A 115,343-nucleotide genomic window follows, 5' to 3' on the forward strand; every position below is an offset into this window, starting at 1 on the left:
CTAATTGTAGGTTTTGCTCTGTAGCCTGGCTGTTGCCAGCAAAAAATTTATAGAGCAAAAACACCAACACGACAACAGCAATAATCACAATAACTTTAAACACGGCTCTTCCCATCAATTAATAAAGGCGATCAATAATTTAGCGCGAACTGTAACGGCTTATGCGCTGTAATGCCACAGCCCATAGGCCAATACCGCCACTGCCACTATTGCCACCCCCCCCCACAGCCAAGTTTTGCTTGCGCTGGTTTGGCTTTGCGCCTCTATCTGCTGCTGACGCTGATCAATTTCGCTGAGGTCTAACGATTGGCTGGGGGTTTTGCGCTCGCGCTGCACGCGCTCTATGTCGGCTTGGGTAATAGCTGAGCGCACCATGGTCACATCCATAGCCACGTCTGTTTTAGCCGCCACGGGTGAATGCACCACAAAATCCAAAAAGGCGAAGCTCACAGTTTCGCCGCCGGTTAAAGTATATTCACTAACCCGTTCGCCATTAACAAAGCAGCCATTGGATGAGCCCAAATCTTTTAAATGCAGGGTGTCACCCAACACCGTTAACTCAGCATGCTTACGGGATAGGTGTTTAAAAGGAATAAATAAATTCACTGCTTTAGAGCGACCCAAAATGCTTTTATCGGTAATCAAAAAAGGCCGATCTTTTAATTTTGGATGTTCAGCAACCAACGTCCATACCGTGGGTTTTTTTACCGCGGCTTTGGGGCTGCTAGAAGCTGCGGCGCTAGCGCTGTGTTTTTTCGGGTCTATAACGAGCAAACGCTCGCCGCCTATGCGTATTTCATCCCCTTCCTGTAAGGTTTGGGCCTCGCTCAACTGCTGATTGTTCACATAGCAAACACAACCGGGTTGCGGCGTTAAGGTAATACTGTCATTACTCATGCTGATGTGCGCATGCAGCGCTTGAATGCCCAAGCCCGGTAAGGGCACATTGCAGCGGCTGTCGCTGCCTACGCTAAGCTGCTCACCAACTAACCAATAGCTACGCGAGGGTTTATCTTTAAGTTGTAGCTTTAACATAGTGGGCGTTGATCTCTTATCGTTGTTATAGAATGCCGGCTCCAGCATTTAAAATATAGCTTAAAAACCGTATAAGCTATTCATTTAAAAGATCTTTTCTTAAAAGTGAGACCTATGCACCTTTGAAATATAGTGCCAAACGCCACCAAGGTCTACAATGATGTATCAACCCGTACCGCTTTTAGCAGCCACCGACGACCTATAAAAAGAACAGCACATGCCGGTAACTATGCCCTACAGATCAGACTACTGCTCAGACCATTGTCATCCCTGTTCATTCAACAGCTCATTGCAAAGGAGCAGTTGAATGGCAATACCTGGTTACAGGATATTACGTAAAATACGCCAGGGAGGCATGTCTACCGTTTATTTAGCGGTACAAAAAAGTGTTGATAGAGAAGTGGCCATCAAGGTGATGTCGCCCAGCTTAAACAACGACCCCAGTTTTGGCAGCCGCTTTTATCGCGAAGCCAAAATAGTGGGCAAGCTCTCACACCCCAATATTATTTCTATTTACGATGTGGGTAGCTACAAACACTATAACTACATCGCCATGGATTACCTGCCCGGCCTGCCCTTGCAGGATACCCTGAAAAGCAAAGGGGTAAGCCCACAGCAGGCTGTCACCATAGTACGTGAAATGGCCGCTGCCCTACATTACGCCCACCAGCAGGGCTTTATACACCGCGATATTAAACCCGATAATATTTTATTTCGTGACGATGGCTCATCGGTGTTGTGCGATTTCGGCATAGCCAAATCCACTAAAACCGATATGAATATGACCAACATAGGCTCGGTGTTAGGCACCCCGCACTATATGAGCCCCGAACAAGCCCAGGGCAAAACCATAGACGGCCGCGCCGATTTATACAGCTTAGGGGTCGTGTTTTTTGAAATGCTTACCGGCCAGCCGCCTTTTAGCAGTGACGACCCCATAGCGGTTGCGGTTAAACATATGACCAGCCCGGTACCGAAACTGCCGGGGGCCTTAAAAATATTCCAACCTATTATTAATCGTATGTTGGCTAAAAAACCGGCGGCGCGTTACCAAACCGGTAAAGAGATTATTGACGCACTGGATGCCCTACAACCCAAGCTCAACCGTACCCACTATACCCAGCATACCCAGCACTCAACCCTGCAAGTATACAATTTAGTACAGGCGCTATTTTCTGCGCTCACCACGGCGGTTAGCCTCAGCCTGCAACGCCTGCTCATGAGCCGCAAACAATTTAGCCCCTCAACAGTGCAACTCGATCAACAAGAGCTGGAACAAATTGATGATTTTATTTTAAAAAATAAAGAGTCAGAAATTCGCAGCCGTATTATTACCAAACCTATTAGCAACAAAAACCGCGCCTGGTTTTACATACCCGCCTTTTTAGCCATAACCATTATGGGGGGTTTTATTTATTTAAACGATTATCAGCCCGAAACCTTACATGACTATGCCCAACGCTTGGACAACTTACAGCAAACCCTACAAGAGCAACCCCTCACCCTGCCTCAACCGCCCACAGCAGAACCAGCACCACTAGCGGCAGCAGAAGCCATAGTGCGCGACAAAGCACCCAGCCAATATATCACCGCCAAAAAATATCCACTGACTATAAAAACCGAGCCGCAACATGCGCGGGTAAAAATAACCAATATCAAACCGACCTATCAAAACGGCATAAAACTAGAGCAAGGCAAATATCATATAGAGGTCAGCGCCCCTGATTATCACAGCCAAGACTTCTGGATTAGTCTTAGCAATCAAGGCCTCACCGAAAGCGTACGTCTTAAACCCACCCGCCGACTCTTAGCCGCAGGCAGCATTATTAAAGACACTTTATCGGATGGCAGCGCGGCCCCTACCATGGTGGTGATACCCAAAGGGCAACTCACAATAGATGGACAGCAACCCTATACACTGACATTAGACCAGGCTATCGCCATAGCCAGCACTGAAGTGACCTTTAGTGATTACGATAAATTCGCCACCGCCACTGGGCAAAAACTGCCCGATGATTACCAGTGGGGCCGCGGCAGACGCCCGGTGGTAGGGGTAAATCGGCAAGATGCCAAAGACTATGGCCACTGGTTAAGCGAAGAAACCGGCCAACACTACCGCCTGCCCACACAACAGGAATGGGAATACGGCCACCGCGCCAATAGCAGCAGCGCCTACTGGTGGGGTGAAAAAGCCAAAGCCGGCAGCGCCAACTGCCGGCGCGGCTGCGACAGCGAGTGGAGCAAGCTGTTTAGCTCATCCACCGCCCCGGTAGCCAGCTACCCCGCCACCCCCTACGGCCTATACGACACCGCAGGCAATGTCGCCGAATGGTTAGCCGATTGCGCCGAAATGGATAACAACCAAGAGCGCTGCCTACAAGGCCTAACCGCCGGCGGCTCACACGAGAGCAGTTTGAAATATTTACAAAGTCACATGCGTAAAAAAACCGATGCCACTACGCGCAGTGAAGCTATCGGTTTTAGGTTGCTATTAGAACTCTAGAGTCGCTAGTTCGTAGTCTCTAGTCTCTAGTCTCTAGCGACTGTGAACTAGCAACTAGAGACTGCTACAAATTTTCTTTTAAATAGGCCAACGCATCTTCGTGATGAGTTTTAGTTTTAAACTTATCTAACACCGTCAGTAAGCGACCGTCTTTGCCTATCACAAAGCTGGTGCGTATTAAGCCCATAAACTCGCGGCCCATAAATTTCTTCATCCCCCAGCAGCCGTATTTTTCGGCGATGGCGTGATCTTCGTCAGACAGCAAGGTGAAGTTTAGCGCCTTCTTTTCAATAAAGTTTTGCAGCTTGCCGACAGGATCTGGGCTCACGCCTAAAACCACGGTATCTAAATCCTCAAACTCTTTTTTATAGTCCCGTATAGCACAGGCTTGGGTAATACAGCCTGGAGTCATGGCCCTGGGGTAAAAATACAACAAGACATTTTTTTTGCCTTTAAAGTCTTTCAAGCTGACCTTGTCGCCATCTTGATTCAGTAGGCTAAATGCGGGAGCCATATTGCCGATTTTAGGGTGTGTCATTTTATCTCCTTTGAGCACTGCAAAAATTAATGAAGGCAGCGGATTAAACATTATTAATAACCATAATTATTGATCATAACTACTGACCATCATCGTCTAGCAGCTCTAGTGCGTCTAGCTCTTCATCGGCCTGATTTAGCATGACTTCGTCTGGCATTTTCTTTTTCACTTTCGCCCCCAGCTTTTCCAGCTTAGCGGTGCTACCCACTAAATTACCCCGGCCGGTACTGAGTTTATTGAGTGCACTGCGCTGTGACTCACTGGCTTTGTCTAAGTGGTAGGCAATTTTATTAATATCCTCAACAAAATTAACAAACTTATCGTGCATGGCTCCGGCTTGGCGGGCTATCTCCTCGGCGTATTTATTTTGTCGCTCATAGCGCCAAATACTTTGCACCGTGCGCAAGGTCGCCAATAAAGTGGTGGGGCCAACGACGATAATGTTTTTTTCGTAAGCTTCACTATACATCGCCTGATCATACTCAAAGGCCGCCATAAAGGCCGCTTCTATGGGTATAAAAATAAACACGAAATCTAGGCTGCGTATGCTTTTTAAATCTTGGTAATTCTTTTGGCTTAAGCCCTGTATATGGTTACGCACCGATTGCACATGGGCTTTTAAGGCCAGCTGGCGCTCGCCCTCATCCTCTAACTTGCAATAGCGTTCGTAGTCTACCAATGACACTTTCGAATCTATAATAATGTCTTTATTCTCAGGCAGACGCACGATAACGTCGGGGGCTCTACGGCTGCCGCTATCATCACTTAAGTTAACCTGCGTGTCATATTCGTGGCCCTTGCGTAAACCCGAATCCTCCAATACCCGCTCTAAAATAACTTCACCCCAATTGCCCTGGGTTTTGTTATCACCTTTTAAAGCCTTGGTAAGATTGAGCGCATCTAAGCTCATCTTTTGGTTCAGCTCTTTCAGTTGCCCCAACTCAGCAGATAAAGAAACACGGTCGCGACTCTCTTTGTCATACACATCTTCGACTTTCTTTTTAAAATCCACCAGCTGTTCGCGCAGAGGTTTGATGGTGGCATCGAGGTTTTTTTGATTAGCTACATCAAAGCGCTGTGACTTTTCTTCAAAAATACGGTTGGCTAAGCTTTCAAACTCGATACTGAGTTGCTGTTTGGCATCCAATAACAGCTGCAGCTCTTTGTTGTGGCTGAGGGCTTTCTGCTCTAACTCTGTTTTTAAGGATGAAAGCTCAGCTTGCTTAGTGGATAGTTGCTGTTGTGCCTGTTGCCGCTCTTGTTGCTGTTGTTGCAGCTGGCTATAAAGGGCGCCGTGATCTTTTTCTATGGCTTCATGTTGCGCCTGTAGCCGTGTCAGCTGGTCTTTTAACAGGGCGCTTTCGGCATTAAGGCGGCTCTCTATAGCCACCTGCTGTTCAAACTGGCTATAACGCAGCCGCGCCTTGGTGATTAAATAGCTGGCCACCGCACCTATCAATAAGCCCAAGCCCAGTGCGGCCAGCAACTGAAAGTCCATCCAACGCTCCCTATCTATTGTTATTGCTAAATAGCTATTGTATGTCGGCTATAGCTGCTAACCAACCGTTAAATTAACGGATTTAAGCTTGCGATTCCGCGTCAGGGTTGATAATTTTACTAGCCTGTTTAGCAAGATCCCTATTGATCAATAAGTACTCTCATGTTTGAAACCGACAACTCTACATTAGATAAAACACTGGCTGAGCAATTGCGCAGCTTCTGCCTGCAGGGCTACGAGCTATACGATCAAGCGGATTATAAATTGGCGGTACGGCATTTTTATAAGGCTTGGGCTTTATTACCCAAACCCCAGACCCAATGGCTTGAGGCCGGCTGGGTATTAACCGCCTTAGGTGACAGCTACTTTAAGCTGGGCAACTACCACAGCGGCATAGAAGCGCTTAAATCGGCCTTGCACTGCCCTGACACCGACAACAACCCCTTTATCCATATGCGCCTAGGCCAGTGCTACTATAAAAACCACCAACGGGGCATGGCCGCGATTTCTTTACAAACCGCCTTTAAGATAGGTGGTGAAAAGCTCTTTTATAAAGAAGATGCTTGCTATAGCGACTTACTAAAACCCGTCACCTCGACTAAACTAAGCCCATAACGACTTATCCATCACAACGCTCGGAGCCAACATGTTTCTAGAAGTAAAAAAGAACCCTCAGGTATACCTACAAAACAAAGATATGGACCAAGTCAACCTGGCCCCTGTCACCAGCAACTTTCGCATTAACCTAGCACTTATTGCTGAGGTATCTAACTACTCGCTAAAAGAGCCCAAGCAAAAACGCACCTTAACCGGCTACGATTTTGAGCTGCCTATTAATACACGGGTTATCCACTTAGAAATGAGCTACACCCACTCCACCCACAAAATCATGGTAGATGCCGACCATCAGCACACAGTGAACGAGCGCTACTCCTATAAGCTGGTATTTTTGCCCGAAGCCGAAGATGAGTATTTGCGTATACGCAGCATTATCGATAGCCAAACCCTCGCCTAGCCCCTGCTGCTACTTTAACCATGATAAAGCCCTTACCTCGGTAAGGGCTTTTTTATTGCCGGTAAAATCGCCTCCTGTACTTGAGAGTACTAACCCGAGAGCTGAGCCGGATGCAACTGCGATAGGCAGGTAATGGCACAAGGTTATTGCGCAATATAAAAGATGAGCGCTGAGGGAGCGAATGAGACCGGCTGCCTTCCCCGCAGGGGTGCAGGGCTCAAGCGGGAACGAAGGCAGCCCGGAGGGCCGCCATCATGGAGCAATAGCCTTGGGCCATTACCGAGTTAAAAAACCTAAGCCAGATCAACAGATAAGCATTCTTTTTACGTTTTTTACTACCAGGAACAATTTGGGCCAACACAATAGTTTACTGGAACCGAGGGCTGAGCCGGATGCCGCCGCTACATGGACTGGCCCCTCCCCCTTTTCCCTAAAAAGACACCCGCGTCCGCTACTGAGCCTTAAAGCGCTGCGCTGTCTCATCCGCTACCACGGCCAGCCCCTTTATATTCCGCGACAACACCCGGCTCAACCCTCTAGCATCGCGCGTTTTTTAATATCACCGATAAAGAATATGCACCATGATGCCACTGCGATAGACAGGTAATGGCACAAGGTTATTGCGCAATATCAAAGATGAGCGCTGAGGGAGCGAATGAGACCGGCTGCTTTCCCCGTAGGGGAGCCGGGCTCAGGCGGGAGTGAAGGCAGCCCGGAGGGCCGCCATCATGGAGCAATGACCTTGGGCCATTACCGTGGTTAAGAAACCTCTAACCAGATAAGAAAGGAAGATAAACGCAGGATTTTTTATAGCCGCCGTATGACTAAGGCTTAGGGATTAACCGCTCTATACTAGATGAGCGCACGGGGAAAACGCCGCTCTGCCGATCGATAAAATATTCTTTTAATAACTCGGTAATCACCGGAAAGGCCAGTTCAGTCCAAGGAATATCAGCCTCACTAAACAGGTCTACATCGGTACTCTCGGCCCCGGCCTGATAACGCCCCTGCGCCACATCGCCACGATAAAAAACATACACCTGATTAATATGGGGTAAATCGAACAAGCGATAAAACACCGGGTTAATAACTGTGGCACCCGCTTCTTCCTCGCTTTCGCGCAAGGCACCTTCTAGGCTGGTTTCGTGATTCTCCATAAAGCCCGCAGGCAAGGTCCAAAAGCCTTTGCGCGGCTCTATAGCACGGCGGCACAGTAACACGTTGCCTTCATAGAGCGGCAAGGTACCCACTATCACTTTCGGGTTTTGATAATGTATGTGCTCGCAGGACGAACACACATAGCGGCGGCGATTGTCACCCGCGGGAATCAGTTGCTCTACCGACTCACCACAGAGGCTACAAAATTTCATAAAGCATCCAACAGATTACACACTAATAGCGGTGATTAACAAAATGAGACTATAACGACGAAGCACTTAACAGCCCATAAACTAACGAATGATTTAACGAATAGTGCCGTATTTGCCGGCATGAAAAACTAGCGGCTCTTCGTTGCGACGGTAATCCATCTCCAACACTTCACCGACCAAAATAATATGATCACCACCGGGGTATCGGGCCCAGATTTTACATTCCAGACTACTAACAGCGCCGCGCAATATGGGCGAACCCGTTTTACCTATACGATAGTGCTCGTCTAACAGGGTGTGTTGGTCGCGCTTAGCGTAATAGTTGGATAAATCGCGCTGCGAGTCCGACAAAACATTAATCGTGTAATGATCGGCTTTTTCAAAAGCGGCGTAGCAGTCCGAGCTGTTTTGCAAACTCCACAACACTAACGAAGGCTCCAGAGATAGTGCAGCAAATGAATTAACCGTCATGCCAAAAGGCTCAAAACCTTCGGGATGGGCCGTTACTACACATACGCCAGTCGCAAAACTACCCAATGCATCGCGAAACTCACGTAGATCTAAACTCATAAACATTCCTTTTGTGCCACGCAATAGCGTGGCGATAACTGACTTTAATAGTCGGTTATTATAGCGGTAAACCCCAGCTGAATGCGAAAAGAAAATAAGCCATAGCGGTTAAGCGTTATCGGTATTTAACAGCATTTCACCGTGATAACAGCTAGATAAGTAGCTAAACGGCGATGTTACTGCCAGCGTTTAGCGGCCTCGCCGTCGCTTTCACGGGCGTCTAGCCATTGTGCGCCCTGTTCGGTTTGTTCTTTTTTCCAAAACGGCGCCTGGGTTTTGAGGTAATCCATAATAAATTCGCAGGCCTGAAAGGCTTCACCACGGTGCTGACTGCTTACCGCCACTAGCACGATCTGCTCACCGGGCTGTAATAAGCCCACTCGGTGTATAACGGTAGCTGCCAATAGCTGCCAGCGCTGAGCGGCTTGCAGGGTAATGTCTTGGATAGATTTTTCAGTCATGCCGGGATAGTGCTCCAGCTCCATGTTGGCAATGCTCTGGCCATTATGAATATCGCGCACCGTGCCGACAAAATTGACTACCGCACCGGTTTGCAGGCTTTGCTGGCGCAATAAATTAAGTTCAGTGCTTACATCAAAGTCAGCGGTTTGCACTCGCACTTCACACTGCATGCTAACCCCCTGTTACCGGTGGAAAAAACGCTACTTCATCACCATCAGTGACTACGCAATCATCATCCGCTACGGTCTGGTTTACCGCCTGCACGCTATTGGGCGCGGTGAGCACCGCCTGCCAGCTGTCACCATTTTCCGTGATTAGCCACTGCTTAAACGCAGCCAGGCTCATGTTATGAGGTAGGGTAACCGCAACGTCTGATACCCCCAACGCTTCTCTATAAGAGGCAAAAAATAATACTTTAACCATGTTCACGCTCTACTACTGAATCGGCCTGCCAGTGGCCCGATTTACCGCCCCGTTTTTCTAATACCCGTATATCGCCTATGACCATGTCTTTATCCACGGCCTTACACATATCATAAATAGTGAGCGCCGCTACCGACGCCGCGGTTAAGGCTTCCATCTCTACCCCGGTTTGGCCCGCTAATTTACAGCGGCTTTGAATAATCACCCGGCTATTCGCTTCATCAGCCTGTAAGTCGACCTTGATAGAGGTAAGCATTAGGGGATGGCATAGGGGGATTAAATTGGCGCATTGCTTGGCCGCCTGTACCCCGGCAATTTTTGCCACAGTGAAGACATCACCCTTTTTATGGCCGCCCTCCATAATCAGCTTCAAGGTAGCTGGCTGCATGGTAACGGTTGCTTCCGCAACCGCTACGCGCTCGGTCATGGATTTTGCTGTCACATCCACCATTTCCGCTTGGCCGGCATCATTGAGATGGGTAAGTTTAGTCATAGTTAGCCACTACTGTTGTATGTTCATTATGTCTGCAGTTTACCAGCAATACGCTAAGGGTTAAGCCTTACTTTTAAGCCAACCACAAAAGCGATGATGCAAATAACAGCTGCCGCAACAAAAGTCGATTGCGGGCTAATATCCCAAGCCCAACCACTGAGCACCGCGCCCAAGGCGCCGCCAGCACCAAAACTGATGCCGCTATATAGGGCCATGCCCTGGCTTTGGTGGCCACCGATAAAGGAACGCCGCACCATCTCTACGGCAAAGGCATGGAAAGTACCAAAGGAGGCAGCATGTAAGCACTGCGCGACGATCAGCCAGCCACTGCTATCCGCTAAAAAGGCAATTAACAACCAGCGTATGGCCGATAATAAAATACTGCCCAACATAATATGCCTAAGGCTAAAGCGACCTAGTAGCTTGTGCATAACAATAAAAACGAGCACTTCGGCCAACACGCCTAGCGACCACATCATGCCTATAAAGCTGTTGCTGTAATCTTTATTTTGTAAAAACACACTAAAAAACGTGTAGTAAGGGCCGTGCGATAACTGCTGCAAAAAGCAGCAGATTAAAAACGCCAGCACCGCAGGTTGCTTGATAATGCTGAGTAAGGATTGCTTGGGCTCTGCGCTTACGGCTAAGGGCGGCGGCTCAGTTACCAGCAAGCTGCTCAGCCATATAGCAACTAGCAAAGCCAGTAAGATAAACGGTAAGTTGGTTATGCTGAATACATCGAAGTACCAACCCAGGCCCGCTACCGCAGCAATAAACCCCACCGAACCCCACAGCCGTATGCGGCTGTAATGCTCAGGTTTACCCCCTAGGTGATCCAAGGTGACCACCTCATACTGGGCCAGTATTGCATTCCAAAAAAAACTAAAGCCCGCGACCACCAAGGCTAAGCTTAAAAAACTCTGATCGAAAAAAATAAAGGCAAAACACAGGCAGGATAACAAAGCCCCCAGCCTAACACCGTTGATGTGCTTATGATTATGGCGACACAACCAACTCCACAAACTGGGCGCAAAGATTTTAGTGCCCATAATAATACCCGCCAAATAACCGATATCGGTGGCGTTAAAATTATGAGCTTGTAGATATAAGGGCCAGAACGGCAGCAAGGCACCCAGCAGGGCAAAATAGAAACAGTAAAATAACGATAGCCGCCAGTAAGGTACTGGCGGCAATGCGGAGGCCATCAATTACTCCGCGCTGGCGGGTATCACCGGGGTGCTGCTATTCACGTCGGCATTTTGACCGCGGTGGCGCAGCAGGTGATCCATTAACACGATGGCCAACATGGCCTCGGCTATAGGTGTGGCGCGTATGCCCACACAGGGGTCATGGCGGCCGGTGGTAATGACCTCGGTGGCCTTGCCCTCTACATCAACGGTTTTACCGGGGATTAACACACTGGAGGTAGGCTTAAGCGCAATATGCGCGACTATATCTTGGCCGCTGGAAATACCGCCCAAGATGCCGCCGGCATTGTTAGAGGTAAAACCCTCAGGGGTAAGCTCATCGCGGTGCTCACTGCCCCTAGCATCGACACAGTCAAAGCCGGCACCTATCTCTACCCCTTTAACTGCGTTTATGCCCATCATGGCGTGGGCGATGTCGGCGTCTAGCCTATCGAATACCGGCTCGCCTAAACCGGGCATCACATTGCTGGCCACGACGGTTAGCTTGGCACCTATAGAGTCGCCGCTTTTACGCAGCTTGTTCATATAGTCTTCCATCTCAGCCACTTTGCTTTGATCGGGGCAGAAGAAGGGGTTGGTTTCTACCACATCCCAATCTAGGGTTTCGGCTTTAATGGGGCCCAGCTGTGATAAATAACCGCGCACTACTATGCCGTGGCGCTGCTGTAAATATTTTTTAGCGATAGCACCGGCCGCCACACGCATGGCGGTTTCACGGGCGGAAGAACGGCCACCGCCACGGTAATCGCGCAGGCCATACTTTTGCTGATAGCTATAGTCAGCATGCATGGGGCGGAACCTATCCATGATTTTGGAATAGTCTTTCGAGCGCTGGTCGGTATTTTCTATTAATAAACCGATGGAGGTACCGGTGGTTTTGCCTTCAAACACGCCCGATAAAATTTGCACCTCGTCGGCCTCACGGCGCTGGGTGGTAAAGCGTGAGGTGCCGGGTTTGCGCCTATCTAAATCGGCCTGTAAATCGGCCTCGCTAATCTCTAATCCCGGTGGGCAGCCATCTATAATACAACCCAAGGCTTTACCGTGGCTTTCGCCGAAGCTGGTGACGGTAAATAGTTTTCCAATGGTGTTACCCGACATGCTGTTACTCTTCTATTTGATAACGTCTGGTTAATAAGGTCTGATTAATAACGTCTAATAAATATGTGTATGGCTAAAATATGCGGTGATTATACGCGATTCTGTTTCAAGCGTCAGACCCGGCAGCAAACTCACTGGCATAATGTTGCAACTCTGCTTTGCTAAACACCAACACACCGTGGCCACCGTGCTCAAACTCCACCCAAGTAAAGGCTACGTAGGGATAAGCCTGCTCTAAAGCCACACAACTATTACCGACTTCCACCACTAACAGGCCATCGTCAGTTAAATACCCTGCCGCCTCCCGTAAAATGCGGCGGGTAATATCTAAGCCGTCATCCCCCGAACCAAGAGCCATGGCAGGCTCATGCTGATATTCGGCCGGCATGGAGCTGACATCCTCTATATCGACATAGGGCGGGTTACTGACGATAAGATCGTACTGGCCGCTTAAGCCTGCAAATAGGTCGGACTGTCTCGCGCTAACGCGGTGGTTTAGCTCATAGCTGTCTATATTACTTTGCGCCACTACCAAGGCATCGGCCGATAAATCGGCCAGTTCAACCGTGGCCTCTTCAAAATAATGGGCGCAGGCTATGCCTATGCAGCCGCCGCCAGTGCACAAATCCAACAGGCGATTAACCGGCCTGCCCGCCAGCCAGGGCTCAAAGCCCTGCGCTATCAACTCGGCTATGGGCGAGCGCGGTATGAGTACCCGCTCATCCACTTTAAAAGATAGGCCTGCAAACCACGCTTGGCCGGTTAGATACGGTACCGGTATGCGCTCGCGGCAGCGGGTTTCTATCACCGTTAATAACAGCTTGCGCTCTTGGCTGGTGAGGGTGGCGTCTAATAAATGCTCTTCACTACCCAGCGGTACACCTACGGTGTGCAATACTAATTGCAGCGCTTCATCTAAGGCATTATCGGTGCCGTGGCCAAAATACACCCCGGATTGGGTGAATTTTGATACCGCCCAGCGCAGATAATCCCGCAGGGTGCTTAGTTGTTTGGCGACTTCACTCAGTGTTTCCATTGATCAACAATACTCATAGTTATCGTGGATGACCTCGCAGGCCGTTCAGGCCGCTAGTTTACCCACTTTTAAGGGCATTTTCTTTGCTAAGCTTAATAAGTATTTAAGGGCTAGAGTTTTTGTCATCATTTAGGGCATCTGGTAGTATCTCGCCTCTGACCCCATCAACGGCTTATCAGCCCTACAATTTAGACAGGTTAACCGTGGAAAAAGCGTTCACTACCATCATAGAAGCCGTAGGCGAAGACAAAAACCGCGAAGGTTTATTAGATACCCCCAAGCGCGCAGCCAAGGCCATGAAGTTTTTAACCAAGGGCTATAGAGAGACCGTTGAAGAAGTGGTTAACGGCGCCATGTTTGCATCCGATTGCAATGAAATGGTGCTGGTGGCCGATATAGAGCTGTACTCTATGTGCGAGCATCACCTGCTGCCCTTTATAGGCAAATGCCATGTTGCCTATATTCCCAAGGGCAAAGTGGTAGGCTTATCGAAAATTGCCCGCATCGTTGATATGTTTGCCCGCCGCTTTCAAATTCAAGAAAACCTCACCAGCCAAATTGCCTCTACCATGATGGAAATCACCGGTGCCGAAGGCGTGGGCGTGATTATAGAAGCCAAGCATATGTGCATGATGATGCGCGGGGTAGAAAAACAAAACTCGGTAATGCGCACCTCTTCTATGCAGGGTACCTTTAGAAGTGACGAAAAAACCCGCATGGAATTTTTAAGCCTGGTTAACGGCCGTTAAGCCGCTAGCGATAAGCTGAAATATAAAGCTCAAGTACAAACTCCGATATAGCGCCATCGCGTTATATCGCCCTACCTCCCTGCCTCTCTCGCCGAGGCTCTCATCCACTACCCTCACTCACACCGCAACGACATTCTTCCCCTAGCTTACTATTGCTGTATTATTAGCCATTTTTGTGGCACCCGCAGACTTATAACCTAAGCCTAGTGCCCTATCAAACGATACCCGCAAGCTATGACTTTATCCGTTTTTGCACAACGTAACGCCTTATTAATCAGCCTGATAACCTTGGCCTTTAGCCTTTACGGTGCCCTTAGCCATCACATCAGCGCAGCCAGCCTACCCTTTTTTATGGCGGCCTATATTGTGCAAGCAGCGCTGTATTGCCTGCCCCTATTGCTCATCGCGAAGCTTGGCCGGCGCCTGCCTACCCTGCTGAGCTTTGGGCTCACAACGGTATACAGCATCGCCATCGTGTCGCTGATTTTGGCCAACTATAAGCTATACAGCCTCTATGGTTTTTATATTAATAGCTTTGTGCTCAACATCATTACCACACCCGGCGGCATAGAAGCCCTAGGCGCTAACGCCAGCACCTATAAAACATTGGCCTTATATAATGTTATAGGCTTGGCACTGTATGCCGCGTTTATACGCTACGCCGCCGCCGAAAAACTATTTAGCTATCTTCCCTCTAAGCGTTGCAGCCTCAGCCTGTTATTACTCTGCTTTGTTTTTCAAGCCATGAGCTATGCAGCTGCCAACCATAAGGCTGATCGTGACATACTCAACGCCTCTAATGCCATCGCCTGGTATATGCCCATTACTGCAAAATCGTTTTTGCGTAAGCTAGGCATAGCGGGCCGTTCAGAAGACGGCCTAGAGGGCCGCACAAAAGGCGGACGAGTTGACTACCCACAGGTAGACCCCACTAGCCTCAACATTAAGCAAGCCTATAACATAGTGTGGCTGGTAGCCGAATCCTGGCGCTTTGACATGCTAGATAAACGCATTATGCCTGCCACTAACGCCTTCGCGGCTAACAACATCCGTTATACGCACCATTACAGCGGTGGCAACGGCACCCGCATGGGTATGTTTACCCAGTTTTATGGCCTCTATGGCAGTTACTGGTTTGATATTTTACGGGAAGGTAAATCGCCACTATTAATAGACACCCTGATTGCCAACAACTATCAGATGAAAGCCTTTACCAGCGCTAAGTTTACCTACCCAGAGTTTAATAAAACCATCTTCTCGCGCTTTACTGACCAGCAATTACACTCCGATGCCAAGGGCCACGGCTGGCAGCGCGACCAGCGCAACACCACTAAGCTCATAGACTATATAGAAAATACCGAGCACCCCTTTTTTACCTTTATGTTTTTTGAGTCGGCCCACGCCAATTACTACTTCCCTGATAAAAACATCATAGAACCCGATTATTTAAAAAACTTTGATTACCTAGACACCAACATTAGCAAACATATCAAAGGCATAAAAAACCGCTATATCAATTCCAACAATCATTTAGACAGTCAAATTGCCCGCGTTATTAATAGCCTCAAACAATCGGAAAAAATGGATAACACTATTATTGTTATTACCGGTGACCACGGAGAAGAGTTTATGGAAAAAGGCCGCTGGGGCCACAACTCTACCTTTAGCGAAGAACAGGTACGGGTACCCATGATATTGCATATACCGGGCCAGCCTGCCGCGCAACATGATTTTTTAAGCAGCCATTTAGACTTACCCGCCACCGTATTACAGGCCTTAGGTATAAATATAGACCCCAAATTACACAGCTATGGCAGCAATTTATTAAGCCCGCAATATCAGCGCGACTATACCGTGGTTAGCGACTGGCATGGCAACTCCCTAGTCACTAAAAACATTAAATACGTAATGTCGTCTAAGGCACGCCAGCTGGGCAACAATATCACCACCATAGACGACACGCCCATTACCGCTGATGACATACAAGCCAATGACAAAAAAACCTTAACAAAGTTTATTAAAGACGTCAGTCGCTTCTATAAATAAGATCCACAAGCCAAAACAAAACCTTAGCCATTTCCATAGAAAGCGCTAGTGCTTTCTATGGAAATACACTACTCTGATCAGGCGAGCTAAGGTTTTTTTATTACAAAAAAATGACAGCTCTAGCGCTTATCTCAATAAATATTTTTAATAAATAATTTATAGAAGGCGTTATCCTATGAAACATCTCCCTACCGCTGCCTTAGCCAGCTTATTGATTAGCACCATCCCTTATGCATTAGCTGACGACAGTGTTTTTCAAGACTGCATACTAGAAGGCCGAGTCGTTTCTGACAAAGCCGAAGACGGCAACAACATCGTACGTATAGATTTTTATAAGGCTCAGCCTTATAAGCCAGAATCACGCTGCATTATTGATGGCAGCTTAGAGTTTAAGCAACCCAAAGGCTCGCTAATAGAAAACCTGTCAGAAGGTTCGGTAGTACAGTACCACTATATTAAAACCAACAAAGGGAAAACTAGCTGGCAATTAATAGGTGCTTTTATTTAAGCCTAAGGCGCAGCGGTAACATTATAAAAAGGGTGTTGTTAAAATGCCTTTTTTTATGTCTTTAAAAAGTAAAAAAAGGCCGCAATAGTAACTATTGCGGCCAAGGAGAGGGCCGAATGAAAGCCCTAAAACCATTATTAGTGTTTTAATAGAGGCTTATAAAGAACCTTCAACTATCCAGCCTTGGTACCAGTTGTCTGCACCCGCAGCCGTAGGATCTACCGCACCGGCATAATCGGTGGCATCGAAGAAGCTAGGGTCAGCCACACTGGCAGCGTAAGTCGCGTTGATATTAGCTATATCCAAAGTACCTACACTGGCAGTTTGTGCCTCTGTTGCTTGCGCAGCGTAATCAGCATCTAGCATGACATCCGCTATAGGCGCAGGCACTAGATTGACATCACCTGAGATTGCACAATCGGCAACAACATTAGTAAATACCAAATCGGTACCCGGCATAGAGGCATCGGCAGTATCAACACAAGTGGTGATTGCTGAGCCCGTCGCTGAGGTTAATACCGAGTGATGTAGAAAACCCGCAGAAGTCTTTTTGAAGACCATCAGGGTATCTTTAGCGCCATCACCAATAAAGGTTGCGTTAGCAATAGTAGGCTTGGATAAGAAATCCAAAGTGCCTTCGGTATCCGCCTCTATCGCATTACCGTTAACATCGGCGCTTTGCTTAACCAGAACATATTGAATATTACCCTGATAACCCTCATCCCAATCGACTGAGTCATCAAGGTTGTTGGTTAACACTAAGTGCTTGGCATTAACACTGCCACCGTAGAACTCTACCGCGTCATCTGAATTGTTATTCACTTGTAAATAATCAACAGTAGTGCCTGAACCTACTGCTACAAAAGACACCCCGTTAATTTCATTACCAGGTGCAAATTCGTAACCGCCTTCAGTCACCACTACATACTTTAATGTACCGCTATTATCATTGGCGCTAGTGCCGGCAGCAAAACCTGACTCACCTTCGGCATCGACGTTCTCACAATTACCACCACCGCAGGCGTAATCAGCATCATTGTGCAAACCATAACCGTGCAGGATCAAACCACCCCACTCACCAGAGCCCTCATAACCTTCGTCATCAGAGCTGAAAATAATAGGCGCATTAGCCGTACCTACGGCCTCTATGCGTGAGCCACGGGTAATCAGCAAGTTAGCGAAAGTGCCGCTGGCTGCTTTAATTTCAGTACCCGCGTCTATAGTCAGTATGGCTTCAACAACGGGGTTGCCGTTTTCCAAAGTGCCTTCAGTTGGTGACATAACACCGTTACCATTACCTACGGTAACGCGGCTTTCCAAGTACCAAGTAATATTGCTGCTTAGGGTACGATTTTCTAATATAGTCGCTGGCAAGGCACACACATCACCTCCAGTGGCATCTATAGGTTTAGCCGAAGACCAGCTAGGGCAGTTTTGTGAAATAGCAGTGCTGCCAACACCCCCTTCTATAGTTACTGTTGAATCATCGCCCTCTGAACAGCCATACAGACCACCCATAGCCGCAACAATTGCTGTTGTTAGTAATAATTTTTTCGTTTTCATAGGAAGCTCCTAATTGCTTTATTAAATAAAATTATGTAACTGTTAAGGGATTAAAAATTCCAATCTATGCCGGCTTTAAGCTGCAAGCCTTTTTCATAACGCTTGAACACATTACCGCCTTGGGTAAATTCAACTTCACTATTAAGTAAGTTTTTTATTTTTGCGTTAAAGGATAACTCGTCGTTAATCTGGTACTTATAGTTAATATTCAGATCAAACCTGGGCTGTTCAATAATATCGGGTAACCCCGACACACCGACGTCGACTATGGTTTCACCGTTTTGATTGGCTAGTAAGGTAATTTCGTGACCATTTTCTATATCGTCATAACCTAACACTGCGTTAAAGGTGTATTCAGGCTGGCCTTGCAACTCACGATTATCACCATTACTTAGATCAACGTCAGATTCGATCAAACTGGCATTAACAGAGACGAAGACGGATTGGCTATAAGAATCATCCAAAGCAAATATTTTTTTAGCATCAAACTCTATGCCGTATATTTCAGCTGCATCAGCGTTTTGGAAGGTTCTAGAGTTACCTGCTGTACCTGAGGCCGCTAGCGCCACCCTTTCTATAGGATCTTTTAAATCTTTATAGAATAACGCCACGCTTAGGGTTTCATCATCAGACCAGTATTTTTCCCAGCGGACATCAAGGTTTAATACATCCGCCACTTCTAGATTCGGGTTACCACGCACTCGGCAATCACACTCTTCATCATAAAAAGTCGCATTAGCACGCTCTTTAAAATCAGGGCGTGAAACCGTTTGGCTAAGGGCAAAACGCAACTGTTGATCTTCGGCGAAAAACCAATTTAAGGCTAAGCTAGGTAACAGCGTGTCTTCTTTCAATGGCTCGCCTACCGCTTTAAAGGTACCGGTATTGGCATCAATCTCTGTCAAACTAAAGGTATCGGTGGTTTGCTTGTAATCCTCATAGCGCGCACCCACAACAATTTGATATTCAGAATTAAACAGGGCGTCGTATGAGACATAGACACTGTTTAAATCCATATCCGCTTTATAGCTGTCACTGGCTACCGTTTTATCGTCAAAGGTATAACCGGTAGCCGTATTACCGGTTATGTTTTGTTCGTTTAAAACATCGCTAACCAAGCCATTAGGCGCATTATCATCTACCGCGGTTTGCCCACCATTGAAACCATAGGTTTCAGAGTCTGAGTCACGCTCACGGCGAATCAGCTGCAGGCCTGCTGACAAGGTAGATTCAAAATTGCTATCTGAATCTATGAAGTATTCAAAGTCTGTAGAAAAGTCTATGTTATCGTCACTGAGATCATCATAGCGGCGGGTTAAGTTAGGCACTTGCAGATTGTAAATACCATCACCTTCCTCCAAATCCATGCGCACTTCACGCCTATCCGGTGCTAAGCGATTAGCCTGGCTATAGGTAAACTGCCAATCGGCACTCAGCTGCTCATCGTCACCAAAAACATGCTGGCCTCTAAATTGCTGTGAGAAAAACTCGCGCTCCACCCACTCTATGCGCCAGCGCAGTGAATCTACTAAAGCATCGCTATCATAGCCCTGAGATACGCGAACATTTTTCTCCGTCACTCTGGATATGATGGTGTTAGCTTGATAGCTGCTCTCGCCTATATTTAAACCTAAGGATAACAAGCCATTAACATCGATATCGTTAGAGTGCTCTTCAAAAGTAAAGTCATCGCTGAGTACAGAGCCATTTAAGCCCCCGTAGGTTCTGCTAACACCCTTAGCTTTTTTGCTCCATTCATTTTTATAATTGGCCGCAGAAAACACACTTAACTCGGCGTCATAGTCATCCAGATAATAAATGTCGCCGTAATTAATACCCAATGAAACATCGGGGTTAGCTTTTTTCTGATCTAAATCCCAATCATCTTTTAAAGCAAGAGCGCCTATTTCACCTAACTCTTGTTGACCTGATTGCGAAATAATATCCTTTTGCTCTAAAGCGTCGGAAATACTATTGATAATACCGGGCAGTTCACGCCCACCGTCGTCCCAGCCCAGCACATCGTAATCACCTCTGCTGGGGTCTACATAGGCATCATCAAAGGTGAGGCCATCAACATAGCCCAACGAGAGTGATAATTTGCCACTGCCTTCTTCTGATAATGCGCGAGTATTAATCACTAAATTACCGCCAGTACTATCACCGGGCATGGACGCTACAAAAGTTTTGCGTACCGATAACTGTTCAATAATATTACTAGGGAATATATCCAACGGTACGGTGCGCTTGGAAGGGTTGGTACTGGGCAGCGTGGCACCGTTTAAGGTGGTGCTAATATAACGACCGCCTAAACCGCGAATAAATACAAAGCGATTATCTTGCACGGTAACACTGGGCACACGCACTACCGAGGCGGCGACATCGCTGTCACCAAAACGTGCCAACTGCTCCATGCCCATAGTGTCTACCACATTGGCGGAGTAACGTTCACTGTCTTCAAAGGCCGATATATTTACCTTGGCCAGCACCACGACTTCTTCTATGGTGTTGTTGCTACCGTTAAGGCTAAAGTCAGAGCCCTTAGTAACATTGGCAACGACTCGGTAATCCTTAATGCGTTGGCTGCCTATATCGGGATGGCTGATTTCCAGTTCATAAATACCTCTGGGCAGCTCTAAGCTATATTCGCCGTAGGCATTACTGCTGGCGCTGTATTTTTCGCCTACCACGCTAATCAAGGCGCCGACTACCGCTAGGCCATTGCTGCTAACTACGCCAGTAATACCACCCTGAGCCGCTTTTTTCTTTTGGCTGGCGGTTTCATTTTTAAAGTAAGACTCTATAGCGACCTGTGGCTTGACCCCCTCAGCCAGAGAGATAGTAATATCGGTCAACTGACCGCCAGCGCTATCAAAGCGGAAGCTGTGCACCAGTTCACCTGAACGTAGTAGCTGCACACTGTGGCCACCAGCACCTAGGTCAAAAATCGCCATGCCACTACCGCTGATAGGCTGACTGCTACCCCCATCCACCTTGGCCGACAAGGTAGCCACCTCACCGCTGTTATCATTAAGCTGTATGACTAATTCATCATCGGCATAAGCCCAGGCAGCACTGCAACTCACCGCCGCGGCGGATAAATAACTCACTATTGACCGTTTCATTAATACCCCTATTTTTCTTGTTGCTCTTTAACCGGCCTTGTTAGGCTTGCTTATTCACAAAACAAACATGCGTCAGCCGATATATTTATTTGTAGCTATTAAAGCGCTGAAATATTTCAATCAGGCAACAGAAAAATGAAGTTTATATGACGTAAACATGACAGACTGTCATGGCAGTAGGTATTCATAAGGTCAGCAACACTATGACTACACAAGGCTTAACGACCTGCTAAAATAAGCACAACCCACAGTAGATTCCCTAAGAGCAACTATGCGCTATATAGACCTAATCAAATTCGGCGGCACCGAAAATTTAATCCAGTCAGAAATGTCTACGCCCTCCCCCGGCCCCGACGAACTACTGATACGTGTGGTGGCGGCGGGGGTAAATCGCCCCGATATTATCCAGCGCCAAGGCCTATATCCAGCGCCCAAAGGGGCCTCGCCTATATTGGGTTTAGAGGTAGCTGGCTTGGTTGAGCGTGTTGGCGAGAATATAAAACCCGAACAATGGCAGCCCGGCGACAAGGTCTGCGCACTCACCAATGGCGGCGGTTATGCCGAGTTTGTTAATGTCCCCGCAGGACAATGCCTAGCCATGCCAGAAGGCCTCAACTACCAACAAGCTGCCGCCCTGCCTGAAACTTTTTTTACCGTATGGAGCAATGTTTTTGAGCGCGCGCAGCTTAAAGCCGGCGAGGTGCTATTGGTACACGGCGGCGCCAGCGGTATAGGCACAGCAGCCATACAAATGGCTAAGTGTATGGGGGCCAGAGTGTTTACTACCGCCAGCAGCGATGAGAAATGCCAATGCTGTATAGCGCTAGGCTGCGAGCAGGCCTTTAATTACCAAGAGCAAGACTTTGTCAGCGCCATTAAAGAAGCCACCAATGATCACGGTGCCGATGTTATTCTGGATATAGTGGGTGGCGAATATATCAATCGTAATATCAAGGCTGCCGCTATCGATGGCCGCATAGTCAATATCGCCTTCTTACAAGGCAGTAAGGCAGAAGTTAATTTTATGCCGGTAATGCTGAAACGGCTAAGCCTTAGCGGCTCTACGCTGCGCGCGCAAAGCAGCGAAGTGAAGGCCGCTATAGCTACACAATTACAGCAACATATTTGGCCTTTTCTAGAAAACGGCAGCATCAAACCGGTCATTGCCGAAGTCTTCCCCATGCACAAGGTTAAGCTGGCCCACCAGCTTATGGAAAGCAACCAACATATAGGGAAAATCGTGTTATCCATGGATGACAGTTACTTATAAACATTGAGCCTATGGATGCAGTCGAGCCCATGCCACAACGCTGGCAACAAGAACGCTTATTTGATAATGCCGAGCATTACTTTGCTGACCTAATAGCCGCTATAAATCAGGCCGAGCACAGCATAGCGATTAATTTTTATATTTTTAACTATGATAAAACTGGCCGTAGAATTATTGAAGCACTAGCTGGTGCGGTAAGTCGAAAAGTAGATGTACGCGTATTAATAGACGGCATAGGCTCCTATCAATCAGGTTTAAAAGCGGCTTTAGCTATGGAAAAAAGGGGGGTACAAGTACGTATTTTTCATCCACTACCCTGGCAACTCAGCCAATATAGACGCTCGGTCTTTAAGGGTAATTATTTTGCGAAGTCTCTGCATTTTTTTCAAAAAATAAACCGCAGAGATCACCGTAAACTTTGTATTATAGATAGGCAGAAGCTGTCGACCGGTAGTTTTAACATTAGCGACCAGCACCTAAGCACGGTTCAAGGTGGTGATAATTGGCGCGACTATGGGGTGATGGTTTGCGGCGCTAATGTAGCCGCCATTAGTGATAACTTTGACCACTACTGGTATAGATCTAAAACCAAGTATCATCCCAAAACCCTACCTCATCACTTTTCTTTTTACTGGCATAATTTCAGCCATAAATCTAGAAAACGAAAAAACTACCTCTTAGTCAAAAAAATTAACCATGCCCAGCAACGTATTTGGATAGTCAGCGCTTATTTCGTCCCTTCGGGGCGGATTATTAAAGCACTGAAGCAGGCGGCGCAACGCGGTGTAGATATACGGGTAGTGGTGCCACGTAGTTCTGACGTTATTTTTTTCCCCTATCTTGCTAAGAGCTACTACCATGACCTGTTATCTTCAGGCATACGCATTCACGAATACTTACCCAGCTTTATACACGCCAAGGCTATGATTATCGATGAATTTTATTTACTAGGCAGCTCAAACTTAAATCACCGCAGCTCACTGCATGATTTAGAGCTGGATATTATACTCACTCATGCAGACAGCCAGCAGCAATTATGCAGTTTTATACTTGCCGATATAGATAAGGCCTATGAAATTAAACGGGACAATTTACAGCGCAGCATTAGTAATAAAGTCTTGGGGTTTATTGCTAGGCTGGTACGCCACTGGATGTAACTATGAGTAAAATAATCAAATGCCTATCCTACAATATACACAAAGGTTTTAGCACCAGTAACCGACGCTACTTGCTATCGGAAATACGCCACGCCATACGTGACGCTGATGCTGACTTAGTTTTTTTGCAGGAAGTATTAGGCCGCCATGATAAGCATGAAAACAAACATAGCCACTGGCCTAAAGAGTCACAGTTTGAATTTTTAGCGGATCAAATATGGCCACACTATGCCTACGGTAAAAATGCTAGCTACCAACACGGCCATCACGGCAACGCCATACTCAGTAAACAGGCTTTTAGCGAATGGCATAATAAAGATGTCTCTAAATGGCAGTTTTCACAGCGCGGTATTTTGCATGGTGTGATTGCTGACAGCATTTATGTGTACTGTGTGCACCTAGGCTTATTTGGCCTGGAGCGAAACTACCAATATAAAAAACTGTTACAGTTCATAGAACGTAGCTGTCCTAAAGACGCACCGCTGATTATTGCCGGTGACTTTAATGATTGGCAGGGCAAGCTTGATAAAAAACTGCAAAGCCAACTTAATATTAGTGATGTACACCATCAGCACACCGGAAAATTGGCTTTAAGCTTTCCTGCAATATTACCGATTTTCCCTATGGATAGAATGTATACCCGTGGCTTTTCCGTGCTACATGCTGAAGTACTAAACCAAGGCCATTGGCAGCGTTTATCTGATCACTGCGCCTTATACAGTGAGTTAACGCTTGATTAACAACGCTCAATTAGCGCCGTTTGCCTAAGCGCCAACGCTGCCACAGCGCTAGGCATTGTAATAGCCGCTGCGGCGCATGAGCCTGTTTCCACTGCCCTGCGACAAACTTATTAGCCTCCATCATAGTGGGATATACATGTATGGTGCCCAATAATTTATTTAAGCCTAGGCCGTGTTTCATCGCCAACACAAACTCGGCGATTAATTCGCCAGCGTTTGCTGCCACTATGGTTACGCCCAAAATCTTATCTTTACCGGGTACGGTTAGCACTTTAATAAAGCCCTCATCCTGACCATCGGCTATCGCTCTATCTAAATCATCCAAACCATAGCGTGTCACTTCATAGGGTACAGCCGCCGCTTGCGCCTCTTGTTCATTCAACCCTACTCGCGCCACTTCTGGCTCTATAAATGTTGCCCAGGGTATAACCCTATAATCGGCTTTAAACCGTTTTATTACCCCAAACAGCGCATTGACGCTGGCATACCAAGCCTGATGTGCTGCGGTATGGGTAAATTGATAAGCGCCCACCACATCACCCACTGCGTAAATATTGGGATAGTTTGTTTGCAAATACTCATTCACCTGAATACTACCATTGTCATTCAACACCACGCCTAAGCTTTGCAAACCAAAACCTTGGGTGTTGGCTTTGCGCCCTACCGCAATAATAATTTCATCAAAACCTATTAATAAAGTTTCACCCTTGCGCTCACAGCGCAGCGCATAACCTGAGCGCTGCTCTAGCACTTCCTTTGCCTCGGTATGGGTATAAACCGTTATACCCTCTTGCTGAAAACGTTGTTCAACTAATACTGAAACTTCGTTATCTTCCTTCATCATTAAACGCGGCAACATTTCCACCTGCGTCACTTCGCTACCTAAGCGGGCAAAGGCCTGGCTTAATTCACAACCTATAGGCCCGCCTCCTAACACCAACAAGCGCCGAGGTAAGTTTTCTAGCGACCACAAATTATCAGAGCTTAGGTAAGCCACTTGCGTTAAGCCTTTAATAGCGGGAATAAACGGTTGGGCCCCGGTAGCAACTATAATATTTTTTGTGCTGAGAATGAGGCCATCAACCTCAACGGTATAAGGCGACGTAATCATAGCCTCACCTTTAATGACCTCTACACCTAGGCTTTGATAACGCGCTACCGAATCGTGCGGCGCTATTGCGGCTATCACCTTATGCACCCTAGCCATCACCGCTGTAAAATCAACGCTGACAGCACCCACAGTAACGCCATATTGTTGGGCATTATGGGCTAACACCACTTGCTTAGCGGCACGTATCAATGCCTTAGAGGGTACACAACCCGTGTTTAAACAGTCACCGCCCATGCTTTCTTTTTCAATTAAGGTCACTTTCGCCTTGGTGGCCGCCGCGATATAGGCCGACACTAACCCGCCGGCGCCCGCACCTATAACGATGATATTATTATCAAAGCGCGGCGGCTTAGGCCAAGCTTTATACACCTTCCTAGCCTTGAGCATAGCCAGTATTTTTTTGGCGATTAAGGGAAACAAACCCAGCAAACAAAACGCCGTTAATAACGGCATTGAAATAATACCGCCTAGGGTTTCTAGCTGCGCCAACTGAGTACCGGCATTCACATATACCGCAGTGCCAGCTAACATGCCCACTTGGCTAATCCAATAAAAGGTCCAAGCTTTTATTGGCGTTAAACCCATGAGTAGATTAATAATAAAAAAGGGAAATAGTGGAATTAAACGCAGGCCAAATAAATAGAACGCGCCCTCCTGCGCTATGCCCTGATTAATAGTACTTAATTGCCGTGAGAATTTTTTTTGCACACGATCTTTAAAAAGCCAGCGCGTCAGGCTAAACGCTAGTAATGCCCCTATAGACGAGGCAAAAGATACCAATAACAAACCCTGCCAAAAGCCAAACAAAGCTCCTGCTACCAGTGTTAACAGCGCCGCCCCTGGTAAGGACAGACCTGCCACCAGCACATACAGTATAAAAAAGGCCAACGCTGCCAACAGGCTTTGCTCTGCCACAAAACCTTCAATAGTGGCGCGCTGCGCGTTAAAAAATTCAAGGCTGACATAATCGTGCAGGCCAAAAACAAAAAAACCAACAACGGCAGCGATGAGTAGTAAAAACACATAAAGTTTAGGCATAGGGGCTCAAAGGTAGTGGTAATAAAAAGCGCAACAACATAAAGACCATTGACTAGGCCACATGTTCAATTACTCCATTTTAAGTGGGCAGTACCTGTTAGTAATACTGACCATTAAAGCAGACAATGGATAGCTGCTACACTAGCTAGCGCTAATGTTTAATCCCTATAAACCACCTGCACTAAATGGAAACCAAACTGGGTTTTAATAGGCCCATGCACAGTCAGTATAGGCTGTTTAAAAATAACTTGGTCTATCACCTTTACCATTTGCCCCGGTTTCACCTCGCCCAAGTCACCCGAGCGCCTGCCGGACTTACACAAAGAGTGTTTTTTAGCCAACTTGCCAAAGTCGTCACCTTTAGCGATGCGTTTTTTTAGCTGTTCGGCTTCTTCTTGGGTTTTAACGAGTATGTGTCGGGCTAAGGCGGTGGCCATGATGTGCGCTCTCTTTGGCAATTAATTACAGCAGTTTATGCAAAAACCCCAGCTTAAGCTGGGGTTTTTTAAAATTTTAAAAGATTGTCATTATAGCTGAGCTTAATCACCCGGAGCTATATAAGTGTCGTCGGTAACGACTACCACACTTGGTGCCGCCACAAAGTTTGCCACCTGTGTTTGTATTTCAGTAGTCACGGCTAAGTTAGCTGCGCCACTAGGTGCTTCCGCAGAAGCTGTTGGATCTAGCAAAGAACCATGCTTACCCTTGGTAAAGCGCACCAAGGCACTGCCAGCAGTCGTGGTATCAACACCGTTTAAGCCTAACAAGGCCGCCAAAGGCTCAGTACCACCAAAGGGTACCGCGGTGGTTTGGTTGGGTATTACCCTATCCGATAGGTTACTGCCGCCGTCACCGACAATCTCAGTTAAGTGCACTGGCGTGGCGGTAGCCACTAAGCCCGCAGCGAAGTTGTTGGGATCTGCAGAGTCAACTACGGTTTGTGCGGCAAACACAAAAGAAGCCATGGTTGATTGAATCTCCGCTAACTTAGTAGCTTCACCATTTACCGTTAATTGCGTTAAGAAGGCGTTGTATTGGCAAGAGGTATAAACCTCCGTGCCTGCAGTAAAGCCCGTACAACCAGAAGCAGGGCTAGCCATAAACGCCACCAACTCATCAGCTAAGTCGCCACCCGCGCCAGCAATTACCGAAGACTGCACTAAGGGACCAAAGCCCGCGGACTCATTTAAGAAGGCTGCAATACCACCACCGGCACTGTGTATGGAAATATTTTTCACATTAAAAGTGGCATCCACCGAAGCGTTAGCAACCGTAGCAAAACCTACCGAGCTAATACCGCCTAAAGATAAACCAACCACAAACACATTATCATGATCGATGCTGGCACCTGTCACACTTTCTAAGCCGCGACGCAAGCCCAACATATCTGCCATGCTTTGTTTTAAGTTATCTCTAGCAACTAGCAAGGCCCCTAAGTTCATATAATGGGTGCCGGAAACCGTAGAGGCATTGATTTCATCACCGGCGGGGGCACCTAAATCAAAACCACGACTGCCATGTAAGGGGTGATCTATAGCGACCGTTGCAAAACACACCGGTGGTGCTGATAAGGCAGCGGTCATTAGTAACATAGCCTCTTTAGTAGAGGTAATGCCATGCTGTAATATCGCCACCTTATAGGGCGCTGAACAGGAGCCACTAGTGGGTATAGTCATTTGCACATCAATAACATCGGCAGTACGCGCCTCGGGGATAAAGTTATATTGCGTAATATGCCTATCACTATCCAAGCCATAATCACGCAAGGCACCGCCACTCAAGGCATTACAGGTAGCATCGTTAGCCCCTGCCGTACCAGTAGCGCCGGCGGCAATCAGCAAACCGTTATCACAAAGGGCTTTCCAGGGCGTATTGATAGGTGCTGTCGGGTTAGAGCCTGTAGGTATCGCCAAGTAATAAGGCAAGGTAATCGTGCCAGTATAATATTGCGCGGTATCAAAGGCTGCGCCAGGGTCTGAACCCAGTGACCCAGTAAGAACGGTTCTCACCGTCATGCCGCTATCAGCCACAGTTAATGCAGGCGGCGATAAAGCCAGTAAAGATTTAATCGCGCCCATCTCATTACCTACCGACTGCGTAGACAGGGCCATAGAATAAATTAAATTATCACTGTCAACTGCGCCACCGGTAGCGGCTGCGATCATACCTTCATAGATATTGATCACCCCTTGCAAGCTAGCCAAGGAGGCATTACCCGATAAATCTTCTTCGGTATCTTTGAGTAATTGATACGTAGCCGAGGCTTTAACCTCATTGCCATCGGAATCACTAATACCACTAATAAAAGCCACTACATAAGTGCTACTGGGACTCAAAGGCGTTAAGGGTAATACGGTGAGTTTAGCGTCGCCAGCAACAGTCACAAAATCAACACCAAACGTTAACTCCGTGCCGGTAGGCGCACAGGGCAAACCCGCAGGTATCGTCGTTGGGTTGCCGTTACACGTTGCGCCATTGCTTTTGTACACCAAAAACATACGCACTTTGCCGTTAATAGAGCTGGCATCTAAGGTGGTACCCGCCGCCATGTCAAAATTAACAATAATAGGCATTTGGGTAGACCAGCCATCCAAGGCTCCCAGCGCAACTGCTGGGTCGGTGTAGTCCGCGCCACCCGCTGCACGGCCAGCGACTTCGTCGGGCATTTCTAAGGTGCCATCACTAGTGCCTGAAAATAATAAATCACTAGGCAAGGGCAAAATACCATCGGCAGGTTTAAAACTCACCCGCGAGCTTGGCGTTTCATTATCGGCAGGGTTCACCGAATTTTGGGTATTCTTAGAGCTATCTCCGCAGGCGGCCAAAGCCAGTGCACTGCTAATGGTAATTAATTGTGCCCATCGTTTAACAGACAGGGGGGCTAGCGTTGTTTGTTTCATATAATACATGGTATGACTCCAACATCTGTTAAAAGCGGTACTGACCTTGTATGGCAATTGTTCTGCCCGGATCTACCAATGTGTAATAACCTATGCTCTGGGTAAGATTGGCAGCTAAGGGGGTATCGTTGGCATAGCTAATGGTTTCTTCGTCGGTTAAGTTTTTACCCACTAAGGCCACTTCCCAACCCGCTTCGTTATCACCTAAGGCGACACGGGCATTCAGTTTTTGATAACCATCCTGCTCTATATTTGGGTCTACATTTTGCGAAGGATTGTAATCGGTAGTGAATAACACATCGATGGTGGTACGCAGTTGCAGCCTATCACTCACATCAATTACATAATCAGCGGCAATAGCACCCGACCAATTAGCCACGTATTGATTAGTGTTACCGTTAAAATCGCACTCACTTTCACCGGTAGTGATACGTTCACGCTGCGTACACTGGCCATTGAGATAGTCTTTAAACTCAAAATCCAACCAGGCTAATGAACCGCTCAAGGTTAGTGCTTCACTTAAACGCCAGCGGCCATCTAACTCTAAACCTAGCGATACCGCTTCTGCGGCATTACCGACATTAAAGCCTAATACACCGTCGTATATGCTCACCTGCAAGTCATCGTATTGGGTATAGAAATAAGCGACATTTAATTCAGCTGCACCATCGGCCAAACTAGTTTTAAAACCTATTTCTAACGTTTCTGCCTCTTCTTCTGCGTATTCGAAGGCACCAGTAGGCACGACAACATCTAATGCAGAGCTGATAGGGTTAACAATAGTAGTGGCTTGGGGGGGGGCATTAGAGCGCACATCGTAACCACCTGATTTAAAACCACGAGTCCAAGTGGCATAGCTTAAAACATCGTCACTAATATCCACTTCAAAGGTCACTAAAGGTGCGAACTTTTCTACTTCACGCTTGCCTGCCAAGTCATTACGGGCAACCTTAAATACTGCACCGAGCAAGTAATCTATGCCCATAGAGGTATTGGGTATGAACAATTCATCATAGGGAACGGTGTTGCCATCACTATCTTTAACCGTTAGCACACGAGTGGCTTCTTTCTCTTCATAGGAGTAACGGCCGCCTAAGGTTAAACGCACGTTGCTCTCTATATTCCACGTACCTTGTAAAAAAGTAGAGATCACTTCGGTGTCTTGATCAAAGTATCGTGGCACTGAAATACCGCGTAACTGTTGCGCAGCACCGGTGTTATACACCGTGGTAGCGCCACCATCGGCTGAAAAAGCCGTAGGTAATATACCCTCTAACAAATTAGGTAAATCTGAGTCAGGCGTCACCATAAAGGCATCTTCAAAATCTAAACTGCTATCTTGATAATAAACACCCGCTATCCACTCTATTGTTTCGCCAACTGGTGAAACAATACGAAACTCTTGGCTGAATTGTTTAAACTCTTCTTTAGAGCGCACAAAAAATAAATCAGCGCTGGTAAAGTCACAATCGCAAAGCTCATCGTAATCGTATTCTAAATGACTGGTAATAGAAGTTAAGGTGTAATCATTAACTGCGTAATTAAAGGTTAAAGTGACGTTGTCGGTAGTGTTTTCACTAAAATCACCGTTAGATGAGCGCTTAGCGTTTTGGCTAATATCTCGTACGCTATTAGGCACAGTATCAGTGCCTGCATTAAGTGAATATAAAATATCACTCCAATTAGCGCCCGCTAATGCAGGGTTAAGGGAAGCTTCATCGCCGGCAATTTCTATCTGCCTACCTTTTACGTCAAATCTCCCATGCTCAAACTTTAAAACCGCATCTAAATCGCTAGTGATATCCCAAGCTAAAGACAAGCGTACGGTTTCTTCGTCTCTATTGGGCTCGTCATCTCCATCGATATTTTTTACATAGCCATCTAGCTGCCTGTTGCGATAGGCCAAGCGCGCTGATATATCATCGGTAATAGGGCCAGAGACTACGCCATCAAAAATTTGTTCGCCAAATTCTGGCTCATAAGTGCCCGACACCGAGGCCTCAAATTCTTTTGTGGGTTTATTAGTGATTACGCTTAAGGCGCCAGCAATACTATTTTTACCGTATAAAATATTTTGCGGGCCGCGTAATACCTCTACCCTAGCCAAATCTAAAAAAGGTGCCCGGGAGAGTTGCGCGCGACCATAATAGGTACCGTCTACATACATACCTACGGACTGCTCAAAACCTTGGTTAATACCCGAGCCTATACCCCGTATATAAATATTGGTGCCTATACCGGTTTCAGACATGGTGAAGTTAGGTACGTAGGCCTGTAAATCTTCAATCTTCATCAAACCCGCTTCGTTCATTTTATCGCCACTCAGGGCGCTAACCGACACGGGTACATCTTGTAAACTTTCAGCACGATATTGTGAGGTAACTAGCACTTCTTCTAGCACTAGGTTTTGCGCTAAGGCAGAGTGATTAACTGCCGCGACAGCTGTAGCTAGTGCACATAACTTAAACACTGACTTCATGGCTTTTTCTCCGTAGGTGTTGCTATTGTTATTTTCTATGGCTTGCAAACTTTGGTGAATGTTGTCATTCATCTATTTAAAATAGACGAATGACCTGTGTTACCCCATACATCTTTTACTGTGAATATTTAATAGTTTTATCTAGCGATTAATTAACACGCTCGATTATGGTGCTTATACCCTGCCCCAAGCCTATGCACATAGTAGAGAGGCCAAACTGCACATCTTTTTCTGTCATGACATTTAATAACGAGCCGGATATACGCGCGCCGGAACAGCCAAAGGGATGACCCAAGGCAATGGCACCGCCATGTAAATTGACTTTTTCGTCCATTAAATCTAGCAGTTTTAAATCTTTTAATACGGGCAAGGATTGCGCAGCAAAGGCTTCGTTTAACTCTACCGCGCCTATGTCGTCTATGGTTAAACCAGCACGTTGCAGCGCTTTTTGGGTAGAAGGCACAGGGCCATAACCCATAATAGAAGGATTGACGCCGGCAATAGCCATAGCGCGAATTTTGGCTATAGGTTTAATACCTAAAGCTTCAGCCCGCTCTGCTGACATCATAATCATGGCTGCCGCGCCATCAGCAATTTGCGATGAGGTGGCTGCGGTTACGGTGCCATTTTTAGGATCGAACACAGGGCGCAATTTAGCTAAGTCTTGCATATTAGTTTCTGGCCTAATGGTTTCATCGCGGCGCACTAAAATATTGCCACCCATTGCATCATGGCCCGCTAAGGGAATAATTTCATGTGAGAATTTACCCGCCTCAGTCGCTGCATGAGCCAGTTGATGAGAACGCATGGCAAAGGCATCTTGCTGCTCGCGGGTAATACCCGACATACGCCCTAAAAATTCTGCGGTAATACCCATCATGCCCGCGGCCTTGGCAACTTTTTTACTGAGGGCTGGGTTGGGGTCTACGCCGTGGTCCATAGGCAAGTGGCCCATGTGCTCCACACCACCCACCATAAACACATCACCTTGATTACACATAATGGCTTGCGCCGCAGTGTGCATAGCGCTCATAGAAGAGCCACATAAACGGCTAACAGTTTGGCCACCAGCGGTAAATGGAATTACCGTTAATAGCGACATCATGCGGGCCATGTTCCAGCCCTGCTCTTTGGTTTGGTTTACACAACCCCAAATTACATCTTCTATTTCTTCAGGGTTAACCTTAGGGTTGCGCGCCAATAAGGCATCAACTAACTGCGCCGACATATTTTCAGCACGTAAATTGCGAAACACGCCGCCCTTAGAGCGTCCCATAGCCGTACGGGCATAGTCTACGATTACTGCTTCACGTAAATGATTAGGCATAAAAAGATTCTCCATTGGCAGCCATCGCCAGTAATTTTTCTGTAGGCTGGTATAAGCCGCCTAATTCACTCATAGTTTTTGCTTGCTCACAAAATGCCGCTACGCCCACACTATCCAAGTAGCGGATGATGCCGCCTTTAAACGGTGGGAAGCCCACGCCATACACCATGGCCATATCTAATTCGGTGGGGCTGGCAACAATATTTTCTTCCAGGCAACGCACCGACTCCATGGCATAGGGCACCATTAAGCGGTTCATAATCTCTTCTTCCGAAAGTTCTTTAGGGCTAGCGATATGGCCTTTTAATAAATCGAATACGGTGTCATCAACAACTTTTTTGTTTTTACCGCGTTTGTCTTTTTCGTACTTATAAAAACCGACGCTATTCTTTTCACCTAGGCGTTTATTATCTAACAACACCTCTATCGCCGTTTTAAAACCGTGCGACATTCTATCGGGGAAGCCTTCGGCCATTACTGCTCCGGCGTGTACGCAGGTATCTATACCTACCACATCACAAAGATAAGCAGGCCCCATAGGCCAGCCAAAGTTTTCTGCCGCTTTGTCTATCGCTCTAAAATCAACACCTTCGTTAACTAACGCAGCAAACCCCGCTAAATAGGCAAACAACACACGGTTCACTAAAAACCCGGGGCAGTCATTAACGACTATAGGTTTTTTACCCATGGCCAAGGCGTATTTGGTGACTTTGGCTATGGTGGCATCGCTGGTTTTTTCGCCGCGTATAATTTCAACTAAAGGCATGCGGTGCACAGGATTAAAAAAGTGCATACCGCAAAAATCTTCTGGGCGCTTTAAAGACGTGGCTAATAATGAAATGGGAATAGTTGAGGTATTAGAGGCTAATACCGCGCCTTTTTTCAAAGTCGCTTCGGCTTCGGGTAATACCGCCATTTTAACTTTGGGGTTTTCCACCACCGCTTCTATCACTACATCGACGTTTTCTAATTCGGCATAGCTTAGGGTGGGATTAATTTTACTCAGCGTGGCCGCCATTTGTTCTACCGTTACACGGCCGCGATTGACTTGCCCGGTTAATAATTTACTGGCTTCCGCCAAGCCCATATCGATACCCGCTTGCGCGATATCTTTCATCACTATGGGCGTGCCGGTAGACGCAGACTGATATGCTATGCCTCCACCCATAATCCCCGCGCCCAATACTGCAGCCTGTGCCACATCACCGGCATCAGCCGCTGATTTTTTAGCTAGCTTAGAAACGTATTGATCACCCATAAAGACATTAACTAAATTATGGGACACATCAGTAGCGAAAAGTTTGGCAAAGTTTTTTGCCTCTACCGCCATCGCCTCATCTCTATCTAAGCGGGCGTGACGCTCTATAGTTTTGACCGCCATCACCGGTGCAGGATAATGCTTACCCGCTTGTTGAGCGATGTAGCCCTTAGAGGTTTCAAACACCATGCCGCCTTCTATCATATCTAACTGTAGTGGCGAGGTTTTTTCTGCGCGGCGTTTTTGGTAATCAAAATCACCACACATAGCCAGTTTTAATACATTTAGCGCGGCTTGATCTACATGCTCAACAGCCACAACGGCATCAACCATACCTACGGCTAAGGCTTGCGGGGCTTTATAGTTTTTAGCGCCGGCAGTCCACTCAATGGCGTTATCAGCCCCGCATAAACGAGAAGCACGTACGGTGCCACCCCAGCCAGGGATGATGCCTAGTTTTACTTCAGGGAAACCAATTTGTGCGCTATCGGCCATCACCCGGTAATCCACACTCAGGCACATTTCTAAACCGCCTCCCAAGGCCATGCCATTAATGGCCGCCACTGTAGGAAAAGGTAAATCTTCATAGCCACTAAACATAGTGTGAGCCTGCGCCACCATAGCTAAGATGGCCTCTTCACCTTGACTGGCAACATGGCCAAACTCGGTAATATCGGCGCCCACGATAAAGGTAGATTTAGCACTACTGAGTATTAAACCTTTCACCTCTTTGCTGTTTTGTAATACCGTCAAGGCTTGGTCTAACTCTCCCATAGTTAAGCGGTTGAGTTTATTAACTGATTCACCTTGTAAATCAAACACCAAGTGGGCAATACCCTCGTCACCCAAGGTGACGGATATGGCTTTACCTTCAAAAAGCATGTGTAATTCCTTGTTTTAAATTATCTAATATGATGTCTATGCAAAAAGTTTACAGCGCAAAAGGATCTACCTCTGCGCTGATTAAATTATTCACTCCTGACAACATGGTTTGCTCTAAACCCGCTGTGCGCGGCAATATGCGCTGGAAGTAAAACTGGGCGCTATATATTTTGTTACGATAAAACTCATCCCCTGACGCCAGTTTTTGCTGCGCAACCGCTGCAGCCTTGGCCCATAAGTAAGCATAGGTGATATAGCCCGAATACATAAGATAATCGACACAGGCAGCGTTGACCTCGTCTTGATTTTGCATGGCGGCCATGCCTATTTTCATGGTGTTATCGCCCCAGGCTTTTAGCAGCGTGGATAACGGCGCGATAAACTCCGCCATGTCGGGGTTGTCGCTATGGGTTTTGCAAAAAGCTGACATTTCTGTAATTAATAACTGCAGAGGCTCACCGGCTTTAAGTAGAATTTTGCGGCCTAATAAATCCAAAGACTGTATACCGGTAGTACCCTCATAAAGCATAGAGATACGGCTATCGCGCACATTCTGCTCCATGCCCCATTCTTTGATGTAGCCGTGGCCACCAAAAATCTGCATTCCCAAATTTGCCGATTCAAAACCCGTTTCAGTGGCAAAGGCTTTCGCTATGGGGGTTAATAAGGACAGTAGCTCGTTCGCTTTATCAGCATCACCACCGGCGGGATGCACGGTTTGATCGCTAAGTTGTGCCACCCAGTACACCAGCATACGGGCACCTTCGGAAAAAACTTTTTGGGTCATTAACATGCGACGCACATCGGCGTGCACAATAATAGGATCGGCCTCTTTTTCGGGAGCTTTAGTCCCCGATAACGAGCGCATCTGGGTTCTGTCTTTAGCGTAAGCTAGGGAATTTTGATAGGCCCACTCAGCATGTGCCAACCCCTGTGCAGCCGTACCTATTCTTGCGGTATTCATAAAGGTAAACATAGCATTTAAACCACGATTTGCCTCCCCTATCAGATAACCGGTAGCACCATCGAAGTTCATGACACAGGTAGCGTTACCGTGTATGCCCATTTTGTGCTCCAGCGAACCACAGTTTACGGCGTTGCGCTCACCTATATTACCTTCAACGTCGACGATAAATTTAGGCACGATAAATAGAGAAATACCTTTAGTGCCCTTGGGGGCTCCCGGTAAACGCGCCAAAACGATATGGATAATATTTTCGGCCATATCGTGCTCGCCCGAAGAAATAAAAATCTTGGTGCCGCTAATCGCATAGCTGCCATCGCCATTAGGCTCGGCCTTGCTGCGCAGCAGCCCCAAGTCGCTGCCGCAGTGCGACTCAGTTAAACACATAGTGCCGGTCCAGCTGCCATCCACTAACTTGGGCATAAACTGTTGTTTTTGCTCATCGCTGCCGTGATGGCTAATGGTGTGGCAAGCGCCGTGTGACAAACCCGGGTACATACTCCAAGCCCAGTTAGCGGTACCCGACATTTCGGTAACCGCAATAGCGATAGATTTAGGAAAGGCCTGGCCTCCGAAAGCCTCATCGCCCTCCAGTGCCGGCCAACCGCCCTCTACGTATTGTTGGTAAGCTTCTTTAAAACCGGTAGGTGTGGTTACTACACCTTCATGCCACTGGCAGCCTTCACTGTCACCTACGGCATTGAGTGGCGCTAACACTTCTTCACAAAACTTAGCGGATTCATTCAACACCGCATCGACTAGCTCGGCATTCATCTCTTGCCAGCAATCGGTAGCTTGAAAATATTGCTCTATTTCTAATAGTTCTTGTTGGACAAACGCAATATCACGCAGGGGAGCTTGGTAGTGGCTCATATCTGTTCTCACCTCTTAAATAAATCGTTCATCTAGAGTGTAAGAAGTATAGCCGCTATTCAATGGCCGATAGTGGCAATGGCTATGACAATATCAACCATTGGGGGAGCCCGCTTTGGCGGGCAGCTACAAGTAAAAAAAACAAAGCTAGGGGTTTTCTTGTAACTTACAGCTTACCGCTTAGCTCTGTTGCTGAAAGCAACTTCCGCCTTTGCGGGCAGCGGCAAGCTACAAGCAGAAAGGCACGGCCTACGCTTTTTCTTGTAGCTTAAAGCTTGCCGCTTGCCTCTGTTGCTGAAAGCAACTTTTTCCTATATTCACCAGGCGGCAGGCCTGTCCATTTTTTAAACGAACGGCTAAAGGTAGAGGGGTCATCAAAGCCCACTAGGGCAGCAACCTCTTGGGTGCTCATGGTGGGTGAGTTTAAATATAAAATCGCCGCTTCCATACGGGTTTCATCTTTAATTTTTTGAAAGCTGCTAGCCTCCTGCGCCAACTTGCGGTGCAGGCTGGTTACTGACATATGCAAGCTGCTAGCAATTTCCATAGCTTGGGGTAATTCGGTGCCCATCTTTTTTGCCATTAGGGATTTAACCCGCTGCGTCACGGTATCGCTAGAGTGAGCCGTGCGGTTAAAGGCATAGTAAGGGGCCTTGGCTAAAAACTCGTCTATATTTTCGGCCTGCTGTATCACCGGCATGCTTAGAAATTTTGCCGGGTAACTATAACCACAAAAATCTTGCTGATAATAAACCTCGTAGCAATGCTTATTACCCCCTGGATTAGCAAAGGTGTAATACATGGCTTGTAGCGGGATTTCGCGGCCTATCAGCCAGCTTAGAAAACCGTGCCAGGCGGCTAAGGTCGACTTTAAGGTCATGGGGTCAGCAACCGCAATCAAGGCATCAAACTCGGCTGCCGGCAAATGCTCCAGCTTAGCCATTTTTGACACGGCAAACTCGCCTTCCACGCTATAACTTTGTTTGATTTTAAAGCCGCGGCACAACTCAAAGAAGTGACCACACTCGTTTATCGCCTCAGCAAGGGTTTTGGTTTGCACCGCTACCCAGCACATAAATCGCAGCGCCCCAGTAGGCACCAAACCGCCGCTTAACATGCCAAACCAGTCATCACCGCTGGTTTGAATAATGCGGTGATGTAACTGGCCGTAGGCCACGGCCGAGCATGGCTGGTTGCTTTGCAGCGCCTGCATATCCAGCTCTATATCAGCGAGTAACTCAGCACGATCTATGCCCCGCTGCTCGGCTTGGTTAAGCATGGCCTGTATATAGGCGGCCGGTATGGTCAGTTGCTGTTCCACAGAAATCCTTGATTTGCCTGTTATCAAACAAACGCTACCATAATCGATAAACCACTAGCTATAAAGACTTGCAACATTTTGCCTTGCAAGTTGGCCTGTTTGGCCTCTGCTATGCTGTCTGCCATTAGGTATAATCCGCTGTCATTTATATTGCTACACTAGTGTTCAAAATATGCACGCTCTATTGAGCAGCAGGTTCCATAAACACAGCCACAAGCTGTTATGAATAAAAAGGTAATCCCATGCAAGCAAATCGTGAAGTTGTATTTTTAAGTGCTGTACGTACTGCTATAGGCGGCTATGGTGGCAGTTTAAAAGATGTCCCCCCTGCTGATCTAGGTGCGCTATGCGTACGCGAAGCGGTGAAACGTGCGGGGATAGAGGCCAATACTGTTGAAAGCTGTGTAGTCGGCAACGTCTTACGCAGCGAAGCCCGCGATGTCTATATATCGCGCCTAGTCGCCATAGGCGGCGGCTTAGATATAGCCTCTCATGCCGTTACCGTTAACCGCCTCTGCGGCAGCGGTTTAGAGGCCATTGTTAACGCCACCCAGCAAATCCAAACCGGTGAAGTGACTACGGCAGTTGCCGGCGGCTGCGAGTCTATGAGCCGCGCCACCTACTCTATGAAATCTAATCGCTGGGGCCAACGCATGGGCAACAGTGAGATTGAAGATGATATGAGCATCGCCCTACACGACCCTTTTGGCACTGGCCACATGGGGGTTACCGCCGAAAATCTGAGCGAAAAGTTTGCCATTAGCCGCGAAGAACAGGACAAACTCGCCGAAACCAGCCACAGCCGCGCCATTAACGCCATAGAGCAAGGCTACTTCAAAGAACAAATCGTACCGGTGGAGTTAAAAACTCGCAAAGGCGTCACCTTCTTTGATACCGATGAGCACCCCCGCAAAGGCACCACTGCCGAAAGCATTAGCACCATGAAAACCATTTTCAAAAAAGACGGTACCGTCACCGCCGCCAACGCCTCAGGTATTAACGATGCTGCCGCCATGACGGTATTAATGGAGCGTTCAGCCGCCGAAGCTCAGGGTTTAAAGCCTATAGCCAGAGTAGTTTCCTACGCCCGTGCCGGCGTAGAGCCTTCTATTATGGGCATAGGTCCTGTGCCTGCGGTTAAACTGGCCTTACAGCGTGCCGAATTAACCGTAGCCGATTTAGACGTGATTGAGTCTAACGAAGCCTTTGCCGCCCAAGCTTGCAGCGTAGCCAAAGAGTTAAACTTCCCCGCCGACAAAACCAACCCCAACGGCGGTGCCGTGGCGTTAGGCCACCCTGTCGGTGCCAGTGGTGCGATCTTAATAACCAAATTAATCTATGAGCTGCAACGCACTAAAGGCCGTTACGGCTTAGCGACGTTGTGCATAGGTGGCGGCCAAGGTATAGCCATGGTGATAGAAGCGCTATAAACCCGTCCTTAGTAATGGAAAGGTATAAAACGGCTATCTGTGAATAGCTGATTACGAAAATCAGATAGTTTGACGATGAAAAGCTCTTACTTTGGTGAGGGCTTTTTTATTGCCCGTGAGGAAAGCTCCGGCTGAGCTTGATGATTACTAGCCCGAGGGTTGAGCCGGATGCTGTCGCTACATGGGCTGTCCCCTCCCCCCTTTATCTAAAAAGACGCCCGCCTCCGCTGCTAAGCCTTAAGGCGCTGCGCTGTCTCATCCGCTACCGCGGCCAGCCCCTTTATATTTCGCGACAGCACCCGGCTCACCTCTCTAGCATCGTGCGTGTTTTGTTTGTCGGTAAGAAATATGCAGTGTGATCTCGCGCGATATACAGGTAATGGCCCAAGGCTATTGCGTAATATCAAAGATGAGCGCTGAGTGAACGACTGAGACCGGCTGCCTTCCCCGCAGGGGTGTCGGGCTCAGGCGAGAGCGAAAGCAGCCCCTCCCCTGTGGAACAGCGCCGCCATCATGAAGCAATAGCCTTGGGCCATTACCGAATTAAAAACTAGATATACTCCAACAAATAACCACACAGCCTTTACAAAAAAAGCCGCTATTTAAAAAATAACGGCTTTTTTATTTCTGCTAAAAACGATCCACCTACAATAAATAATGAGCGATTAACGTTAAGATCGGCAGCGCTATAACGGTACGCACAGCAAAGATAGCAATCAGCTGCGGTACACTTAGAGGGATTTTTGAACGCATAATTAAAATCCCAGACTCGGCAAAGAAGATCAACTGCGTAACCGACAAACCCGCCAACACAAAGCTGGTAATAGGGTTATCTATGCCGCCGGCGATGATAGCGGGTACAAATTGATCCAATAAACCAACCACCACACCGGGAGCCGCCGCGTGCGCCTCAGGGATTTGCAGCAACTCTAACAGCGGAACTATGGGCGCGGTGATAAAGTGGAAAATGGTGGTGTATTCATAGGTCGCTAATGCCAAGAACTCAATGGCCATAGCAGCTGGCATCATAGTGAAAAACAAATCCAGCAAGTTATGAAAGCCACTTTTAATCATCCTGGAAATAGACGGCGCTGTAGAGGCCCTAGTTAAAGCCTGCTCCAAGGCCCAGCTGCCTAAAGAACGGCCTTCACCGGCCGCCTCTTTGATTTGTTTACCCACCGGCGGGTAATAATCATCGGGAATAAACGATAAAGGGGGCAGCTTAGGCGTTACGATGGCGCAAATCACACCAATTAATACCATAGCGCCGTACAGCAGGAAAAAGTGCTCAGAAATACCCGCCACTTGTGCGGTTAATACTACAAAGGGCACCGACACCACCGAGAAATTAGTGGCGATTACTGAAGCTTCACGCATAGAGTAAAAGCCGGTTTCGTATTGCCGTATGGTAACCAACACCGCAATACTGGATGAGCCTACCCAGGAAGCCAGTGCATCAATAGTCGAACGGCCAGGCAGGCCAAACACTTTTTGAAACACCTTGCGTAACATCGTGCCGGTAAACTCTAAAAAGCCATAATCTGTTAACAAGGGCAGCAATAGGCAACCTATGCCTATTAAACAAAAGATAATCCCGGCTACATCAACAAATGCGGTAATGCCGGTGGATTTACCTATTACCCACTCGGGGCCGTATTGCAGCAAGGTCATGGTGCTGAAGATAGCACCCAATACCCGCAAGATTAGCCAGATGGGCGTAGTTTGAAACATCTCCGCCATAGCGGGTGTGCGTTTGCTCCACGATTCAGAAGCCACGCTGTAAAACAAAGACAGTAGCGCTGAACTAACAAAAATAAAGGTGGTTATGTGTGCCATCGACGTGCCCACAGAAGCTTTCAACAGCTCTGCCAGCATACCCAGTATCACGGTCATTTTGCCGTTAAACTCAACCGGCACCAAGAAAAAACCGACACCTAATAACGAGGGAATAAGAAATTTTAAAAAGTTAGCGCGCGTCCAGTGCTCACTATTTCTTACTGAATCTACCACTTGTTCACTCATACTTACTCACTTACTTTTTTATACTTATCAAGCCGGATACTAGCCTAATTACACCTATCATATTCAATAATAAACAATAAGGGCCTTGCGGCCCTTATTGTTTAAAAACCTTTCTATATTTAGAAGGTATATTTCACACCAACACCTACCGTACGTGGGCGCACCACATAACTGGCATCACCAGCCTGGTTACGATTACTGGCATCAGCCACACCGGCATACTGTTGGTAAAAGGCATTACCCAGCTCTAAGGTAGAGTCATCTGAATCAAAGGCATTATCTATAGAGAGTGAGAACTGCCATTGATCGACGTAAACCATTAACGAGGTATCGATAATCACTTGTGCATCGACTTCATCATAGTAAATACTGCTTTTGTTAAAGTCGGTGCCGAAGCTTTCTTTATAAAAACCACCCAAGCGGTAAGACAGTTCTACGCCGTTATCCATCATATAGGAATAATCTAACGCCGCAGTAAAGGTGCTTTTGGGCACGCCCGGTAAGTCAGAACCTTTCTCTATAATTAAGGTAGGGTCACCGGCTAGATTAGGTAAGCCTGAAAAGTCCTCAGAGGTTTCCGCTGACACATAAGCATAGCCTAAAGAGAGTGATAGATTTTCAGTAAAGTGTGATTTCACCTCTAGCTCTAAGCCGGTAGTTTTAGATTCACCTAAATTATAAACAATGGGGAAGCCGCCCTGCGCACGTTGCAGTACTTGGTTGTCGTCCCAATCTATAGTGAAGATTGCACCTGACATTTCTAAATGATTGTCCAAGAAACGGCCTTTAAAGCCCACTTCCATGTTGGTAGCCTTATCAGCATCAAAGGTCATTAAGCTAGCGTGGTTGGCAAAAATACCACCCTCTACCGCCGTGGTGGCTGGATCATCTATGGGTAGGCCATTAGAACCGCCGTGGCGGAAACCTTCGGCCCAAGTCATAAACACCATCATGGTTTCTGATAAATCATAAGAGGTATTGAATTTAAAGATTTCATCTTCAAAGTCTTGCTCAGCGCTACCACCACTCAAACCGGTGGGGCCATCACCACAAAAAACACCGCAGGGAGGTAGGGTAATCGTTTGGCTACTTTTAAAGGTTTGATCAAAGAAGCGCGCACCTAAGGTCATCTGCCAAGCTTCGGTGACGTGGTAGGTCAGCTCACCAAATACAGCCTTATCTTTAAAGTTATCTTTTTGAATATTGGTGTAGCCCAAGTCCGGCGCTTGCGGGTTAGTAATACCGTAAAACGTATCGATGCCGTGTATATAATCAGCAGCATCTGCCGAGCCATTCCAAGAAGAGTAATAAGCACCCACTACCCAGTCAAAATCACTTTCGGTGTTAGATACTAAACGTACTTCTTGCACAAAAGCATCGGTTTCAAATTCTTTAACACCAGTAACAAAGTTTCTTGGCACGCCATCGTAGTAAGCCCAAAAACCTTGCGCTGCATAGTTGTAGCTTTGGTCGTAGGTGCTGTCGGCTTCATTGCGATAATAAGAACTGGAAGACGATACCGTGGCAAAACCGACATCAGCCTGTATATCTAAAGAGCTAATACGCACATCGCGGCTAAAAGGCTCTAGGCGTTTAACACCCGACTTATAATCGCCTTCGCTAGCGGAATAGGCTTGGCGGCCATCGACATTATCAGATTGAATTTGGTGATTAAATTCTAAACCTACACTATCGCTAATATCCCAGACAAAACCTAAACGGGCATATTCAACGGTGTTGCCGTTAATATCTTTTTTACTGCTTAGCACACCAGTAGGCTGGCCGTTAGCGTCTAGCCCCTCTAATCTGTTGGCGTCGATAAAACCGCTGTTATCTACATAAGCACCCACGGCGCGTACGGCCATGTTGTCGGAGATAGGCAGGTTAACCATAAACTCGGTATCGGTGTTCATATCACCGGCACCAGTAGTCTGCGCAACTTTAGCCGAGACATGGGCTTCAAACGCTTCCATGCTAGGCTTGTTTTGTATGTAACGCACGGTGCCACCCAAAGAGCCAGAACCGTATAAAGTGCCCTGCGGTCCGCGCAACACTTCTACGCGATTAATGTCGCGCATGTTTAAGTTAACAAATAAAGGCGTCTCACCTATGTAGGTAGAAACGGCAGGGTCAGAGGAGCGATAAAAATCTTCAAAGCCACCTGCTTGTGCGTTCATACCACGCATAATCAAGCCGCCACTGATGCCGTTGTTACGTGGGCCAGTGTCGCTAAAAGAAAGCCCGGGTATATTACGGGTTAATTTAGAAAAGTCGGTAATACCGGCTTTCTCTAGAGCTTCACCACCTACGGCGCTGATGTTAGAGGGAATATCCATCACCGTCGTGTTGCGGCGGCTAGCGGAGACCACCATTTCCTCTAATTCCAAAACTGTGCCTTGCGCTTGTACCGCGATTGGGGCAGACATCGATACCATCGGTATTAATATGCTCAGTGCTTTTTTCTTGAATGCTTGTTTGTTAAGCATGGGCTGAAATCTCCTCATTATTATTCACAAAGATTGACTTGCTACTAACACTAAGACGAACAGTGTTTTAGATTTGTGAATAAAAAAATGAAAAAAGTCTAAATATTAATTCTAAGGGTAATGACAAGGCCTACACTAGTGCCTCAGAAAAATATAAGCATTCGCTATTATTTAGCATAGGAAAACGAAGCATTTCAAACACCTACCAATGGTAAGCCAAGGCCAAGCCATAGGTTCTGGGCGGTGCAATCACCCGCATTAACAGGCCAGAACTTTTAGAAGAAAAAGCCTCAGTGTAATACTGTTTATCGGCCAAATTACGGCCCCACAGCGATAGCTGCCAACGCTCACCGGGCCCCGCCAGCACGATACTACCGTTATACAACCAATAAGCCTGCTGGCTTTTCACCTCTAGGTTATCCAAGGCTAAATAGACTTTACTCTGATAGGCGGCATCAGTAGCAAAGCTTAGCGACCAGCCGTTATCCAGCGGGTATCGATAATCTACCGCGAGATTCATCGCCCACTGCGGGGAATTAACCGGCACATTACCGCTTAAGTCCTGCTGCACTTCATCACGGGTACCCGCCAGTTGCACATCGCCACGCTGAGTATCGTAGTACACCGCATCTATATAACTGGCCCCCAGCACGATATTGCTGCGGCTGCTGGGCTGCCAGCGCAACTCCCCCTCTAAGCCGCTGGCACGTATATCACCGGCATTGGAAATCAAGAAGGTTCCCGCAGCGGTAGAGGATACCTGCTGTAGGTTGCGGTAGTCGTAGTAGTACAGCGCCGTGCTGGCCACCATATGCCAGGCGGGTAGCTGCCATTTAAGGCCCAGCTCATAGGCGGTTAAAGTCTCTTCATCATAGGGTTCGCCATCTTCTGGCAGTATTAACCAATAGCCGGTGAAGCCGCCGCTTTTATAGGCTTGGCTGACATTGGCATACCACAACCAATGATCGCTGGCCTGAAAATCCAAACCCAATTTGCCCGACCAAGCCCCATAGCTAATGCTATCATCCGTGGCGGTTACCACCCCCGGCGCAACCGGCACGGTGAGCACCTCTACAGTGCCGTTATTGAAGGGATCTAGGTTTGTGGTAGTGCCATTAAAGTCTATGCGGTCATGACTGTAACGCAGCCCTGCCAACGCTCGCCAGCGCGAATTTAAACTCCATTCAACGTGGCTAAATAGCGCTTGGTTAATAGTCTTTTGGCGGTAATCCACCAATATGTCAGTACCCCAGCGGTCACGGCCTGAGGTAAGCACCGAGGCGGCTATATCCTCATCGCTGTATATGCCCCCCACTATCCACTCAAAGCCACTGTCACCTTGCGAAACTAAGCGCAGCTCCTGCGAATAAATAGCTATATCATCGTTAAGGATATTGTCCCCCAGCAGCAAGGGAGAGGCATCAAACTCTTCCTCTAAAATTTTATCGAAGCTTTGGTAACCGCTAATAGCCTGCAACTCGGCGAAGGGCAGTTGCCAAGTCACCTGCAACACCCCGCCGTGGGTATCGGTCTCGACTATAGGATCTAGGCTGAATTCACCCTTATAAGGGTCGCCATCGGTATCTTTATAACCCTTAATATTCACGCAGGACTGCTGCAGCCCCGCCAAATCATCCTGCAACCAAGCCTGGCAAGGCTGTTCAAATATCTCTCCCAGTAGCGGGGATTGCGTCGGTTGATTAGGGTCTCTAGTACCTAATACATCGTAATGCCACTGCTCTGAGCGGTCTTTTAAAGCATAAACTTTGGCATAGACGCTGAGCTTGTCATCGGGTGCCCACAGCAGCGAGCCGCGCCAGGAGTTAATATCCACCTCACCGTGATTACGACCCGTGAGTGTGTTTTCATAAAAGCCCTGCTGCTGCCTACGGCTGTTAAAGGCAAAGCGCCCCGCCAGCTCGTCACTTAAACCACCGCCTATGGCACCCTGCACGGCGGTGTATTGATAATTACCTTTGTCTATACGCAGATAGGCATCAAAGCTTTGCTTGGGCTTACGAGTAACCACGCTGATAGCCCCGCCCAATGTATTGCGGCCAAACAGCGTGCCCTGCGGGCCGCGCAGCACCTCTACCCGCTCTATATCGTATAAATCAAAACTCAACAGGCTGCTGCTATTTAAATACAGATCATCCACATAAAAGCCTATGGTGCCACTCATGTTGGAAGTAAAGCTGTTATAGCCTATGCCCCGTATCGTAAAAACGGGGTTACTGGTGGCGTAAGGGCTTTTCACCGTCATGGAGGGCACCTGTGCCGCCAGCCGTTCGGGATTGGCCATACCTAAAGCAGTAATCGCGCTGCCATCAAACACACTTAAGGCCACACTCACTTGCTCTGGCCGCTGCCGGCGCTTGCGGGCAGTGACCAGTATCTCTTCTATTAACACGGCCTCTTGCTGCTCGCTAGGCTGAGTTAGAGGATAAATAATCACTGTGTGCTCGCCGCTAAGCTCATACTGCAGACCACTGCCCTGTAGCAGCTGGGCTAATAAGACTAACGGCGGGTAATCCCCTGTTATCGCGGTGATGCGGTGCTCGGGCATAGCGGTTTGCGGAAAAATTAGCTGCACCCCGGCCTGCTTAGAAAAAGCCAATAGTGCAGTGGCCAGTGGTTGGGCAGGTAAATTAAAGGGTTTACTAATAGCTGTCGGCCCGGCGTCGGCACTAAGCGAAGGGTTGGAATAACAGACACAGACCATCCATAGCAACGCACAGGCGTAGCTAGCCAAGGTTTTGCCCGTCACCGCGTCATCCATGTGCGCAATACTCGAGTAACACTATCGAGTGTGTGCAATCTATCCCTATGCTGTGCCTGGCTATAGCTGTATGGCAGCGCAGTGTTGATGTCGCTACCCTAAACGCACTAAATGGAAAGCTAAGCATTTTATTATTATGGCCCCCCGCGGGGCTTATTCTCAAGAGTTGTTGCCAGCGCTGGCTATAATTCGCTATAACTAACTATAACTATCCAGCGCTAAAGAGCTTATAAGGTCTTATCAAATAATAACACCGTCTTTTCATCGATGATGGACACCCGTATAGGATAGGCTTTTTCTAGGCCCACAAGCCACTCGGCAATGCGCGTTTTATCTACCGTACCCGTAAAGTCTATAGCGGTAATAGAGGCATTAGCCAAAATAATACGCTGCTTGCTGTAGCGGTTAAGCTCATTAACCACATCGCCCATAGGCTGCTTCACAAACACTAATAGACCCTCGCGCCAAGAGATAGCTGAGGCAGCGTCCACTTTTTGAACCGCCCCCAACACACCCTCGCCATCCACTACCAGCTGATCACCCGCCAGTAACTCGGCAAAATGCTGACCTATGGGCTGGATACGAGCGCTACTATCGACCAAGGCCTGACGCTCGCTGGCAACACGCACATGCCCTTCTAATACGGTAATAGTACTGCTGCTATCGTCTCTATCGATATTAAACGCCGTGCCTACCACCTGCACATAACCGCTGCCGGTTTGCACAGTAAAGGGGCGCGCTTTATCGCTGGCTACTTGAAAATAGGCTTCGCCACTGACCAGATTCACCTCGCGGTTTTCGGGGGTGTAGCTCACCGTTAAAATAGACTCGGCACCCAGATCTATCACGCTGCCATCTTGCAAAGCCACTTGTTTGTGTTGGCCATGGCCGGTTTGAAAGCTCTTTACGCTGGGGACTATGCCGCTGTTTTGGCCCAGATTCATCAACACCACAAAACCTATCAACAACACGCTGGCCGCTGCAGACATGGCATATTGCACAGGTGAGCCCCGCAGGGCTCGGCGGTATTGCGTCCGCAAGCGCACGACAACGCCGGCACCATCATCACTATTGGCCGCTGCAGGCTGGTGCCAGTGGCTGATGGGTTCATCGCCTTGGTAAGTATCGGCGGCCAGCGCAGCCTCGGTAGGCATCACCATATCAGCCAAGCTATCGAGATCCCCCCATAGCAGCTCAACCGCTAGAAAAGCCTGCTCGTGGGCAGCATCTTTACTCATCCAACGGCTCCAGGCGCTATGCTCAAGCGAGTTTAAGCCGCCCTCACGTATCCGCAAGAACCACTCGTTAGCTTCTGTTTCGACCCGTGTCGCAGCTCCCTTAGACACACTCTGATCTGTCTTCATAACCTCACTACACTCTCAATAAATAGGTCTATAGGCTGGCTCATCATTGTGCCATCCGCTCTTTCAGATGCGCTAAGGCTCGCAGCACATATTTACGGATCATATTTTCGCTCAGCCCCATGGACTCAGCGATTTCCCCGTATTCGCGCTCCTGAAATTTATACATTAAAAAAGCCTTTTGGCATTTGGGTGGCAATTCTGCCACAAAAACGCGCAATTGGCTGATGGACTGCCTAGCGCTTAATTGCCGCTCGGGGTTTTGTACTTCGCTGCGGCACTCTTGTTCAGACTCTTGGCTATCAAAAATAGCCTCGGTGCGCTGGCGTCTGCGCAGCCTATCAATGGCGATGTTGTCGGCAGTCTTATACAAAAAGGCGCGCAGGTAGCTCACAGTATCGGGCTTATCAAGACTTAACAGGCGTATGTAAGCCTCTTGCGCCACTTCCGCCGCTTCCTGCTGGCTACTTAGGCGCACAGATAGATAGCGCAGCAAGGCATCATTGTGCTCACTGTATAGGGTGGATACCTCCAGCTGCTTGGCAGCCTTGCTATCACCTGTTTGAGTCTCACGCTGGTTTTTATCCCAAGGCGTGGGCTGATTTCGCTTCACATTTGCTCCAAACTTTTACTACATGCGTTTGCTGCGACTTTTTGCTCTTACTTACCTAAGACGTCCGAAGCCCCTATTTTGGTAATGCTGCCTGCGCTTTTTCTTTCCCGGACAAGCAAAGAGTTGATGCGTTTATGGAATGACTCCATAGAAATAAGTCGTTTTCGCCAACCACCCAAAATTTCTAGTATGGCCGCACAGTCATACACCCACAATAAACCCAAACGAGACTTAGCTATGGCCACCTGCGGCGAACAACTCATAAAACTCATAGAAGCCTACGGCGTAGACACCGCCTTTGGCATACCCGGCACTCACACCATAGAGCTATACCGTGGTCTACCGCAAACCCGTATACGTCATGTTAGCCCACGCCACGAACAAGGGGCGGGGTTTATGGCCGATGGCTATGCCCGCGTAACCGGCAAGCCCGCCGTGTGCATTACCGTATCTGGCCCTGGTGCTTACAATATAGCCACAGCCATGGGCCAAGCCAAACAAGACTCGGTACCCATGTTGGTAATTTCCGCCGATAACAACAGCTGGGAAAAAGGGCTGGGCGAAGGCCGCCTGCACGAAACCCGCAACCTGCAAGCCGCCATGGCCGAATGCAGCGTATGGAGCCACACCCTAGCCCGCGCCGATGAGCTGCCCAAGGTTATCGCCCGCGCCTTTGCTATTTTTAATAGCGAGCGCCCCGGCCCGGTGCATATCTCCATGCCCCTAGAAGTGATTACCGCCAATGCCGACCATGTCGATATGCGCCTATGGCCGCTACCCAGCCGCCCCGCCGCTTCGCCCATGCAATTACAGCAGGCCGCCGAGATACTTAACCTCGCCAAAAAGCCGGTAATCGCTCTGGGCGGCGGCGCCGCCGATGCCGCCGAGCTGATACGTGAATTAGCCAGCAAGCTGGATGCCCCCGTTACCACCACCCATAACGGCAAAGGCATACTACCCGCCGACCACCCCTTACACGTGGGTAGCAGCCCCTCTTATCAACCCATACGTGATCTCTACCAAGCCGCCGATGTGATCTTGGCTATAGGCACAGAGCTGGCCGAAACCGATTATGATTTCTTCTTTAATGGCCAATTTAATTTGGGCGCAGCCAAGCTAATACGCATAGATATAGAAGCCGCTCAGCTCAGCCGCAATGCCCGCCCCGAGATAGCTATACAGGCCGACGCCGCCTTAGCCTGTGCCGCGCTATTACCCTTAATTAATCCCGCGCAGCGTCAGGGTGCAGAGCGCACCGCTGTCTTGCGCACACAACTGAAAGCGCTAGATCACCCAGGCTACCAAGGTTTTTTAGACTGTTTTCAGCAAGCACTGCCCAATTGCGTGTTGATAGGCGACTCCACTCAGCCCGCCTATTTTGCCGCTGCGCAGTATGACGCCCCGCAGCCGCGCCGTTTTGCCTCGGCCGCTACCGGCTATGGCACCTTGGGCCACGCCCTACCCGCCGCCTTTGGTGCCAAACTAGCCCAGCCCGACTTACCGGTGGTGTGTTTAATTGGCGACGGTGGCCTGCAATTTACTATTAATGAATTGGCTAGCGCCGTAGAAGCCGAAATCCCGGTAGTCGTGGTGATTTGGAATAACCAACGCTATGAAATGATTGCCCAAAACTTTGAAGAGGCCGGCATGAAGCCTATAGCCTGTGACATTTACACCCCCGACTTTCTTACTATAGCCAAAGGCTACGGCTGCCCCGCCTACCGCGCTGAAAATCTAGCGAGTTTGAAAGCGCATTTGCAGCAAGCGCAACACTGCAACATCCCCACCATTATTGAAGTCATGGAAAAAGATTTTTTATAAAAACCATTTTTTACACAGTGCAGGCGCAGCGCTTAACTGCGCCTGCACTGTGTAACGGGACCCTAACATGAAAGCCTTTTTAACCTGTGTGAGTTATAAAACTGAAACGATAAAAGAGCTGCTAGCCCAGCGCCAAAATTAGCTACTAGGCGCGGGAGTGACACCCTGCGCCACAAACCAATCGGCAACGTGGCTAATGGTAAATAGCTCAGATTTTTCTTTAGGCACCACCACGTAGTAACCCTCTTGCGATTGCAGGCCTTGCTCACAGGCATAAACCAAACGGCCGTTTTCTACCTCCTCTTTGGCAAAATAGCGCGGCAATATCGCCACCCCTAAATCCTGTAGCGCTGCCTGTAATAATAAATGAAAGTGTTCAAAACGCTGGCCCGGTAGAGCCTGCACCTGCTCGGCACTATAACCCGACCGCAGCAACCATTCGGCACTGGCCGACAGTTGCGAGGAGTGATGCAACAGCGGAAAATGCACAATGTCGGCATGGCTGCTCACCGCTTTTTTATCACCCATTAACGCAGGGGTGGCCACAGCCACTAACTCATCCGCCATTAAAAAACGCGACTGTAAACCCTGCCACTGGCCAGCACCGTAGAGTATGGCTAGGTCATAGCTGTGGGTATCGCCGTAAATTTGCTCCATATCGGTGACGATTTCTATGGTGATATCAGAATAGGCTTTTTTAAAAGCCGTTAACCTAGGGATTAACCAACGGCTGGCTATGGCCGGTTCGGCAGCTATTTTAATCGCACGGGCCTGCCCCACACTCACTTCGCGGGTAAGCTCCTCCGCTTGATCTAATAAGGCGCGCACCCCCAGCGCATAGGTTTCGCCGGTAGGGGTTAGCTGCACCCGCTGCTTCACCCGCTGAAATAAAGCACAACCCAAAAAAGCCTCTAGGTTTTTAATCTGGCGGCTAACCGCGCTTTGGGTGAGATACAACTCCTCGCCAGCCTTGGTAAAACTCAGGTGGCGGGCGGCAGCTTCAAAACACTGCAGGGCAATAAGCGAAGGTAAATAACGGCGCATAACAGGATACATCAATACTGGGTTGCTAACTGATTAGCCTGTCATACTAGAGCTTTTTAGGCTGCGCTCCAAACGGTTTTCTATAATGCTGTTTGCTATGGGTTAAAAAGCGATAGCACTTCTTGTGTAAACCAGTCGTGGCTGGACTTTATATGATTCATGTTTTTGCTGTCTTCATAATACAGTTGGTCAAAAGGGCTGCGGCTGGCGAAATCCACCGCCGACCAATAGGCAGGGTCTGTTGGATAAAGGCCTTCTATACCCAAGGCGCTGCCCAAAGTAACAAAGGCATGGGGCTGTTCACTGCTAACACTCGCTTTAAACCCCGCTGACTTAGTCATCAGCTCCGTAAACGTTTTTATGTCATAACCCAAACCACCGGGCACACTCGCAGAGTTGATACCATCACCATAAGTGCGGTAGGTTTTGTCATTGTAGGCGTCGACAAAGGGCTTAGCCTCTGCTTTAGCCGCCTTGACCACGGCGGCGACGACATTGCTAACCACTTTATCTTTGAGTGCCCCACCCAGCCCAGCACATCCACTAAGTTCAACGCGTGTTGCAAAATAATCGCTCAGTTTTGTATTACTGTCGATGCTGATGCGCGCTTTATCGGGTTTTACTATATAACCTGCTACATCGGTGCTGGCGACAACAACTGGAGCCGCCGCCAAACTCAGGGCATAGCCTCTGGCAATAATATCCACATCGATATTAATTGTGGTTGCTTTAAACGTGGCAGTGCAGCTATATTTTTGTTCCGTTTGTTTGGCGATAGTTTCACTTCCTGAAACGGTTTTAATAGCGCTGTAAAAAATATCGCCCGGCTTTATACTAGCCAAGTGGCCATCACTGCGGCCGCTGGCAACAGCTACCTTGCGTAAACCTTCAGCCGCTGGGTAGCCCCCATACACCGCTTGCAACTCAACGATATACAGCTGTTGATAATCGTCAGTCCAGGTTTGCGATGACGCCCCTTGGCTATAGTGGTAACGCAACATCTGCTTGGCCGCAGGGGCATTGGCACCGGTTATTGCGGCACTGCCACCATAGGCAGAAAACGCATTAGCGAGATGCTGCACAGCAATAGGCACATATGCCCCTAAGTGAGGGCTATCCACACTAATATATAAATCTACATGGTGATTCACCGCCTCGCTCTCCATAGTGAGTAAAGCATAACGAGCAACAACGCCGCCCATGCTATACCCCACTAGGGCAATATTGTCTTCACTAGTGATTTGATATTGAGCGATGACCTTTTCTAGTAAGGACCGTACAAAGCCCGCATTGCGTTGTATGTAATCGCCACCATTGCGGTAACGCAGCTCTAACACATGGTAGTTTCTATCATCTGGCAAGCTATTGCAGCTGCCCTCTAATTCACCATCCCCGGGATACTTGTTAATGGTTTTTGGTGAATAGCCATGCACTTTAATTAAAAAATTTCGCCCACTCACCATACTGTTATCAGCAGGGCAAACATGGGCATAGCCCTCACCATAAGCGCCTTTAAAGTCTTGTGCAGCCACTATATCACTGAGAGTTTCTTGCCTAACTGCAGGCTTGCTATCGCCACTGGGAATAGGGATAGCGCTATTACCTGAGCCTGCACTGGCGGCCCCATCATCACTGCTACTGCCGCCACCGCTGCAAGCCATCAAGCTTAAAGCACTCATAAAAAACACACTTAAAAAACGTATATGTATGCGTAGACTAAACATAAGATCATCCTTGTCTTGTTATTTATAGTTATGGCGATGATGAAACAAAAAACCTATCGCGTATCCATACGCCAGCAGGTAACTATTGTTAAATAATTTTGTAGCTGTTGGCTATTAGTCAGAAGTCTGTAGGGCTACCGACTAAGGTCGGTAGCGAAGGGAAGTAAAAAGAAGTCTATAAAAAATGCGCCGTTAATAGGCGCTACACTAAAAAATATTATAATACTTTTAACGTTTAATCTAAGTCACCGTCGCCATCACTATCCCTGTACACGATGCCGTTTATCAATAAACCGGGTAATTGGCTGCTACTGCCGAAGTGCCAGTAGGCGTTGCTGTCAGCGTCTTGATAACTGGACCAATTATCGTAAAGCTCAACAGCGGCACAGCTATTGTTATTGTCGGCGGTGGGGCATTGCAACTCTGCCAAAGTAGCGCCTGTGGCGTTTAGCCCCTCACCCTGATTACCCACACCATGAACCGTACCTATGGCATTGGCCTGGCCGCTATTGTCAATCGCGTAGTAATTATCAATATAGGTCGTGGTATCACTAAAACCCACCAAACCACCCACGTCGCTAGCGCCGTTAGTACTGCCAGCAGAATAATTGGCATATAAATGCGTGCCCACATTGGCATCCCCCACTAGACCACCGACATACTGCTGGGCAGTGATTGAGCCCGTGCTGTAATTAGCTTGTGCGCGTACGATATAACTAATGCCCACTAAACCCCCTACATAGTCATCGCCGCTGACACTGCCGGTTGCGAGATTAGCTTCAAGGTAGCCCGTATCACCACTGACAAATGCGTTCAACATATTAATGCTACCCACTAGCCCGCCAACAAAATTTGCACCGTTCACATCAGCGCTAACTTTATTAGCAGTCAACACGGGCGCGATATGCGCCAAGCCAACCAAGCCCCCCACATAGTCACCCGAGGCAATCACATCACCTTGAAACGAACTGTATAGAATGGACGATTCATCATGCAGGTAACCTACTAGCCCGCCCGTAATACTCGTAGCAGCGAAACTAGTTACAGCGCTTTTTACTAAACATAGATTCACACGAGTATTAACAGCGTATCCTATCAGCCCACCTACTTGGCTACCCTCACTACTCACATTGCCGTAAGCAGCACAGGCACTAAATGTGCTTCCGGTTGCCACGCCCACTAAGCCACCTACGCGGCTATCGCCCATACTATCGGATGAGCTACTACCATAGGCAGAGCTCTGGCTAACAACACTGTCTACCGCACTACCAATAAGGCCTCCAACACTATCACTGCTGGCGTGCACGGCACCACGGCTTTCCGTTTTATACAGACTAACAGATCGGGCTATACCGACTAAACCGCCCACATATTGTGAACCATTCACCGCCACCGTACTTTTACAATTATGTAAACTATGTGGGCTACCAGCGCCAGCTCTAAACTCACCGAATAAACTACCCACTTGCCTAGCACCGGTTACCTGCCCTTTATCTAAGAGAATATTTTTAATTGTCTGGGTTTGGCTGTCGGCATTGTAGCCAAATAAGCCTATATACTCGCCTGCGGTTTCTGCATCACCGGCCGTGCGATTAATATAGAGATTGGCGATGGTATGATTATTACCATTAAAATTAGCGGCAAAAAATTCTGTAGCATTACCTATAGGTAGCCAGCCGTTATTACTGCCATCACCGTCGTAATCGTAGTAATCGTCTTGGCTATCCACCTTGTCATCGCCGTTGGTATCAAAATCTAAATCAGCTATAAGTTCATAGCCATTGCAGCCAGTTTGTGGGCAGCCAGTGCTATCAGCATTGCCGGCCCCATTATTACGGGCCGTGCCCAGCAAGTCGTGACGTACCCAATCCAACTGCTGCAGGCTACTTATTTCTATCAGGCCGTTGTTATCTCTGTCGACATCGCTGCTATTGTTAACACCATCGCCGTCTAGGTCCTCGCTGGTTGCGTCTTTGTCGCTATCTGTGGCGGCGCTGGAGCCACCGCCGCCCCCTCCGCCACAGGACGCTAAAATTAAAATACTGCTGCTTAGTAATAAGCTTATCAATGCATATTTGGGTGACATGAGAATATCCTTTTTACTTTCAGTATTCTTTGCAGCTATCCCGATATTACAACTGGGTTATCCGCTAACATTGTCGTTAATTGCCGCTGCACTAGCTATTAGCCATAGGTCGGTATAAGTACCGACTAAAGTCTGTATCTAGCCATACAACGCTAGCTTTAAAATTCACTACGGGGCTATACTCACAAATCATATAAGCCCTGCGGGGTTGCCCCCTCTATAGGCAGCTTAATTTTCACACCATGGCCGGCGCTATGAAAATTCTTATTGTTGATGATCACAGTCTGTTTCGAGAAGGCATGAGCTATGTACTGGAGAAACTAGAACCAGATGTGGCTATTTTAGGAGCCGCCAATTACCAACAAGCTCTCACGCACTTAGATCAACACCCCGATATAGATTTAGTATTACTGGATTTAGATATGCCGGGTAAAAATGGTTTTGAATCCCTAGTCACGCTTACGGAAAAACACCCCACTCTACCCATAGTGATTTTATCGGCCTCTAATTCACGACAAGATATACAACAGGCAATACACAAAGGTGCCGCAGGCTATATCTGCAAAGACACCCCTAGCGATACGATGTTAAGTGCTTTGCACTTAATATTATCTGGCGTCATCTATGTGCCAGCGGATTTTCACCATGCCAGCGCAGAACCACAGCAGCAATTATTAACACCTAGACAGCGCGATGTGCTCGCCTTATTGGTTGAGGGGCTGTCTAATAAAGAAATTGCTAGGCGCTGTGAACTAGCAGAGGCCACCGTCAAAATGCATGTGACCGCCATTTTTAAAAGCTTAAACGTTAACAACCGCACGCAGGCTGCAATTAGCGCCAAGCAACACGGCTTACTCTAAATAATTATTGTTATTTTTTAGCCCGCTTTATCGCATTAACAAAGGCACGTAGTTTAGCCGGTGGCGCAGGCTTATGCAGTATCTGCAAACCGCTGGCACTCACTAGCCGCAAACGGTCTTCCTCTATATCACCGGTAATAATTAACGCCGGTATTTTTTGTTGATAGTGTTGTTGCAGACTTTGCACAGCATCAACACCGGTTAAGTTATCCCGCAGCCGGTAATCGGCAATAATCCCTTCAGGCATACGCCTAGCCTGCTCTAATTGTGCCAATGCCTCTTGCTTACTGGCCGCGGTTATCACTTCGCAGCCCCATTCACTAAGCAATAAGCGACTACCTTCCAATACATTCATATCGTCATCGATAACCAGAATTAAGACTGACGCAGGTAAAGTTGGGACATGATCTTGTTCTGCCTCGCCACGGCTTAATGCAACACTGTAATCACTAAGCTCAACGCTGATAAAAAATAGTGAGCCGCCCTCGGGCCTACCCTGCACACCATAATCATGCCCTAGTAGTTGGGCCGTGCGCTGCACTATGGCCAAGCCCAAGCCTAAGCCCTTGCTTCTATCCCGCTCTGGGTTACCTAGCTGGTAAAACTCCTCAAAAATAATGTATCGGTGTTGCTCGGCTATGCCGATACCGGTATCGGCAACCGACAGTATTAACTGCCCTGTTTTACCCTCAGGCTGACAACTTATGTGTATCTCACCTTGCTCGGTGTAATGCATAGCATTGGAAATATAGTTACGTAAAACTTGTTCAATCAAGCCTTGATCACTGTATAGGGTATAACTTTCTGTAGGCCAATAAATATTCAAGCCTTTCTCATGCGCTAGAGGCGTGTACTCATTAGCTAATTTATTCAACAAGGGCTGCAACGCAAAGGCTGTTTTTTCTACCGTCATCACTCCCGCTTCTAAACGGGATATATCTAACAGGGCATTAAACAAACCCTGTAAGGCTTGCACCGATGACTTTATTTGTTCTACCACCCGACGCGTTTTAGGCTGAATAATAGTTTCATCCAATACCGAGATAAACAGCGTTAAGGCATGTAACGGTTGGCGCAAATCATGGCTAGCCGCTGCCAAAAACTTAGTTTTAGCGATATTGGCCTGCTCGGCCTCATCTTTTTGCTGGCGTAGCTGCTCTACCAAATTGCTATTTTCAAAACGTAGTTTTAAGGTTTCGGTATGCGCCCTATTAATAGTTAAGCCGAAATACAGCAAGGCAATATTATAGGCTATGGCCATTATCCCTAAAGATAGCTGTATGGGCTCGGCCACCATAATTAAACGTATGGTAATGGGGATTAATGAAATAGGTAAGTAGGTAAGAAAGGCCGGTAAATAAATCGTCATAGACGATACCGCACCGGCGGCCATACCAATTAACACAAACAAAATAAAAAGTTGGTACTCCAAAGCATGCGCAGGGAAAAAAACCACCCCCGTCAGCCCCCAAGAAAGTCCCGTTAAGCCCGTACCCACAATAAATAATAAGGCGTAGCGATGGGCCTGCCCTGGATTAAACTTTTTCCGATAAATAACGTAACTCAGTACCCGCAGTAAAAACAGCAGTAACATAATAGCCCACCACAGGCTTAGACCTGCCCGTGACACCACATCCCACAAGCCATACACCAAGGCCGTGCTCACCACTAGGTTAACAAAAAATATGGGCACAGCATTTTTATAAAGCAGCTTTACCTGCTCAACTAGAATCTTATGGTTAAAAAGGTTTTCCGCGTCTGCCTGCATCATTGCCAGCTCATTATTATCCGTTATACATTTGGCCTCATACCGCGAGAACACTAAGACTCACTAGTTTAATTAAGCACTTCAGCGTAATCTAGCAGCCATTAATAGAACTAGCGAATAGGCCCATACTATGGCACAACAAGAGTTTCTTTATAGCCACAACAGTATTGTGATTACCCTGATACTGTTTGCACTGATCATTCTGTTTAATGAACTTTCATTTCGAACAGGAAAATTTATCCAACACAAAACCAATGACGAGTTAAAGTCGCTAACGGGCTCGGTGCAGGCTAGCATTTTAGGTTTATTAGCTTTGTTGTTGGGCTTTACCTTTAGTATGGCTATGCAGCGTTTTGATAATCGTAACCTCGCACTGATTGATGAGGTAAACGCCATAGGCACGGTAGCACTGCGGGTGCATTTATTAGAACAGCAATACCACCGCGACACCTATCAAAAACTAGACGAATATATAGACCTGCGCATTGTGCTGGGTAAAACCGACCTCAGCGAAACCGCTACCCGCAAGCAGTACAATAACACCCTCACCAAACTGCAATATGAGCTATGGACACTGGCCACTCTGGCCGCCAGCAGCGACCCTCGCCCTACCACCACCGGCGCCTATATCAACGCACTCAACGCCATGTTTGACGCTCAAAGCAAACGCAATGCACTATTACAAATGCACGTGCCTGAAGTGGTGTTGCTATTATTATTTATCGTATTTATCGCCTCGCTAAGCATTATGGGTTACTCCAGTGGGCTCAGTAATAAACGGCTGGCCATACCCACGGTGCTGATTGCATTTTTAATCGCCATGATTGTTTTTATTATTATCGATTTGGACAGACCCAAGCGCGGGCTGATACAGGTCAACCAACAAATCATGCAAGAGCTAAAAGAGAGCATGCGCGACAACCTCTTAAAAACACCCCTAGCAGAACTAGAGACTAGGAGCTAGGAGCTCTCTATCTAGAGACTAGCGACTCTCAGCTAGGAACTGCTACTAAATCATGCGCCTGCCGCAAGCACTGGATAAAGGTATCCACCACCCGCGAAGGCTTGGGCGACAATCTATAGGCTGTGGAAAACTCACATAAATATTGAAAGGTGGCTTCGCCGACACTTTTCATCATGCCCTGTTCCACAAATTGCTTGGCGTAGTGATCGGGTAAATAACCTAAGTAACAACCTGACATAATCAGCGTCGCTATGGCCTCTTGGTCGTAACCGGTGGCGGCGCGCTGCATACTCAACTGTTGGCCTATTTGCATATTGGGCGACATATAGCCTAGCCCCGCGTACTTGGCGGCTAGAATTTCAGCGTTACTGATTTCGCTTTTATCCCAAAAGCTATGCTGTCGACCGCAGTAGAGGTACATTTGCTCTTTAAACAGAGGCTCATAATGTATGCCACTGGCGGTACGCTGCAACGGCACCACCCCTACCTGAAAGCGGCCATCTAATAGGCCCCGCTCTATTTCATTGAGCGGCTCTACAAACACTTCCAATTCCACCTTAGGGGCCGCCCGCTCAAACAAACGCAGCGCCTTGCTAATAGCCGCCTGGGGATTGGTAACCGTTTTATCAAACAGAACGATGCTTATGTTACCGGTCATTTGCTGGTGTACGTCGTTGACCTCGCCTCTAAACTCATCCATAGCCGCTAACAAGCGCAGCGAGGCCTTGTAGATGGTTTGCCCTTCCTCGGTGAGGGCAAAGCCACTGCGGCCGCGACGGCACAGCACCACGCCTAGGCGTATCTCCAAGTCTTTTAAGTGCCGGCTAATGGTAGAACGGCCTATATTAAGCTCTACCTCGGCGGCCGAGACCCCGCCGCTTTCCGCAACCACCCTAAAGACCCGCAGCAGCCTTAAATCTATATCGCTTAACTGCCCTAAAACCTTAGTCGCCATATGCTGACTGCCTTATACTTTGCGCCGCTATCAGCCGCTTGATCAGCTATGGGATAGCACTCGGCCAATTGTTTCATGAAAATGAAAGTGAAGTGTGATATTTAGTCATTTATGAAACATAAATACAAGTGTAAATTCAAGCCCAGAATGAACGCTAAACCATAAATAAAGCCGCTCATTCACTTATTAACGTTGATTAAGTTGAGTAGAAACTATGACTGACAAGCTTGCAGGATTAACCCAAAAACAATTAGACGCCCATTGGATGGCGTTTACTGGCAACCGCCAGTTTAAAAAAGACCCACGCATTATTGTTTCTGCCGACGGTAAATATTACACCGACGCTGAAGGTCGTAAGATCTTTGACGGTTTGTCAGGCCTGTGGACCTGCGGCTTAGGCCACAGCGTACCCGAGATTAACGAAGCGGTAGCCGAGCAAATCAAAACTTTAGATTACTCACCCGCCTTCCAGTTTGGCCACCCTAAAGCATTCCAACTGGCTGAAAAAATCACTGAGTTTATGCCCGAAGGCTTAAATAAAGTGTTTTACACCGGCTCTGGCTCTGAATCTGCCGAAACCTCTTTAAAAATCGCCCGCGCTTACTGGCGCAAAAAAGGCATGCCCAGCAAGACTAAATTGATAGGTCGCGGCTTGGGCTACCACGGTGTTAACTGGGGCGGCATTTCAGTAGGCGGCATAGGCCCCAACCGTGCTTTATACGGCCAAGCGGTAGATGCCGATCACATGCGCCACACCATGCTACCTGAGAATGTATTTGTTAAGGGCCAGCCCGAAGCCGGCGCTGAGTTAGCCAACGAATTATTAGACATCATCGCCTTGCATGACGCCTCTAACATCGCTGCGGTAATCGTAGAACCTATGCCTGGTTCTGCCGGTGTTATCCCCCCGCCAAAAGGCTATTTAGATCGTCTGCGTGAAATCTGTACCGCTAACAACATCTTGTTAATTTTTGATGAGGTTATCTGTGCCTTTGGCCGCATGGGTACTAAAACCGGTGCCGAAGCCTATGGCGTAACCCCCGATATTATCAACATCGCCAAGCAAATGACTAACGGCTGTATCCCTATGGGTGCGGTAATCACCACTGACGAAATACACGATGTATTTATGGCCGAAGGCGGCCCAGAATATATGGTGGAACTACCCCACGGTTACACTTACTCAGCTCATCCAGTAGCCTGTGCTGCCGGCTTGGCATCGCTAAACTTGCTGCAAACGGGTAACTATATACAAAACGTCGCTGACTTAAGCCCCTACTTTGAAGAAGCGGTACACAGCCTAAAAGGTTGTAACCATATAACCGACATACGTAACACCGGCTTTGCAGCTGGCATTACGGTGGCAGCTCTCCCCGGCGAGCCCGCCCGTCGCCCTTATGAGATCGCCATGAAGATGTGGGAAAAAGGCTTTTATGTACGCTACGGCGGTGCCACCATACAGTTAGGCCTACCGTTCACGACTGAAAAGTCTGAAATCGATTCATTAATTAACGCCTTAGGCGAAACCTTTAACCAAGCCTAAGCTCACTATATATAGATCACAACAGCCGTGTACTACACTGACCAGTGAGTACACAGCATTTAACTATTAACGAGGATGTACAAAATGGCCGTATCACAGCCCGTAGAATTAAGCGAAGCAGGAAAAGAGATCAAAAGTCTTGTCGACCGTGCCCGCGCCGCCCAAAAGAAAATTGAAAACTACAGCCAAGAACAAGTAGATCAACTACTTCGCGCCATGGTGTGGTCAGTCGCTCGCCCCGGTGTGGCAGAAGCCATTGCCAAGCAAGCGGTAGAAGAAACCGCGCTGGGTAACTACGAAGGCAAGTTCACTAAAATGTCTAAAAAATGCCGCGCCGCCCTGTTTGATATTATCGACGATGTATCGGTAGGCGTGATTGAAGAATTACCTGAGCGCAATATTATAAAAGTCGCTAAGCCTATAGGCGTAGTGGGTGCCTTAACCCCATGTACCAATCCCGAAGCGACACCCGTTATTAAAGCGATGAACGCCCTTAAAGGCCGTAACGCCATCGTGATTGCGCCACACCCACGCGCTAAAATCACCACCAAAATGCTGTGTGACAAGATGCGCGCAGCCTTAAAAGCCTGTGGCGCGCCCGAAGATTTAGTGATCGCTATAGAGCAACCTTCTTTAGACGGCACTGCTGAATTAATGAAACAATGTGATGTGGTATTGGCCACTGGCGGCGGCGCCATGGTTAAAGCCGCGTACTCTAGCGGCACGCCTGCCCTAGGTGTAGGTGCGGGTAATGCCTGTATCACCGTAGACGAAACCGCCGACCTTGATGATGCCGCACGCAAAATCAAACTGTCTAAAACCTTTGACTACGCCACGTCATGCTCATCAGACAACAATGTCATTGCGGTTGCCGCCATCCATGACGCACTGTTAGAAAAGCTACAAGCTGAAGGCGGTTACTTAGTTACTGAAGCTGAATATCCCAAATTTAAAGACGCTTTATGGCCTGATGGTTCACACTTAAATCCTGACATCATCGCGCAATCAGCACAGCGTATCGCTGAAGTTGCCGGTGTTAGCATCCCTGAGGATAAATCTTTTATCATCGTGCCTGAAAACGGTGCTGGCCCTGAACATATGTTCTCAGGTGAGAAACTATCGGTAGTGATGGGCTTCCACAAAGTGGCCGATGTTGATGAAGCAGTAGCCTTAACCAACGCCATACAAGAGTATCAAGGCCTAGGCCACTCTTGTGGTTTATACACCACTAACGACAAAGCCATAGAAAAATTCGCCATGGGTACTAAAACCTCTCGCGTCATGATCAACCAACCACAGTCTCTATCCAACTCTGCCAACGTGTGGAACGGTATGCGTCAAACCTTCTCTTTAGGTTGTGGTTTTTGGGGTGGCAACTCGGTGAACGACAATATTAACTGGCGTCATCTGGTCAACATCTCTTGGGTTTCTCGCCCCTTAGACAAAGTTAAAGTCATTCCCAGTGACGAAGACCTCTTTGGCGATGCCATGGATTTGATTAAATAACAGCACTTACCACAGCAGTACCCAGTGACTGCCTCTCGCAGAGGCAGTCACTGTTTTGTAACACCATAACGTTATAACTTATTTTAGCCTGGCAATACCTAGGCTCACCTCCCAGGCCTAGGCCCAACACCACACAAGGTAGGAATTTACACTATGTCATTCAATTTGTGGATGAACTCCATAGCCGAAGCCGGCCGCGACTTATTACGCCGCTCTAAAGACAACAAAGAAGACAAAGATATTAAGGCGCTATGCATAGACCTGTGCTCTAACAAAGGCGAAGCCATGGGTACCGCCCTAGCCTGCGCCGTCGTTAACGCCTATCACGCCATGAATGAAAAACAGCAACTAGCGTTTTTTAAACTATTGGTTAGCGATTACAGCCCCAACTCCGACACCATACTGCGCTGTGCCGAGGCCTATAAGGCCGACACCTCACAAAAAAACTTACAAGCTCTCGATAACGCAGTAGAGCCACCACGGCAGCAATTATTCCGCCGCATTAATATGTCACCCACGGGTACGCCCACCTTGGTAGGGATGCGGGCAGACTTACAAAAACATCTTAAAGACCATGAAGACCTACGCGCTGTCGACAACGATTTAAAACACCTATTAGAATCTTGGTTTAACCGTGGTTTCTTAAAAATACGCAGCATAGATTGGAAAACCCCGGCCCATATACTAGAAAAACTGATCGCCTATGAGGCCGTACACGAAATGAACGGCTGGGAAGACTTGCGCCGTCGCCTAGAAAACGACAGACGTTGCTTTGCCTTTTTCCACCCCGCCTTAGAAGACGAGCCGCTAATCTTTGTAGAGGTCGCCTTAACCCACGGCCTAGCCACAGCGGTACAACCTCTATTGGCCCCCCAAACCAATGGCCAAAAACCAGAGCCCGCCGACACCGCTATCTTCTACTCCATTAGCAATTGCCAAGAAGGTCTAAAAGGCATTTCTTTTGGTAACTTTTTGATCAAACAAGTGGTAATGGAGTTACAGCATGAGTTGCCGCAGCTAACCCAATTTTCTACTCTCTCGCCCATACCCACTTTCTGCCGCTGGTTACACAAGGAGCTGGATAATAAAGACAGCAGCTTAATTAATAGCAAAGAGCGCAAACTATTAGCGCAAATCGATCTAGAAAACTGGCACCAAGATGCAGCCTTGGCCGAAACTTTAAAGCCGGTACTCATGCGCTTATCTGCCCATTATTTGCACAACGAAAAACGTGGTGCCGCACCGCTGGACCCTGTGGCTAGATTTCACTTAGGTAACGGCGCGCGCATAGAGCAGCTTAATTGGATGGGGGACACCTCTAAAAACGGTCTCAAACAATCGGCCTCTATTTTGGCGAACTATCTCTACAAGCTGAATAAAGTTGAAGAGAATCACGAAGCCTATATCAATGACAACGTAGTGGCCTGTTCGAAGAAATTCAAAACCTTATTAGATTAACGCCCCCTTCAAGAGGCCCCGCACTACGGAGGCCTCTTACCCCTCTCTTTACATCCTGCGCTCATCAACACAGCACTGCTGAGCTATCAAACTACCTCTCCCCATATTATCCCAGCACAGTGTAGGGTTATAGACTGCTAGCTAAACCGTTTTTTTCAAGCTTATAGGCTGATAACGAATAACAGCTATATTTATAAGTTATATTGACTACAATAAAATCATCGAACCATCAGGATGGCGTTTTAGTGAAGCTTTTAGTACATTTCTTTATTCCCTGCCTTAGTTACTTTTTTTTAGGACAGCTGGGTTTAATGCTTTCTATCCCCCCCGGCTTTGCCTCAGCGGTATGGCCGGCCTCGGGGGTAGCACTAGCCTGTATATTACTACTCAACCCCACTATGGCCACCTTGGGCATAGGGCTGGGCTCCTTAGCGCTTAATTACGGTGTAGTCACTAACAACTACAGCGAGCTTAGCCTAGGTGCAGCCACACTACCTGCAGTAATAGCGGCAGGTGCCATGTTGCAGGCCCGTGCGGGTCGATATTTATTTCGCCTCTGCAATGGTGATACGCTCAACTTAAGCACCCATACCGACATCTATAAATTTACCACTATTATTGCGCCCGCAAGCTGCCTAATTGCGGCAACCATCGCGGTGACAGCACTCTACACATCCAACACCGTAGAGACCGAAAACCTAATTTTTAACTGGGGTACTTGGTGGGTGGGCGACACCATAGGCGTATTACTATTCACTCCTTTATTGCTGACTATTTTTGCAAAAAAAAACATCTCCTTAGAAAGAAAAATGCAAGTGGTAATACCCGCCCTGGTTATATTTTTAGGCGTATTACTTTTATTTTTCAACTCAGTAGAAACACGCAAAGAGCAGCTACATAGAATAATCCATGATGATGCACATATCTTTTTACAAGAAATTGAAGAACTGCTTTCCATATCAAAAGGTAAATTGTTAGCCTATAGCGCCTTTCATCAAGGTTCTAGCACAGTATCTATGCAGGAGTTTTTTGCCTTTTCGCGGGCAATATTAGCAGGCGACACTACCTTTGCCGGCGTGGGATGGATAGAAAGAGTACCCGCAGAGCAACGCCAAACTATTGAGGGCTATATGCAAGCGCAGGGGTTTCGCGAATACAGCTTTACCGAGCTAGATAAGCAAGGTCAATTACATATTGCCGGGCAGCGTCAGGAATACTATCCCGTTTTATACCTGTACCCTATTGCCAAAAACATCAAAGCCTTTGGTTTAGATTTAGCTGCCATACCAGACCGGCTAGAAATACTCAAAACGTCTCAAGCTACCACGGAAGCTATAGCCACCGCGCCCATAAGGTTAGCCCAAGAGCCTGAAAATCAGCGTTCGATAATACTTTATGTGCCCGTATTTGACACACCAGCCATTTATGATGGCAGTCAAATACAGAAAAAACCGCAAGATTTTAAAGGCTTTATCAGCGGTGTATTTAGGGTAAATGATTTACTTGGCAAGTTGACCCCTAAAGCCCATAGGCTGAATTACGATATGTCTATTACTGATATAAGCGACAGCAACAAACCTACGGTATTGCTGCACGAACAACAGCCTTCGCTGCAACAGTTTGAGCCTATCATCAAGCAATTTAAATTTGGTAATAGGCTATATCAATTATCATTTTACGCCACCAACAACTATCAGTTTTCATCTAAAGACTGGTTAAGCTGGAGCATACTAACCATAGGCCTATTGGTTACAGCCATACTGCAATCGTTTATTTTAATTATCACTGGCATTACTGATAGAATACGCGATGAAGTAAACAAGAAAACAGCTGATTTACAGCAGGCAAAACAGCTAGCCGAATCCGCTAATAATGCTAAGTCTAATTTTTTAGCCAATATCAATCATGAATTACGCACGCCGCTTAACGCCATCATAGGTATTATCAACCTCTGTTTAAAAACACCGTTATCCGACAAGCAGCAGGATTATTTAGATAAAGCAAAGCGGGCATCTTCGACATTATTGTCACTCATTAACCAAACTTTGGACTATTCAAAAATTGATTCTGGAAAACTGGAAATAGAGGAAAAGGCTTTCAGCCTTATTGATATATTAACCACTATTAACGCCACCTTCTCACTGCAGGTCAATAGCAAAGGCATAGAGTTTAATATTATATTAGCCGACACTTTACCGGCGCAGCTAATAGGTGATCCATTAAGAATTGAACAAATACTGTTAAACCTTTGCAGCAATGCCATGAAGTTTACCCATAAGGGTAAAATAGAAATCATTATCAATGTGCAGCAGCGAAAACAGCAACACATACTATTAGAAATATCTGTTACTGACACGGGCATAGGTATGAGCCCTGAACAACAGCAGTATTTATTTGAGTCTTTCCAGCAAGCGGACAGTTCAACCACTCGTATTTATGGCGGCACAGGCTTGGGCCTAACCATTACTAAACAATTAGTAGAGTTGATGGGAGGCAGTATTAGTGTTGAAAGTACGGCACAACACGGTAGTCGTTTTAATGTGTACTTAAAATTAGGTATTGATGCAGATACCGGCGAAGTATCTGCAGACAACATACAAGCTTTATTTGATAGGGATATCAATAACAGCGAAAAAAGCAGCTTCATGGGAAATTCCTCAAAAGCCACATCACATAACAGCAGCACTACTACAGCCGACGAGACAACTGCCGGCTCTGACGCACCACTAGAAAACACCTCGGTACTGTTAGTAGAGGATGTAAAAATGAATCAGTTTGTGGCGACTAGCCTATTGGAAGATTGGGGCGCTTTTGTAGCCGTAGCCGAAAATGGCGAACACGCTATAGAAATACTGACGAAAAAGCCTTATTTCGACATTATACTCATGGACATACAAATGCCGATTATAGATGGCTATGACGCCACTAGAATAATTAGGAAAACCCCCCAATTACAACACATACCCATTATTGCCATGACCGCTAATGTCATGACCAGCGATATAGACCGCTGCCATGCTGCCGGCATGAATGACCATGTAGGAAAACCTATAGACGAAGACGAATTACTAGCAAAAATTCTAAAAAACAAACTAACAACTGTAAAGTAAGAGATTTACCACGGCATAATTAAACACTATCGATAAATTATGCCGTACAGGCTGCTAGGTCGGCAGCCAGTTGTGTTTTATCCAATTCAGCACTGGCAATAAACACCAATTGATTGTTTAACTCACCCTGCCAGTGTAGCTGCCTGTCTATGCTCAAGCGCGAACCCACTTTATGCAACAAAAACATCTGTTGCTCGGCGCCACTTAAACGCACAAAACCTTTGGCTCGGTATACGCTGGCTGGCAAGTTGTGAAAAAAAGATTTTAAGGCCTTTATTTTTAAAGGTTGCTCGCTCTGCCAGCTGGCGCTATAAAAATCATCATGCTGATGCTGGCAATGTTCATCGCAGCTATGGTCCTCATGCTCGTCCTGCACTGTACGATGCGCTTGCTGCCCCAGCAATAAAGCCAGTGGCAATTCGCCGTAGGTGGTTTCATAGACACAGGCATTGGGGAATAACCAATTATCTTTGAGATTTTGCAGTTGTTCATCGCTGACCAAATCGACTTTGTTGATGACGACTATATCCGCCACACTCAGCTGGTCCATAGCTAAACGCTTATTACTGCCTTCAAGGCCGGTAAATTGCTCGGCATCCAATACGCTAATCACCGCATCCACTGTTAAGTGATTTTCAAACTCGGGATAGCGCAAGGTGTTGACCACCTTAGAGGGCTCAGACACGCCGCTGGTTTCTATTAAGATGGCATCGGGCCTGCCTTCACGTAGTTGCAATAATTTGCGCAACTGGGCGATTAGATCACTCTCTACCGTGCAGCAGATGCAGCCGTTTTCTAGGCTAATCATATTTTGCTCGGCGCTAACCACTAACTGGCTATCGATATTAAGCTCGCCAAAATCGTTGACCATGACGGCTACTTTTAAGCCCTTCCCTTTATCTGAGGGGTCGCTATTAAGAATGCGATTTAATAAGGTGGTTTTACCCGCGCCTAAAAAACCCGAGACTATGGTTACTGGTACCGCTGCCATGGTGCACTACTCACTTATCGTAAAAGTTCGTTACGTTATCGGGGTTCAAGGGCGCTTGCAACGGCGTGTTGCTTAACTCACCGCTTCTATCCCACACCACTTGCCCAGCCATCATGGTTAAATCCACTTGTGTGTTGTGTACATTGCCTTGTAGCTCTAGCTCAAACAGGTTTCTATCTAGGGCGATGAAATCTGCCGACTTGCCCACTTCTATGCTGCCAGCGCTGTCTTCTATGCCCATGCAATGAGCGCCGTTAATCGTCATCACCCGTATCGCCTGCTCTACAGTAATAGCGTGGCCGTGGAAGGTTTCATCATTATCAAACCAGGGGTTTTTGCGGGTCATCATCGCTTCAAAACCCACCCAGCAGTTAATAGTCGATACCGGCCAATCGGTACCCATCACCGCCAAGCCACCGTGATCTAACACACCTTTAAAGTTATACATGCGATCAAAGCGCTCTTCACCCATCACCTCGCGGGCGCGGGCATAGGGCTCGGGCAACCAACCTACTGGTGAGAATTCGGCGACCACGTTTAACTCTTTAAAACGCGGTAGGTTTTCATCTAACAATACTGTTGAGTGCGCGCACTGGTGGCGTACGCCGTTGGGGCCATTGCGTTTACGGGCTTCGGCTACAGCATCTAAAAATAAGTCGGAGGCACCGTCACCCACACAGTGGGCAATCACCCGTATGCCACGTCTGTCCATGTCTACCACCATGTCGACGATATGCTCAGGGGTGAGGTTTAAACCGCCACGCCATTCGCTTTGACCCGGCCAAGGGGTCGATAAATAAGAAGAGTAAGAACCGTGGGTGCCATCAAAATGAAACTTCACAGCATTGGCGTTTAAGCGGGCGCTGCGATAGTAGTGGCGCTCACCGGCTAATAACTCCCAACGTCTGCGCACAGGGAAGATATCGTCCTGCCATGAAATCGCGGCCTCTACCCGCAGGGTCATCTCACCGGCATCGTCCACCACTTTTAAAGCGTCTAAGCGATTTTCACACACGTGTACATACTTGGTGCCCACTACGCCGCGGCTGGTTTGATACTGTATGCCTTCGCGGTAAGCCCGCTGCAAGGCAAGGGCAGGGGTCGGTGGCATAGCGGCATGGATTAACGAGTAAGCGCCGTCTACCAAAATACCGGTAGGCTCGCCGGTAATGCCGTCGCGCTCGATAAAACCATTGCGTGGGTCGGGGGTATTGGCATCTATGCCTGCCCGCTCAAGGGCTTTGCTGTTGACTAAAATACAGCCCCAAGAGCGGTCGTGTACAGCCACCGGCCTATCGCTAATAAAGCTATCCAGCCAGTTTTTATCCGCCTCTATGCCTTCACGTTTAAAGTGAAAGTGAACAAAGTATTGGCCGAATATCCACTCGCTGTTGGGGTTAGCCTCTGCATAATCCAGTATCGATTGCTTCACTTGCGCGGGGGCTGGGTCTTCCAAGCCCACATCCAAGTAACCAGCATAACCTGGCGCCAAGGTGAGATCGGGATGGGTATGCATATCGTAGAGGCCGGGCATAATAAAGCGGTCTTTTAAATCCACCACTTGAGTATGCTCGTCTATAAAAGGCGTCATGTCTGCGCGGCTACCTACCGCCACAAATACACCGTCTTTTACCGCTACCGCTTCGGCCCACTCTTGCGCGGGGTTTACGGTATAAATACGGCCGTTTTCAAATACGGTATCAGCTTTGCCTGCACCGTGGCCGGTGTGGCTGCTGCGATAATCTTTACCCTTGGGTAAACTTGCCTCTGATAAGCTCACAGTTGATGCTTCCTATAAGTTTGCTAGCTAGCGTATTGGCTAGATAGTAATAAAACAATGACCTAAGCCTACCAGCAGATCGCCCAAATAAAACTATCATTAATTGACAATATGCTATCATTTTTTGACAATAGCATTTTCACGCGTAGATGCACCCATGCTCCAACAAGTAGCCCACCAAGCCACCAATCACCTAGCCAGCCGCTTTTTAGGCCACTACTGGCAGCTGCTAGACAAACTAGCGCTAAACAGCAGGGTAGATGCCGCAGCCCTGTTAGCCCAATTAGGCTTAGACCCTAAGCAGGCACTCGAGGCCATCACTCTAAACCAGTATTATCAACTGCTGGCTTTAAGCGCTCCCCAGCTGCGGGATCAGGGATTTTTTTTACAGTTGGGCCAGTGCTTTGATATTAGCGATGCGGGCGTTTTGGGCTATGCCTCGTTAAGTGTCGATAATCTGCGCCAATCCTGGGAACTTACCGACCGCAACTACGCGCTATACCCACACCCCTTAACCGCGCAACGTATCATCGATGTACACAGCGTCAGCCTGCGCCTAAACACACCGGCACAGGCCATACATGACAGCCGTTACTTACAAGAAGAGTGGCTGAGCGCCACGTGGAAATGGATGTACCAACGCCTACCCGACATAGCCAATAGCACACAACTCACCGTTAAATTGGCCTACCCCCAACCTAGCTACGGCAAGCAATACGCCAACATCTTCCCCGGCAAGGTTTTGTTTAACCAAGCCTATAGCGAACTGTGTTTTCCGCTGAGTTGGTATGACATCCCCTTCCCCACCGCCAACCCAGCCACGGCGGCTTTGTGCCAACAGCAATGCCTGTTAATTATGAACCAGCTGGCCAGCCAAACAGACTTAGTGGAACAGGTGCAGCGGTTGTTATTGCTGTCGCCGCAGCGTGAGCTACTTAGCCTAGAGCAAATGGCACAGCACTTTCACTTACCCAGCCACAGCTTTCACCGGCAATTAAAAAAATCGGGGATGACCTATAGGCAAATTGTTAACGAGGTAAAAATGGAATTGGCCAAAGATTATCTAGCTAAGACCACCCTTCCGTTACAAGAAATTAGTTATTTATTGGGCTATGAACACGCCGCCAATTTTTATAGGGCCTTTAAACAACAGCTGGGGATGACGGCAACAACATTTCGTAACCGCTCATCCTAATCCAATTCTCATTCAATTCTAACTCAGCTTTTGCTATCAGTCGGCTCGCCATCGCCGTCTTCGTCACTGTCTTCATCGCTACCCACGTAGGCATCAACATCGGCGTGTAATATCGTACCTATAGGTGATGGTGCCTGCACATAGGTGGGGTATCTATCGATATTAGTAGACCAGGGAATAAACATCGCCCTATACAAGGCTATCGCCGCTAACAGCCCGCACATTACCGCTAGGCTGATAAACAGCCAATCCGGCCCAAATGATTGCATTAACATAGCAACAATCAAAGGCGCAGCGGATGCGGACAAACCGCTAATCATCGCAATGGTGGCGGTGGCCGGCACGATTTGTTCTGGCTCTAAAAAGTCATTCACTATCGCCATAACGATAGAGTAATTGGGAAAGCAACAGGCCCCAAACACCGCCGCCCACAGATACCATTGCCATAAGTTGGCACTGGTCACCATCACCATCACGGCCGCCACCGCCGAACACAACATAGCAAAACCCAGTACCCAGCGCCGATCTATGGTGTCGGATAACACACCCAAGGGCCATTGCGACACGATGCCGCCCGCCAGCATAATGGCCATAAACATCGCCACTTCATCCACGCTGCGCCCCATGTGTAAGCCGTATACCACCGCCATACCCAACACCACCGCATAACAAGATTGCACTAATACCACCCCCCAAAAGCCCATGGGGGTAATGCGGTATAAGGCCCGTATGCTAATACTTGCCGACACCACTTCGGTAGAGGGAGCCTCGGAGGCGGTAATTAAAATAGGTATAGCCGCCACACTCACCAGCACCGACACTAGCGCAAATAATTCAAAGCTGGCAGGGTCACCCAATTTCAAAAACAACTGCCCCACACAAATACCGGCCAACATAATGATCATATAAATAGATAATACTTGGCCGCGGTTTTTATTGGTGGCGGAATTATTAAGCCAGCTTTCCGATACCACATAAATACTGGAAAAGGCAAAGCCGGTAAGAAAGCGCATAAACATCCACACGGTGGGGTCGATAACCACCGAGTGTATTAATATAGTCACCGACGCCAAAGCGCTGAGTGCGCCAAAAGAACGTACTAGGCCAACGCGGTGAATAATCCGCGGCGCATAACGCGCACCCAATAAAAAACCGACAAAGTAGGACGACATTAACGCGCCAGTGATAACATCACCAAAACCTTCAATGGTAGAGCGCACCGCCAATAAACTACCCTGGCTGCCCGCTGCCAAGGCAATCAACGCCAAACCAATAAATAAAGGAATTAAATTTCGAATTGCTACTGCCGTTGCCAAATGCCCACTCCACCTTTAATACGTTAATTTTTTCTCATCCTTCAATCAGCAACAACAACCACTGCCCCTGCGTCTTTTATCTTGCCTCTTGCAGCTTACCGCTTACAACTTCAGCCCAAAGGGCTGAATATCACTCCACCGTCATTTGATAAGTTTGCCACTGGGTTTTTTCTGCCAGCTTATCGTAAACCGCTCGGCCGCGGTAATTATTATCGGCGGTAATCCAACGTATAAAAGGCCAGCCTTTATCTTTGGCGCTGTCATGCAGGGTATCAAATAATAAATCCACTACGCCGCTGCCACGGCACTCAGGCTGCACAAACAAATCATCTAAAAAACCTACCATTTGGCCACGTATAGGGGAAGGCATGGCGCGATAATGCATAAAGCCTATGCCCTTGCCCTGCTCGTTTTTAGCCAGTAAGCAGTAAAAGGCCTGCTCGCCATCAAAAATCCACGACCAAATGGTATCCAAAATCTCATCATCCATAGGCATGTTATAAAAATGAGCATAGGCACAGTACAACGTCTCCCAGTCATCTCTATCTTGTTCTAACAAGGGGCTTACACTAGCGGTCATGTTTCTCTCTCCGGTGGTGGTTTTTTATAATAGCTTTGATAACAGTATCAAAGTAGAGGTGCGCGTTACCCCCTCCATACAACCGATTTCCTCTAACTGCACATCTAATTCTTCGGTGGTGGGTTCTTGCAACATGGCTATCACATCATAATCGCCATTCACCGAATACAGCGATTTAATCGCGGGAACTTTTTTAAGCTGGTTGCATACCTCGCGGTTTCTTTTGGGATCTACCGCTATCATGGCATGGGCGCTCACTAAGTTACGCTGATAGTCGGCGTTAATGTTAATGGTGTAGGACTGTATCACCCGCGACTTTTCCAAGCGCTTAATACGCTCCTGTACCGTCGCCCGGCTCACCCCTAACACTGCCGCTAACTGGGTAATACTCTCCCTGCTATTGGTGGTTAGCAGGTCTATAATTTTACGGTCTAACTCATCTGTTCCTGTCATAAACCCCTCAACTTATCAATATGAGACAAAAACCTACCACTTCGCCAATATATATAGCGCACTTTTTACAGTATGACTATGTATTTTGTCATACGTGCCCTCTAAAATAACTACATTATCCAACCGTTTTATTTTAAGGAATACGCGATGTTAGGCGCACAAGCAGCAGCAACAAACAACCCAGCACCCATCAGTGTGGAACAAGCAACCACAGCTAAAGCGGATACCAACACATTGCATCAATGTGTGACTGACAACTATCAACGCCCCACCCTATTGTTAGAAGAGCGCCTATTGCGCGCCAAAGCCCGTAGGTTTATGGCTGCCATGCCTAGGGTACAGCCGCACTTTGCGGTGAAATGTAACCCTATTGCTGAAATTTTATCCATCTTTCACGACGAAGGTGTGCGCTTTGAAATCGCCTCTAAGAAAGAGCTAGAGCAGTTGATTGAAATAGGCGTAAATCCCAAAGAAGCGTTTTACAGCAACCCCATTAAATCACCCGAACACCTACAATTTGCCGTAGACAACGGCGTAGAGTGGTATGTGGTGGACTGCATAGACGAACTTAATAAAGTTTACCAAGCCAAGCCCGATGCCAAATTTTATCTGCGTCTGCACACTTCCAATGAAGGCTCTACCTTTGAGCTGTCTAGTAAGTTTGGCGCCACCGGCAGCGATGTTAGCGAAATCATTCAAACGGCTGCCGCCCTCAAAGCCGACTTGGCAGGTGTGACTTTTCACGCCGGTTCACAGTGCCTCAACGTACAAAACTGGGTGATAGGCATACGCGCTGCCCGAGCCGCTTTTGATGAAATGCTAGCAGCTGGCTTAAAGCCCCGCCTATTAAATTTAGGTGGTGGCTACCCGGTGGAGTTAGCTAAACCTGTGCCCAGCATAGAAGAGATTGGCGTTGCGGTTAACGCCGAATTAGCGGCCTTCCCTGATGACGTACACGTTATCGCCGAACCCGGCCGCTTTTTAGTGGCCGACAGCGGCCATTTTATCTGCCGCGTAGCCGGTACCGCCACCCGTGGCGGCCAGCGCTGGCTGTATTTGGACACCGGTTTTTACGGCGGCTTAATGGAGTTTGATGATTTGCCTTACTGCCTAAAAACAGATCGTGAAGGCGAATTGATCAATTGGCGCCTAGCTGGCCCAACCTGTGACTCTATAGACACATTTGCCCTAGGCTACGATCTACCCGCTGATTTACAGGCTGATGATTTTGTTTACATAACGTCAGGTGGTGCCTACACCAACTCTACTGCCAGTAACTTTAATGGTTTTGATCTGCCCGACATCAAAATCATCTAACCGCGTTTCATAGTCGGACTCACGTCCTAATCTTTGCCCCTCTTTTAGAGGGGCTTTTTTATAATTATCATGTTTCGCTCAGACCTGAGCGGACACTCCAACCTGTGTGGTCTAGTGAAGTACAATAGTAAAAATTTATTTTTATATTAAATCAAACCGACACAACACAATTACGTTGTAACACCTTAACCCGTAATAATGCATCAACCAGCTCGGTCATCGGTGCCTTTAGCTGGTGTAGTTGGCAACGTTGTAAGACAGCGCCACTGATTGCATCCAACTCCAGCTCGCGACCTTTTTCAAGATCAACCAGCATCGAGGTTTTTATTGGATCGAAGTTGCTTATCAATGTAAACATATCATCTATATCAGCCTTGCTGAGTTCAACGCCATCACATTGGGCGGCCATTGCCGTTTCCTCCATAAGCGTGTAAATAGTGCGTCCTAAAATAGGGTTAGCAGTCAGGCTGCGGGTATCAAGCCCGGTAACTGCCGACAAAGGATTCACGCCGTTGTTAATCAATAGCTTCCGCCACAGTTCTTGCTGTATATCATCACTCTGTTGGACATCAATACCCGCCTTGATGAACAGCATTCTCCATTGCTCTACCAGTGCCGTATTGATGCTGCTTTCAATAGCATTGGGCCAAGCACCAAAAATAACTTGCGCGACACCTTGAGCATATACAACACCCGGTTGTTGTATATGGACACCAATACGTATTGCAAGGCCCCCTAATGTTCGTGGCTTACCGACAACGGAAGCAATAACCGCCTCGTTATCAACACCGTTTTGCAATGAGAGTACAGGGCAACTACCTTGCACTAACCAATACCTTATATCACTTAAAAACCTTTCTGAATCTATACTTTTTAAACAGAGTACAATCAAATCAAAGTACGCACAGTAATGATCGGCTAATAATTGACGCAGAGATAGCGCCACAACCGGCTCATTGAAGTTAAAGCTTTCATGTTTGACGGTTAAACCATACTTCTGCATTGCCTGTAGGTGACAGCCTCGCGCGACATAAGTGAGTTGATGTCCGGCCCTTTGCAACTTGGCACCATAATAACAACCGATACCACCAACCCCTAAAATGAGTATCTTCATCGACCACACCTTATGCGCATAAAAAATAGTTATAAACAAAAAAGCCTAGGTAAACCTAGGCGATGTATTGCAATAGAACAGCGCTTTGCTAGCTAGAGTTAGCTGCCTGATGCTCGCAGATTTTGCACAGTCATTTTACTAGTAGGTGTTAATTCAGGATCTACAATTCCTTTGAATTGACCGGTAGTACAATGATCAGCTTGAATATCAATCATGGAAAAAGCGTCATCAATCGCCACACCAGTGCCTTTATTTTTTGGCAGGTGATGATCTGGATGGGCTTGTCCAATTAACCAACTCTTCCACATATCACCTTTGCGATCATAGGTAATATTACGTGGAATAGTAAATGTTTGAGCATCGATATAATGTTCGCGCTTACTGACCGGATGATCGGGGTCGATCGGGTCAGACTCAAGCACATAGACTTTACGTAACTGCCAAGTAACATTAGGAAAACAGCCTCCCTTTCCGCCAAAAGCAACTACTTGATAGCCGTCATCATCCTGGTGAGTTTCGCTATCCAAGGTCAGCTCATTGTGGTTAAACATGGGTAACAATAATGTTTTAGTACCTTTGTAAGCCCACGACATATCACTGATACGACCGTTATAACCTTCAAAATCCTCAATCATGATATCTGAACCTAAAAAGGCATCAGTCACCTGGCCTGTAGACAAGCGACGAACGCGACGCTGAAAGCCCAAGTACAGATAAGCATTATCGCGCTTTAAATCGTCTTCGAAGCGCTGAATCAATAGCTGGGTATTTTTAATATCAAAAGGCTCAAGCACTTGTACATAAATACCCCGAAATAAACCAGAAGGATTGGGAGTTATTGCTGGAAAAGGTTCTTGTTGGGTACGATGTGTATAGTTTAGAAAGTGAAAATTAAACTTAACCGTACGCTCAACCTTACCGCTATTCATATCGCGATACTTCCAGTAAAACGGCTGTATGGCAGCGGAATCACCCCAGTTATAACCATTTTTAAAATTCCAGGCTAATTTCTCTCCGGCCCTAGGGTCATCCAATGACGGTTCTTGTGGAAACGGCCTGCCGGCTTTCGAACCTTCTATTTGCCCAGGGTTTTCACCCAGCTTTGTACTACCAGAAAATTTTCGAGTGGCTTCAACATAAGAGTCATGCAAAGCAAAGTTGGTAGTTTTACCAACATGAATCTCGGTATCGCCATTTTTAACAAAAAGATAGGTAGCCGGATCCAGATAATCTTTCACAGAATCAACATTTTCTGCATTAATGACCATACCGACTTTAATTCCTGAGGCAGTTGGGCTGCCTTTAGCATAAGGATAAAAAGAGTTATTAATAATACCCTCATTAACAGGAGCTGCATGGGCGGCCATGATAGCCGCAGCGCCAATCAATAGCGAATATAGTATTTTCTTAAACATAATATATACCTTTTATTTTAGTTAAAAGCTGTAACGAATAGTCAATTGAAGTTCATCTTCATTATTAGCTACACCAATAGGGCCATTAGTAAAACGCGCTAGCGGTTCAAAAGTTTCAGTTCCTGCTACTGACCAGCCAAACTCTTCTTCACCACCGGTTTTAATATTTAGCGCCAGATTGAACGTCCAATGGTTATCTGGAATCCAAGAAATACTAGGTGAAACAACTGATGACTTAGCGGCAAAATCATGAGCCATAAGTAATTGTGGGCTTAAACGGTTATTCTTATAAAAACCTTTGAAAAGAAAAGTGGCAATCCAGTTATCTTCGTCATTTGGCATATCTATTTCATGATCTAGAATATGCTCACCAAACACTTGTGCAGAGATTAAAAAAGCACTATTAGTCTGTAAAAAAGGAAGTACCAGATTCTTATCATAACCAATAACGTAACGCACCATATCGGTTTCTTTATGGCCGTCAGTATCACGAGGCATTTCTTCACCTTCACTGTACGCTAACTCTATTCTCCAGGTTGCATCCATATCCATAGAGTAGTAATCGACAGCGCCACCCAATAATGTCACTCGAGGGAAAACAATATCAAAAACGCCATCGGGAGCTGGTAAACCAGCAGCAGCTAAACCAGCAACAGGATGGGGGCGAAAATGCAAAGAAGGTAATTGCTGACGATAATGTAAAGCGTTAACAGAAAAAGTTGCATCGCCGTAAACACCTTCCCATTTCATACCAAACTGGGTATTCCCCAGACTCCAATTGGGCTCCTCAACATCATGAATAATAGGTACATTACTCGTGTAGGGAGCACCCAAATCTGCAAGATTTATATAAGAGCTAAAGAAGCATCCAGCATCGAGAATTCGATAACTTTGACCACAGGTACCTAAATTGCTGGGGCGGAATTTATCAACATTCCATACAAGGGATAAATTGGAATCATCAAAAGTTTGAGACGCGCCCATACGCCATTCGGCTTTTATCATCCATTGTGGAATACGAATATCTTCCAATTCATCGTAAATATTGTGGCGCGAATAATCGACTGGATTAATCACATCTAGAACTCGGAATAGGTCAGTTTTACCCCACACCACTTGCTGTTTACCTACATTTAACGATAACACATCGCCATTGCCTAAATATTTATCGGCACGTATATACAATTCGCGAACGAAATCTAGCTGGTCATTAAATTCCGGAAATTTTGCATCGCTCTCTTTTTCGTCCATATAACCATTAAGGTTATGACAAAGTAGAGGATCATTATCACAGGGAAAAGGCACACCTGCTGACAACAGTGTGGTGTTAGGGCCGGGAATTATCGTAGTAGCAGCACCACGAGAGTGCCAGTTTTGACCTAGATAATCTTCTGCAGCATCTTTGCCAAACTCATCATCGTTCAGGTCATAAACGCCGTCATAAGTACCACGCAATGTACCATGTATGCTAACATTGCTCCAAGAGTCGGAGCTCAATGACTTGCTAAACTCCGCCTGTACCGTATTACGAAATTTAGACAGCCCCACATTATCTCGATAGTAACTGGCATTTTCGATAAATCCGGCCCACTGAATATCTTCGGAAAATGCCGTGACGCTAGAACCAAAAATAAGTCCGATCGCCCCCCCCTTGAAAATTAATTTACGATAATCAAAAATTGATTTAAACATTTTCATCCCCTTTATTGTTATAGTAAAAAGCTAGCTTAAGGCTGACTCAGACATGAATAACTCCGTCTTCGTCGGCATAGGCTTCGCAAATAAACTTCGGTTTAAATACCAGTATCCAGCTGGGCACCAGCAACATTGCTGCGGCGGCGTTTAATAACACCATCACAGTTAACAACAACGCAGCATCAGCTTGAAAACGCAGATCAGACAACACTACCCACATAACAATTCCGGCAATTAAAGTAATTGCCGTAAAGCTAATAGCCAACCCCGTGGTACTAATTGCTCGTTTTACTGCCTGATTTATTTCCTTCAAGTCAACCATTTCAGCGCGTATTCTATCCATCATATAAATTGAATAATCAATGCCAACGCCAACACCAACAGCGATAATAGGCACAGTGTTAATATTGATACCCATACCAGAGGCTCCCATATAGGCGTAAGTCAAAGTCGTAGCAAATAACATTGCCATAAACATCATGCTACCTGCTGCCAGCGACTGATAAAAAAACATTACCAACACAAATATTAAAATAAACACCAACGGCAGAACCCAAAGATTTGTTTCATAAGCGGCTTCATTCATGGCAGCCGTGACCCCGATAGTGCCGCCAGCTAAACGAAATTTCAGCCCTGCTACTCTGTCGACATTATTATTAATCCATTGCTTGGCGGTATAAATTGCACGACGAATGGTTTCACCTTGGTGATCTTTGTAATAAAACACTAGGTTTGCCAACCGCTCATCGGTATCGACAAACTCATTTAGTGCGCCGGGGATTGGACTAGACATCATGTAGGTGAACATCAGCCCTCCCACATATACAGGATCGTTGGGTATTTGCATCCAGCGAGGATCATCATTATGTAACAAACGGTTGACCTGTTTGATTAAGTCCGGAATACCCTTAGCGCCTCCCACCTCGGGATCAAGCATCATATGCTTTTCCAAATCGCTTAACGCGGCGAGTACCTTCGGATTTTTAATACCTCCTTTCTTTTCAGTTTCAGCAACAATATAAAGCTCTTCAGAGCCAGGAAAGCTATCATTTATCGATTTTGAAGATAGGTTGTAATCGTGATTTTGATACAAAATAGGAGAGCCAGATTCAGATTCGCCTATTACAACTGTCGAAGCAAAGTACCCACCTATTAATAAGAAACTTAAAGCAATATACAGAGCACGCTTGGCAGCAGTTTTACTGCTAATCAGCTCAGCACAGAAAAAACCTACATTGCGAAATATATTTGGTTTTATGGTGACATTATTGGGCTTGGGTAATAGTGATAGTAGCAAAGGGACAGCCAGTAACACCGTCACGATCATGCATAGCGCCCATAGCGAGGCGTAATGGGCCAGTTTGGTATTTAATGGAATGGAGCCAATGGCAATCAGCAATAACCCTACAGCATCAGAAACCACACCTAAGCTACCGGGCCTGAATAAATTTTCAAACGTACTTCGGGCGGCTCGATGGTGGTCACTGTGATTATTGAGTTCCAGATAATAGCGCTCGACAATTTGAATGCCGTGCGACATAGCTCTGGCCGAGATTAAAAATGGAATCACCAAGCCCAGTGGATCGAGGTTGTAACCAAACAGGGCGATAATGCCAACACCCCAGATAGAAGACACAATCACCGCAGCAAGAGGAACTAGTACGCCATAAGCTTTACGGAAATAATAGATTAGCAACGACACCATAATCAGTGCGGTGAACAAAAATATTTCAATGATTTGGTCTAGGTATTGATAAGCCCACCCCACCAACATCGGCTGACCAGTGACATGAATTTTAATTCCGCTTACTTGCTCAGACGTACGCATCTTCTGAATTTCATTAAAGGTACTAATGTAATCCAGTTGCCCTTCATTTAATTGGGCTTTGACCAACGCCATTTTTTTATCCGGCGATACCAATGGCCCATAAATACGAGAATCTGCTATAACATCAGCCTCTAACTGTAAGAGAGTATCAGTACTCATCACCCCACCCTGTGGGTCGTAGTAGGATTTGGAGTCGACGTTTCCTTCCGGTGTCATGCGTACTTTTCTGGAATTACGATGGGTAACACTGGTAACCAAGTTATGGTTCACTCCCGGTAAACTATCCACTGCCATTGTAATACGGTGTATTTTTTGCAGTGCGGAATTTGTGAAGACCGTGCCATGTTCTACTTCAACCCCAACTATTATGACATTTGCACCACCGAATGATTCTTTTATCTCATTGTGCAATTCAATATAACTATGTTCCTGGGGAAGTAAGTCAGAAAAATCTGAATACATTTTTACACTGGGAATTTGCCATGCGAAAAAAACCGTAATCAACAATATGGCACCCAAAATAATCTTGGGGTGATTGAAAACAACCATTTCAAACTTGTGCATAGCATGAGTGGTCTTGTGTTTCTCTGAATATTTTTTCCCCATGTTATTGGCCCCCTTGTTCAGCTAAAAAAGAAGGGGATAAAAAATCAAAATTCAATAACGTACCAACACCACCCGCCAATATCACCACCCCGCTGTAGATAAACTCTATCCCACCAATATATACTGGCTTACCACTCACGGAAATCGAAGCCCATTTCTCGCCGTTATTTTTTAACAATGTGTTATGGTCCCCGTAGGCATATAAACCTTGAGAAGCAGCCTTAAAACCATAAATAGGCGCATTGTTTGGTGTGGTTTGCCGCGTCCAATTAACACCGGCATCAGCGGTATAAAATATTCGCCCACTGAGTCCACCAATCCAACCCTCGGTTGCAGAGCGAAAATAAGCACCATGAATATAAAAATCATCCGGCGCATACTCAATATCATTCCAATTTTTCCCGCCATCATCGGATCGTGCTACTAGGCCAAACTCACCCGTCACATACACTGTCATCGCATCGACGAATTGAATACTGGTCAACATAGAATCTTCGTCGAGAGTAACTGCATGCCATTGATTGTGCTTGTCTGTAGAGTGAATCACCGTAGAAAAGCTCCCCACTAGCCATAAACTGTTATCCGGAGCACAGGTTAACGACAATAGGTCTTCTCTGGTTGATATTGGGATGGGACGCCATTGCTGACCTTCAACACTGCCGATCCAGACGGTCTTATCCATGCTCAACGCGGCAAAGCTTTGATCGGGACAAGTGACTACATCAACAAATGATGGTTCACCCTCAATGACCTTGCGCTGCCAGTCAATATTGTCAATGCTGCTCAGCAATATCACGCCGTCGTTAGCTACCGCGACGACTGTTTTATCATTAGCAACCACGGCCTGAAAGTTATCAGTGCGGCGTATGCTTTGTTGTTTAAGCTGTTCAACAGCTTCCAAATTCAACTTTGCTTCACAACCACTTAGTAATAACGTTAATGCGAGAGCTTTAATACTAACCAATAGAATATTCATTCCCGCTAATGGTGTTGCTTGCATCAGCTCGAACGGGGAATGTAATAATTGAGGGGGACTGGTATCTACTATTATTGTCGACTTCACTTTTTATTACCTATTATTTTTATAAAGACGCTAATTAACTGAGAGCAATCACTGTGCCAGCGATATAAAACCCAGCTAATAAAATTATTTATACTTATTTATCAATAGCTTAAAATAATTAATCAAAGCCAAATATTTTCCCAAAACAATAGTGAAGCTATAGGGAGTGATCAATTCACCCACTGATTGATCAAATGATGAAGCCTGATTAGCTAACTACACTTTCCCACTGCGATAAATTGCCACTACTGTAGAGGGTTAACTTCGATTATTTTAAGCTTATATAGTTTTAAACAAGGCCGATCGTGTCTGTTGTTCTGCACCGTCAGCTGCCGTGAGGAAGCGCTCCATATGGATATCCCGCTCAAACAGTCGACCTTTCATCAAAGTAGATATAGCTGCATCAATCATCGGTGGTGGACCACAGAGATAGGCTTTATGCCCATCAAACCGACCATCAAAATAATTGTGTACGACCTCATGAACAAAACCGATATAACCCTGCCATTCATCACCTGACACCGGTGCACTAATGGCTGGTATATAATGAAAATTACTGTGTTGTTGCTCGAGCGCAGTAAACAACTCCCTGTTATATAATTCAGCGACATTTCTAGCCCCCTGAAATAAATAAATGGCCCGTGTATCCTCGTCTTCTAGTAGCTCAAGAATCATCGCTTGAGGACTGGACAAACCCGACCCCCCAGCGATAAAAATTGCTCCCATATCGTTGGACTTGCGAGTGAAAAACTGCCCATAGGGGCCAGATACCGCCAACTGATCGCCAACTTTTAGTTGCTCATGCACGTAGGCCGTACCTGCGCCGCCAGGCACCAAACGAATATGTAATTCAAGCTGGCGTTTTGCTGTGGGCTTATTTGCGATCGAAAAAGCACGCACGCCTTTGACCCCAGGTAGCTGTAAGTTAATATACTGACCCGCCTGAAATTCGATTTCCTCGTCCAGCTCAAAAAACACCCCTTTGATAGTGGGTGAAAGATCCCGAACCTCTGTCACTGTCGCATTAAAATCCCTAATACGGTAACCAGCAAAATCAGGATCAACATCAATATCAGCTTCTATTACCAAATCCGATTCCGGTGTTGCACAGCAAGCCAGTATTTTTCCTTCGTCTCGCTCTATATCCATCAGCGCAAAGGGCGAAGCGGGGCCCAAATCCACATCTCCCTCAGTGAGCTGACATTTACAGGTAGCGCAGGTGCCATGCCCGCAGGCAAAAGGCAGCCATACACCTTGTCGAAGCGCTGCATCCAAAATTGTCTGGCCTTCTTCAACGTCGATGACATCGCCAGTAGGCTCAATGGTCACTTGGTAACTCATATTAGCTCCTAATAAGTCAATTTAAACATGGGCACCTTGGTAACCCTGTAACTCAGGAGTCTGAAATCGTAATAAAGACTTATGATCGATACCCTGATTAGCTAGAGAAACATCCATTTGTGGAATAAATGGTTCGCCATTTAACTGCCATTCCGCTATCTGCCAGTTAATATTTTTAAACTCGTGATGCTGGCTGAAAGCTTCAGAGATAACGTTATCCAAAAGTGACTGGAAGGAGATGTCTGGCGCAACTGCGTAGGCAAAAGGGGCGCAAAAAAACAAATGATAATCCCAGTTGATAAATAGTAATTGGTTACCATTAAAATTTTCAATTCGGTCTAACACTTCACCCTTGTAGTCGGGCACTATCGCTTTTAAGGTCATATATGTTATCTCAATTTTCAACGTCGGGTTGCTTGCAACGATTCGCAAGTAATTAATTCAGGCCACACCTTTCCAGGCTTTCCAACGCTTCTCATCCGGTGAACCTTTCATATCCATGTTGTCGGCACCGACATTAAAGCCATAAAAGTCACTAAGTATTTTTTCCAACTCAGGACCGCCACAATTACCCTGTAAAATCTGGTGTACGGGAAGCCAAGCCTGCACATACTTCTCCGGCTCATCGTCGAATATGGTCTTACACCCATCTGAACAAAAGTGGTAGCGTTCCCCTTCGTAAATACTGTCACGAAAACAGATTTGAGATGGGTCATCCATTTCGGTAAATAACATTGGAATCTGGCAGATGTTACAAAGTTGCGGCAATGCTTTTGTATAAAACCGCTTACCTTCAGCTTCCAGCTTCTTAGCCATCTCCCAACGAGGACGATAGTATTTATCAAATGTATCCGGATACTTTTCAGACAACCAATCCAACTCTTCATCTGAAGGAATCCAGGTATGAAAACCTGCGGCATGACCATAATTATAAAAAGTCCACCAAGTTTGATGCGATATATGTTCTTTTTCTTTTTCGATAACTTCAGAAAATTTCGGCATACGAATACCGTAACGGGCTAAATCTTTAAACAAGGCGCCGCCGGCATCCTCAAAATACATTTCCCAAGCTTCTTTCCAAGACATCACTTTGTTGGGCAGCATATAGTCCATCATCATAGAAACTATGCTTAAAAGACGTGTACCTCGCCAAAACCATTTATCAATATATTTCTGAACAATCGGCACGTTATCTTCATGCTGTTCAAGCAAAAATTTAATAATCTCCAGCCCCAGTGTCATATGCCTAGCCTCGTCTGACTGGGCAGAAAAACCAAAGGTCACTGTAGCCATATCACCATTATGTGCAGCCCCAGACATAAACGGCACGAACAACAGGTTGGTCAAAACATATTCGAAGGAAAAACTCACCGCCACTAGAAATTCAAAAGGACCCGATGCTCTGGCATCATTAAAAAATGATTTTGGAACTGATAAATACCACACCCTATCATGCATTTTCCTAAAATCTTGTAGACCGTCAAAAAATTTATTGTAGTGACTCATAGCGTGTAACTGAGTCTGGCAGTGGCGTAATTCATCAATTGATTGCATTTGGCAGGCTACCCGAGCACCCACACCATTAAACTGCCTGCCCACATGGGCATAACCTTGATAGGCCTCATACTCCAATGGAGATACTGCTGTCAAAAACAGCTTCAAAGCATTGACATAGCGTGGATCTGATATGTTTAAGTGCCCATTATTTTGTGAGAAAGCATCAAATATCGCATACAGCTTTTTCTCTTTCTCAGCTTGGTATTTCCAATAAGAATCCATAGTCAAGCGGAATGGATCTTCCCATTTTGACCAGTCAGTAATTTTTATTCCCTCAAACTCCTCATAAGGAAAAGCCTTTTTTCTATCTGCGTAACTGTATTCCCAGTCAAGATCTCGAGTTAATAAACTGTATTTTTCTTTTAGGCTTAATTTCTTTGCAGTCATTTCCTTGCTACCTCTCTGATTTTTATGTATTCCAGTGCAACACCAGCGAATCATCGTCTTCTTCTACGTGGCCGCCCAATGTAATTAGGCTCAAGTGCAATTCCTGAATATTCCACTCTCGCCCCATAATCTCTTCCACAGTATGTCGATTGATCTCTAAGCGACCTTCATTCTCTATTCTAATCATCGCCGGGTTATGGATAACAGTTGCTGCAGGATTGTCTTGCTCAATGGCTTCGACGATATAGCGCGATTCATCATTATCTTGTAGTGCGATATAAACTTTTGACATGGATAATGTTCCTTTCAATTAGCGAAATAAAGCGGCTTTATCTAGGCGCTTATCGAGCACTGCGACAGAATCGTTTAGGGAATCTTTACCTAGTAAATCTTCAGCCAAAGGCTGTAGAGCTTTAATCGCGGCTGCTTTCCATTTGCTTAACCACTGTTCCATTTGCTCTCGGTTATCGTCAGATTCAGCACTTACCGTTTTCAATACCGCATCTACCCAGCGATTACTTTCCTTCATCCAGGTCTGCATAAACTCTGTCAACATAGCTACATCCTGAGCGCCGTTTGCATGTAGCCATTGATCAAATTGACGGTAATAGAGGTCATATAGCAAGGTGTCGAGTACAACATCCTGCGCTACCCATACTTCAAACCAATCCTCAGTTACAGTCGTCTCTTCGATATAAGCCCGCAGACCCTGCCAAATTGGCGCTTCCATCCAGTATTGTTTTGCTTCTGCCAATGTTTCTCCAGTATGGCCATCCAGCACCAGGCCGATTCGAGACAAATATTGCGCAATACCCAGCCTATCCATTGCGTTATATAAACAGGCTTGGGTGAGTGTGGTGCCAGTACCATAGGCACAGGCATACATATTATTGAGATTGGCGCCATGTTCGACATGACGCAAAGGGACTAGATAACGAACCAACTTATCTTTTATACCCGCGGGCAACAATTGATCAAGTTTACGTTTTTCAAAAAAAGCATAATTATTCTCAGCCGCTTCCTGCATCTTACTGCGCTGCTGCACGTAAGCACCGTAGTAAAATTGTCGAGGATCTTTAAAGTCATACCAGTCCTCCATAACTATAACGGTACGAGTCTCGTCGTTGATTGTTTTTTCCGGCTGCCATAGCGGCCTGCAGTGAAAGAACTCCGTTGACTGTAAGTCATAGGATGCCTCTTGATAGCGACTGGCTGGCTTATCACCGAAACGACGTTCGATATTTGCATAAGTATTTCTGTTAGTCTGCAAAGTGGTTGTTTTTATTTCAAGAGACATATTATGGGTTTCCGGTTAGTTATAGCCTGTCATCGGTCATGGTTATTTGAAACCAATGTTTCATCACCATAACGCCATTTTATTGAGTCTTTATCGTTAGCATCCATCTGTTTAACGCTCATAAATATTACGTTATTTTTTTCACAGAATTCTTTGAACGCTTGTTTTGGCAGTACCAGCTCAACAAACAAAGAAGGATCATCAATAGCAAAATCGAATTCGACAAAACGTGCTTCATCTGCGCTACGTACTCGGATATATTTTTTAAATTGCTCAAGACTATTAGAAATCTCAGAATGTCTAACAGCGCTTAACTTCTTATTATTAGTCATCGTTAACAAAACCTTGTTATCGTCTTCCTGCTATCAAACGTCTTAGTAAGTCATAGAGCAATAGCTATGCCAGATCTCAAAAAAACCCAACAAACACTCACCATATAAAACACAACTTATTGTTTTATATAACAAAAATACGCAGCCTGATATAAATTAGGTCATTTAAAAAAATCAAATAGATTGTTAGTCAGTCTATATCTCTACCGGCCAACAAGTGATTAAATGGTGACAGTAACTGCCCAAACTAATGATTTGGACAGCCTGCCGCCACTGGTAATTTTTATTATCAAAAATAACAACCTTCCCCACTTTGGTGTATATTCAAGGATGTTGTTTTTTATAAGTAAAACTGATATTTAAATTCGGCTTAAAATCAATAATAAAAAATACATTTTTTGGGAAAAACTATGCTTCAAAAAATTAAACAGCCTATGCCAACACCTGAAGATTTAATCAACAAAATTCAATTTGATTATCAGAACGGTAAGATATGGCTTGATGAGCACCGTATGCTGCTCATCCACTCTTCTGTTATGGGGTCATTGCGTAAAGAACTAATTACCACTCTTGGGGTTGAGCGGGCGAGAGGGTTTTTAATGCGATTTGGTTATCAATCCGGTATAAAAGATGCGGAGCTAGCGCATAAATTACGCCCTGACATGTCCAAAGCAGAAGCCTTTATGGTTGGTCCTCAGCTGCACGGTTTGAAAGGGATGGTTAAAGCTGAGCTTGAAACACTCGATATTGACCTAGAAAACGGTAAATTTTATAGTGAATTTAACTGGCATGGCTCTTTTGAATCAGATATCCATACTGCTGATTTTGGTATTACCGCCGAGCCTATCTGCTGGATGCTATTAGGCTATGCTAGTGGTTTCTCCTCCTACTTTGTTGGCCGAAAAATAATTTTCAAAGAAACACAATGTCGAGGTCAAGGACATGGCCACTGTCATATTGTCGGAAAATTTGCTGAAGACTGGGATGATCAGGAAGAACTAGAACGGCAATTACTCCCTGACCACATCGTCGAAGAACTGTTTGCCCTGCGCTACGAGATATCTACGTTGCGGGAAAAAATTGCTGACTACACCAGCCCGCTTACCGATTTATTAATTAACTCTGTCGGCCAGTCTGACGCGTTTAAACAAGTATGCCACCTAATTAAACGTGCCTCTGGCAGTAACGTAACGGTGCTATTACAAGGTGAAACAGGCGTCGGCAAGGAGGTAGTTGCCAAGGGGCTTCACCTGAGTAGTGAACGTGCGGACAAGGCATTTATTGCAGTCAACTGTGCCTGCATTCCTCCAGACTTGATAGAGTCCGAATTATTTGGCGTCCGCAAAGGCGCTTATACCGGCGCCACTGAATCACGTGAAGGAAAATTTGAACGCGCCGACGGTGGAACCATATTTCTAGATGAAGTCATTGAACTTTCCCCCCGCGCCCAGGCCACCTTGCTACGAGTTTTACAAGAGGGAGAAATGGAACGCGTTGGCGATATAAAAACCCGTAAAATTAATGTTCGTGTAGTAGCCGCTAGTAATGAAAATTTGGATGAAGCAGTCAAAGAGGGTCGTTTCAGAGCGGATCTATTTTACCGATTAAATGTTTTTCCTGTATACATCCCTCCACTACGTCAGAGAACAGAAGACATTCCACTGCTAATTGAGCACTTTCTGGAAAAGTACCACGCCCTGTACAATAAAAAAACCAGTGGTGTTTCTGACAAGGCGATGCAAGCTCTAGCCAATTATAAGTGGCCTGGCAATATTCGCGAACTTGAAAACATGATCGAACGCGGTATTATTCTGACCGACAATAATAACAGCATCGATATGCAATCATTATTTCCATCCTTGATTGAGCCCTCTCATCCAATGTATATCTCCACCCGAACAGGGGAGGTTAGCCCTGACGATCACAACGAACAATCCGCACCTGACAATATTGTCGAACAGTTACTTGCCAACGACCTGAACCTAGATGAACTGGAAAGCCAATTACTCAAGCATGCCATGAACAAAACCGATGGTAACATAGCCCAAGCTGCTCGCCTGCTGGGCATTACTCGTCCACAGATGGCTTACCGCCTAAAGAAACAACAAAGCTAACTAACTAGTTATCGGCGCGGGGGTTTTCTTCCAAAAACTACTCGCCGATAACTACCTTACTGACTTCACCATCAGATCAATTATTTAACGTAGAGTGCATCATTTAATGATGTACTGCTCATTACCCCTCCAGCGTTATAAACTAATTCGTTTATGCCAACTTGCTCAGCCAGCACATATCCTTTGTAAAAACCCCTTTATTTTCAGCGTGTTATTACTTCGTAATTGATTCAGATTAACTTCTGCCAGAAATTGGCACGCAACCTGCAATCAGCCTATAAATCACAAAAATAAAAATGGTTATTTTTTATGGCAATCAGCAGCAATCAGAGCCTGTTCAAGAGTGATTACCAGATACTGGTAGCTAACAAAAATAATAGCTATTCCTGCGCTGCCGGAGAAACATTACTAGCAGCCATGGAAAGAGCCAATAAACGTTGTATCAAGGTGGGTTGCCGTTGTGGTGGTTGTGGTTTATGCAAAATTCGGATTATTTCAGGTAACTATGCCTGCAAATCCATGAGCAAGACACAGATAAATGAACAGGATAGTCACGCGGGTTTGGCCCTTGCTTGTCGAGTAATTCCCTCCAGCGATATGACAATAGAATCCGATCTTTGTGAGCAGCGCATCATTAGCACAGATAAATAACGAAACACATAAACAAATATAACCAGAATAATAACGAGAGGAATAACTCATGAAGAAAGGTGTAATGCGACCTGGACATGTTCAGTTACGAGTAATGGACATTGAAGAAGCCCTTAAACATTATCGCGATCTTCTAGGCTTAATTGAGATGGATCGAGATGATCAAGGTCGCGTCTATCTAAAAGGCTGGACTGAAGTAGACAAATTCTCTGTGGTTCTACGACAATCCGACTCGCCTGGAATGGATTTTATGGCATTCAAGTGTTTGGATGAAAATACTCTTGATAATCTGAGATCTGGTTTGATTGAATATGGCTGCGAAGTTACTGACGTCCCTGCAGGCGATCTTAAAGACTGTGGTCGCCGAGTACAATTCAATACTCCCAGTGGACACTGTTTTGAACTATTTGCTACTAAAAAACAAACCGGTAAATGGGGGGTAGAAAACATTAATCCCGAAGCTTGGCCACGTGGTCTAAAAGGTATGAAAGCACTTCGCTTTGACCACTGCTTGATATACGGCCCTGACATTGTTGCTAGCACTAAAATATTTTGTGAAGTATTGGGGTTTGATATTGCCGAACAGGTCATTGAACCAGACGGTACCGCCATCTCACATTTTATATCTATCAGCACCAAGGCACATGACATTGCCTTTATTGAACACCCCGAACCCGGCAAGCTCCATCACTGCTCTTTTTTACTGGAAACTTGGGAAGACGTGCTTCGTGCTGCCGACCTAATTTCTATGCACGATGTATCAATTGATATTGGCCCAACCCGCCACGGACTAACTCACGGGAAAACCATTTATTTCTTTGATCCTTCTGGCAACCGTACCGAGGTGTTCTGTGGTGGTGATTATCACTATCCCGATCACCCCACAGTAACCTGGCAAACTGAAGCGCTAGGTAAGGCTATTTTTTATCATGACCGGGTTTTAAACGAGCGTTTTTTAACGGTGTTGACCTGATATCAACCTAACGGTTTTTAGGCGTAATTTTCAAGTGAACCTGAGCAATACCAAGTGAGAGCCTCATGAAACAGTTTAATCATTTTATTAACGGCGAGTTTTCAGCATCGTCCAGTCAGGTGGTGTTTGAAAACCGCTGTCCAGTCGATAATCATTTGATCGGCCAGGTAGCTGAAGCAGGTCAACCAGAAGTTAATGCCGCAGTGGCAGCGGCTAAAGCTGCGCTGCTAGGGCCCTGGGGTGATATGACGCAGGCACAACGTATCCAATTGCTGGACCGGGTAGCTGAACGTATCAATGAACGTTTCGATGAATTTTTACAGGCCGAGTGCTTGGATACCGGCAAGCCACATAAAATCGCCTCGCATATTGATATCCCCCGTGGCGCAGCTAACTTCAAGGCCTTTTCTGAAACCCTAGCCAACCACCCCACAGAGTCTTTTAAACTGGACACACCTGATGGCAAAGGCGCGCTCAATTATGGTCACCGCAGTCCCAAAGGTGTTATTGCAGTAATCAGTCCCTGGAACCTTCCCCTGTTATTGATGACATGGAAGGTCGGTCCTGCCTTGGCCTGTGGTAACACTGTGGTAGTCAAACCCTCAGAGGAAACTCCAGCCACAGCAACACTGTTAGGTGAAGTTATGCAGGAATGCGGTGTACCAGCCGGTGTTTATAACGTAGTACACGGTTTCGGCCCGAATTCTGCTGGCGCCATGCTAAGCGGCCACCCCGACGTTGATGCCATCACGTTTACTGGCGAAACCCGTACGGGGGAAGCCATTATGCGATCGGCCGCTGTAGGCTTACGTAATGTGTCGCTGGAATGCGGCGGCAAAAACCCTTCACTGGTATTTGCTGATTGCGACTTGGATAAAGCCATTGAAGGCACTATGCGTTCAGCCTTCGTCAATTGTGGGCAAGTGTGCCTCGGTACTGAACGTGTGTATGTGGAACGCCCTATCTTCGAACAATTTGTGCAACGACTGAAAGAGGGGGTCGAACAATTAAAGCTTGGCCGCCCTGAAGACCCTAGTGTCGATTTTGGACCATTGGTCAGCCATAAACACCGTGACAAAGTACTCTCTTATTATCAATTGGCAAAACAAGAAGGTGCCACTGTAGTGATTGGTGGTGGTGTACCTGATATGGGCGCAGAGCTTAACGATGGCGCTTGGATAGAACCAACTATTTGGACCGGATTAAATGATGATGCGCGCGTAGTCAATGAAGAAATTTTTGGTCCCTGCTGCCATATTCGTCCCTTTGATAGTGAAACCGAAGTGATTGCGCTAGCCAACAATACCCGTTACGGCTTATCAGCAACCATATGGACAGAAAACAGCAGCCGAGCCTGTCGCGTTGCCGAGGCCATGGAGGCAGGTATTGTCTGGGTCAACAGCTGGTTTTTGCGTGATCTCCGTACAGCTTTTGGAGGTGCCAAAGAATCCGGTATAGGTCGCGAAGGTGGTGTGCACTCGCTAGAGTTTTATACAGAAATTAAAAATATCTGTATCAAGTTATAGCTGCCCAACAAACATCCAGATAGGAAACCTTGTTATGACAGTTAGCGCTGTAACCAACGACCCTGAAATTGATCGCATGGTTGATATCAACGGTATTATGACCAACCTGCATGATCAGGGAACCGGCTACCCAGTAATGATGATCCACGGTTCGGGGCCCGGCGTAAGCGCTTGGGCCAACTGGCGGCTGACCATTCCCGAACTGGCTAAACAGCGCCGAGTGATTGCTCCAGACATGATAGGTTTTGGTTTTACCCAGAGGCCAGCCGACAACCACTACAGCGTTGATCGCTGGGTCAATCACGCCATTGCTATTCTCGACACGCTTGGTATTGAGCAAACTGATTTAGTCGGCAACTCCTTTGGTGGTGCCTTGTCACTAGCACTGGCAATACGTCACCCTGAGCGTATACGTCGCCTAGTATTAATGGGTAGTGTTGGTGTAAGTTTTGACATCACTCAAGGTTTAGATGCGGTTTGGGGCTATCAACCCTCCGTCGAAGCAATGAAGTCACTGTTGGATATTTTTGCCCACGACCGCAGCCTGGTCAATGACGAACTGGCTGAGCTACGGTATCAGGCCAGTATTCAACCGGGCTTTCAGGAGGCTTTTGCCGCCATGTTCCCCGCCCCTAGGCAACGCTGGGTCGATGCCTTGGCTAGTGCTGAACAAGATATTCGCGCCCTGCCCCATGAAACATTGATAATTCACGGCCGTGAAGACCAGGTAATCCCACTACAAACCAGCCTCACCTTAAGTCAGTGGATTGGCAACGCTCAACTCCATGTATTTGGCCACTGTGGCCACTGGACCCAAATCGAACACACTGCTCGCTTTAACCGCTTGGTACTGGACTTTTTGTCCGAAGCCGACAATCCCTGACAGAGACTTATACATTATGGATAAAACTAAAATACTGGCCTGCGGTGATGAACTGTACGCCGCGATGACTGAACGCCGCACCCTGCAACCACTGACTGAACGATACGCAGATATCAGTATTGACGACGCTTACCATATTTCCTTACAAATGCTAGAGCGGCGCATACAGGGCGGAGCGAAAATTATTGGCAAAAAAATTGGTGTCACCTCCAAAGCAGTACAGAACATGCTCAATGTGTACCAACCAGATTTTGGCTACTTGACCCACGACATGGCCTATAGCCAAGGTGCGGAAATGCCTATTAGTAGCAAACTAATTCAACCTAAAGCCGAGGGGGAAATTGCCTTTATTTTGAAAAAAGATTTAATCGGCCCAGGCATTACCAACGCCGACGTCTTGGCTGCCACCGAGTGCGTTATGCCTTGCTTTGAAATCGTCGATTCACGTATCGAAAACTGGAATATTAAAATCCAAGATACTGTCGCCGACAATGCCTCCTGCGGTTTGTTCATGCTCGGCGACAATGCTGTTGATCCATCCAAAGTCGACCTATCCACCTGCGGTATGGTGGTCGAAAAAAATGGCCAAATTATCTCTACCGGCGCAGGCGCTGCAGCACTCGGCAACCCAGTCAATTGCGTCACTTGGCTGGCTAACACACTAGGTCAGTTTGGTATTGCACTAAAAGCAGGTGAAGTCATTTTATCAGGCTCACTCGTGCCATTAGAACCTGTACAAGCTGGAGATTTTATGACCGTAAGTATCGGCGGTATCGGCTCAGCATCAGTGCGCTTCACCTGAGAGGAAAAGACAACAGCCAGTCAAGCAATAGTCATTTTAGGAATAAATCATGAATAAAAAATTAAACGCAGTGATTATCGGGCCCGGTAATATCGGCACCGATCTATTAATGAAAATGCAACGTTCTAACTGGATAAACCCGGTTTGGATGGTGGGTATAGACCCTGAATCAGAAGGCCTTAAGCGAGCCAATGATATGGGCATAAAAACCTCTAGCTCGGGCCTAGAGGGCATGCTGAACAAAGTCATTGAAGACGATATCCGTATCGCCTTCGATGCCACATCAGCTTATGTCCATGCCGAAAACAGCCGCCAACTCAATGAGCTGGGGGTCATCATGATAGATCTAACCCCTGCAGCCATTGGCCCGTTTTGCATTCCACCGGTCAATTTAACAACACTATCTAAACAACTAGCTATGAACGTTAACATGGTGACCTGTGGAGGCCAGGCTACTATCCCGATGGTAGCGGCTATATCGCGAGTACAAGCGGTAGATTACGGAGAAATTATTGCCACCGTATCCTCCCGTTCGGTAGGCCCGGGTACCCGCCAAAACATTGATGAATTTACTCGCACCACAGCCGCTGCGGTTGAACAAGTCGGCGGTGCTAAAAAAGGCAAAGCGATTATTGTAATCAACCCAGCTGAGCCTCCGATGTTAATGCGCGACACTATTCACTGCCTTACCACGGAAACCCCTGACCAACAGGCCATCACCAAATCGATTCACGAGATGGTGGCCGATGTTCAACAATATGTCCCAGGCTACAAGCTGGTCAACGGGCCAGTGTTCGACGACAAGCGAGTAACGGTGTTTATGGAAGTGGAAGGCCTGGGCGATTTCTTACCTAAGTACGCCGGCAACCTAGACATCATGACAGCAGCCGCACTTCGCACCGGCGAACTGTTTGCCGAACAAGCCTGCCAAGGCGCTATCACACTGCCAACGCGCGGATAACAGGAGAAAGACTATGGATTTAACCAATAAAACTGTAACGCTGCACGACATGAGTATGCGTGATGGCATGCACGCCAAGCGTCATCAAATATCGTTGCAACAAATGGTCGCAGTTGCTATCGGCCTCGATCAAGCAGGCCTGCCACTGATCGAAATCACTCATGGTGATGGTCTAGGCGGCGCCTCGGTAAATTATGGTTTTCCTGCCCACAGCGACGAAGATTATCTCAGGGCAGTTATCCCGCAAATGAAAAATGCCAAGGTATCGGCACTGTTATTACCTGGTATTGGAACCATCGACCACTTAAAAATGGCCCGAGATTGCGGTGTACACACTATTCGTGTCGCCACACACTGCACTGAAGCTGACGTCTCTCAGCAGCACATTTCTATGGCCGCAAAAATGGAAATGGATACAGTCGGTTTTTTAATGATGGCACATATGGTCAGCGCTGAAAAATTACTAGAACAGGCCAAGTTGATGGAGAGCTACGGCGCTAACTGCATTTACTGCACAGACTCCGCCGGTTATATGTTGCCCGATGAAGTCAGCAAAAAAATCTCCCTCTTGCGATCTGAACTTAGCCCCGCGACCGAAATCGGTTTTCACGGCCACCATAATATGGGCATGTCCATCGCTAACTCCCTCACTGCTATTGAAGCTGGCGCCAATCGCATAGATGGCTCGGTCGCTGGATTGGGGGCCGGGGCCGGTAACACACCACTGGAAGTGTTTGTGGCGGTACTGGAGCGGATGGGTGCCAAACACAATATAGACCTTTATAAAATTATGGATGTTGCCGAAGACCTGATTGTGCCCATGATGGACCAACCGATCCGTGTTGATCGCGACGCCCTAACATTGGGGTATGCCGGTGTTTACAGCTCATTTTTGCTATTTGCCCAACGAGCGGAAAAACAATATGGCATCCAAGCTAGGGATATTCTGGTAGAACTGGGTCGCCGCGGTACCGTAGGCGGCCAAGAAGACATGATTGAAGATCTGGCGCTTACTATGGCAAAACAGCAGGGGTTAATTTAATGGGAAATCTAACGCAACAACAAATTGCACAACTAGCCGAGCATTGTGAAAATGCCGAGTTAGGCGCCTATGAAATTAGTAAAATAACGAATGATTTCCCCGACATGACCTATGAAGATGCATTTGATATTCAGTGGGAAATTCGCCGCCGTAAAGAATCACGCGGACATAAAATTGTCGGCATGAAAATGGGGCTGACATCATGGGCAAAGATGAAACAGATGAAAGTCGAACACCCCTGTTACGGTTTTCTGGCAGACTACTTTGCCATCCCTGATGGCGGCGATATCAAACATGACGAATTAATACATCCAAAAATTGAAGCGGAGCTAGCCTTTGTCACTAAGGAGCCGCTAAAAGGCCCCGGCATCCATATTGGCGACGTCCTTCGCGCTACCGATTTTGTGATGCCTGCGGTAGAAGTGATCGATTCACGCTATAAGGATTTTAAATTCGACCTAAAAAGTGTTATCGCTGATAACTCCTCATCCTGTCGCTTTATTGCTGGCGGCAGCATGGCCAGAGTAGAAGATATCGATTTGAAAAATATCGGCGTAGTCATGGAGGTCAACGGCCAAGTTGTTGAACTAGGTGCAGGTGCTGCAGTGCTGGGTCATCCAGCATCATCGGTCGCCATGTTGGCCAATATGCTGGCAGAGCGCGATGAAGAAATCCCAGCAGGTAGCTACATTATGATTGGCGCCATAACCGCAGCGGTACAGGTCAATAAAGGCGATTCATTCTGTGTTCGCTATCAGGGACTAGGTAATATTACTGGCAGGTTTGTATAACCGGAGCTCCATTACCATTAAGCCACGACATGCTAAACCGGTCATTTGGGAACCCCTGTGCGACAACTAATTTACGAATTAGTCGTTATTTCCCGTTATGATTCTTATAGAAATAGCATCACATGGTAACAATCCGAACCACACAACAGCGACTGGAACAGTAGCAAAACCTTACTATCGGGCCACCGGACTGAGGTTTTGGCTTTAGTTACATGGGCGGGCCCGTGAAGAACTGTTACCGCTGTAACGACAAACTTTGCTGGTACTAGCAAGCGTTGTCACGCCTTAACTCAGCCAGTTATTGAAACCTTGAGTGGTTTAAAAATAATGAACACTGATTACAGTGTTATTGAATTAATTACAGGAGCTATATCATGCCTATTGCAGTGATAAATATTATTGAAGGTCGCACTCAACAACAGAAACACGCACTTATTCACGAGATAACCGAAGCGATTGTTCGCGCCATCGATACTCCTCCAGAAAATGTACGAGTGATTATCAACGACATGCCTAAAGATAACTTTGGTATTGGAGGTCTATCCGTGACACAGCTTGGGCGGTAACTTCAGCATGCCTACCTTAATATTTCCAACCAGTTATTTATGTAGCGGTAATGTTTATTCCTCCGGCAATAATAAATACCGTCGCAAAAACTCTTCAAACAAACGCACCCTAACGCTGCGCTTTTCTATTTTATTCATCACCAAATAGTGGCTCTCTTTAGCCTCTACGATGTCATCAAACAAGGCTACTAACTGTCCACTATTGAGCTCACGCTGCACATCGACGCGGTCTAATAAGCCTATGCCAAAACCTTCACGCACCGCGGTAAGCACTTGGTAAACATCTTGGAAATGTATCTCTTGCCTAGGTAGCTCCTGTACACCATAGGCCGCAAACCAAGGGGCCCAGTAACCATGATGATCATGCAAAATGGGGTAGGCCAGCATATCAACCGGCTTTTGCACTAACTGCTCTGCCCGCAACAATGACGGATGACACACCGGAAAGTAGCGCTCGCGAAACAACAACACGCTATCGCGCTGACCCAGATCGGGCTTGCCGTAACAGATAGCCACATCCACCTCTGAGGGTAAGTCCAATTGCTGTGGGTTGATATTGAGCAGGCGCAACTTAATTTCCGGGTAGCGGTGGGCAAATTCACCCATGGCCATTACCAGCCAACCCGCGCTAATTGAAGGTGTGGAGGCTATGGTTAAGCTGCCGCTCATCGATTCTGGATCCAGATACAGCGCGCTTTCAGCAATCTTATCCAAACCCTCTTGCAAGCCCGCTAATAAACGTAGGCCTGCAGAGGTTAATGCTAGGCGATTATGGCTGCGATCAAACAGTTCCACAGCCAATAACGCTTCTAATTGTTTAACTTGGCGGCTTATTGCCCCGTGTGTTACCCCTAGCTCAACAGCGGCTTTACGTAAATGGCAATGCCTAGCAGCAGATTCAAAGGCCCTCATCGCATTTAAAGGTAGGTTTCTTCTCGATAAAATCACGGTAGTATCTCTTTTTAACGTATCATTGCGGTTACAAAAACTCACCAAACTGTTTCTAATATATCGATTGTAGTGAGAAAAACAAATGCTAGACTTTGCTTAGCTGTAATTACCTTAGAAACACCTCAAATTGACGGAGCATACAATGCCCTTAACGCTAAAAGACCCCAGCCTTTTAATAGGTAAATCACTAATCAATGGCCAGTGGATAGACGCTGATAACGGCTCTACCGTTGTTGTCGACAACCCGGCTACCGGTGACGTGATTGGTGAGGTTGCCCGCTGCGGCACCGCTGAAACTCGTCGTGCCATAGCAGCGGCAGAAGCGGCACGCCCAGCGTGGGCGGCTAAAACAGCGAAAGAACGTGCCAAATTAATGCGCAACCTTTACAACCTGATGATGGAAAACCAGGAAGACTTGGCCAAAATCCTAACGGCAGAGCAAGGCAAGCCACTAGCCGAAGCCCGTGCCGAAGTTGCCTACGCCGCCAGTTTTATAGAGTGGTTCGCTGAAGAAGGCAAACGTATCTACGGTGACACTATTCCTGCCCACGGCCCAGACAAACGCATTGTGGTTATAAAACAAGGCATAGGTGTTGTGGCGTGTATCACCCCCTGGAACTTCCCCAGCGCCATGCTGACCCGCAAAATCGCGCCAGCCTTAGCTGCCGGCTGTACCACTGTGTGTAAGCCCGCTAACCACACCCCTTACTCCTCTTTTGCGATTGGCGTTTTGGCTGAGCGTGCGGGCATACCCGCCGGTGTTATCAATATCGTAGCCGGTGTCACGGTTGAAATTGGCGACGAGCTTACCAGCAACACCACCGTACAAAAAGTCACCTTCACCGGATCTACCCCTGTGGGTAAGCACTTGATGGAGCAGTGTGCCAAAACCGTTAAGCGTACCTCTATGGAGCTAGGTGGCAACGCGGCCTTTATCGTGTTTGACGATGCAGATATAGACGCCGCCGTTAACGGCGCGATTGCCTCTAAGTACCGCAACTCAGGCCAAACCTGTGTGTGCGCTAACCGTATTTTGGTACAAGAGTCTGTGTACGAAGAATTTGCCACAAAGTTTGCCGCTGCCGCTGAAAAAATACACGTAGGTGTAGGTTATGAAGACGGCATCAGCATGGGGCCATTAATCACCGAAAAAGCGGCTAACGAAGCCGTTAAATTTGTTGAAGACGCTGTTAGCAAAGGCGCTACTTTGTTAACCGGTGGCCGTCACGAAAACGGTGGTGCATTCTTTAAACCCACCATCTTAACTAACGTTACTCTTGACATGCGCGTAGCCCAAGAAGAAATCTTTGGTCCTATCGCACCGTTAATTAAATTTAAAACTGAACAAGAAGCCTTGGCCATCGCCAACGATACTGAATACGGTTTAGCGTCTTACTTTTATTCTCGCGACATAGGCCGTGTTTGGCGTGTCAGTGAAGGTTTAGAGTGCGGCATCGTGGGTATTAACGAAGGCATCATCTCAACTGAATCGGCACCCTTTGGTGGTGTAAAAGAATCCGGTAACGGACGTGAAGGGTCTAAGTATGGCTTAGAAGATTTCCTTGAAATCAAATACCTTTGCATGGGCGGTCTTGATAAATAAAGCATCAACAACGATAGTTTTAGGAGTTTTAAAATGAGTTCAATTATTTACCCAACCACCAGCTTTAAAGCCACCGAGCAATTAATTTTAGAGCGTGGCGAAGGCATCTATGTATACGATAACCAAGGCAAGAAATACCTAGAAGGTATGGCCGGTCTTTGGTGTACGTCGCTAGGCTATGGCAACGAAGAGCTAATCAGCACCGTTGAAGAGCAAATGCGCAAGCTAACCTACAGCCATATGTTTGGCGGTAAAAGCCACCAAGTAGGCATGGATCTGTCTGACAAATTAACCGAAATGGTTCCTGTAGACGACGCCAAAATCTTCTTCGGCCACTCAGGTTCTGACGCCAACGATTCGCATATCAAAATGTTGCGTTACTACTTTAACGCTATCGGTAAGCCAGAGAAGCGCAAAATTATTACTCGCGAGCGCGCCTACCACGGCGTTACTGTTGCTGCCGGTTCATTAACTAGTTTGCCTGTTAACTTGGCACACTTTGACTCGCCGCTAGAAGCCTTAGGTATTTTGCGTACTGATCACCCGCACTACTATCACGGTGCACAAAACGGCGAAACTGAAGCACAGTTTGTAGACCGCATCACTGGCAACCTAGAAAAGATGATTCTAGCAGAAGGCCCCGATACTATTGCGGCGTTCATCGCAGAACCTATCACCGGCGCCAGTGGCGTTATCGTGCCACCAGCGGGTTACTACGAAAAAGTACAGGCCATCTTAAGCAAGTACGACATCTTCTTCTGGGCTGACGAAGTTATCACTGGCTTTGGTCGTACTGGTAACGATTTTGGCTGTACCACCATGAATATTAAACCCGACATGATGAGCTTTGCTAAGCAAATGTCTTCTGCCTACTTCCCCATTTCGGCAGCGGTTATACGCGGCGATATGTACGAAGCCATGATAGAGCAAAGTGCAGCAACTGGCGTATTCGGCCACGGCTACACTTATTCAGGTCACCCAGTAGGTTGTGCGGTTGCGTTAAAAGTTATGGAGATTTATCAGCGCGATAACATCTTTGCAAAAGCGGCTAAAACTGGCGAATACATGCAAAGCAAAATGGCCGAGTTTAAAGATCACCCCTTAGTGGGCGACATACGCGGCGCAGGCATGATAGGCGCACTTGAACTGGTTGCTAACAAAGACAAAGGCACCCCATTTGCCACTGGCGCGGTTGGCGGCAACATTATGAAAACCTGCCAAGACAATGGCCTAATCGTGCGTGCAGTTGCTGGCTCTAGTGCCGCCTTCTGCCCACCACTAGTCACCACTGAAGCGCAGATTGATGAAATGTTTGAGATCTTTAGCAAGTCACTAGATGAAACCTTAGATTTCGCCAAGCAAGAGAACCTGCTAGTTGATTAAACATTAACTAGCACCTCCCCCTCGCCTTGAATGGCCAAAAGCTATTCAAGGCGATTTAAGCACAACTTAAACCGCATTACAGGTCATACTCATGAGTGATAAAAAATTTAACCAACCACTAGGCGGTAACGAAATGCCGCGCTTTCACGGCCCCGGTACTATGTTTCGCCTGCCTTCAGAAAAAACGGCTGCAGGCTTGGATATGGCCATTATCGGTGTAGGCCTAGACATAGGCACCAGCAACCGTAACGGCACCCGTTTTGGGCCGCGTCAAATTCGCGCCGAATCTTCCATGGTAAGACCCTACGGTATGGCCACACAGGCGGCACCGTTTGATTCATTTCAAATTGCCGATGTCGGCGACGTACCGTTAAATACCTTTAACCTATTAAAGTCTATAGACATTATTGAAGACTTTTTCAGCGACGTGTTAAGCCACAACGCCAAACCCGTTACCCTAGGTGGCGATCACACCATCTCTCTGCCTATTTTACGCGCACTGCACAAAAAGCACGGTAAGAAATTGGCCCTAGTACACGTAGACGCTCACGCCGATATTAACGACAACATGTTTGGCGAGAAAATTGCCCATGGCACTATCTTCCGCCGCGCGGTTGAAGAAGGCTTAGTCGACGGCAACAAAATGGTGCAAATTGGTTTGCGCACCACTGGCTATTCCGCTGATGATTTTGAATGGACCCGCGAGCAAGGCGGCAGAGTTGTACCCGCCGAAGAATGCTGGCACAAATCACTAACGCCGTTAATGGCCGAAGTACGCGAGCAGATAGGCGCAGACACACCCGTTTACTTAACCTTCGACATAGACGGCCTAGACCCTTCTGTAGCGCCTGGCACAGGCACACCTGAACCAGGCGGCTTAAGCAGTATACAAGGCATAGAGATTATTCGCGGCTGCTACGGCTTAAACCTCGTAGGCTGTGATTTAGTTGAAGTGTCGCCGCCCTATGACAACTCCGGCAATACCGCCCTACTGGCGGCCAACTTAGTGTTTGAAATGCTGTGTTCCTTCCCAGGCTGCATACGCAGAAGCTAGCCATTTTTAAAAAGGTCTCACCTTTCAGCCCGCGCCGCCTCTAAGGCCCGCGGGCTTTTTTATGTTCAGGAAGAACGGTATGCCCAAAACGTTTCACGGGGCAGGCTCTGCCGCGGGCGCAGGGCCTGCCCCGCGAAGTGTATTTTACTGAGTGCTGTGGGTATGGCCTGCCCCATGAAGTGCCTTTTACTGAATGTTTTGGGCATGGAGACCCAATGGCCAAAGCACTACGCGGGCCACGCTGTGCACTCGCGCTGCTCGCGGGGCCAGCTTTGCGCAGTAACGGCAACATCAATAAAGGCTTTCCAAAAAGCCATCACCATTCGATAATAGCGTTACTATTGAACTAGGCTTAGCCTAGCAAGCCTATCACCCCTGCATAACCACTATGAGCTACATTGCAATGGAAGTTAGTATTACCGACCACAAATTTATCACCTCAGCCCTGCTTATTGCAGTCGCCTTATTAATACGCTGGTTTGTTATTTACCAACTCAACAAACAGGATTTCCGTGACGATGACGGTAATCACCGCTGGATAAATAGCGCAAAAAACGCCACCAATCTAATAATTTTAATAGGTTTGGTGCTTGTATGGATTACCGAGTTGCGCTTTGTCGCCCTCTCTATTGCCACCTTTGTAGTAGCCTTGGTTATTGCCACCCGCGAGTTTATCCAGTGCTTTTTAGGCTCTCTATACCAGGCCAGCACCCGCTCTTTTATCGTCGGCGACTGGATACAAATAGGCGATAATAGCGGCAAGGTAGTCAGCACAGACTGGTTAAGCACACGCTTATTAGAAATCGACATGGCAACCTCCAGCTACCAAGTTACTGGTAAAACACTACTCATACCCAATAACCAATTTATCGTACATCCGATTAAAAACTTAAACCACCTACGCAAGTTTATCCCGCATACCATTTCTATTATTAGAGAAGCCGATACCGTTAATGTCTTTGATTTTAAAGCTGCACTATTAAAAAAAGCCGCAGAGTATTGCCACAAATTTGAAGAGCTAAGCAAGCATTACAATCATGTCAATAGCAAAAAAGACCGTAGAGAGCATAACGACCACCACCCCAGCGTGCGTATTAGCACTACCGCTCTAGGTAAAAACCAATTCGATCTTACCGTGTATTGCCCACCCCACGAGGCGGTAAGCTTAGAGCAAAAGCTCACTAAATATTTTATGACGCTGTGGTATCAAGCCCACAAAAAAACAAAAACCAACGGCCCAAAAAACGATGACGAAAGCGCCTCATCTACTCTCGACAACCATTAATCATAAGGCAGCAGTATGAGTTACGATATTTATATATGGATAGGCATAGTCTTTTGCCTCACCCAGTCGGCAGTATTTTCCGGCCTCAACCTCGCTTACTTTAGTATTAGCCGCTTGCAGCTAGAGGTAGAGGCAGGGCGTAATAATAAAGCCGCACAAAAAGTGTTAACACTACGTGAAGACTCTAACTTTTTACTCGCCACTATCTTATGGGGCAATGTTTCTATTAATGTCTTACTCACACTATTATCCGACTCGGTATTAGTAGGTCTGTATGCCTTTTTATTCTCATCGATAGCTATTACTATTTTGGGCGAAATCATTCCGCAAGCCTATTTTTCTCGCAACGCCCTTAATGTAGGCTCATTATTAAAGCCCGTTATTAGCTTCTATCAATTCCTGTTATACCCAGTTGCTAGGCCTACCGCCATTATGCTGGATGGCTGGCTGGGAAAAGAAGGCATTACCTATCTTAGGGAGAAAGAGTTAAAGGGCATCATCAAAGCCCATATCGATTCTGAAGATGCTGACATGGAACATGTGGAAGGCATAGGGGCGATTAATTTTCTCTCGGTTGAAGACATACAAGTTGCCGATGAAGGTGAAGTGCTAGACCCAGCCAGTATTATTGAGCTTCCTTGTCGATTAGATTTACCTACTCTGCCCGAGCCGGGCACGGAAAACTTCAAACGCTTTATTCAACAAGTCCATCAATCAGGCCATAAATGGGTAGTGCTTACCGATGAACAACAACAGCCACAACTTACTCTAGATGCCGACGGTTTTATACGCTCGGCCTTGCTAGACAATTTAAGCTTAACCGATGCCGGCCCTACAGCCCCTAGCTTTGACCCCTATAAGTTTTGCCATCGACCGGTAGTCGTTAAAGACCAGCAACTTAGTTTAGGCGCCGCCATGAAGTTATTGAAAATGGCCGCCGGTAAAGACAGCCACTCCGACGAAGTGATGGATAAGGATATAATTCTTGTCTGGACACAAGAACAATGTAGAGTTATCACTGGCGCAGATATTTTAGGCCGCTTGCTCAAAGGCATAGGCTCAGACCAGCCTCAAGCCGGCGCGAACACTGCCGACTGCCCTACTTTATAACAACAAGCTTGACGAGGTTTATATGATTAACACCTACCTTTACCACAGTGACGAGCACGTAAGTGCTGGCAACGAAGAACAAATAGCGCTGTGGCAGCAAGATAGTGCGAAAAAAATCTGGGTTGATATACAGTTTAATGAAAACGATATAGAGCAACACAGCGAATTACTCGCCACTCTAGGCTGTCATGCATTAGCCATTACTGACACCTTTAGGAAGCGCCATCCCCCTAAGCTTGAAATTTTCGATGAGCATATTTTTTTATTGTATAGAGGCATACATTCTATAGAAAACAACCTTAAATATGTCCATCAACAAATAGCCTTTTTTATTAGCGAACGCATCTTAATCACCGTACACCCTCAAGCCTCTATGGGCATTAATGCGGTACTAACCGCGGAGCAATCCAAAGGCTCTTTTTCACCGCCCATTACAATAGCGCTGGACATCATCCACAAATCGGCAGGTATTTATCTAGAAAGAACGCTGGACTTTGAAAATGAACTTAGCGCCATCGAGGATGCTTTGCGCACAGACTCTAGCGAGAGCGCACTATTACAACTAGCCAGCTATAAAGCTGAGCTCATTAAACTCAAGCGTATCTTTAACTACCACAACCTTATATTTGAGCAACTTAAAAACTTTAGTGACGAAGATCTACCTATAGATAGCATCCTACATGCTCATAAAATTAATGATGTCGCAGAAAGATTAGAGCGCTTACACAGCCTATCGCAAATGCATTACGACATATGCGGTGACATGATAGACAGTTATATTTCTATTACTTCACACCAACTGAATATCACCATGCGTATATTAACCGTGGTAACGGCTGTTTTTGTACCCCTCACATTCTTGGCAGGTATTTACGGCATGAACTTTGAGTATATACCTGAGCTTAAATACAGAATTGCCTACCCAGCGCTCATGACGACTATGCTAGTGATGGCTGTGACTCTAATTATTATCTTCAAGAAAAAGAAATGGTTTTAACCAAGGAATAATAATGGATAACGAAAATATTTGGCAAACACCTTTATTACACGTAGGTAACTATACGCTGGTGACTAGCCAGCTACTCACCTTTATCGTGATGTTAGTGATTACCTATATAGCGGCAAAAATCATTAACAAAGTTTTTCACCGCTTAACCCATAAAGACAGCTCCATGACGGTGGCGCACCTGTATATTATCGGACGCTTTGCCCAATACAGCATTTATGTGGTTGGCTTTGTACTGGCAGTCTCAGCGCTAGGCATAGACATGAGCAAACTGGCGCTAATGGCCAGCGCTTTGGGTGTAGGCATAGGTTTAGGCCTACAGGGTATAGTGAATAATTTTGTTTCTGGCTTGGCGATTTTATTAGAACGCAGTTTAAAAGTCGGTGACTTTATAGAGTTGGACACCGGCCTGACTGGCGAAGTGATAGAAATACATATGCGCGCCACGCTGATTCGAACTAACGACAATGTCGACATACTCATACCCAATGCCGAACTCACCAATGGCAAAGTTATCAACTGGACCTTAGAAGAAAGCGTCAGACGTTTTCGCATCCCTTTTGGCGTTGCCTATGGCAGCGATAAAGACGTGGTAAAAAAAGCCGTGTTAGAAGCTGCTAGCAGTGTTAGATACACCCTAGATATTGAAGGGCGGGAACCTATAGTTTGGATGACGGGCTTTGGTGATAGCAGCTTAAACTTTACTCTGGGTGTTTGGGTAACCGCTGAACAAGTTAAACGCCCTACTGCATTAACCTCTGATTACTTGTGGGCCATAGACGATGCCTTAAGAAAGTATAAAATTGAAATCCCCTTCCCTCAACGCGACTTACACATACGCAGTAATAGCACACAACAACCATTAGAAAATTAACCAGCAACGCTAGCATCCGTAACGGCTGCTAGCGTTGCTCATTACCAACGTATCGCCACGCCTAAGCCTAAGCGCTCACTTTTATCCGCCGTATTGACACCCTTGTGATAACCCACATCGATATCTAGATCTGGGTTAAGGTGATAAATAACACCCAACACCATAACGCCCGGGGCATTACTGCTGGAGGCTATAGGGTTTTGCCTATAGCCTATATCAGCCAGCCAAGTCCACTGGCTATTGTGATGGTAAAGCATAGCGCTAGAAACCTGCCAATTATGATCGCGCGCCGCGCTATCGCCATGATGCTGATATTGCCAGCCGGCATTGATCAACCACTGCCATGACTGCCACTGTTTTTGGGCAATAACATTGGCAAAATTCAGCAACTCATCATCACCTAAACCTTTGTCCTCATCGCCGCTAAGTATGCCTATGCTATAAGTAGCTGCCATACTCCAACTTTCAGATTCTAAAAAACGCCACTTAAAATTGGCACTACCATCGCCTATGCCCTTACTTGACTCAACACGGTTATGGGATACATGGGTGTAGGGTAAATACAAGCTGACATCAATGCTATCAGCCACCCCTAAACTCCACACCGCATCCAAGCTGCGGCGGTTAACACCCTCGGACTCTTGATTAATTCTATCCCAGCTCAACTCTAGCTGCTGATTACCCTTACCTTGGGTTCCGGTATCATCCGATATTAAAGGGTGGGCAGCGAAGCTAGGCGCAGGTAATAAAATTATTAAGGGGGCAATCAATTCGCCCACGCGCTTTTTTATTTTTTTTGTATAGATTGGCATCTAGCTATCTAATTCCGTCAATATGTGAAGATTTAACACCGTGGTAACAGGCTATTGCCCGGCGCTATCAAAATATAATCTAATGGGCAGTTTTAATCTTTTTCCTACGTATATAATCACCCCAATCTTGTCATCATTACCTTCAATGCTAAGTTTTTCATAAGGCTTAAACTGCGGTAACAGCAGATCTTTATCAGTCTTGATAAAAAGATTACCGACGTTTTCTTGCCGCATAGGTAGCGTCAAGGTAATGATGGTTAAGCCCTGCAGTGAATCAAATTCTACTGTGACTACCTCTACACCTACATCTGCATCTATAAAGCCCGGCTCGAGTTGCAGTAACCCTGTTGGTGCCCTGTCGCCATCAGCGACGTTATCGGCAGTGCAAAACAACGATAGGAAAATCAATATCAGTGCAGCTTGCACTTGGTATTTTTTAAACATAATAATACTCATCTTTTTTATTCAACGTCTTTACTAATAAACTGTTCAGCAATACAACACAGCGCTACATCCCCCAACACATTGATCGCGGTGCGACACATATCCAGCACCCTATCCACACCCAATAACAAGGCCACACCTGCCGCTGGAATGCCTACGCCCTCTAACACCATACTCAAAATCACTATCCCCGCCCCAGGTGTGGCGGGTGAACCTATAGACGCCGCCACCGCCATGGTTACCACAAATACATAGCTGGCTAGTGTTAACTCCACATTAAACACCTGCGCTAAAAATACCGTAGCAACACCTTGGTACAGGGCGGTACCGGTCATATTAATAGTAGCCCCTAAAGGCACTAAAAACCGTGCTATAGCCGGCCTAACCGCAAAGGTGTTTTCGGTAAGCTGCAAGGTTAAAGGCATCACCGCCGCAGAACTACTAGTGGAAAAGGCTAACAGTAGTAATTCTTTCAACTGTTTAAGAAAAACACCTATAGGTATTTTCCCCAACAATTTAACCACCAGCAGATAAAACAGGAATAATATAAACAAACCCAGCAATACCGTAATGACATACATCAACATGCCGGTAAGTACATTAATACCCAGATTAGCTACCAACCTAGTGATCAATCCAAATACCGCAAAAGGCGCAATATACATCGCCCACGATACTACCCGCATACTCACTTCTTGCAAGGCGCCCAATAAATCAAATAACGGCTGAGCCTGTTTCACCGGTATCGACAGCAAGGCTATACCTAAAATGGCAGCAAATAATATTACCTGTAACATTTCACCCGAGACCATAGACGCTATAGGGTTTTTAGGGAAAATAGACAGTAATTTTTCTGGCACATCTTCTGCAGCCGGAAAACCTTTATTAAGATTTTCGCTATGGCTAGGCAAGCCTACATCCAAGGCCGCACTATCAATATGATGGCCAGGCTTTATCAGCTGCCCCAAGCCTATACCGGTAATAGTCCCCAAGGCTGTAGTGAAAATAATAAACATCACAGCAAAAGCACCGATTTTTTTCAGTGAGGCCATATTGGTGTTAGCTGCCAAGCCTTTCACTACAGAGGCAATAATCAAAGGCACAACTATCATCTGTATCAATGATAAGAAAATATGTCCAGGCAAGGCTAACCATGCGGTAATAACTTTAACGGTTTCTTTCTGAAACAAACCGACTTCTGGCCCTAGTAGTAAGCCCAGAATAACCCCTAAGCCTAAACCTATTAACACCTTAAGCCATAAACGCCCGGCTATTAATCTATCCAAGCGGTCGCTAAGTAGTTTTAAGGGTGACAGATCAAAGTAGTGATTGTTTTTCATGCGCAGCTCTATCGGTACACGAGTAAAGAGGTTGTTTACTGTTATAGGCTTTCAATAAGGTGCTGCTGGTTCATAAACTCACCAGCCAATGCACGTATTGCCCGTACGTTATCCTTTTTTAACGCTTTATTGAGTAAATCTTCAGCTTGCTTTTGATAAACATTTCTAATGAGGTACTTAATCTTAGGCAGTTTTGATGACCCTAAACTAAAACGCGTCACCCCCATCCCCAGTAATAATAACACCGCCACCGGGTCTGAACTCATTTCACCGCAAATAGACACGGGTAATCCATAGCTCTTGGCCATAGTGATAATGCGGTATAACTCATGCAATACTGCCGGGTGTACATGGTCAAAGCGATTGGCGACACGGGAGTTATTTCTATCCACCGCCAACAAATATTGGCTTAAATCATTGGTGCCCACAGAAATAAAATCAATCTTATTTTTCCAGAAAGGTAGCTGCGAAATAGCCCCCGGCACCTCTATCATCACGCCGATTTTAGGCGTGACGACGTCATAGCCCTCATCACTTAATTGTGCCACCACTTTTTTTACACAGTCTCGAAATTCATTCAGCTCTTGGGTAGATGACACCATGGGTATTAAAATATGTAAGCCTTCATGCCCCACTGACGCCCTTAGCATGGCTCTTAACTGGGTAATTAATAGCTGTATATTATCCAGCGAAAAACGTATGCCTCGCCAACCCAAAGCGGGGTTCTCCTCTACACCCAAAGGGAAATAAGGCAATTGCTTGTCACCACCCACATCCAGCGTTCGCATATAGACCGGCTTGCCCTGATAGGCCTCTAGCACTTGTTGATAAACCACAACCTGCTCATCCTCGGTGGGAAAGCTGTCTCTTATTAAAAAGGGGATTTCCGTTCTATACAGGCCCACACCATCTGCGCCATGTTTAATACCGGGAGATAAGTCTGCCAGCAGACCGGTGTTTACCAATAGCTGCACCCCAACATTATCCAAGGTGGTGGCCGGTAGGTTTTTTAATTCATCATAAACCGCATTTTTTGTACTTTCTTTATTGGCCAACTCGTTATACGCCGACACCACCAATGGCCCAGGCTCAACAAATAAACGACCGGCATAGCCATCCACAACTAGATAATTACCGGCACTGGGTAGCTGCTTGTCACTTAAGCCCATCACAGTTGGCACACTGAGCGCATTAGCAATGACCGAGACATGCGAAAGCAGCGAACCCTCACCACTTACTATGGCAACCAAATTGTTACCCGAAAATTCAGAAATATGGGAAATGTCAATTTGCTTACCCACTAACACATAGGGCTTACTGGTATCCTTATTTTTCACCCCACCTTCATCTAACCATAAATTATACAGGCGGTTACCTAGGTAGCGTACGTCATCGGCCTTAGCCTTGAGATAGCCATCATCCATAGATTGGAATACACCTATCAATTGCCCCACGGCTTTTTTTAATGACGAAGGCAGGTTAAAACCGGCATCAATAAAGGTTTCTACTAAATTGATAAACATCGGGTCTTTAAGAAACATCTGCATAGCAAAAAATATTTCATCAATATTACCGGTGTTTTTTTGCGACATAGTCGCCTTATCATTATCAATTTGCTGATTAAGCGTAGCCACTAAACGGGCTAGCTCTTGTTTTTCATGCTGAGGCGTTTCTGAATAGGTGGTTTTCACCTCATCTACCGAACGCGATGACACGACAATGGCATGCCCCATACCTATGCCCGGTGAGCCGGCAACACAACTAATACCTAGGCCGTCGTCATCTGAGCTAGCGCTAATATTAATGGCACGCACAATAATGGCTAAATGCGAGGAGAGGGTTTCAACAAAAGCAACACTGGCTTTATCTAATAATTGCGGCACTATAGTTTGCACCACTAACACACCTACCACTACACCGTGGTCTACCAAAGGGGTAGCACAGAATCCATGGAATTTTTCTTCGCCGCTTTTAGGCACAAAAAAGTAGCAGGGATGTTCAGGCGCGTTAGCTATATTTAAGGTATGTTTATTATTCACCACAGAGCCTACCAAGCCTTTACCTTGCGGAATAGTGATAGGCTGCGATGAATTTAGACCATGACTGGCCAGTAGCACTAAATTGTTATTTTTGTCAGCTTGGTAGAGCGAGCATACGTCCACAGCTATAGACTGGCTGACCGAATTAACAATCATTTCTACCTGTTCTTGCGGTGAATCTATGTAAGAAACGGCTGTAGTTATTCGCGTTAATTCGGAGAGTACATTATTATCCATATAAGCTCATCAACTGTTTGATGCTACTGACTGCAGCATGGGGAAATCTAAAAATAATAGGAAACGTTCTCTGCCTATCTTCGAAGTACTGCTTGTATACTGATTGCTGTTACAAGCCATAGCATATTTTCCATTATTCAGAGCCGCTATTATTACCTAGCAAAAACTCCTCACCGGGGTCTACAATAATACGATTTTCCATAGCCTGCCGACCCAAGAGCATTAGATAGCTCATGCCGGAACGATCAGTTAGGGTTAGGTCTATGCGCCATTGGTGCACACCCAGCTGAAATAAGGTATCGACAACGTAACGGTGCTCACTGCCCCCGTTAGAGCTTTTAACGATTCGGGTACCCTTAACTTTGGCGTCACGCCTTACAATACGATCAACATTATGTATGTCAGGGTGTATATCAAAGCTCACCCACTTTCTATTATTTTTTTCAAACTCACTGATATTATCCACATGCAGTGATGATGTTTTTGCGCCGGTGTCTATACGCACGTTGAGCTGGCTAATTTCTAATTCGGGTAAATCACATAATTCCAAAGCGCCTACCCGTACTTTATCCGGTTTATCTACCACTTTAGCTGTCCTTTTTAATGGCTATAAGATTTTGAAAAACCATAGTTGTTGGCATAGTGAGCTTATCACCATCCGCCATTTCTAAAATCAAATGAAACAAGGTAATCTCTCGCAATACCCCCCCTACACATTTCTCTCTATCCTTATCCCAGATAATGATTTCATCACCAACTTTATAAGGGAAGAAAAAGAAAATAATCACACTGGCTGTTAAATTACTTAATATGGACCACTGTGCAAATAAGGCAATACCTATCACCGCAAAAACCGATGATACAAAAATATCGACATCCGCAAAACCCACACCCAGTGTTGCCGCCACGATAATAGCTACGGTACAAAATATAAAAAATTGAAAGGTTTTTTGTAATTGAAAAATGCGGCTACTACCCACTTCTTTAGCAACGCCTAACTTTTCTATCCATGACGCCGACAGCGCATTTATACGCAAGCCCACAAACAACACCGTCATAATAACTAATAACTTAATAATCATACTTAAAACCCAGTATTGTCATCAATGGTTACGGTGAGGTTATCTTGCAATATACCTAAGTTCTCTACCACACCATCATGTTGTTTAAAATAAGCCACGTGATACATGGCCTCACCCTCTTGCGCTAAGGGGATATTTTGTTTACCAATAATAATACCCTCCACAGGGCTTTTTATGGTATCGATTGTTTTGCCATAAGGGTCTGATATTACCGCTAACACATCACCTTCTTTGACATAATCTCCTAATACCTTTCTATGGGACATCACGCCACTATCCGTTGCCCGTACCCATGTGCTGTTGTGGGCAATAAACGGCTCTATTGGTGGTTTTTTAGAACGCGTTTTACGTAACATATCTAAGTGGCGCATTACATTAATAATACCCTTCACGCCCGCTCTAATGGAAAACTCATCAAAGCGTAACGCCTCACCGGCCTCATAGAGCAACATGGTTACACCCTCCTCTGCTGCACTACCACGCAACGAGCCATCGCGCACATCGGCATTAAGCAAAACCGGCACACCAAACGCATAAGCCATAGCCTTGGTGGCTTCGTCGGATAAATTAGCGCGAATCTGCGGTAAGTTAGTACGGTGTATAGCACCGGTATGCAGGTCTATACCGTAATCACACTTAGCCACCACTTCATTTAAAAATAGCTTCGCTATGCGCCCAGCTAAAGAGCCGCGCGAGGAACCCGGGAATGAGCGATTCAAATCTCGCCTATCGGGCATATAGCGGCTTTGGCTTAACACCCCATACACATTCACCATAGGCACAGCAATTAACGTACCTCTAAGGTTTTTTATGGATTTGTTATTAATTAAGCGGCTAATAATTTCTATGCCATTAATCTCATCTCCATGTATGGCCGCACTTACCAATAATACTGGCCCATCCTTTTTACCCCGCTTTACATAAACAGGGATAGGCATAGGGGTATCGGTATAAAGATGAACCGAAGGAAGATCTATCTTTATTTCTTCACCGGGCTTAATAGTGTGCCCGGCTATAATAAGTTCTTTAGCCATGATTAATAATCAGCCCTTGCCTTTCGTTTTAGTTTTATTAGGCTTTGCATCTCTTTCAATAAAATCAAAAACCATTGTCGCTACATCTTTTTTAGTGGCGGCCTCTATACCTTCCAAACCTGGCGAGGAGTTAACCTCCATGACTACAGGGCCGTTATTAGAGCGCAATATATCAACACCGCACATATTTAGGCCCATTATTTTTGCAGCTGAAACCGCTGTCTTTCTCTCGGTAGGTGTTAATTTCACCAGCTCGGCGGAGCCACCACGGTGTAAGTTGGAGCGGAATTCGCCCGCGGCTGCCTGACGCTTCATCGCCGCCACGACTTTATCACCAATGACTAAACAGCGTATATCGGCACCGCCGGCTTCCTTTATATACTCTTGTACCAAGATATTCGCTTTTAAGCCCATAAAGGC

General features: G+C 46.6%; 93 protein-coding genes (2 of these 93 only partly in view). 36 read left to right on the top strand and 57 right to left on the bottom strand.

The genetic code is table 11. The features are described from left to right. On the bottom strand, positions 1–103 hold the beginning of the coding sequence (locus B067_RS0105665; RefSeq protein ID WP_019529097.1) for a BamJ family beta-barrel-assembly machinery protein. It extends 374 nt beyond the left edge of the window; only the first 103 of its 477 coding nucleotides appear in the window; it begins with the start codon at positions 101–103; the stop codon falls past the left edge of the window. Between the two features lie 56 nt (positions 104–159). Then, a complete protein-coding gene (locus B067_RS0105670) occupies positions 160–1,035 on the bottom strand; it encodes an FHA domain-containing protein (protein ID WP_019529098.1) in 876 nt (291 codons plus the stop codon). 307 nt (positions 1,036–1,342) lie between these two features. Between B067_RS0105670 and B067_RS0105675 the strand changes: the two genes are divergently transcribed. Further along, positions 1,343–3,538 carry a bifunctional serine/threonine-protein kinase/formylglycine-generating enzyme family protein gene (locus tag B067_RS0105675; RefSeq protein WP_026244446.1) on the top strand — a complete coding sequence of 732 codons (2,196 nt, stop codon included), beginning with the start codon at positions 1,343–1,345 and terminating at the stop codon, positions 3,536–3,538. Between the two features lie 64 nt (positions 3,539–3,602). Here the strand turns inward: B067_RS0105675 and bcp are convergent, their stop codons facing one another. Then, complete coding sequence (gene bcp, locus B067_RS0105680) at positions 3,603–4,076, bottom strand: thioredoxin-dependent thiol peroxidase (RefSeq protein WP_019529100.1); 474 nt, start codon at positions 4,074–4,076, stop codon at positions 3,603–3,605. Positions 4,077–4,155: 79 nt separating this feature from the next. Next, the gene (locus B067_RS0105685; RefSeq protein WP_019529101.1) at positions 4,156–5,574 is read right to left on the bottom strand and encodes a DNA recombination protein RmuC; all 1,419 of its coding nucleotides are present in this window, start codon (positions 5,572–5,574) and stop codon (positions 4,156–4,158) included. A 162-nt stretch (positions 5,575–5,736) separates the two neighbouring features. Between B067_RS0105685 and B067_RS0105690 the strand changes: the two genes are divergently transcribed. After that, entirely contained in the window at positions 5,737–6,189 is a 453-nt protein-coding gene (locus tag B067_RS0105690; protein ID WP_019529102.1) for a tetratricopeptide repeat protein, read from the top strand. 31 nt (positions 6,190–6,220) lie between these two features. Continuing rightward, the gene (locus B067_RS0105695; RefSeq protein ID WP_019529103.1) at positions 6,221–6,589 is read left to right on the top strand and encodes a hypothetical protein; all 369 of its coding nucleotides are present in this window, start codon (positions 6,221–6,223) and stop codon (positions 6,587–6,589) included. An 824-nt stretch (positions 6,590–7,413) separates the two neighbouring features. Here B067_RS0105695 and B067_RS0105705 read toward each other — a convergent pair. From B067_RS0105705 to prmB, 8 genes are all read right to left on the bottom strand, one after another. Continuing rightward, a complete protein-coding gene (locus tag B067_RS0105705) occupies positions 7,414–7,959 on the bottom strand; it encodes an NUDIX hydrolase (protein ID WP_019529105.1) in 546 nt (181 codons plus the stop codon). Between the two features lie 93 nt (positions 7,960–8,052). Next, positions 8,053–8,529, bottom strand: coding sequence for a flavin reductase family protein (locus tag B067_RS0105710; protein WP_051083833.1), 477 nt, complete (start codon positions 8,527–8,529; stop codon positions 8,053–8,055). A 176-nt stretch (positions 8,530–8,705) separates the two neighbouring features. Then, positions 8,706–9,161, bottom strand: coding sequence for a molybdopterin synthase catalytic subunit MoaE (moaE, locus tag B067_RS0105715; protein ID WP_019529107.1), 456 nt, complete (start codon positions 9,159–9,161; stop codon positions 8,706–8,708). Position 9,162: 1 nt separating this feature from the next. After that, complete coding sequence (moaD, locus tag B067_RS0105720; protein ID WP_019529108.1) at positions 9,163–9,414, bottom strand: molybdopterin converting factor subunit 1; 252 nt, start codon at positions 9,412–9,414, stop codon at positions 9,163–9,165. After that, the gene (gene moaC, locus B067_RS0105725) at positions 9,407–9,907 is read right to left on the bottom strand and encodes a cyclic pyranopterin monophosphate synthase MoaC (RefSeq protein ID WP_019529109.1); all 501 of its coding nucleotides are present in this window, start codon (positions 9,905–9,907) and stop codon (positions 9,407–9,409) included. The genes moaD and moaC overlap by 8 nt, the downstream gene beginning before the upstream one ends. 53 nt (positions 9,908–9,960) lie before the next feature. Beyond that, entirely contained in the window at positions 9,961–11,112 is a 1,152-nt protein-coding gene (locus B067_RS0105730; RefSeq protein WP_035801671.1) for an MFS transporter, read from the bottom strand. Between the two features lie 3 nt (positions 11,113–11,115). Next, on the bottom strand, positions 11,116–12,216 hold the full coding sequence (aroC, locus tag B067_RS0105735) for a chorismate synthase (protein WP_019529111.1): 1,101 nt from the start codon (positions 12,214–12,216) through the stop codon (positions 11,116–11,118). A 106-nt stretch (positions 12,217–12,322) separates the two neighbouring features. Further along, a complete protein-coding gene (gene prmB / locus B067_RS0105740) occupies positions 12,323–13,252 on the bottom strand; it encodes a 50S ribosomal protein L3 N(5)-glutamine methyltransferase (protein ID WP_019529112.1) in 930 nt (309 codons plus the stop codon). Between the two features lie 203 nt (positions 13,253–13,455). Between prmB and folE the strand changes: the two genes are divergently transcribed. The 3 genes from folE (at position 13,456) to B067_RS0105755 (ending at position 16,555) form a co-directional block, all read left to right on the top strand. Further along, positions 13,456–14,001 (top strand): GTP cyclohydrolase I FolE, encoded by a 546-nt coding sequence (folE, locus tag B067_RS0105745; protein ID WP_019529113.1) that lies wholly within the window; start codon positions 13,456–13,458, stop codon positions 13,999–14,001. A gap of 234 nt (positions 14,002–14,235) precedes the next feature. After that, positions 14,236–16,047: a sulfatase-like hydrolase/transferase gene (locus B067_RS19735; protein ID WP_019529114.1), complete on the top strand. Its 1,812-nt coding sequence runs from the start codon at positions 14,236–14,238 to the stop codon at positions 16,045–16,047. A gap of 175 nt (positions 16,048–16,222) precedes the next feature. Then, positions 16,223–16,555 (top strand): hypothetical protein, encoded by a 333-nt coding sequence (locus B067_RS0105755; protein ID WP_019529115.1) that lies wholly within the window; start codon positions 16,223–16,225, stop codon positions 16,553–16,555. A 156-nt stretch (positions 16,556–16,711) separates the two neighbouring features. Here the strand turns inward: B067_RS0105755 and B067_RS0105760 are convergent, their stop codons facing one another. Together B067_RS0105760 and B067_RS0105765 are read right to left on the bottom strand one after the other, a co-directional pair. Next, complete coding sequence (locus B067_RS0105760) at positions 16,712–18,118, bottom strand: hypothetical protein (protein ID WP_019529116.1); 1,407 nt, start codon at positions 18,116–18,118, stop codon at positions 16,712–16,714. A 50-nt stretch (positions 18,119–18,168) separates the two neighbouring features. Then, the gene (locus B067_RS0105765; protein ID WP_019529117.1) at positions 18,169–21,243 is read right to left on the bottom strand and encodes a TonB-dependent receptor; all 3,075 of its coding nucleotides are present in this window, start codon (positions 21,241–21,243) and stop codon (positions 18,169–18,171) included. Between the two features lie 271 nt (positions 21,244–21,514). Between B067_RS0105765 and B067_RS0105770 the strand changes: the two genes are divergently transcribed. The 3 genes from B067_RS0105770 to B067_RS0105780 are packed head-to-tail and all read left to right on the top strand — an operon-like array spanning position 21,515 to position 24,410. Next, positions 21,515–22,513, top strand: coding sequence for an NAD(P)H-quinone oxidoreductase (locus tag B067_RS0105770; RefSeq protein ID WP_019529118.1), 999 nt, complete (start codon positions 21,515–21,517; stop codon positions 22,511–22,513). Positions 22,514–22,524: 11 nt separating this feature from the next. Further along, positions 22,525–23,670, top strand: coding sequence for a phospholipase D-like domain-containing protein (locus tag B067_RS0105775; RefSeq protein ID WP_019529119.1), 1,146 nt, complete (start codon positions 22,525–22,527; stop codon positions 23,668–23,670). 2 nt (positions 23,671–23,672) lie between these two features. Continuing rightward, on the top strand, positions 23,673–24,410 hold the full coding sequence (locus B067_RS0105780; RefSeq protein ID WP_019529120.1) for an endonuclease/exonuclease/phosphatase family protein: 738 nt from the start codon (positions 23,673–23,675) through the stop codon (positions 24,408–24,410). Positions 24,411–24,420: 10 nt separating this feature from the next. On the opposite strand, the gene B067_RS0105785 is transcribed toward B067_RS0105780, so the two are convergent. The 8 genes from B067_RS0105785 to B067_RS0105825 form a co-directional block, all read right to left on the bottom strand. Then, positions 24,421–26,559: an FAD-dependent oxidoreductase gene (locus tag B067_RS0105785; RefSeq protein ID WP_019529121.1), complete on the bottom strand. Its 2,139-nt coding sequence runs from the start codon at positions 26,557–26,559 to the stop codon at positions 24,421–24,423. Positions 26,560–26,717: 158 nt separating this feature from the next. Continuing rightward, positions 26,718–26,996, bottom strand: a complete 279-nt coding sequence (locus B067_RS0105790) for a peptidylprolyl isomerase (protein ID WP_019529122.1) — start codon at positions 26,994–26,996, stop codon at positions 26,718–26,720. A 102-nt stretch (positions 26,997–27,098) separates the two neighbouring features. Further along, positions 27,099–29,468, bottom strand: coding sequence for a VolA/Pla-1 family phospholipase (locus tag B067_RS0105795; protein ID WP_051083827.1), 2,370 nt, complete (start codon positions 29,466–29,468; stop codon positions 27,099–27,101). A 19-nt stretch (positions 29,469–29,487) separates the two neighbouring features. Further along, positions 29,488–32,010, bottom strand: coding sequence for a TonB-dependent receptor (locus B067_RS0105800; RefSeq protein ID WP_019529124.1), 2,523 nt, complete (start codon positions 32,008–32,010; stop codon positions 29,488–29,490). A gap of 76 nt (positions 32,011–32,086) precedes the next feature. Further along, the gene (fadA, locus tag B067_RS0105805; protein ID WP_019529125.1) at positions 32,087–33,265 is read right to left on the bottom strand and encodes an acetyl-CoA C-acyltransferase FadA; all 1,179 of its coding nucleotides are present in this window, start codon (positions 33,263–33,265) and stop codon (positions 32,087–32,089) included. Continuing rightward, positions 33,258–35,405, bottom strand: a complete 2,148-nt coding sequence (gene fadB / locus B067_RS0105810) for a fatty acid oxidation complex subunit alpha FadB (protein ID WP_019529126.1) — start codon at positions 35,403–35,405, stop codon at positions 33,258–33,260. The genes fadA and fadB overlap by 8 nt, the downstream gene beginning before the upstream one ends. Positions 35,406–35,454: 49 nt before the next feature. After that, a complete protein-coding gene (locus B067_RS0105815; protein WP_019529127.1) occupies positions 35,455–37,242 on the bottom strand; it encodes an acyl-CoA dehydrogenase C-terminal domain-containing protein in 1,788 nt (595 codons plus the stop codon). 268 nt (positions 37,243–37,510) lie between these two features. Further along, the gene (locus B067_RS0105825; RefSeq protein ID WP_019529129.1) at positions 37,511–38,563 is read right to left on the bottom strand and encodes an AraC family transcriptional regulator; all 1,053 of its coding nucleotides are present in this window, start codon (positions 38,561–38,563) and stop codon (positions 37,511–37,513) included. A gap of 242 nt (positions 38,564–38,805) precedes the next feature. On the opposite strand from B067_RS0105825, the gene bktB reads away from it, so the two are divergent. Continuing rightward, positions 38,806–39,993, top strand: a complete 1,188-nt coding sequence (gene bktB / locus B067_RS0105835) for a beta-ketothiolase BktB (protein ID WP_019529131.1) — start codon at positions 38,806–38,808, stop codon at positions 39,991–39,993. Between the two features lie 645 nt (positions 39,994–40,638). Here bktB and B067_RS0105840 read toward each other — a convergent pair. From B067_RS0105840 to B067_RS19740, 5 genes are all read right to left on the bottom strand, one after another. After that, complete coding sequence (locus B067_RS0105840; protein WP_019529132.1) at positions 40,639–42,015, bottom strand: YjiH family protein; 1,377 nt, start codon at positions 42,013–42,015, stop codon at positions 40,639–40,641. Positions 42,016–42,134: 119 nt separating this feature from the next. Beyond that, on the bottom strand, positions 42,135–44,501 hold the full coding sequence (locus tag B067_RS0105845; protein ID WP_019529133.1) for a TonB-dependent receptor: 2,367 nt from the start codon (positions 44,499–44,501) through the stop codon (positions 42,135–42,137). 202 nt (positions 44,502–44,703) lie between these two features. Continuing rightward, positions 44,704–47,280, bottom strand: coding sequence for a TonB-dependent receptor (locus tag B067_RS0105850; protein WP_019529134.1), 2,577 nt, complete (start codon positions 47,278–47,280; stop codon positions 44,704–44,706). A gap of 227 nt (positions 47,281–47,507) precedes the next feature. Beyond that, on the bottom strand, positions 47,508–48,644 hold the full coding sequence (locus B067_RS0105855) for a FecR family protein (RefSeq protein WP_083921368.1): 1,137 nt from the start codon (positions 48,642–48,644) through the stop codon (positions 47,508–47,510). Between the two features lie 43 nt (positions 48,645–48,687). Beyond that, positions 48,688–49,254 carry an RNA polymerase sigma factor gene (locus B067_RS19740; protein WP_019529136.1) on the bottom strand — a complete coding sequence of 189 codons (567 nt, stop codon included), beginning with the start codon at positions 49,252–49,254 and terminating at the stop codon, positions 48,688–48,690. A gap of 126 nt (positions 49,255–49,380) precedes the next feature. On the opposite strand from B067_RS19740, the gene B067_RS0105865 reads away from it, so the two are divergent. After that, positions 49,381–51,075: a 5-guanidino-2-oxopentanoate decarboxylase gene (locus B067_RS0105865; RefSeq protein ID WP_019529137.1), complete on the top strand. Its 1,695-nt coding sequence runs from the start codon at positions 49,381–49,383 to the stop codon at positions 51,073–51,075. A gap of 138 nt (positions 51,076–51,213) precedes the next feature. Here B067_RS0105865 and B067_RS0105870 read toward each other — a convergent pair whose 3' ends face one another. The 3 genes from B067_RS0105870 to B067_RS0105880 all read right to left on the bottom strand — a co-directional run bounded on the left by B067_RS0105870 (position 51,214) and on the right by B067_RS0105880 (position 55,929). After that, the gene (locus B067_RS0105870; protein ID WP_026244452.1) at positions 51,214–52,119 is read right to left on the bottom strand and encodes a LysR substrate-binding domain-containing protein; all 906 of its coding nucleotides are present in this window, start codon (positions 52,117–52,119) and stop codon (positions 51,214–51,216) included. A 95-nt stretch (positions 52,120–52,214) separates the two neighbouring features. Continuing rightward, positions 52,215–53,843 carry a lipase family alpha/beta hydrolase gene (locus B067_RS0105875; protein WP_019529139.1) on the bottom strand — a complete coding sequence of 543 codons (1,629 nt, stop codon included), beginning with the start codon at positions 53,841–53,843 and terminating at the stop codon, positions 52,215–52,217. A gap of 235 nt (positions 53,844–54,078) precedes the next feature. Beyond that, the gene (locus B067_RS0105880; protein ID WP_019529140.1) at positions 54,079–55,929 is read right to left on the bottom strand and encodes a hypothetical protein; all 1,851 of its coding nucleotides are present in this window, start codon (positions 55,927–55,929) and stop codon (positions 54,079–54,081) included. A 254-nt stretch (positions 55,930–56,183) separates the two neighbouring features. Here B067_RS0105880 and B067_RS0105885 point away from each other — a divergent pair, with 254 nt between their 5' ends. After that, entirely contained in the window at positions 56,184–56,789 is a 606-nt protein-coding gene (locus B067_RS0105885; protein WP_026244453.1) for a response regulator, read from the top strand. Positions 56,790–56,799: 10 nt separating this feature from the next. Here B067_RS0105885 and B067_RS19745 read toward each other — a convergent pair whose 3' ends face one another. Beyond that, positions 56,800–58,560, bottom strand: a complete 1,761-nt coding sequence (locus B067_RS19745) for a hybrid sensor histidine kinase/response regulator (protein ID WP_019529142.1) — start codon at positions 58,558–58,560, stop codon at positions 56,800–56,802. A gap of 127 nt (positions 58,561–58,687) precedes the next feature. On the opposite strand from B067_RS19745, the gene B067_RS0105895 reads away from it, so the two are divergent. Beyond that, positions 58,688–59,521, top strand: coding sequence for a bestrophin-like domain (locus B067_RS0105895; RefSeq protein ID WP_019529143.1), 834 nt, complete (start codon positions 58,688–58,690; stop codon positions 59,519–59,521). 28 nt (positions 59,522–59,549) lie between these two features. Here B067_RS0105895 and B067_RS0105900 read toward each other — a convergent pair whose 3' ends face one another. Then, positions 59,550–60,476 (bottom strand): LysR family transcriptional regulator, encoded by a 927-nt coding sequence (locus tag B067_RS0105900; protein ID WP_019529144.1) that lies wholly within the window; start codon positions 60,474–60,476, stop codon positions 59,550–59,552. A gap of 214 nt (positions 60,477–60,690) precedes the next feature. On the opposite strand from B067_RS0105900, the gene aptA reads away from it, so the two are divergent. The 4 genes from aptA to B067_RS0105920 all read left to right on the top strand — a co-directional run bounded on the left by aptA (position 60,691) and on the right by B067_RS0105920 (position 68,093). Next, positions 60,691–62,019, top strand: a complete 1,329-nt coding sequence (gene aptA, locus B067_RS0105905) for an omega-aminotransferase AptA (RefSeq protein WP_019529145.1) — start codon at positions 60,691–60,693, stop codon at positions 62,017–62,019. Positions 62,020–62,094: 75 nt separating this feature from the next. Then, positions 62,095–63,525 (top strand): aldehyde dehydrogenase family protein, encoded by a 1,431-nt coding sequence (locus tag B067_RS0105910; protein WP_019529146.1) that lies wholly within the window; start codon positions 62,095–62,097, stop codon positions 63,523–63,525. Between the two features lie 153 nt (positions 63,526–63,678). Then, the gene (locus B067_RS0105915) at positions 63,679–64,983 is read left to right on the top strand and encodes a malonyl-CoA decarboxylase (protein WP_035801558.1); all 1,305 of its coding nucleotides are present in this window, start codon (positions 63,679–63,681) and stop codon (positions 64,981–64,983) included. Positions 64,984–65,228: 245 nt separating this feature from the next. Next, entirely contained in the window at positions 65,229–68,093 is a 2,865-nt protein-coding gene (locus B067_RS0105920) for a CHASE domain-containing protein (protein WP_020700276.1), read from the top strand. Between the two features lie 37 nt (positions 68,094–68,130). Here the strand turns inward: B067_RS0105920 and B067_RS0105925 are convergent, their stop codons facing one another. Then, positions 68,131–69,084, bottom strand: a complete 954-nt coding sequence (locus B067_RS0105925) for a CobW family GTP-binding protein (RefSeq protein ID WP_019529149.1) — start codon at positions 69,082–69,084, stop codon at positions 68,131–68,133. A 10-nt stretch (positions 69,085–69,094) separates the two neighbouring features. Further along, the gene (locus tag B067_RS0105930) at positions 69,095–70,864 is read right to left on the bottom strand and encodes an amidohydrolase (RefSeq protein WP_019529150.1); all 1,770 of its coding nucleotides are present in this window, start codon (positions 70,862–70,864) and stop codon (positions 69,095–69,097) included. Between the two features lie 157 nt (positions 70,865–71,021). On the opposite strand from B067_RS0105930, the gene B067_RS0105935 reads away from it, so the two are divergent. Further along, positions 71,022–72,059, top strand: coding sequence for an AraC family transcriptional regulator (locus B067_RS0105935; protein ID WP_019529151.1), 1,038 nt, complete (start codon positions 71,022–71,024; stop codon positions 72,057–72,059). Between the two features lie 23 nt (positions 72,060–72,082). Here B067_RS0105935 and B067_RS19750 read toward each other — a convergent pair whose 3' ends face one another. From B067_RS19750 to B067_RS0105950, 3 genes are all read right to left on the bottom strand, one after another. Further along, positions 72,083–73,375 (bottom strand): MFS transporter, encoded by a 1,293-nt coding sequence (locus B067_RS19750; protein WP_156820764.1) that lies wholly within the window; start codon positions 73,373–73,375, stop codon positions 72,083–72,085. 130 nt (positions 73,376–73,505) lie between these two features. Then, positions 73,506–73,955 carry a GNAT family N-acetyltransferase gene (locus tag B067_RS0105945; protein WP_019529153.1) on the bottom strand — a complete coding sequence of 150 codons (450 nt, stop codon included), beginning with the start codon at positions 73,953–73,955 and terminating at the stop codon, positions 73,506–73,508. Positions 73,956–73,979: 24 nt separating this feature from the next. Continuing rightward, on the bottom strand, positions 73,980–74,408 hold the full coding sequence (locus B067_RS0105950; protein ID WP_019529154.1) for an Lrp/AsnC family transcriptional regulator: 429 nt from the start codon (positions 74,406–74,408) through the stop codon (positions 73,980–73,982). A 147-nt stretch (positions 74,409–74,555) separates the two neighbouring features. Between B067_RS0105950 and B067_RS0105955 the strand changes: the two genes are divergently transcribed. Further along, on the top strand, positions 74,556–75,725 hold the full coding sequence (locus B067_RS0105955; protein WP_019529155.1) for a type III PLP-dependent enzyme: 1,170 nt from the start codon (positions 74,556–74,558) through the stop codon (positions 75,723–75,725). A 151-nt stretch (positions 75,726–75,876) separates the two neighbouring features. Here the strand turns inward: B067_RS0105955 and B067_RS0105960 are convergent, their stop codons facing one another. The 11 genes from B067_RS0105960 to B067_RS0106010 form a co-directional block, all read right to left on the bottom strand. Then, a complete protein-coding gene (locus B067_RS0105960; RefSeq protein ID WP_019529156.1) occupies positions 75,877–76,839 on the bottom strand; it encodes a ketopantoate reductase family protein in 963 nt (320 codons plus the stop codon). Between the two features lie 98 nt (positions 76,840–76,937). Then, on the bottom strand, positions 76,938–78,254 hold the full coding sequence (locus B067_RS0105965; protein WP_019529157.1) for a DUF1329 domain-containing protein: 1,317 nt from the start codon (positions 78,252–78,254) through the stop codon (positions 76,938–76,940). Between the two features lie 21 nt (positions 78,255–78,275). Beyond that, on the bottom strand, positions 78,276–79,946 hold the full coding sequence (locus B067_RS0105970; protein ID WP_026244454.1) for a DUF1302 family protein: 1,671 nt from the start codon (positions 79,944–79,946) through the stop codon (positions 78,276–78,278). Between the two features lie 46 nt (positions 79,947–79,992). After that, positions 79,993–82,383, bottom strand: coding sequence for an efflux RND transporter permease subunit (locus B067_RS0105975; RefSeq protein ID WP_026244455.1), 2,391 nt, complete (start codon positions 82,381–82,383; stop codon positions 79,993–79,995). Position 82,384: 1 nt separating this feature from the next. Continuing rightward, positions 82,385–83,446: a sialidase family protein gene (locus tag B067_RS0105980; protein WP_156820765.1), complete on the bottom strand. Its 1,062-nt coding sequence runs from the start codon at positions 83,444–83,446 to the stop codon at positions 82,385–82,387. Between the two features lie 279 nt (positions 83,447–83,725). Next, positions 83,726–84,787: an NADH:ubiquinone reductase (Na(+)-transporting) subunit F gene (locus B067_RS0105985; protein ID WP_019529161.1), complete on the bottom strand. Its 1,062-nt coding sequence runs from the start codon at positions 84,785–84,787 to the stop codon at positions 83,726–83,728. Positions 84,788–84,808: 21 nt separating this feature from the next. Next, a complete protein-coding gene (locus B067_RS0105990) occupies positions 84,809–85,171 on the bottom strand; it encodes a phenol hydroxylase subunit P4 (RefSeq protein WP_019529162.1) in 363 nt (120 codons plus the stop codon). Positions 85,172–85,228: 57 nt separating this feature from the next. Beyond that, entirely contained in the window at positions 85,229–86,731 is a 1,503-nt protein-coding gene (locus B067_RS0105995; RefSeq protein ID WP_019529163.1) for an aromatic/alkene/methane monooxygenase hydroxylase/oxygenase subunit alpha, read from the bottom strand. Positions 86,732–86,753: 22 nt separating this feature from the next. Then, positions 86,754–87,023, bottom strand: a complete 270-nt coding sequence (locus B067_RS0106000) for an MmoB/DmpM family protein (RefSeq protein WP_019529164.1) — start codon at positions 87,021–87,023, stop codon at positions 86,754–86,756. 18 nt (positions 87,024–87,041) lie between these two features. After that, positions 87,042–88,028 (bottom strand): aromatic/alkene monooxygenase hydroxylase subunit beta, encoded by a 987-nt coding sequence (locus B067_RS0106005; protein WP_019529165.1) that lies wholly within the window; start codon positions 88,026–88,028, stop codon positions 87,042–87,044. Positions 88,029–88,057: 29 nt separating this feature from the next. Next, complete coding sequence (locus B067_RS0106010; protein ID WP_019529166.1) at positions 88,058–88,360, bottom strand: phenol hydroxylase subunit; 303 nt, start codon at positions 88,358–88,360, stop codon at positions 88,058–88,060. A 410-nt stretch (positions 88,361–88,770) separates the two neighbouring features. Here B067_RS0106010 and B067_RS0106015 point away from each other — a divergent pair, with 410 nt between their 5' ends. From B067_RS0106015 to B067_RS0106060, 10 genes are all read left to right on the top strand, one after another. Continuing rightward, a complete protein-coding gene (locus B067_RS0106015; RefSeq protein ID WP_019529167.1) occupies positions 88,771–90,474 on the top strand; it encodes a sigma-54-dependent Fis family transcriptional regulator in 1,704 nt (567 codons plus the stop codon). Positions 90,475–90,783: 309 nt separating this feature from the next. Beyond that, entirely contained in the window at positions 90,784–91,125 is a 342-nt protein-coding gene (locus tag B067_RS19755) for a 2Fe-2S iron-sulfur cluster binding domain-containing protein (protein ID WP_019529168.1), read from the top strand. 49 nt (positions 91,126–91,174) lie between these two features. After that, a complete protein-coding gene (locus B067_RS0106025) occupies positions 91,175–92,098 on the top strand; it encodes a catechol 2,3-dioxygenase (protein ID WP_026244459.1) in 924 nt (307 codons plus the stop codon). Between the two features lie 65 nt (positions 92,099–92,163). Continuing rightward, a complete protein-coding gene (locus B067_RS0106030; RefSeq protein ID WP_019529170.1) occupies positions 92,164–93,624 on the top strand; it encodes a 2-hydroxymuconic semialdehyde dehydrogenase in 1,461 nt (486 codons plus the stop codon). Positions 93,625–93,658: 34 nt separating this feature from the next. Then, positions 93,659–94,507 (top strand): alpha/beta fold hydrolase, encoded by an 849-nt coding sequence (locus B067_RS0106035; protein WP_019529171.1) that lies wholly within the window; start codon positions 93,659–93,661, stop codon positions 94,505–94,507. Between the two features lie 16 nt (positions 94,508–94,523). Continuing rightward, positions 94,524–95,309 (top strand): 2-oxopent-4-enoate hydratase, encoded by a 786-nt coding sequence (gene dmpE, locus B067_RS0106040; protein ID WP_019529172.1) that lies wholly within the window; start codon positions 94,524–94,526, stop codon positions 95,307–95,309. Between the two features lie 49 nt (positions 95,310–95,358). After that, entirely contained in the window at positions 95,359–96,270 is a 912-nt protein-coding gene (locus B067_RS0106045) for an acetaldehyde dehydrogenase (acetylating) (protein ID WP_019529173.1), read from the top strand. Positions 96,271–96,283: 13 nt separating this feature from the next. Beyond that, positions 96,284–97,312, top strand: coding sequence for a 4-hydroxy-2-oxovalerate aldolase (gene dmpG, locus B067_RS0106050; protein ID WP_019529174.1), 1,029 nt, complete (start codon positions 96,284–96,286; stop codon positions 97,310–97,312). Continuing rightward, a complete protein-coding gene (dmpH, locus tag B067_RS0106055) occupies positions 97,312–98,103 on the top strand; it encodes a 2-oxo-3-hexenedioate decarboxylase (protein WP_019529175.1) in 792 nt (263 codons plus the stop codon). The genes dmpG and dmpH overlap by 1 nt, the downstream gene beginning before the upstream one ends. Before the next feature lie 374 nt (positions 98,104–98,477). Next, on the top strand, positions 98,478–98,669 hold the full coding sequence (locus B067_RS0106060) for a 2-hydroxymuconate tautomerase (protein WP_019529176.1): 192 nt from the start codon (positions 98,478–98,480) through the stop codon (positions 98,667–98,669). Positions 98,670–98,723: 54 nt separating this feature from the next. Here the strand turns inward: B067_RS0106060 and B067_RS0106065 are convergent, their stop codons facing one another. Continuing rightward, the gene (locus B067_RS0106065) at positions 98,724–99,617 is read right to left on the bottom strand and encodes a LysR substrate-binding domain-containing protein (protein ID WP_156820766.1); all 894 of its coding nucleotides are present in this window, start codon (positions 99,615–99,617) and stop codon (positions 98,724–98,726) included. A gap of 145 nt (positions 99,618–99,762) precedes the next feature. Here B067_RS0106065 and B067_RS0106070 point away from each other — a divergent pair, with 145 nt between their 5' ends. The 7 genes from B067_RS0106070 (at position 99,763) to B067_RS0106105 (ending at position 107,935) form a co-directional block, all read left to right on the top strand. After that, the gene (locus B067_RS0106070) at positions 99,763–101,223 is read left to right on the top strand and encodes an NAD-dependent succinate-semialdehyde dehydrogenase (protein WP_019529178.1); all 1,461 of its coding nucleotides are present in this window, start codon (positions 99,763–99,765) and stop codon (positions 101,221–101,223) included. A gap of 33 nt (positions 101,224–101,256) precedes the next feature. Then, positions 101,257–102,606 carry an aminotransferase gene (locus B067_RS0106075; protein WP_019529179.1) on the top strand — a complete coding sequence of 450 codons (1,350 nt, stop codon included), beginning with the start codon at positions 101,257–101,259 and terminating at the stop codon, positions 102,604–102,606. A 91-nt stretch (positions 102,607–102,697) separates the two neighbouring features. Beyond that, on the top strand, positions 102,698–103,660 hold the full coding sequence (gene speB, locus B067_RS0106080) for an agmatinase (RefSeq protein WP_019529180.1): 963 nt from the start codon (positions 102,698–102,700) through the stop codon (positions 103,658–103,660). Positions 103,661–104,048: 388 nt separating this feature from the next. Then, complete coding sequence (locus B067_RS19760; RefSeq protein WP_019529182.1) at positions 104,049–104,945, top strand: mechanosensitive ion channel family protein; 897 nt, start codon at positions 104,049–104,051, stop codon at positions 104,943–104,945. A gap of 15 nt (positions 104,946–104,960) precedes the next feature. After that, entirely contained in the window at positions 104,961–106,055 is a 1,095-nt protein-coding gene (locus B067_RS0106095) for a DUF21 domain-containing protein (protein WP_019529183.1), read from the top strand. A gap of 22 nt (positions 106,056–106,077) precedes the next feature. Continuing rightward, the gene (locus B067_RS0106100) at positions 106,078–107,052 is read left to right on the top strand and encodes a magnesium transporter CorA family protein (RefSeq protein ID WP_019529184.1); all 975 of its coding nucleotides are present in this window, start codon (positions 106,078–106,080) and stop codon (positions 107,050–107,052) included. 13 nt (positions 107,053–107,065) lie between these two features. Beyond that, positions 107,066–107,935: a mechanosensitive ion channel family protein gene (locus B067_RS0106105; protein ID WP_019529185.1), complete on the top strand. Its 870-nt coding sequence runs from the start codon at positions 107,066–107,068 to the stop codon at positions 107,933–107,935. A 41-nt stretch (positions 107,936–107,976) separates the two neighbouring features. Here B067_RS0106105 and B067_RS0106110 read toward each other — a convergent pair whose 3' ends face one another. The 8 genes from B067_RS0106110 to rimK all read right to left on the bottom strand — a co-directional run. Further along, positions 107,977–108,747: a transporter gene (locus B067_RS0106110; protein ID WP_019529186.1), complete on the bottom strand. Its 771-nt coding sequence runs from the start codon at positions 108,745–108,747 to the stop codon at positions 107,977–107,979. Positions 108,748–108,798: 51 nt separating this feature from the next. Beyond that, positions 108,799–109,191 carry a hypothetical protein gene (locus tag B067_RS0106115; protein ID WP_156820767.1) on the bottom strand — a complete coding sequence of 131 codons (393 nt, stop codon included), beginning with the start codon at positions 109,189–109,191 and terminating at the stop codon, positions 108,799–108,801. Between the two features lie 17 nt (positions 109,192–109,208). Beyond that, entirely contained in the window at positions 109,209–110,531 is a 1,323-nt protein-coding gene (locus tag B067_RS0106120; protein ID WP_019529188.1) for a dicarboxylate/amino acid:cation symporter, read from the bottom strand. Positions 110,532–110,572: 41 nt separating this feature from the next. Beyond that, complete coding sequence (gene ptsP / locus B067_RS19765; RefSeq protein ID WP_019529189.1) at positions 110,573–112,807, bottom strand: phosphoenolpyruvate--protein phosphotransferase; 2,235 nt, start codon at positions 112,805–112,807, stop codon at positions 110,573–110,575. Positions 112,808–112,940: 133 nt separating this feature from the next. Further along, entirely contained in the window at positions 112,941–113,393 is a 453-nt protein-coding gene (locus B067_RS0106130) for an ATP-dependent zinc protease family protein (RefSeq protein WP_019529190.1), read from the bottom strand. A gap of 1 nt (position 113,394) precedes the next feature. Next, positions 113,395–113,889: a mechanosensitive ion channel domain-containing protein gene (locus B067_RS0106135; RefSeq protein ID WP_019529191.1), complete on the bottom strand. Its 495-nt coding sequence runs from the start codon at positions 113,887–113,889 to the stop codon at positions 113,395–113,397. Between the two features lie 2 nt (positions 113,890–113,891). Further along, complete coding sequence (locus B067_RS0106140) at positions 113,892–114,923, bottom strand: succinylglutamate desuccinylase/aspartoacylase family protein (RefSeq protein ID WP_019529192.1); 1,032 nt, start codon at positions 114,921–114,923, stop codon at positions 113,892–113,894. 9 nt (positions 114,924–114,932) lie between these two features. Next, on the bottom strand, positions 114,933–115,343 hold the final stretch of the coding sequence (rimK, locus tag B067_RS0106145) for a 30S ribosomal protein S6--L-glutamate ligase (protein WP_026244461.1). It continues 495 nt past the right edge of the window; 411 of the gene's 906 nt are visible here — the last part of the coding sequence; its start codon lies off the right edge, out of view — the gene reads right to left on this strand; it ends in the stop codon at positions 114,933–114,935.

Source organism: Dasania marina DSM 21967, assembly GCF_000373485.1.
Classification (GTDB): Bacteria; Pseudomonadota; Gammaproteobacteria; order Pseudomonadales; family Dasaniaceae; genus Dasania; species Dasania marina.

Excerpts from the sequence above, each read along its gene's own strand:
- B067_RS0105985 (WP_019529161.1), bottom strand. The coding sequence starts at position 84,787 with ATGAGTTACCAAGTGACCATTGAGCCTACTGGCGATGTCATCGACGTT.
- B067_RS0106115 (WP_156820767.1), bottom strand. The coding sequence starts at position 109,191 with ATGTTTAAAAAATACCAAGTGCAAGCTGCACTGATATTGATTTTCCTA.
- B067_RS0105910 (WP_019529146.1), top strand. The coding sequence starts at position 62,095 with ATGTACAAAATGGCCGTATCACAGCCCGTAGAATTAAGCGAAGCAGGA.
- B067_RS0105885 (WP_026244453.1), top strand. The coding sequence starts at position 56,184 with ATGAAAATTCTTATTGTTGATGATCACAGTCTGTTTCGAGAAGGCATG.
- prmB (WP_019529112.1), bottom strand. The coding sequence starts at position 13,252 with ATGGAAACACTGAGTGAAGTCGCCAAACAACTAAGCACCCTGCGGGAT.
- B067_RS0105710 (WP_051083833.1), bottom strand. The coding sequence starts at position 8,529 with ATGAGTTTAGATCTACGTGAGTTTCGCGATGCATTGGGTAGTTTTGCG.
- aroC (WP_019529111.1), bottom strand. The coding sequence starts at position 12,216 with ATGTCGGGTAACACCATTGGAAAACTATTTACCGTCACCAGCTTCGGC.
- B067_RS0106005 (WP_019529165.1), bottom strand. The coding sequence starts at position 88,028 with ATGTCTCTTGAAATAAAAACAACCACTTTGCAGACTAACAGAAATACT.
- B067_RS0106000 (WP_019529164.1), bottom strand. The coding sequence starts at position 87,023 with ATGTCAAAAGTTTATATCGCACTACAAGATAATGATGAATCGCGCTAT.
- moaE (WP_019529107.1), bottom strand. The coding sequence starts at position 9,161 with ATGCAGTGTGAAGTGCGAGTGCAAACCGCTGACTTTGATGTAAGCACT.
- B067_RS0105865 (WP_019529137.1), top strand. The coding sequence starts at position 49,381 with ATGCGTTTATGGAATGACTCCATAGAAATAAGTCGTTTTCGCCAACCA.
- B067_RS0105685 (WP_019529101.1), bottom strand. The coding sequence starts at position 5,574 with ATGGACTTTCAGTTGCTGGCCGCACTGGGCTTGGGCTTATTGATAGGT.
- B067_RS0105970 (WP_026244454.1), bottom strand. The coding sequence starts at position 79,946 with ATGTTTAAATCAATTTTTGATTATCGTAAATTAATTTTCAAGGGGGGG.
- fadA (WP_019529125.1), bottom strand. The coding sequence starts at position 33,265 with ATGCCTAATCATTTACGTGAAGCAGTAATCGTAGACTATGCCCGTACG.
- moaD (WP_019529108.1), bottom strand. The coding sequence starts at position 9,414 with ATGGTTAAAGTATTATTTTTTGCCTCTTATAGAGAAGCGTTGGGGGTA.
- B067_RS0105850 (WP_019529134.1), bottom strand. The coding sequence starts at position 47,280 with ATGGATGACGCGGTGACGGGCAAAACCTTGGCTAGCTACGCCTGTGCG.
- B067_RS0105845 (WP_019529133.1), bottom strand. The coding sequence starts at position 44,501 with ATGCTTAACAAACAAGCATTCAAGAAAAAAGCACTGAGCATATTAATA.
- moaC (WP_019529109.1), bottom strand. The coding sequence starts at position 9,907 with ATGACTAAACTTACCCATCTCAATGATGCCGGCCAAGCGGAAATGGTG.
- B067_RS0106015 (WP_019529167.1), top strand. The coding sequence starts at position 88,771 with ATGCTTCAAAAAATTAAACAGCCTATGCCAACACCTGAAGATTTAATC.
- dmpH (WP_019529175.1), top strand. The coding sequence starts at position 97,312 with ATGGGAAATCTAACGCAACAACAAATTGCACAACTAGCCGAGCATTGT.
- B067_RS0105760 (WP_019529116.1), bottom strand. The coding sequence starts at position 18,118 with ATGAAAACGAAAAAATTATTACTAACAACAGCAATTGTTGCGGCTATG.
- B067_RS0105795 (WP_051083827.1), bottom strand. The coding sequence starts at position 29,468 with ATGTATTATATGAAACAAACAACGCTAGCCCCCCTGTCTGTTAAACGA.
- B067_RS0106060 (WP_019529176.1), top strand. The coding sequence starts at position 98,478 with ATGCCTATTGCAGTGATAAATATTATTGAAGGTCGCACTCAACAACAG.
- B067_RS0105995 (WP_019529163.1), bottom strand. The coding sequence starts at position 86,731 with ATGACTGCAAAGAAATTAAGCCTAAAAGAAAAATACAGTTTATTAACT.
- B067_RS0105880 (WP_019529140.1), bottom strand. The coding sequence starts at position 55,929 with ATGTCACCCAAATATGCATTGATAAGCTTATTACTAAGCAGCAGTATT.
- B067_RS0106030 (WP_019529170.1), top strand. The coding sequence starts at position 92,164 with ATGAAACAGTTTAATCATTTTATTAACGGCGAGTTTTCAGCATCGTCC.
- B067_RS0105770 (WP_019529118.1), top strand. The coding sequence starts at position 21,515 with ATGCGCTATATAGACCTAATCAAATTCGGCGGCACCGAAAATTTAATC.
- B067_RS0105935 (WP_019529151.1), top strand. The coding sequence starts at position 71,022 with ATGCTCCAACAAGTAGCCCACCAAGCCACCAATCACCTAGCCAGCCGC.
- B067_RS0106140 (WP_019529192.1), bottom strand. The coding sequence starts at position 114,923 with ATGGCTAAAGAACTTATTATAGCCGGGCACACTATTAAGCCCGGTGAA.
- B067_RS0106100 (WP_019529184.1), top strand. The coding sequence starts at position 106,078 with ATGATTAACACCTACCTTTACCACAGTGACGAGCACGTAAGTGCTGGC.
- B067_RS0105895 (WP_019529143.1), top strand. The coding sequence starts at position 58,688 with ATGGCACAACAAGAGTTTCTTTATAGCCACAACAGTATTGTGATTACC.
- B067_RS0105690 (WP_019529102.1), top strand. The coding sequence starts at position 5,737 with ATGTTTGAAACCGACAACTCTACATTAGATAAAACACTGGCTGAGCAA.
- ptsP (WP_019529189.1), bottom strand. The coding sequence starts at position 112,807 with ATGGATAATAATGTACTCTCCGAATTAACGCGAATAACTACAGCCGTT.
- B067_RS0106075 (WP_019529179.1), top strand. The coding sequence starts at position 101,257 with ATGAGTTCAATTATTTACCCAACCACCAGCTTTAAAGCCACCGAGCAA.
- B067_RS0105965 (WP_019529157.1), bottom strand. The coding sequence starts at position 78,254 with ATGTTTAAGAAAATACTATATTCGCTATTGATTGGCGCTGCGGCTATC.
- B067_RS0105900 (WP_019529144.1), bottom strand. The coding sequence starts at position 60,476 with ATGGCGACTAAGGTTTTAGGGCAGTTAAGCGATATAGATTTAAGGCTG.
- B067_RS0105925 (WP_019529149.1), bottom strand. The coding sequence starts at position 69,084 with ATGGCAGCGGTACCAGTAACCATAGTCTCGGGTTTTTTAGGCGCGGGT.
- B067_RS0106035 (WP_019529171.1), top strand. The coding sequence starts at position 93,659 with ATGACAGTTAGCGCTGTAACCAACGACCCTGAAATTGATCGCATGGTT.
- B067_RS0106120 (WP_019529188.1), bottom strand. The coding sequence starts at position 110,531 with ATGAAAAACAATCACTACTTTGATCTGTCACCCTTAAAACTACTTAGC.
- dmpE (WP_019529172.1), top strand. The coding sequence starts at position 94,524 with ATGGATAAAACTAAAATACTGGCCTGCGGTGATGAACTGTACGCCGCG.
- B067_RS0105870 (WP_026244452.1), bottom strand. The coding sequence starts at position 52,119 with ATGCGCCGTTATTTACCTTCGCTTATTGCCCTGCAGTGTTTTGAAGCT.
- B067_RS19760 (WP_019529182.1), top strand. The coding sequence starts at position 104,049 with ATGAGCTACATTGCAATGGAAGTTAGTATTACCGACCACAAATTTATC.
- B067_RS0106110 (WP_019529186.1), bottom strand. The coding sequence starts at position 108,747 with ATGCCAATCTATACAAAAAAAATAAAAAAGCGCGTGGGCGAATTGATT.
- B067_RS0106070 (WP_019529178.1), top strand. The coding sequence starts at position 99,763 with ATGCCCTTAACGCTAAAAGACCCCAGCCTTTTAATAGGTAAATCACTA.
- B067_RS0105780 (WP_019529120.1), top strand. The coding sequence starts at position 23,673 with ATGAGTAAAATAATCAAATGCCTATCCTACAATATACACAAAGGTTTT.
- B067_RS0105950 (WP_019529154.1), bottom strand. The coding sequence starts at position 74,408 with ATGACAGGAACAGATGAGTTAGACCGTAAAATTATAGACCTGCTAACC.
- B067_RS0105785 (WP_019529121.1), bottom strand. The coding sequence starts at position 26,559 with ATGCCTAAACTTTATGTGTTTTTACTACTCATCGCTGCCGTTGTTGGT.
- B067_RS0105790 (WP_019529122.1), bottom strand. The coding sequence starts at position 26,996 with ATGGCCACCGCCTTAGCCCGACACATACTCGTTAAAACCCAAGAAGAA.
- B067_RS0105815 (WP_019529127.1), bottom strand. The coding sequence starts at position 37,242 with ATGAGCCACTACCAAGCTCCCCTGCGTGATATTGCGTTTGTCCAACAA.
- B067_RS0105800 (WP_019529124.1), bottom strand. The coding sequence starts at position 32,010 with ATGAATGACAACATTCACCAAAGTTTGCAAGCCATAGAAAATAACAAT.
- B067_RS0105675 (WP_026244446.1), top strand. The coding sequence starts at position 1,343 with ATGGCAATACCTGGTTACAGGATATTACGTAAAATACGCCAGGGAGGC.
- B067_RS0105975 (WP_026244455.1), bottom strand. The coding sequence starts at position 82,383 with ATGGGGAAAAAATATTCAGAGAAACACAAGACCACTCATGCTATGCAC.
- B067_RS0105945 (WP_019529153.1), bottom strand. The coding sequence starts at position 73,955 with ATGACCGCTAGTGTAAGCCCCTTGTTAGAACAAGATAGAGATGACTGG.
- B067_RS0105840 (WP_019529132.1), bottom strand. The coding sequence starts at position 42,015 with ATGAGTGAACAAGTGGTAGATTCAGTAAGAAATAGTGAGCACTGGACG.
- bcp (WP_019529100.1), bottom strand. The coding sequence starts at position 4,076 with ATGACACACCCTAAAATCGGCAATATGGCTCCCGCATTTAGCCTACTG.
- fadB (WP_019529126.1), bottom strand. The coding sequence starts at position 35,405 with ATGCTTTTTGAAGGTAAAGCCATATCCGTCACCTTGGGTGACGAGGGT.
- B067_RS0106025 (WP_026244459.1), top strand. The coding sequence starts at position 91,175 with ATGAAGAAAGGTGTAATGCGACCTGGACATGTTCAGTTACGAGTAATG.
- speB (WP_019529180.1), top strand. The coding sequence starts at position 102,698 with ATGAGTGATAAAAAATTTAACCAACCACTAGGCGGTAACGAAATGCCG.
- B067_RS0105915 (WP_035801558.1), top strand. The coding sequence starts at position 63,679 with ATGTCATTCAATTTGTGGATGAACTCCATAGCCGAAGCCGGCCGCGAC.
- B067_RS19755 (WP_019529168.1), top strand. The coding sequence starts at position 90,784 with ATGGCAATCAGCAGCAATCAGAGCCTGTTCAAGAGTGATTACCAGATA.
- B067_RS0106105 (WP_019529185.1), top strand. The coding sequence starts at position 107,066 with ATGGATAACGAAAATATTTGGCAAACACCTTTATTACACGTAGGTAAC.
- B067_RS19745 (WP_019529142.1), bottom strand. The coding sequence starts at position 58,560 with ATGATGCAGGCAGACGCGGAAAACCTTTTTAACCATAAGATTCTAGTT.
- B067_RS0105775 (WP_019529119.1), top strand. The coding sequence starts at position 22,525 with ATGGATGCAGTCGAGCCCATGCCACAACGCTGGCAACAAGAACGCTTA.
- B067_RS0105755 (WP_019529115.1), top strand. The coding sequence starts at position 16,223 with ATGAAACATCTCCCTACCGCTGCCTTAGCCAGCTTATTGATTAGCACC.
- B067_RS0105705 (WP_019529105.1), bottom strand. The coding sequence starts at position 7,959 with ATGAAATTTTGTAGCCTCTGTGGTGAGTCGGTAGAGCAACTGATTCCC.
- B067_RS0105960 (WP_019529156.1), bottom strand. The coding sequence starts at position 76,839 with ATGAAGATACTCATTTTAGGGGTTGGTGGTATCGGTTGTTATTATGGT.
- B067_RS19735 (WP_019529114.1), top strand. The coding sequence starts at position 14,236 with ATGACTTTATCCGTTTTTGCACAACGTAACGCCTTATTAATCAGCCTG.
- B067_RS0106010 (WP_019529166.1), bottom strand. The coding sequence starts at position 88,360 with ATGACTAATAATAAGAAGTTAAGCGCTGTTAGACATTCTGAGATTTCT.
- B067_RS0105695 (WP_019529103.1), top strand. The coding sequence starts at position 6,221 with ATGTTTCTAGAAGTAAAAAAGAACCCTCAGGTATACCTACAAAACAAA.
- B067_RS0105855 (WP_083921368.1), bottom strand. The coding sequence starts at position 48,644 with ATGAAGACAGATCAGAGTGTGTCTAAGGGAGCTGCGACACGGGTCGAA.
- bktB (WP_019529131.1), top strand. The coding sequence starts at position 38,806 with ATGCAAGCAAATCGTGAAGTTGTATTTTTAAGTGCTGTACGTACTGCT.
- B067_RS0105765 (WP_019529117.1), bottom strand. The coding sequence starts at position 21,243 with ATGAAACGGTCAATAGTGAGTTATTTATCCGCCGCGGCGGTGAGTTGC.
- B067_RS0105875 (WP_019529139.1), bottom strand. The coding sequence starts at position 53,843 with ATGTTTAGTCTACGCATACATATACGTTTTTTAAGTGTGTTTTTTATG.
- aptA (WP_019529145.1), top strand. The coding sequence starts at position 60,691 with ATGACTGACAAGCTTGCAGGATTAACCCAAAAACAATTAGACGCCCAT.
- B067_RS0106095 (WP_019529183.1), top strand. The coding sequence starts at position 104,961 with ATGAGTTACGATATTTATATATGGATAGGCATAGTCTTTTGCCTCACC.
- B067_RS0105670 (WP_019529098.1), bottom strand. The coding sequence starts at position 1,035 with ATGTTAAAGCTACAACTTAAAGATAAACCCTCGCGTAGCTATTGGTTA.
- B067_RS0105730 (WP_035801671.1), bottom strand. The coding sequence starts at position 11,112 with ATGGCCTCCGCATTGCCGCCAGTACCTTACTGGCGGCTATCGTTATTT.
- B067_RS0105955 (WP_019529155.1), top strand. The coding sequence starts at position 74,556 with ATGTTAGGCGCACAAGCAGCAGCAACAAACAACCCAGCACCCATCAGT.
- B067_RS0106045 (WP_019529173.1), top strand. The coding sequence starts at position 95,359 with ATGAATAAAAAATTAAACGCAGTGATTATCGGGCCCGGTAATATCGGC.
- B067_RS0106135 (WP_019529191.1), bottom strand. The coding sequence starts at position 113,889 with ATGATTATTAAGTTATTAGTTATTATGACGGTGTTGTTTGTGGGCTTG.
- dmpG (WP_019529174.1), top strand. The coding sequence starts at position 96,284 with ATGGATTTAACCAATAAAACTGTAACGCTGCACGACATGAGTATGCGT.
- B067_RS0105990 (WP_019529162.1), bottom strand. The coding sequence starts at position 85,171 with ATGACCTTAAAAGCGATAGTGCCCGACTACAAGGGTGAAGTGTTAGAC.